The organism is Streptomyces sp. NPDC039424, from assembly GCF_055639495.1.
Genome location: NZ_JBVKAI010000006.1, coordinates 337476 through 441789 on the forward strand (window position 1 = coordinate 337476; position 104314 = coordinate 441789).

Genomic DNA, 104314 nt, shown 5'->3' on the forward strand with positions numbered 1-104314 from the left:
CACCGTCAACCTCACCGGTCTGAACACGACGTCGGTGGTGGAGAACGGCCGGGTCCGCGCGGTCGTCCAGCGCGTCCCGTACAACAACGGCGCCGCGGTCACCGGCCCGGAGACGATCTCCGACACCACCCTGACGGTCGGCAACAACGCCACCTCGCTGTCCCTCCCCTGGTCCAACGCCAAGGACGGGTACACGGTCACCCTGCTGCCGCCGTCCAACACCACCGTCTCCACGGTCGCCGTGAGTGAGAACAGCGGCCAGTGCCTGGACGACACCGGCCTCAGCACCGCCGACGGCACCCAGTACCAGCAGTACTACTGCGAGGGCGGCTACCAGCAGATGCTCGACCTCAAGCCGGTCTCCGGCCGGACCAACACCTACACCGTCGTCAACCAGCTCAGCGGCAAGTGCCTGGACGTCTCCGGTGCCTCCACGGCCGACGGCGCCGCCGTCGACCAGTACACCTGCAACGGCCAGACCAACCAGATGTTCACACTCAACCCCGTCACCGTACTCGGCAACAGCCACGACTACCAGCTCGTCGCCGTCCACAGCGGCAAGTGCGTCGACGTCTCCGACGTCTCCACCCAGCCCCGGGCCCTGATCCACCAGTGGGCCTGCGACCCCGCCGGCGCCCTGGGAACCAAGAAGAACCAGATCTGGCGGCTCCAGGGCAGAAGCTGAGCCCGTCGCCGACGCCTCTTCGTGGGCCGGCGACCGGGACGTCGGCCCATGGCGCACACCCAGCTCGCACACATGGCGTCCATGGCGAACGGAGAGAAGGTCTACTCATGTCTGGCGCCTTGGATACCCGTGCGGACACGGTTCGCGTGCTGATAGTCGACGACGAGCCCGAGCTCACCGAGCTGCTGTCCGCGGCCGTGACCGAGGCCGGGTGGCGGCCCTTCCCGGCGGAGGACGGACGCAGCGCGCTGCGCATCGCTCGTGACTGCGTCCCGCATGTGGTCGTCCTCGACGGGATGCCGCCCGATGTGGACGGGGTGCAGGTACTGCGCAGGCTGAGGAGTGAGAACACGAGACTGCCCGTGCTGATGCTGACCGCCCGTGACGCGCTGGAGCACCGGATCGACGGGCTGTCGGCGGGCGCGGACGACTACGTGACCAAGCCGTTCTCGCTGGAGGAGGTGATGTTGCGGCTGCGCGGCCTGCTGCGCCGTGCCGACCCGGCCGAGACGTCCGACCGCGGACCCGTACGGGTGCTGGGTGACCTCGTACTGGCCGAGCGGACCCGCGAGGTCCGGCGTGACGGGACGCCGATCGCGCTGACCGCCAAGGAGTTCGACCTCCTGATGTTCCTCATGAGCCATCCGCACCAGGTACTCAGCAAGGCGCAGATCCTCGAACACGTCTGGAACGCCTCGTTCGACGGCGAGGGAAATCTGGTCGAGGTCTACATCTACGGCCTGCGCGCGAAGATCGACAAAGGGCGTGCGCCGATGATCCGCACCGTCCGCGGCGTGGGATACGCGATCAGAGCCGCGGACGAATGGACATGACGGGTCAGCCGCGCGGCGCGGCCCGGTCCGGCTCCGGCCTGGGCCGGCGCTCGCTACGGGTCCGCCTGGTGCTCTTCGTCTCCGTGACCATGGTCGTCGTGTGCGCGGCCATGGCGCTCACCACGGTCTTCGTCCAGCGCGTCTATCTGCTCGGGGATCTGGACCAGCGTGTCACCGACGCCGCCGAGCGAAGCCAGGGCGGGCTGCAACGCCGAACGGGCGGCGCGACCGACCTGGGCTTCCTGAACGAGCGCGGTCAGCCGACCGGCACTCTGGCGGCTCGTTTCGCCGACGGCGAGGTCATCGCCGCGGAGGTGGTGACCGAGGACGGCCACCAGCAGGGCCTCACCTGAGTGCGGACCAGAAAGCCCTGGGCACCGCCCTGTTGAAGGCCGCGCTGAGCGCCGACGGCCTGGAGACCACCGAGAAGATCCGCCGGATCAACCAGGCGGCCGGCGAGGCGATCGACAACACCACGTCCTTCAACGAGGACGCCTACTACTGGACCCTGATGGGCACCCCGTCGGCGACCGAGCCCTGGGGCTTCCAGTTCGACGGCCACCACCTGGTGATCAACTACTTCGTCCTGGGCGACCAGGTCGTCATGAGCCCCTGCTTCTGGGGCTCCGAGCCGACCTCGATGGAGATCGACGGCGAGACCGTGACCGTCTGCCACGAGGAGGTCGTCGCCGGCCTCGCCTTCATCAACTCCCTCACCGAGGCGCAGCAGAAGGTCGCCATCGAGTCCTCGGCCAAGTCGAACGAGTCCATGAAGGCGGGCGCGTTCTCCGACAACACGGTCCAGGCGTACACCGGCATCCGCGGCAACGCCTTGACTGCCGTCCAGAAGGCCAAGCTCCTCGGCATCGTGGAGGCTTTCGTCGGCCGCGCGAAGGCCGATGTGGCGAAGGTGAAGCTGGCCGAGGTCCGCAAGCACCTCAAGGACACGTACGTCACCTGGGCCGGCGGAACCGGCGACGACGACGCCTTCTACGTCCGCGTCCACAGCCCGGTCGTGTGGATCGAGGTCGACTGCCAGGCGCCGGGACCGCTCGCCGGCGCGTACGGCGCCAAGCAGGGCAGCGGCGCCACGCAGAAACACGTCCACTCCATCATCCGCACCCCCAACGGCAACGACTACGGAAAGGAGCTCCTCAGGCAGCACTACCTGACGTCACCCCACCACCGGTGACACGGACGAAGTGACCACCGAGCCGGTTCTCCCGTCATCCCGGCTCGGTTTCCCGTCACCGTGAGGGGCGCACCTGCCGGGTGCGTCCCTCACTCGTCGGTCGTTCGGCGGGCACGTCCAGGCTCGCAGGCGCGCCTGCCTGGTGGGGGGTCGCTCCGGCCGCCATGAGGAGAGCGACGGTTTCCGGATGGGGGCCCTCGTGCGCCCAGTCCAGCGGGGAGCGGCCCGTGCCGTGATCTTCACGGAGGTTCGGATCGGCGCCGTGCGCCAGCAGTGCGCGCACGGTCTCGGTGTGCCCCCAGCACGCGGCAGCGCACAGCGGTGTGCCCTCCGAGCCGAGTCCGCCGCTCTCCGCGTCGGGAGGGGCCCCGGCGGCCAGGAGCAGGCGGGCGATCTCCGCTTCTCCGTTCACGGACGCCACGTACAAAGGCGTGGCGCCCTCGCTGTCCGCTCGCTCCGCGTCGGCTCCGGCCCGCAGAAGCGCCTGCACGCGGGCGGCGTCACCCAGCAGAATCGCTCCGAAGACACCCCGGGAGAGCTTTTTGCGTCGCCGCTGGTTCATGGGGCTCTACCTCCTGGAAGCGGCGTCGGGCATCAGATCCGACATCACGGAAGGCGGTAGTGACGGATTGGCGGCCGCTGCTTCCACCACCTGCCAGTCGGTGTCGTCGAGCAGTTCCACGATGACCGGCGCCGGGAGTCCGGGATGGCCGGCGGCCATGGGCCTCGCTCGTCCGTCCGCCAAGCAGGCGAGCAGCGCCGGGGGTGTCGCGTTGCGGTGCCGGGCGATCTCGCGGAAGGCTTTACGCACCGGTGGTTCGTGTCGGGCCAGGTCCTCCAGCAGTGCCGCGGTCGCGTCCGGGTTGGCCGCCACCTTGGCGAGGACCTGGACCGCGTGCCGTTCGACCATGGCGCGCAACTGCGCGTCGGACAGACCCGGGTGCGCGGCGACGGACTTGACCACTTTCGCGTCGGCGTCGGCGGCCAGCGCGTCGCGTATCCCGGCCGGCAGATCGCGACGCTGGGCCAGGAGCATCCGCACGGCCGGGTTCGGTGACTGGGCCAGCTCCTCGACCTCGGCGGGAGAGGCGGCGGCGATCCGCGGCAGCAGGGTGGCGCCGATCCTGGTGGTCCCGGCCAGGTGGGTGAGCACGTCGAGCGGCACGCGCGGGTTGTGGGCGAGGCCGCGCCGTACGTCGGGGTCACGGTCGTCGGCCAGGAGGCGGATCAGGGCGTCGTCGATCGCGGGATTCCCGGCGAGGTCGGCTCGGACACCGGGAACGGGATCTTCAGCGAGCCGTCCGTACACCTCGGGGGGCAGATCCGGGCGGGCGGCGAGTGCCCAGCGCAGATGCATCGAGGGATGGCCGGCGTAGGCGACGACCGCCTCGGTGGGTGTGGCCGGGTTGCGGAGCGCCGCCAGTCGCGTGTCGTGCAGGGTGGACTCGTGGGAGCCGTCGCAGGAGGCGCCCGGCAGCAGATCGCAGTCGAGCCGCGGGCACTGCCGCTCGTGCACGAACGGCGTCTCTTCACGGTCGCAGACCAGGCACCGCCGCGCGGGAGGCAGCCCCTGGCCGGTGATCAGCGCGGCCAGTACGGCTGGTGGTGTCGCCTCGTTGACCGCCACCGCTCGGCGGACCTCGGCATGCGGGTGCCTCGCCAGCTTGGCGGCCACGTCCGGCCCGGTCCACAACGCGAGTTCCGCGACGACCCGGATGTCCGCGTCCGCGGCGAGCGTTTCCACCACATCGGCCGGGAGACCGGAACAGCCGGCCAGCTTCTCCCGGCGCTCGGGGACCGGATCCGCCGCGAAGTGGCGCGCCAGTTCCGGGCTTCCGGCACCGGCGTCGAGCAGGGCGAGGGCGGCATCCGGCCGTGCCACGGGATCGATGTCGTCGGCGGTCAGCCGGCCCTCCCACGCCAGCGACACCGCGCTCTCCTCGACGCGCGAGGAGAGCGCGACCGCCTGCGCGTGTGTGAGGTCCGCACGACGAGCGAGGTCCTCGGCGAGGTCGGCGTCCGCGATCGCGATCAGCCGGTCGACCAGTTCGGAGGGGAGGGCCGCATTCGCGGCGAGGCCGCACAGGACATGGTTCACAGGCGCCATCGTGCCTGGGCCTTGGGGGGAACTGCGCGTGGATTTTCGGCGTCGGTTCCGTCCCCGTGGTCGAGCTCAGCCCGACGACATCTCCCGGCAGTCCGACGACATCTCCCGGCTGCGACCGCCCCGATCGGCGTCCGGGTCACCGCGCCCCCTGAGAGTCGCCCTCCCCCGGGCCCGGCGGGGCCAGGACCGCGGCGGCCAGGTGGTCGCGGAACCAACGGTGCCCCGGGTCGGCCGAGTTGCGGGGGTGCCAGGCCATCCCCAGGTCCAGGGGTACCAGGTCGAGGGGGATCGGGAAGGTGCGCAGTCCCAGTGCGGAGGTGGCGTCGGGGAGCCAGTCGGCCAGGGTGAGGGCGACGAGGTCGGTGTCCCGGGCGAGCATCATCGCGCTCGTATGGCTGGGGACGACGACCGCGATCCGGCGCCGCAGCCCGAGTTCCGCGAGCGCGCTGTCGATGGGCCCGAGGCGTTTGCCGAGCCGGGAGATGCCGATGTGGTCGGCCGCGGCGAATCGGCGGGCGTCGATCCGTCCGTCGAAGAGGGGATGACCGCTGCGGGCGACGCCGACCAGCGTCATGCGGGTGAGCCGTCGGGTTCGGATCTCCGGGTCCAGGTGTCCGAGGACGCCCAGTTCGACGTCCACCCAGCCCTGCCGCAGCGCGGGGCCGCCCTCTACCGCCTCCGGCAGGAAGACCACGTCCACGTGCGGTGCCTCCGTGTGGATCCGGTCGGTCAGGGTCCCGGCCAGCCCCGCCAGGAGCAGGTCGGTCGCCTGCACGGTGAAGGTGCGCTGGAGATGCACGGCGTCGAAACCGGCTCCGGGCCGCAGGACGTTGTCGCAGCCGCGCAGCAACGCGCTGACCTCGTCGCGGAGTTCCAGGGCTCGCGGGGTCGGGACCATCCCCTGGCCCGCGCGGACCAGCAGCGGGTCACCCACGGCACGGCGCAGCCGGGCCAGGGTGCGGCTGACCGCGGCGGGCGACGTGCCGAGTCGCTCCGCGGCGCGGGTGACGCTGTTCTCCTGGAGCAGGGCGTCCAGGACGCGCAGCAGATTGAGATCCATGACACTCCTGAGCTGCGTTTTTACGCCTGAGTCAATGATTGGATGCCGATCTTTGCATTGTCGCGGAACTCGCTGGTGCCGAGAGTGGAGGGGTCCGCAGGACGCGTGACATTCCCCTCCCTCGTTCAAGGAGACCCCTGTGCATCAGTCCCCCCGCGCCGGTCGAGAAGGCGATGTTCTGGCCGTGGTCAGCCAGAGCGGGCCGACGGTCTCGTTCTTCGACGCCGCCTGCGACCGGCACACCGGTACGGTGGAGATCCTCGCCGAGCCGCACGAGTTGTGCTTCGACCCGACGCAGCGACTGCTGTGGTGCACGACGACGTATCACTCGGGCTACTACCACGCGAACAGCGGGCGCCGCACCGAGCTGACCGTCATCGACCCCGACACCCGCCGTATCGTCGAGGTCGTCGACCTCGCCCCGGAACACGGGCCGCACGGGCTGGCGCTGGACACGGCACGTCGTCGCCTGTACGTCAGCGTGGAGAGCTCGGCGGACCGGCCCGGCGGTGTCGTGGTGGTCGACACGGAGACCCGTCGGCCGCTGGGCAGGATCGACACGGACGCGCCGGGCCCGCACTGGTTCGCCATCGATCCGGCGGGCAGGAGGGGTTACGCCACCAACAAGGAGGCGCCGTTCGTGTCGGTCGTCGACCTCGAACGGGGCACCCTGACCGCGAAGATCGAGGTGCCGGGCAGCGAGGGCCTCGCCGTGTCCGCCGACGGCACGCACGTCTACGTCGCCTCGCCCTACGGTGGTTCCTTCTTCAACGTCGCCGAGGAGCGGCCGGCCACCGGAATCCGGGTCATCGACGCCGGGACGGCGTCCGTCGTCGACACCCTGCCCACGGACGACCTCGTCCTGCCGGTGCACCTGACGTCGACGGGAAAGCTGCTCGCGGGCCAGACGCGCGTGGAGCCCGACCCGGTGTCCCGGCTCGGACGCAACGCGCCGGGCCGCCTCACGGTGTTCTCCACCGACACCGGCAAGCAGCTCGGCGAGCTGGAGGTGGGGCTCTTCCCGCTGACCATCACCTCGTCCCCCGACGGCCGGATCGCCTACGTGGCCTGCGCCGTCTCGTCCACCGTCCACATCGTCGACCTGGAGACGCTGCGGGGCCTGGCCCGGCTGGACATCCCCAAACTCGGCGAGCCCGGCGCCCACGGCATGGCCTACATTCCACGCCCGTCCTGAGCGGTCCACGACGCGGACGGGGCGACGACGTCATCATCACCGGCATCCCGGGTAGTCCCTGCGCTATGCGTCCGGCTGCTGCGACTTCTCCGTTACGGCACACCCTGGTACGGCGGACGGGAGGTACCGGTGGGTGAGGCTCTGGCCCTGGCCTCCGCGCTCTGCTTCGGCGTGACGCACTTCGCGGGCGGGCTCGTCTCCCGCAGAGCCGACGGCATCGCCGTGGCCTTGCACGCGCAGCTCGGCGGCACGGTGATCGCGCTGACCCTGGCCTGCTGGTCGTCCTCCGGCGCGGGCACGGTGGCCGACTGGGTCTGGGGGGTGCTCTCGGGCGTCGGCACCGGGGTGGGGGTCGCCTTCCTGTACCGGGCGATGTCACAGGGCCAGATGAGTGTCGTCGTCCCCGTGAGCGACGTGGGCGCCGTCGCCCTTCCCGTCCTGGTGGGTGTGGCCTTCCTGGGCGAGCGCCCGGCCGTCTTCGTCTGGGTCGGCATAGCCGCCGCCGTACCGGCCCTGTGGCTGGTGTCGCAGGCCTCCGGTGCGGGGACGGGGCCGCGGTACGGCGCGCCGGTGACCGCGGGAGTGCCCGTGGCGTTGATCGCGAGTGCCGGTTTCGGTGTTCAGTTCCTGGCGATGGCCCAGGTCGGGAGGGACGGCGGTCTGTGGCCGGTGGTCGTCAGCCGGGTCGCCTCCGTGCTGGTGATCGCCGTGGTGCTCGCCCTGTACCGCGGCCGCGCGGCGATGCCGTACCGGCTGTCGGCGGCGGCGGCCGGGGCCGGCGCGGTCGGGACGGTCGCCATAGGGCTGTACCTGGCCGCCACCCGTCAGCAGTTGATGGCCGTGGCCACCGTGCTGTCGGCTCTCTACCCGGCCGTCCCGGTCCTGCTGGCGCTGGTCTTCCTCCACGAGCGGCTCAGCAGGCGGCAGGCGGTCGGGCTGGTGTGCGCGGTCGCCGCCATGGCGCTCATCGCCCTGCGCTGAGCATTGCGGCGACGGCCCGCTGGATTCCGCGTCGAGCAGATCCGGGGGCAGACCGGACCAGACAGGTCCAGATGCGTGGGATTGGACCTTAACGATCGTCCGCCCGGGCTTCTAGCTTCGGCATGTGACGAGGACGGGCAACTCCCCATCACAGGCTGCGGTCAGCGGTCCCTACGGCCATCTGATCGAATTCAGCGACGAGACCGCACACACGGCACAGGTCTCCCGAGTACAGGAGCGGCACATGACCACACCCACCATGACGGTGGCCATCCTCGGACCGGGCGGCGTCGGCGGCCTGATCGGCGCGCTGCTCGCCCGCGACGGACACCGCGTCATCTGCCTCGCGGGCGAGGAGACCACCGGTGTGCTGCGCCGCGAGGGTCTGCGCGTACAGAGCGTCCAGCACGGTGAGTTCACCGCCCGGGTCGAGGCCGACACCGAGCTGCGCGAGCCGGTCGACGTCGCCTTCGTGACCGTCAAGCAGACCGTCCTGTCCACCGCCCTCGACCGGATTCCGCCGGAGGCTCTCGGGGACGGGATCGTGGTTCCGCTGCTCAACGGGCTCGACCACCTCGCGGTGCTTCGCCGACGGTATCCGGCCGGTCAGGTCGTGGCCGGAACCATCAAGGTGGAGGCCACCCGCACCGCGCCCGGACGGATCGCGCACACCAGCCCCTTCGCCGCCGTGGAACTCGCCGCCCCGCTCGACGACCTCGCATCCCGGCTCCGGCACGCCGGACTCGACGTGGCCCTGCGCTCCGACGAGACCGCGATGCTCTGGGACAAGCTTTCCTTCCTCGCTCCTTTCGCTCTGCTCACCACTCGTTACCAGACCGCAGTCGGCACCGTCCGCGACGAGCGGCGGCCCGAACTCATCGCCGTACTCGACGAGATCACCGCCGTCGCCCGTGCCGCGGGGGCGCCGGTGACCGCCGAGGCCGTCCTGTCCTTCTTCGACCGCGCCCCGGAGACGATGAAGTCATCGATGCAGCGTGACGCGGAGGCGGGCCACCCGATCGAGCTCGATGCCATCGGCGGCGCGGTCCTTAGGGCCGCGGACGCGTACGGGATCGAGACTCCGGCCACCGCGCGCCTGATCGCGGACCTGGCTCCCGCGGCGCAGCAGTAGTCGGCGGAGACCGGACGCGGGCGGCGCCGACGACGAGGCGGGCACGACGGAGGCTTTGCATGATCATGCGAGATTATGCATACTCTTCCTATGTCTAAGGTCCTCACCTCCCTCCCCGCCGGCGAGCGCGTCGGCATCGCCTTCTCGGGCGGCCTCGACACCTCCGTCGCGGTCGCGTGGATGCGCGACAAGGGCGCCGTCCCGTGCACCTACACCGCCGACATCGGCCAGTACGACGAGCCCGACATCGCCTCGGTGCCCGGCCGTGCGAAGACCTACGGCGCCGAGATCGCGCGGCTGGTCGACTGCCGCGCGGCGCTGGTCGAGGAGGGCCTGGCGGCGCTCACCTGCGGGGCGTTCCACATCCGCTCGGGCGGGCGCGTCTACTTCAACACCACGCCGCTCGGCCGCGCCGTCACGGGCACCCTCCTGGTCAGGGCGATGCTCGAGGACGACGTACAGATCTGGGGCGACGGCTCGACCTTCAAGGGCAACGACATCGAGCGGTTCTACCGGTACGGCCTGCTCGCCAACCCGCACCTGCGGATCTACAAGCCCTGGCTGGACGCGGACTTCGTGACCGAGCTCGGCGGCCGCAAGGAGATGTCGGAGTGGCTGCTCGCCCACGACCTCCCCTACCGCGACAGCACGGAGAAGGCGTACTCCACCGACGCCAACATCTGGGGCGCCACGCACGAGGCCAAGACCCTGGAGCACCTGGACACCGGCGTGGAGACCGTGGAGCCGATCATGGGCGTGCGGTTCTGGGACCCCGAGGTCGCGATCACCGCCGAGGACGTGACGGTCGGCTTCGACCAGGGCCGCCCCGTGACGATCAACGGCAAGGAGTTCGCCTCCCCCGTCGATCTGGTGATCGAGGCCAACGCCATCGGCGGCCGCCACGGCATGGGCATGTCGGACCAGATCGAGAACCGGATCATCGAGGCCAAGAGCCGCGGCATCTACGAGGCGCCCGGCATGGCCCTGCTGCACGCGGCGTACGAGCGCCTCGTCAACGCGATCCACAACGAGGACACCCTCGCCCAGTACCACAACGAGGGACGGCGCCTGGGCCGGCTGATGTACGAGGGCCGCTGGCTGGACCCGCAGGCGCTGATGATCCGGGAGTCGCTGCAGCGCTGGGTCGGCTCGGCCGTCACCGGAGAGGTCACCCTGCGGCTGCGGCGCGGTGAGGACTACTCGATCCTCGACACCACGGGCCCGGCGTTCAGCTACCACCCGGACAAGCTGTCGATGGAGCGCACCGAGGACTCCGCGTTCGGCCCGGTGGACCGGATCGGCCAGCTCACCATGCGCAACCTCGACATCGCCGACTCGCGCGCCAAGCTGGAGCAGTACGCCGGGCTCGGCCTGATCGGCACCGTGAATCCCGCAATCGGTGCCGCCCAGGCCGCCGCGACCGGGCTGATCGGCGCCATGCCCGAGGGCGGCGCCGAGGCCATCGCCTCACGCGGCGAGGTCTCCGGTGACGACGAGCTGCTGGACCGGGCCGCGATGGAGTTCGGCACGGACTGACCGGCCCCGTCGGCATCACGGTGGGGGCCGGCTCGGCGCCAGGGCGTCGGGGCGGCCCCGCCGCCGAGGTCAGCCGAGCCCGAGCGCGCTCAGGGTCTGCTCGGCCATGCGTGACTCGCCGAGGGCATTGGGGTGGACGGGGATGACGTTGCTGCCGAAGAGGAGGGGCTCGATCCACCGGGTCCCGGCGGCCTTGCAGGCGTCGTGACCCTCGGACGCCTGGGAGAAGTCCACGAAGGCGGCACCGGTCTCCGCGGCGGCGCGTTCGACGACCGCGTTGAGGTGTGCCTGGATGCCGCGCAGGTAGGGCACGTCCCCCGAGGCGATCGGCATCTTGGCGTAGCAGGACGCGTCGGCGGTGGCGGGCACGATCCACGGGTAGCCCAGCACTGCCACGCGGGCGGCGGGCGCCTTGGCCCGGACACCGCGCAGGGCGGTCTTCAGCGCGGGGTAGGTGTTCGCGTCGATCTGGTCGTCGAAGGAGCTGCCGTACTGGTCCTTGCAGGGGCTGCCCCGCCCCCCGCTGAGGACCCCCGCCGAGCCGCAGGCCAGCAGGGCGTTGATGAAGGTGCCGTTGTCGTTGCCGCCGATCGTCAGCGTCACCAGGCCGGTGTCCGGCTCGACGGCGTCCGCCTGTGGCGGCACTCCCGGGTACTGGGCCTCGGTGAAGTCCTTGGTCTGCGCGGCGCCGCAGGTGACGTCCGTCAGGCGGGCGCCGGTCCGGGACGCGATGACGTGGGGGTAGTTCACCGTGGAGCGCAGGCACAGCAGGTTGGAGATGTCCACGGGCAGGACTCCGGAACCGGCGCTGTAGCTGTCGCCGAGGGCGGCGTATTTCAGGGGTGCGGTGGCGTGTGCGGTGGGGCCCGTGAGGCTGAGGGCCACGGCACTCACCGCCATTGTTGTCGCGGTCATGACACGTCGAAGCGCGAACATCGGCATATGCTCTCTTCTCGGAAGCGAAAGCGGACGCGGCGTGAACGGGCACGGCGGTGCCCGGAGGCGTGCTTGTTGCGAGAGTTCAGCGGCTCGAGCAGGGAGGTGCCGGCGGGCGCGCGCACCGAGCGGTCCTACTGGTAGGTAATGTGCGGCTGCTCGGACACCCCGTCAACATGGTTGACCGCACTTCTTGAATCCCTCACGAAACCGGGTCGAGACAGCTCCAACGGTGTGCCGCTCGACGAGGCTGCAGGGGGGTCGGGTCCCTGCGCACGGGGGCGAGCAGTCACAATGGCTGTATGAGTAACTCCCGCGTTTTCTTCGACATCGACATCGACGGCCAGGACGCCGGTCGTATCGTCTTCGAGCTCTTCGAGGACGTCACCCCCAAGACCGCCAGGAACTTCCTGGAGCTCGCGACCGGTGAGCACGGCTACGGTTACAAGGGCTCCCCGTTCCACCGCGTGATCCCGCAGTTCATGCTCCAGGGCGGTGACTTCACCCGGGGCGACGGCACCGGCGGCAAGAGCATCTACGGCGAGAAGTTCGAGGACGAGAACTTCCAGCTGAAGCACACGGGTCCCTACCTGCTCTCCATGGCGAACGCAGGACGGAACACCAACGGTTCGCAGTTCTTCGTCACCACCATCCCGACCCCCTGGCTGGACGGCAAGCACGTCGTCTTCGGCAAGGTCGTCGAGGGCACCGAGATCGTGGACAAGATCGAGGGCTACGGCTCCCAGTCGGGCCGCACGTCCGCGAAGATCACGGTCCGGGACTCCGGCAAGCTCTAAGCGCCCGTCCGCCTGCCGGGCAGGCTGAGGGACACCGGAGCGTCCACGCGTCAGTGGACGACGAGCGATCCGCCGCGTGGCGCCCGCGGGGCTGGAGGAAGTCCAGCTTCGCGGGTGGCCGCGGCCGGGGCGGTGCTGGGCCGGCCGCGCTCGACGGGCGGGGAACCGCCCCTGACCGTGATCCCGGGGCGAAGAGCCGCACCTCGCCCCGCGCTCTGTCGCTGTGGGCGGGCCCCCTAAGGTGCGGGCATGACCTCGCAGACCTATCTTTCTGAACTGTTCTCGCTGGACGGCCGGGTCGCCGTGGTGACGGGCGGCAGTTCCGGCATCGGCCGCGCCATCGCCGGGGCCCTCGCGCGAGCAGGGGCGAGCGTGGTGATCGTGGCGCGCCGGGAGTCGGAACTGGCCGCCGCGGTGGACGAGTTGACGGCGGACGGCTGCCGTGCGGCCTGGGTGAGCGCCGATCTGAGCACCCGCGCCGGGGTCCGCGCGGCGGCGGAGCGGGCAGCCGAGGTGTTCGGCGAGCCGGACATTCTCGTCAACAGCGCCGGGATCAATCTGCGGCCGCCGATGGGCGAGCTGGATGACGACGTATGGGACGCCACGATGGCGGTGAACCTGGAGGCGCCCCATCTGCTGGGCCGGCGGTTCGGGCCCGGCATGGCCGCACGGGGCTTCGGACGGATCATCCACATCACGTCCCAGCAGGCACACCGGGCGTTCGTCCAGAGCGGTGCCTACGGGGTCTCCAAGGGGGCTCTGGAGTCGCTGGCCCGCTCACAGGCCGAAGCGTGGTCGCCGCATGGTGTCACCTGCAACACGCTGGTGCCGGGCTTCGTGCTGACCCCGCTCAACACGCGGCTGTCGTCCGACCCGGAGAAGGTGGCGGCGCTGGCCGCACGCACGATGGTCGGGCGCAACGGTCTGGCCGAGGACTTCGCGGGTGCCGTCGTGTTCCTGGCCAGCAAGGCCTCCGCGTACGTCACCGGTCAGGCGATCTTCGTGGACGGCGGGTTCTCCGTGCACTGAGCCCAACGCCGCACGGGGCGGCCTGGTCGGGCGCCGCGTTTCGGGCGCCCGACCAGGCTCTCCCCGGGTTACAGGTAGGGGCGGGTGATCAGCTCAATGGCGTGACCTGCGGGGTCCTTGAAGTACACCCCTCGGCCTCCGTGCTCGTTGTTGATCTCGCCGGGGCGTCGCATCTGCGGATCGGCCCAGTGCTCGACGCCGCGATCGCACAGCCGCTGATACGCCCGATCGAAGAGCTCGTCGTCGATCAGGAACGCGTAGTGCTGCATCTGGATCTCCACCGGCGGCTCGGCGAACTGGAGCAGCACGCCGTCGTCGAGCTGGATGTTGGTGAACACGCCCCAGGACGGTGCTTCCGCAAGTTCCAACAACTCGCGGAAGAACCGGGCCGATTCGGCGCGGTCCTTGGCGGCGATGATGGTGTGGTTGAACGTGACTGACATTCGGCTGACCTCGTTGTTGTTCGACACGAAGAACGGACTCACGGTGCGCGAGCGCGCGGCGGTCCACGTGCCGAACCAAGGGGGTGCCTGCTGCGCACCCGTCGTGCGATCAGCCCTCCACCGGGTGGCCAATCCGTGTGTGGCGTAGCGCCGGTCCGGTGTTCACATCGGTGACCCTACTTGATCGGGTGTACCTCGACAACGGGATTTACGTCCGCGGTGGCATGCGGCCCGGACGGCCTTCCTTACTCCACTTCGGCGTCGCTGATCGTGATCTGCGGTGTGGTTGCCGGGAAGTGCGGGGACATGCCACGTACTCTGTGTGAACGGCACGGCCGAGCACTGCTGACTCAGTATCACTGCGAACCAGCCCAAGCCAATCGAATCCACCCAAGCCGAGCGTCGGCTCTCCAGGGACCGAAGTCACGTTGGAGGCTGTTCGAAAGGGGATCAGATGGAGTGGTGGCATGCGGCTCTATGGGGGGCGCTCGGTGCCGGACTGACAGAGCTTGCCGACCTTCTTCGAGTTCTCGAGGACAAAAGGCAGCTGCCGTGGAAAGTCCAGCACGGGCCTGATCGGAGAATGTACCTTCTGATGGCGCTTGCCCGGATCACGCTCGGCCTGGGTGTCGCCGGAGCACTCGGCGCATGGGGTCAGGTGTCAGGTGGCTTCGGCGCGTTCGTCGCGGGCATCGCGGCACCGAAGACCATCGACGGCCTTCGCAGGCAGGCTGTCGCGTCTCCCCTGGAAGCGCGGGCAGGAAGAACGGGAGCGTGATGCGAGCTGGCCCCGCCATCACCGAGTTCTGGTCGCTTCTCACCCGGACCCACCCCGTCTTCTCGGACAGCCCTGCCCCGAAGGCGGCCGCAGGGTGCGCGCGTTTCTGGCAGCTCATGACGCGGACGGATCCTGTGTTCCTGTCGTCCCGGAAAGGCGGAGGGGTCACCAACGGCCCCGGCTGGAATGCGGTTCGGGCATGAGCTGCCTGGTGACGGTCAGTTGGGGTTGCCGGCGTGCGTCAGGGTCGTCCAGGCGTTGAAGTAGTTGTCCGTGCCGGACGGCCGGTGTGCCTCGGTGTACTTCTGGGTGTTGGACATGCTGATGCCGAGGCGGTTGTGGAGGGCGTTGAAGCCGACCTCCGTGACCCGGCCGAGGCCCGTGCTGACCGAGCCGCCGCACAGCCAGGAGGGTGCGGCGGTGCCGTTCTCGTAGGAGGTGTGGAAGCCGAGGGCGTGGCGCAGCCGGTCCTGGATCTTGGGATAGAGGTCCTGGCCCTGGATGCGGCTGGTCTCCGCGATGTCCGCGATGGAGGCGATGCCCCAGCCGGTGTGCCCGAAGTCGCGGCAGGTCTCCTGGGCGAGACCGTCGGCGAAGGTGCTCTGGCCCTGCCAGTACTTGATGATCTCGGCGCTGGTGTCGATGCTGCTGTTCGCGGGCGGCTCGGGCAGGTCGCCGTCGCTGGTCAGGTAGACGTACGCGGGGACGCGGGCGAGGTAGGTGCCGACCGCCTTGTCGTAGCCGGCGCGGTCCTCGATGAAGACGGAGATGCCGATCGCCGCCTCGGTCATGACCAGTTCCCAGTTGCCGTTCTTGGTCGCCGCGCCGTTGATCACCTCGGGGAGGTACACGGTGCGCAGCATGGTCGCGAAGCGGCCGGCGCCGGGCCAGCCGCCGTCGTAGGTGTACTTGATGATCTCGGCTGCGCGCGGCCAGGTGGACCCTGCCCAGCCGGTCTGCAGGGGGGCGTTGCTGTTGGTGTGATCGGTGATGGTCGCGGACCAGGCGTCCATGATCTCGATCGACTTCTCGGCGTATCTGCTGTCCCGGGTGAAGTACCAGGCGAGCGCGTCGGTGTAGGCCGCGATGGCGTCCTGGCGCTCGTCGGTGCAGCCGTGGTTGGGGTTGGACGACGAGCCGCACTCAACGACGGCCCGTGGCTTGGCGGTACGCGACAGCGAGGCGTAGGAGCTGGCCATCATGGCGTCGTACGCGGCCTTCCACGGTTGCTGACCGGTCTGCACCTTCGATCGGGTGTAGTCGAGTTGGGCCCGGCTCACCAGCACGCCGGGGTGGGTGAAGGCGGCCGGCGCCGCTGTCGCCCGCGGGGCGGGGCCGGTGAACTGAAGGCTCAGCAGGCCGGCCAGCAGCGCGAGGACACTGAGCAGCGCGGTTCTGGTTCGTGCCATCCGACGACCCCTCCCATTCACAAATGAGAACACGGTTCCGAATACGGCAGATTGGTCCGGACCATAGAAGCGCTTTGTGAACATGTCAATACGGCTTTCACCGGCGGGCGCCGATCACCACTCGGTCTCAAGAGCCTCCGTCAACCGGGAGACCGCGGCCAGGTCCGGCAGGCGCCGCAGCGAAGCGACGACCTGGCCGCTCGCGAACTCGCGCTGCTCGGCGGTCACCGTCGGATCGATCGCGCACTCGGCCTGTACGTGGACGAAGTTCAAGGCCGTCGCGAAAAGCATCGAGAACGAGCCCAGGTCCTTGACGGCCGCGCGGCCTCCGGCATCCGCATACGCCCGCACCAGGCGCCGGGCGGAATCGGCATGGAAGTGGTTCCCGCCCGCCCACACGTACACGGCACGGGCGAGCTCGCGTTCCGCCGATACGGATCCGGCGTTGTCCCAGTCGAGGAGAACCGGGCCGAGCGGACCGACCAGAACGTTCTGGGGCTGCATGTCGAGATGGGACGTCACGAGGTCTCCGGGGCCGGACGGGGTGACATGGTCCGCCAGCTCCGCCGCCGACGTCTCGATGAAGCGGCCCAGCGCGTCCGCCCACGGCATGCCCGCTCGGCGGACCTCGTGGTGCAGCCGCGCCCAGTCGGCGTCCTGGGGACACCGTTCGTACCAGGAATCCGGTGTCTCGGTTGTGCCCTCCCCCGCCCTGTGGAGGAGGGCCAGGGTCCGGCCGCACCAGCTCAGGATCTCCGGATCGGAAGGGTCGGCCTGACTTCCCTCGACCCAGTCGTACAGCTTCACATAGGACCCGCCCATCGAGGGGCTGAGCTGTGAGACGTGCTTGTCGCCGCCATTGGGGATGAGCCGTGGCGAGGAGATCCCCAGCTTCTCCGTGGCGTTCCGCAGCGCGGCTTCCCGGTGGACCTGATGCTCGTCGCAGCCGAAGAGCAGCTCCTTCACCGCCCAGGACGAGCCGTTCCCGGACAGCTTCCAGATCTGCCCCAGAGCGCCGCGGGTGACGGGTGTCATCCTCCACGGTCCCGCGCCCAGCCCGTAGGTGTCCGCGATGAAGTCGGCCGCGTTCTGCATACGGGGAGCCTCTCTGGCTGCGGGACCGGTGCCACGGAGCCAGGCGAAGATCCTCTTCCCAGGGAGTCCTGTACGTCAACCGCTGTGGCCGGGGACCGTTAAAGATGACGCATACAACCGTTTGGCGGACTTCGTGGTCTGGTATGCGGAATCAGAAATTCAGCGCCAGTTCCTGGCCGGCACAACCACCATCCGGAGCACTCCTTGAGCCTCGCCGAGCGACACATCACCTCCCTCATGCGCCAGATCGCGACGAAGGACGTCGTCGAGCTCGTCCACCCCTTCGCCGAGTGGCCGACGTTCGGCGCGCTGGCCTACGTCGCCGAGTGCTACGGATTCCGTTACTCGGACGTACGACTGGTCGGCAAGCACAAGACCCTGTTCGTGTATCTGACCCGCGACACCAGCCCGTGGGCGCAGCAGCGCGCGGCTGCCAACGCGGCGGCCTTCCCCGACCCCGGCCCGGGACGCCCGGTGCCGGGCATGTACCTCGGCTCGCTCACGCCGGTGCCCGAGGCGCAGCAGGACGTCGACCTGATCACCACCCTCATCCGGTACGACGCCCTCGGCGCGGCGGCCAACCGCAAGCAGTTGCTGGCCATGGCCTGGGGCTCGGGAGTGCTGTTCCTGCTGATGGCCCTGCTCACCGGCGTGTACGCCGTCCTGCTCCCGCTCGCCTTCCTGCTCCCGGCGTTCCTGGTGGGCTCTTTGCGGATCAACGCCTCCCGGCGCGCGAAGCTGGCGGAGCGGCTCACGGCGGCGGGTTGCACACCGGCGCGGGACGAGACGGGGCGGGAGCGGTTCGTGCGGCCGGTGCCGTACGGAGTGTGACGCGTCGGCACGAAGCCGAGACCGGGCCGCGGGCCCGACGGTTCGGACGGCCGCGGGTGGCGGTCCGGCGTCAGTGACCCGCGACCGGGCCGCCCCGCGTCGTCGCGGAGACAGGGCGTGCGCGCATCCAGCCGAGCAGCACCATCGAACAGATCGCCGCGAGCGCGCACCAGGTCGAGACGAACTCCCGCCGCCACAGCGCACAGCAGGCCGTCGCGCCCACGGCGACCAGGATCCCCAGCACCAGCAGGCGCCGGTCGCCGGACAGCAGAAGGGAGCCGACGGTGGCCAGGAGGTAGCCCGCCATGAGCACCGGGGCCGCGGACAGGCCGATGGCGTAGCCGACCGTGTGACCGCGGATCTCGGCCGACACCGGACCGGTGGCAAGGGCGTACGCGAGGACCGCGGCGGTCACGGTTCCGGCGGCCAGCGGGACGATCAGCCGGCGCCGGGCGTGCCGTGGGGCGGCACACAGCACGCCCACCGGCACCCATATCGCCAGCAGCGGCAGTGCGATGACGGCCCAGACGACGGTGGCGGGTCCGCCGCCCCCTCCCCTGTCCCAGACCACCGACTCGACGAGTTGGTGGGCTCCGAGCAGCAACGGCAGTGCGGCGAGCGGGAGATCCCGGCCGCTGCGCAGCCGCGCCACACAGGCCACCCCGATGGCCGCGACACCGGCGCCCGCCACGAGATCGGCCGTCGCACTCCAACACATCACGCCACCATGGGATCCGCCATCGTGTGCCTCCGTCTTCGCCGCCGACCAGGCTACGTCCCTCTCCCGCGACGGCCCGGCCGACACTACAACGGCACACGGTGCCCCGTGGCACCGGGCATGATTGGCTGGCCGCACCACCCACAACCCGGCCCGGCCGGCTCGCAGGAGGGCTCCGCACACCATGAGCAACGCCTACACGTACGAGTACAAGGTCGTCACCTTCCGGGAGTCGCTGATCGGTGACGCGCTGGACAGCGACAAGCTGGAGAAGGTCCTGAACAAGCACGCCGAGGACGGCTGGGGCCTCAAGGCCATCACCTCCGCCGACGTCAAGGGCCGCGTAGGCCCCGGAGCCGTCGAGGGACTGCTGCTGACCTTCGAGCGTCCGCGCCGGTAAGAGCCTCAGTCCGTGCCACGCAGCGCGCTCCAGGTCTCCTGGCCGACGACTCCGTCGGCGCTCAGCCCCTGGTCGCTCTGGAAGCTCCGCACCGCGGACTCCGTTCCGGGGCCGAAGTCGCCGTCCACGCCGCCGTCCCCCAGGCCGTACCCGCGTTTCGTCAGCATGCACTGCACCTGCAGCACGCGTTTGCCGCTGTTCCCCTGGCGCGTACGCCCGTTGCCGGAGTAGTACGTGCAGTCGGAGATCCAGGGCGGGGACGCGGGTTCGGAGGTTCGGCTGCTCGGGGACGGGGTGGCGTCGGCGGGGGCGCTGGGCTCCGCGGCGGAGGCGGAGGGAACGGCTTTCCGGCCGCCGGTGGAACCGGGGGCCGCGGGAGTCGAGGCATCGGCGGCGGTGCCGACCCTCTTGCCGGACACGCCCTCGGCGTAGGCCCCGTCCGAGTCCTCGGGCGCCGGTGTGGGCGAGGCATCGCCCGGCACGGCGGTGGCGGGGGCCGTAACACCGGCACGCGGAGAGTGTGCGGTGGCGGGGGCTTCCTGACGGACGAACAGGAAGATTCCGGCGGCCACCGCGCACAGGACGACACCTGTGGCGACCGCCGGCGCCCGCCTGCTCCGGGGGTTCGTCCGCTCGGGCGGCTCCGACGGCAGCGCCGCCGGCCGACCGCCCGGGGGCCGTAAGCGTGCCCTCCGTTCGGCGGGGAGGCGGTCCAGCACCTCGTACGCCCGCTGCCGGGCGAGGATGTTGCCGCCCAGCGGCTCGGGCCAGCCGGACGTCCCGGCGCGTGGCCCGGCCGCGTCCATCAGGTCCTGCGGGGTGGGGCGCCGCTCGGGCTCCTTGGCCAGGCAGGCCGACAGCAGGGCGCCGAGTGCCGCGTCCGCCGACGAGATCGCGCCGATCAGCTCCGGATCCGGCTCCTCGAACGCGACCCGGTGCATCACGTCGACACCGGTGCCGTCGCCGAACGGAGCCCGTCCGGCCGCCGCGTAGACCAGCGTCCCGGCCAGCGAGAACACATCCGACGCCGTGTCGGATCGGCCCGTCCTCAGGTGTTCCGGCGACATGTAGGCCGGAGTGCCCACCCGGTTGCCCGTGCCGGTGATCGCGCTCGCGTCCACGGCCTTCGAGATGCCGAAGTCGATCACATGCGCGCCCCGGACGGACAACAGCACGTTGGACGGATTCAGGTCCCGGTGCACGATCCCCGCCGCGGCCAGCTCGGCGAGCGCCCGCCCCAGTTCGGCCGTCAGCCGCCAGACCGTGGCCGCCTCCAAGGCGCCGCCGTCGCGCACGGCCTCCGCGAGATCCAGCCCCGGAAGGTACTCGGTGGCCATCCACAGCAGTTCGTCCCGGAAACCCGTGCCGCACAGTCTCGGTGTGCGCGGCGTACGGAGCCGGGCGTGCACCGACGCCTCGCGCTCGAACCGGCGCCGGAACCTGGCGTCCTCCGCGTACTCCGGCCTGATCACCTTCACCGCGACCAGGCCGGGGCTGCCGTCCACGGGACGCCCCAGATAGACACGTCCCATACCGCCGCTTCCGAGCAGCCCCAGCGGCACATAGGGGCCGACCTGGTCAGGATCACCGGGGCGCAGAGGTGAGGCACCGGTCCGCCGCAGCGCGGCTGCCTCGACCGTCGCCGAGTCCGGTGGCACCGGCCGCTGTTCTGACACGGTACCCCCGAAGTGATTTTCGACGTACGTCAGTTCGCCTCCAAGAGGACGAGGCTAACCCAGCCCTGGCGTACGTTCAGGGTTTCCCTCACTTCCGGGCCAGAACGACGCATCCACGGCCTTCGGCCCGACGAAGCTGCGGCGTCGGCGTGACGGCGGGCCAGGCACGTGGGGGCCCGCCGCAGGGCGGGAACCGCTGGACCTGCCCGACGCTCGCCCCGGCCTGTCGGTCGCGGGTGCTCGCGTCGTGCCGGCCGCCGTGCCCTGGGGTGTGCGGGCCGGCACCGTAGCTCCCCGGTCTGCTTGCGAACGCGTGGATCCGGTCAGGCCGGTAGCCTGCTCGTGAGGGCAGCCATGGCCGATGAGGTGCGCATCCGGCTCCTCGGCGGGTTCGCCGTGGCGGTGGAGGACCGCCCGGTCGCCGCCGGGGCCTGGCGGCTGCGCAAGGCCCGGAGCCTGCTGAAACTGCTGTGCCTGTCACCGGGCCACCGGATGCACCGGGAGCGGCTCTACGACCTGCTGTGGCCGGACCTGGACCAGGCGGCCGCGTCGAACAACCTGCACCAGGTGCTGCACGCCGTGCGGCGTGCGCTGGCCTCCACGGGGGCGCCGGGCGACATCGTGGTGCTCCGTGACGACATGGTGCTGCTCGGTCCCGACGGCGGCGTGCGGATCGACCTCGACGAACTCGACGAGGCGGCACGGAGGGCCTCGGACAGCGGCGGGGCGGCGGACTACCGTGCCGCGCTCAGCCTGGCCGATCCCGGGCTGCTGCCCGAGGACCGTTACGAGCCGTGGGCGGGCGAGGCGGCGGCGGAGCTGGAGACGCGGCGCACGGCGCTCAGGCTGGGGCTGGCCGAGGCGCTGGGGCGCGATCACCGCACGACCGAGGCCATTGACGTACTGCGGTCCCTGGTCGCCCAGGACCCCTTGGACGAGCCCGGCCACCGGGCACTGATGCGGGCGCTGGCCGACGCGGGGCGGCGCCGGGAAGCGCTCGGCGTGTACGAGCGTCTGCGGGACGCGCTGCGCCGTGACACCGGCGCCGATCCCGACCCGCAGACGCGTCGCCTCTTCCGTCTCCTGCTGGCCGACTCGGTCGACGCCGCGGAGCAGCGGCCGGACGCGCCGCGGCACAATCTGCCGACTCCGGTGACCGCCCTCGTCGGCAGGGAGCGCGAGATGGCCGAGGTGGAGAGGCTGCTCGGGCGGAGCAGGCTGCTGACCCTCACCGGGGCCGGAGGCTGTGGCAAGACCCGGCTCGCGCTCGCCGTGGCGGCCCGTCGCGGCGACCGCTTCCGGGACGGGGCGTGGTTCGTGGACCTCGCCGCGCTGACGGAGCCGCACCTCGTCCCCGAGGCGGTCGCCGCGGCCCTCGGGCTGCAACTCCCGCCGTCCGGCGGGACCCGGCAAGCGCTGCTGGCACAGCTCGCCGGCCGGGACATGCTGCTGGTGCTGGACAACTGCGAGCACCTGGTCGACGCGTGCGCCACCCTGGCCTCGGAGGTCATCACCCGCTGCCCGGACGTCGCCGTGCTCGCGACCAGCCGGGAGCCGTTGCGCAGTTACGGGGAACGCACCTTCAGGGTGCCGTCCCTGGGTCTGCCGGATCCGCGCCGGCTTCCGTCCGTGGCGGAACTGGGCCGTTTCGCCTCCGTGCGACTGTTCGTGGAACGGGCCGCCGACGCGGCCCCCGGATTCCGGCTGACCTCGGAGAACGCGGCGGCTGTGGCCCAGATCTGCTTCCGGCTCGACGGAATGCCCCTGGCCCTGGAGCTGGCGGCGGCCCGGGTGCCGGTGCTGGCCCCGCGCCAGATCGCCGAACGGCTCGACGACGCCCTGGTCCTGCTCGGCCGGGGCAGCCGGCGCGGCGTGACCCGCCAGGAGACACTCCTGGCCACCCTGGAGTGGAGCCACCGGCTGCTCGACGAGGAGGAACGGCGCCTGTTCCGCCGGCTCGCGGTCTTCGCGGGCGGGTTCTCGCTGGCCGCCGCCGAGGAGGTGTGCGCCGACGGCCCCCACCGCACCCCCGTACTGGACCTTCTCGGCCGGCTCGCCGACAAATCCCTGGTGTGGGTGGAGCCCCGGCAGGACGAGGCCCGCTACCGGCTGCCGGAGACGATCCGCCAGTACGCCGCGGAGCGCCTGCGGGCCACCGGGGAACTGGCGGCGACCGAGGCCAGGCACCGGCGCTACTACCTGGAACTCGCCGAGGCGCGGGACCGCGAGCCGCCCACCGGAGTCTGCGGGGCGACCTCGCTGGAGCTGGAGGCCGACTACGACAACCTCCGTGCCGCGCTGCGCTCGTTCCTGCGCCACGAACCGGACAGGGCGCTGCGGCTGGCGGTCGCGCTGCGCTCGTTCTGGCCCGAACGCGGGCGCCTGGCCGAGGGCCGGCGCTGGCTCGACGACACCCTGGCCGCCGCGCCGGAGCCCACACCGCAGCGTGCGAGGGCGCTGATGGGGCGGGCCGTGCTGGCGATCCGCCTGGGGGACGGATCCCCGCTGGAGGACATCGCCGCGCAGATCGTGGGGATCCATCAGCGACGGCCGGACCCGGCGGCGCTGGCGTACGCCTGCTACCAGCAGGCGGTTCTGCTCTGGATGCGCGGCACATGGGACCGCGCCCGTACCGCTCTGGCCCAGGCCCGCGATCTGGCCCGTGACACGGGCGAACCCTCGGTCCTCGCCGCCGCCGCGCACCTCGACGGCGTCTGGGCCGTCTGCCGGGGCGAGGGCACGGTGGCCCGCGAGGCCTGTGCGGAGAGTCTGCGCCTGCTGGAGGAGGTCGCGGCGGACAGCCGCCCGTTCTTCCCGGTCATGACACCGGGATACACGGTCGAGGAGGACGAGGCCGGGCAGGTTTCGCTGTTCTTCGAGGAGACGGTGCTCGCCGGACGCACGGTCGGCCCGTCCCGGGCACGCGGCTACCTCCTGACGAATCTCGCGTGGGCGACCCGTCTGGAGGGCGACATCGCCGCCGCCACGACAGCGGCCGAGCGCGGCGCCGACTGCTTCCGCACACTCGCCGACCCGCACGGGGAGTCCCTGGCCCTCAACACGCTCGGCAACATCCACCGCGGCCGGGGCGACCACGACGCGGCACGGGAGTACCTCGACGCGGCACTGGCGATCAGGCGCCGACTCGGCGACCGCCGGGCGGAGGGCATCACCCTCGGTTGCCTCGGCCTGCTCCACCTGGCCACCGGGGACACCGAGAACGCGCGGGCCACCATCGCCCGTGCCCTCGCGGGCTTCGAGGAGACCGACGACATCCCAGGCATCACCAACAGCCTGCTCCACCTCGGGCTCGTGGCCCGGTCCGCGGGTGCCCCCGCGCGAGCCCGCACGCTGCTGACCCGCGCCCAGCGTCTGGAGCACGTCGCCGGGTCGCCCTCCGCCGCCGGATGGGTCGCCCTCATGCTGGCGCGGCTGCTGCGGCAGACGGGCGAGCGCGACGCCGCCGAGGCGTCCGCCGCCCGGGCCGGTGACCTCTTCGCCCAGCTCGGCGACGTACGCGGCCAGGCCGCTCTGCGGCGCACGGTGTCTCCGGCGCCCACCGGCCGAAGCGGCTGCTGAGTGAGTGCTAAGAGGCACTGCCTACGGTCCTTGAACATAAGCGCAAGCACTCACACCGAGGAGCCGACCATGTCGATCGACGCGGCAACGGGCGTCCTGGGGGACGCCACCATCACCGAACTGGAGGCAGGCCTGCGCGGCACCGTCGTGCGCCCTGACGACGCCGCCTACGACCAGGCCCGGGCGGTCTGGAACGCGGCCCACGACAAGCACCCGGCCCTGATCGTGCGCTGCGCCGGGACCGCGGACGTGATCCGCGCCGTCGAGTTCGCACGCAGCCAGGGTCTGCTCGTCGCCGTGCGCGGCGGCGCGCACAGTATCGCGGGGTTCTCGACCTGCGAGGGCGGCATCGTCATCGACCTGTCACCGATGAAGGGCGCCTTCGTGGATCCCGTGAAGCGCCGGGTGGTCGCCCAGGCCGGCCTGACCTGGGGCGACCTCGACCACGAGACCCAGGCCTTCGGTCTCGCCGTGCCCGGCGGCCTGGTCTCCACGACCGGCATCTCCGGTTTCACTCTCGGCGGCGGCGTGGGCTGGCTCCTGCGGCGCCACGGACTGACCTCCGACAACCTGACGGCGGCCGAGGTAGTCACCGCCGACGGCCGCGTCGTACACGCGGACCCGCGAGAGCACGCCGAGCTGTTCTGGGCCCTGCGCGGTGGCGGCGGCAACTTCGGTGTCGTGACCTCGCTCGAGTACCAGCTGCATCTGGTCGGGCCGCAGGTGCTGGCAGGCCTGATCTTCTACCCCCTCGACGAGGCCCGGCAGGTGGTCATGGGCTGGCGCGAGCTGACCGGACGCATGCCCGACGAACTGACCACCATGGTCGTCCTGACGACCGCGCCCCCGCTGCCGTTCCTGCCCCCGGAAGTCCACGGCACCCGTGTGGTGGTCCTGGCCGGCATGTACGCGGGAGACCCCGCGGCCGGCGAAGCGGCCGTCGGCCCGCTGCGCACGCTGGGCACTCCCATCGCCGACCTGATGGGCCCGATGCCGTACACGGCCATGCAGTCACTGCTCGACCCGATGTGGACGGCCGGCGCCCACAACTACTTCACGTCGGCGTTCATCGAGCCGTCCGACGCCGCGATCGACACCGTGCTGCGGCGCCACAAGACGACACCCACGCCCTTCAGCGAGCTGCATCTGCACCAACTGGGCGGTGCCCACGCCCGCGTGCCCGCCGAGGCCACGGCCTTCAGCCAGCGGGAGCCGGGCGTCCTGTGCAACGTGATCGCGCGTTCCCCCGACGCGTCGGGCTTCGACTTGCATGTCACCTGGGCCCGTGACACCCGCAAGGAGATCGCGCGTCACGGCCACGGGGGCATGTACGTCAACTTCACCGGTGACGCCGCCGAGGACAAGGTGCGCGCCTCGTACCCGGACGCGGTCCACGAGCGGCTCGTGAGGGTCAAGGACACCTACGATCCCACGAACCTGTTCCGCCTCAACCAGAACATCCGGCCCTCGGCGGCCTGACCCGCTGATCCACACCAGCAGCGGAGTGTGGTTTCCGGATGCAGTCGACTGGGCGGATTGTCCGAAAAAGTCTGTCGGCGGTCTCGGCCTGGCCGGCGGAGGCGTCGCCAGCGCCAACGGCGACCACGACCACAAGGACCCGAACCCGTTCGGCATCACCATCGGCAACTTCCAGTCCGTGAAGTGCGACCAGTCGTTCCACGGCGGCGCCCTCTACGCTCCCGCCGTCGGCGCGGTCGGCGGCGACTACGAGTCGAACGCCGGCAACTTCTGCACGGTGATCGGGTCCATCGGCGACTGACGCCATCCCGATGTACACCGCCCGTACGAGGCCGAGGGCCTGGTTCGTCCGAGTGACGTTGGCTCATCCCCCGTGCCGACGTCTGGTCGGGTGGGCACACTCCTGTCGCCCGGCCAGTCGGTTCGGTGCGCTCCGCAGAGAGGTGTCAACGTGAATCGCTTGGCGATGGCGGCGGTTTCGGTTGCGGCGACCGCCCTATTCGGACCGCTCACTCCGGTACAGGCCGTTGCGGCCCCCGCCCCGGTGCAGCCGGCCGGACGAGAAGAGGCTGTGTCGCAGCGCGAGTACTACCCGAACGTCGACTGGATCGTGTGCGAGATCAACAAGGAACGGGCCGATGAACGCCTGCCCTTGCTGCTCGTCTCCGACGTCGCGTCAGATGTGGCCAAGAGCCACGCACGGGACATGGCCAAGACGGGCGAGCTCACCTCGACCGGCAGCGACGGCAAGAGCCAGCGGACGCGGCTCAGCGACGCCCACATCTTCTCCTCCTACATCATGGAGTACATGTTCCACGGCTACGACCACGACGGATTCTTCGCGGACATGGCCACCGACCCGGACCCGCACAACGGTTTCCACAAGGCCCTGATGAACCGGGACGTCGTGGCGCTCGGTATCGGCTACGACGACAAGTACTGGGACGTGAACCTCCTCGGTCAGCACCGCCGTCTGGTGACGAGAGTCCCTTCCTGCACGAAAGCAGCCCGCAACAGTGGCTGGATGAGCCGCGACGAGGTCTCCACCGGATCCCTGCTGGGGGACTGAGAGGCTTGTCGTCCCACCCGCCCGCCCCGGCAGACTCTTCCCGCCCGGGCGGGCGGGTGGCGTAAGGGGGATGCGGGGGTTGCGCGCCAACCGCCCTGGAAACACCGTGAGTTGAGGCTTAGATCCCCAACCTATTCACAGCCGCACATCAAGGCTTTCCTCAGATTCGCCCCTAACTTTCATGCCCATGACGGGAAACTCTGAGCACCACCAGCAGCACGAGGCGGGGAACCAGCCCGCCAAGCACCGCCGGGACAAGGGCGTCCAGCGGCGTCGCGTCCTCATCGGTGGCGGCACCATCGCCGTCGCCGGCGGCCTCGCGGCGGCCGGGCTCGCCTCTGCCGACACGGTTGCCGACACGCAGCCGCAGACCAAGGCCTCGGCCTCCGCCCCGGCGACCGCCACCACCACCGTGTGCACCCTGAACGCCGAGGTCACCGAGGGTCCCTACTCCCTCGACGGCGCCCTCGTCCGCGAGGACATCAGGGAGGACAAGGAGGGCGTCGAGGTCCAGTACACCTTCACGGTCGTCGACACCGCGAACGACTGCGCGCCGCTGGCCGACGCGCTCGTCGAGATCTGGCACTGCGACTCGCTCGGCGAGTACTCCGGATTCGTCGGCGGCAACGGTCACGACGAGGAGGACAACGGTACGTTCCTGCGCGGCGGGCAGACGACCGACGAGAACGGCCAGTGCTCGATCACCTCGATCTGGCCCGGCCACTACGTGTCCCGTGCGGTCCACGTCCATATGCGAGTGCACACGGACGTCACGCTCACCGACGACTCGTACACCGGCGGCGAGATCATCCACACCGGCCAGCTGTTCTTCGACCCGGACATCAACGCGGAGATCCAGGCCATCTCGCCGTACTCGGACAACACCACGAAGGAGACCCTGCTCGAGGACGACAGCATCTACGACGACGGTGGTGCCTCGTCCGGTCTGCTGGCCCTGACGGCGCTGGGCTCCAGCGTGTCGGACGGATACAAGGCGACCCTCACGGTCGGCGTCGACAGCTCCAAGTAGTCCACCACCGGTCGCCGTCCGTCGGGGCGGCGACCGGTTCGGCCGAAACCGGCCGGTGCCGGCCTGTCACATGTCGCCGATCCGTTCCGTCAGGGAGGTGTAAGCACACACAGCGCCACAGAGGAGTCCACCATGAACGCTCGCTTGAACCTCTTCGGCAGCCAGGTCGCCGCCAAGTTCCTGAGGTACATCAACTCGGCAGGCAAGGCGGTCTCGGACTCGACCCTGCCGGCCGCGACGCAGGAACTGGTGAAGCTCCGCGCCAGCCAGATCAACGGCTGCGGCTTCTGCACCGACATGCACACCAAAGACGCCGCGCACGCCGGGGAGACCTCGACGCGCCTCAACCTGGTCGCGGCCTGGCGGGAGGCCAAGGTGTTCACCGACGCCGAGCGCGCCGCCCTGGAGCTGACGGAGCAGGGCACCCGCATCGCCGACGCGGCCGGCGGTGTCACGGACGAGGCCTGGGCGAACGCCGCCAAGCACTACGACGAGGAGCAGCTCGCCGCCCTGGTGGCCCTCATCTCCCTCATCAACGCCTACAACCGCATGAACGTCATCGTCCAGCAGCCCGCGGGCGACTACCAGCCCGGCCAGTTCGGATGACGAGCAACACCTGACCGGCACCGCGCGTGCCGTCCGCGTCGCCGAACTGCCCGGCCGTCCGGGCAGTTCGGCGCATGCTCCGCCGCCCGTCAGCTGCCGAGTTTGTCGACGGCCTGGTAGTAGGTCCAGGCGAGTGCGTTGCACGAGGTCAGCTTGACGCCGCTGTAGGCCGCGCAGACTCTCTTCAGGTCGGCGTAGAGGGCGCTGTCCAGGCGTGCCTTGTTGGCGGCGAAGGTGCCTGCTTCCTTGTAGTTGCGGTAGCCGAAGTCGTGCCGGGCACAGGACATCTGGAAGGGGAAGCCGAAGGGGTTGTCGGGGGACGTGGAGCAGTAGTCGGTGCTCCAGTTGAAGGCGTAGGCGCTCCAGGAGCCCTGGTTGGCGCGGGCGGCGGCCCAGGTGTTGTAGCTGCTCGCGCTGGTCTGGGTCCAACTGGCCAGTACCTGGCTCTTGTCGGCGGGTACCGCCGTGGCCGGTGAGGCGGCCACGGTGCACAGAGTGAGAGCGGCGGACGTCACGGCCGCGGCGACGAGTGGACGACGCATGTAATGCCTCCTGCCGGTTGGTTCTGTGGTCGTCCACAGACTCGCCGGGGGCGAGGACCTGGCAGGGGCGTTCGGCGGCGGTCCGGGGGCCGGTGACCGCCGTGCAGGGGGTTGCTGGGGGAGCGGTAGGGGGTGTCGCGTCAAAACGCCTTGGCCGACTGGGGAGTTGGAGCCTATGATCGCGAGCAGGGCGGGGTCGTAGCACAGAGGTAGTGCGCCGCGACAGCATCTCGGAGGACGCCGGTTCGAATCCGGCCGCCCCGCCCCCTCAGGACGATGCCCGGCCGACCCCGAATCCGGCGGCGCCTCGCCCGGTCACGACGCGTTCCGCACCTCGGACGGCCCCGGTGCCGCCACGCTCTCCCGGTCATGGTGAATCGGCGAGTCGGAGCCGGTCAGCGGAACCCCCGTGCCTCCTCGCCGGGCCGCGATGACCTCCGCCACGATCGACAGGGCGGTCTCCTCCGGTGTGCGGGCGCCGAGGTCGAGCCCGATCGGGGACCTCAGCCGGGCCAACTGCCGTTCGCTCACCCCGGCTTCGCGCAGCCGCCGGTTGCGTTCCTCGTGGGTGCGGCGTGAACCCATCGCGCCGATGAACGCGGCCGGCATCCCCAGAGCCGCCTGGAGAAGGGGTATGTCGAACTTCGCGTCGTGGGTGAGCACGCAGAGCACCGTACGGCCGTCGGTGCCGGTGCGCCGCAGATAGCGGTGCGGCCAGTCGACGACGATGTCGTCGGCTTCGGGGAAGCGGGCCCGCGTGGCGAAGACGGGCCGGGCGTCGCAGACGGTCACGTGGTAACCGAGGAACTTGCCCGCACGCACCAGCGCGGCGGCGAAATCGATCGCCCCGAAGACGATCATTCGGGGCGGCGGCACGTTCGATTCGACCAGCAGCGTGAGCCCGCCGGGGCAGTACGAGCCGTCCCCCGAGAGCTCGACCGTGCCGGTGCGCCCGGTCTCCAGCATCGCCCGGGCACTGGCCCGTGCCGAGCGGTCCAGGTCCTCGTGGCCGCCGAGACCGCCCTCGTACGTGCCGTCGGGGCGCACCAGCACGGCCCTGCCCAGGAGTTCGGCCGGGCCTCGGGCGACCTGGGCGAGGGCGGTGGGCTCGCCCCGGACGGCGGCCGACAGCGCCGAGCGGAGCACCGCCCCGGCGGGTGCTCCGGCGCCGACCGGCGTGATCAGGACGTCGATGGTGCCGCCGCAGGTCAGCCCTACGGCGAAGGCGTCCTCGTCGCTGTAGCCGAACCGTTCGGTGACGCTCTCACCGGCGTGGAGTGCCTGGAGGCACAGGTCGTACACCGCGCCTTCCACACAGCCCCCGGAGACGGAGCCGACGACGGTGCCGGAGCTGTCGACGGCGAGCGCGGCGCCGGGGCCGCGCGGTGCGCTGCCGGTGACGGACACCACCGTGGCGACGGCGAAGCCGCGGCCCTCCTCCATCCAGCCGTGCAACTCCCCGGCGATGTCAAGCATCCGGTGCTCCTCCACCGGGATCGGCGGGCAGGACGCGACTCGGACGGATGGGCAGGCTCCGGTGCCGTACGCCGGTCGCGTGCCAGACCGCGTTGGCGATGGCCGCCGCGGCGCCCACGATGCCGATCTCCCCGATGCCCTTGATGCCGACCGGGTCGTCGGGGTCCGGGTCGTCCACCCAGTCCGCCTCGACGAGCGGCACGTCGGCATGCGTGGCCACGTGATAGCCCGCGAGGTCGGCACCGACCTGGCCGCCGAAGGCCGGGTCCCGGACCGCCTCCTCGTGCAGGGCCATGGAGATGCCCCAGATCATGCCGCCCACGAACTGGCCGCGCGCGGTGAGCGGGTTGATGATCCGGCCCGCCGCGAAGATGCCGAGCATGCGCCGCACGCGCACCTCACCGGTGGTGACGTCCACGGCCACCTCGGCGAACTGCGCCCCGAAGGAGTGGCGTTCCTTCTGCGTGAGGGCCCCGATGGCGGCGGTGGTGTCCGACCGCACCGTGATGCCCTCCGGGGGAATGCCGGTGTCCAGGGCGAGCCGCTCGCGCAGTTCGCCGGCCGCCGCCGTGACGGCCCAGGCCCAGGAGCGGGTGCCCATGGAGCCGCCGGCGATCATCGCGGGTCCGAAGTCGCTGTCCCCGATGCGTACCCGGACCCGGTCCGGCGTCACGTCCAGCGCGTCCGCCGCGACCAGAGTGAGGGCGGTCCGGGCGCCGGTGCCGATGTCCGCCGCGGCGATCCGCACGGTGAAGGTGCCGTCCGCCTGGGCGGTCACCGCCGCCGTGGAGGGCGCGGCACCGGCCGGGAAGGATGCCGCCGCCGTGCCGGTGCCGAGAAGCCAGCGTCCGTCGCGGCGCCGGCCGGGGCGTGGGTCCCGGTCCGCCCAGCCGAACCTGCGGGCGCCCTCCTGGAAGCAGGCGCGCAGATTGCGGCCGGCGAACGGAAGGCCGGAGACCGGCCCCTGCTCGGGTTCGTTGCGCAGGCGCAGTTCGATGGGGTCGACGCCGCATTGCTCGGCGAGTTCGTCGAGCGCGGCCTCCAGGGCGAACGACCCCGGCGCCTCGCCCGGCGCGCGCATCCAGGTCGGGCTCGGTACGTCGAGCCGTACGATGCGGTTGGCCGTGTGATGGGCATCGGCGTCGTACATGGTCCGTGGCACCCCGGCGGCGGGCTCGACGAACTCGTACACGGTGGAGGTCAGGCTCAGGGAGCGGTGTTCCAGTGCACGCAGCCGCCCGTCGGCGTCGGCACCGAGCCTGATCCGCTGGGAGGTGGGGCTGCGGTAGCCCGCCAGCGAGAACATCTGGCGGCGGGTCAGGACGACGCGGACCGGGCGTCGCAGGGCCGTCGCGGCCATCACGGCGGCCACCTGGTGGGCGCGGACGCCCTTGCTGCCGAAGCCGCCGCCGACGTGTTCGGAGCGTACGCGGACCGCGGCGGGATCGAGCGAGAAGAGGTGGGCGAGTTCGCCCACGACCCAGGTGGCGCCCTGGTTGGAGTCGACGACTTCGAGTCGGCCGTCGTCCCAGCGGGCCGTCGCCGCATGCGGTTCCATCGGGTTGTGGTGCTCTTCGGGGGTGGTGTACTCGGCGTCCAGGACGACGGCGGACGCGGCGAGTTCGGACTCGAGGTCTCCCTTGCCCGTCACCGCCGGCATATGGCCGTCCAGGGGGTAGGCGTCGGGGTGTTCACCGATGAACTCGACGTCGTGCGGCTGCTGTTCGTAGTGCACCACGAGCGCCTCGGCCGCCTCCCTGGCCTGCTCGGGTGTCTCGGCGACGACGAGCGCCACCGGCCAGCCCAGGTGCGGTACCCGGTCGTGCTGGAAGACGGCGCAGGTCGGGTCCGGCCGCGTGCCGAGCAGGGTGGTGTAGTCGGTGTCGACCCGCGGGGCGTTGCGGTGGTCGAGGACGGTGAGGACGCCCGGCATGGCGAGGACGGGAGCGGTGTCGATCGCGCGGATGCGCCCGCGGGCGATCGTGGACAACACCAGCCAGCCGTGTGCGAGTTCGGCGAAGGGTATGTCCGCCGCGTAGCGGGCCGTTCCGGTGACCTTGTCCCGGCCCTCCACGCGGGTGTGCGGGGTGCCGGTGGCGGGCCTCGACGTCCTGGTGCCGGTGGTCCCGGTGGTGAGGGTGGTCATCGGGTGGCCTCCTCGGCGAGTTCGGCAAGCACGGCCACGGCGAGGTTGCGCATCAGGGCCACCTTGTATCCGTTGTGCGGCAGGGGCCGTGCGGCCGCCAGCTCGGCGGCTGCCGCGGCGGCGAAGGTCTCGGCGTCGGCCGGCGCGCCGGTCAGTACCGCTTCGGCCGCGGTGGCGCGCCAGGGACGGGAGGCGACCGCCCCGAAGGCCAGGCGCACGTCCTGGACGACTCCGTCACGGACGTCGATCGCGGCGGCGACCGCGCCGATGGCGAACGCGTACGAGGCGCGTTCCCGTACCTTGCGGTAGCGCGAGCGGGCGGCGACCGGGGCGGGCGGCAGTGTGACGCCGGTGATCAGGGCGCCCGGCGGCAGGGCGGTTTCGCGGTGCGGGGTGTCGCCGACGGGCAGGTAGAACGCGCCGATCGGCAACTCGCCGGGGCCGTCGGCGGTTTCGTAGTGGACCACGGCGTCGAAGGCGGTCAGCGCGACGGCCATGTCCGAGGGATGTACGGCCACGCAGTGGTCGGTCGCGCCCAGGATCGCGTGGTTGTGGTGCTCGCCTGTTGTGGCGGGGCAACCGCTGCCGGGGACACGCTTGTTGCACGGCTTGGTCACGTCGGTGAAGTAGCCGCAGCGGGTGCGCTGCAGCAGGTTCCCGCCGACCGTGGCCATGTTGCGCAGCTGCCCCGACGCACCGGCCAGCACCGCCTGCGCCAACGCCGGGTAGCGGCGCCGGACTTCGGGGTGGGTGGCCAGGTCGCTGTTGGTGACGGTCGCACCGATGCGCAGTCCGCCTGCGTCGGTCGGTTCGATGCGGGCCAGTGGAAGGTCTCGTACGTCGATGAGCCGGTCGGGACGTTCGACGCCGGCCTTCATCAGATCGACGAGGTTGGTGCCCCCGCCGAGGAAGCGCGCGTCGGGATCGGCGCCGAGCAGGGCGACCGCGCCGGCGACGTCGGACGCCCTCGCATAGTCGAACTCCTTCATGCCGCGCTCTCCCCCTTCTCCGCGTCGGCACCGGCCCGCGCCGCGGCAGACCGGTCCGCCCCGGTCGCGGCCGCCCGGGCGACCGCCTCGACGATCGACACATATGCTCCGCAGCGGCACAGGTTGCCGCTCATCCGTTCCCGGATCTCGTCGGCGGACAGCGGTGGCGGACCTGCTTCGGGCCTGAGGTCGTCGGTGACGGCGCTCGGCCAGCCGGCCGCGTGCTCCTCGATCACGCCGATCGCCGAACAGATCTGTCCCGGTGTGCAGTAGCCGCACTGGAAGCCGTCCAGATCGAGGAAGGCCTGCTGTACCGGATGCAGTCGCTCGCCCTCGGCCACGCCTTCGATGGTGGTGATCTCACGCCCCTCGGCCGCCACCGCCAGCTGCAGGCAGGCCACGGCCCGGCGTCCGTCCACCAGGACGGTGCAGGCGCCGCACTGCCCCTGGTCGCAGCCCTTCTTGGTGCCGGTCAGGTCGAGCCGCTCGCGCAGAGCGTCGAGCAGGGTGGTGCGGTGGTCGACGGACAGCGGGTACTTCTCGCCGTTGACGTTCAGGATGATGTCGCTGGACGCCGATAACGCCATGAGCAGCTTCTTTCGCTTTCCGGAACAGACAGGACGGTCCGATGGCCGGACGGATCAGGTGTCGGAGGATGGGCGGCCGCACTGCGGCCCGGCCGCGTCCACGGCTATGGTGAACTCAACCGGACAGCTGTCCGCTACCAGCCCAACGTAACGGACAGCTGTCCGCTTAGCAAGGACGGGGTTCGGCCACGAGCCCTCGAGGAGGACGAGTGCAGCAGAAGAAGGACGCACCCCTGCGCTCGGATGCGCAACGCAACCGTGAGCGCATCCTGGAGGTCGCCCTGACCGAGCTGACACGGAACGCCGACGCCCCCCTCAACATGATCGCCAAGAAGGCGGGCGTCGGACAGGGCACCTTCTACCGCAACTTCCCCAACCGCGAGGCGCTCGTCCTCGAGATCTACCGCCATGAGATGCGGCAGGTCGCCGACAGCGCGGCCCAGTTGCTCGCGGACCGGGCACCCGATCAGGCCCTGCGCGCGTGGATGGACCGGCTCGCCGAGTTCGCCCTGACCAAGGTCGGCCTGGCCGACGCGATACGCCAGGCGACGAGCACGCCCGGGGGGCCCGCCAAGCCGCCCCACACCCCGGTGACCGCCGCGGCCGAACTCCTGCTGCGCGCCGGCCAAGAATCCGGCACCATCCGCCCCGGAGTGACCGCGGACGACTTCCTCCTGGCCATCGCCGGGCTCTGGCAGATCGATCCCCGCGACGACTGGCAGGAACGCGCCACCCGCCTCCTGGACCTCGTCATGGACGGCCTGCGCGCGGGGGCGCCGGGACGGTGACCGTGGGACAGTCCCTGTGCCCCCGCGTCCTCGGGGCCACAGGGACTGCTTCACCGGCTTCAGCGGCCGAGCAGCCGCTTCACCTTCCTGCCCTTCGCGGACTCGCCCATCGTGTCCCACAGCTTGGCCGAACCGGTGTACGTGTACACGCCGGGAGCGCCCTGCTCGGCGCAGCCGTCGCCGTAGGACACGACGCCCACCTGGTACACCCCGCGGCGGCCCTGCAGCTTGCGGAACATCGGTCCGCCGCTGTCACCCTGGCAGGAGTCCTTGCCCTCGACGCCCGCGCAGACGTTGACCTTCTTGTCGTAGCTCTCGTACGACGCCTTGCACTCGATGTGCGACACGATCGGGACATCCACCGTGCGCAGCCGGTCCGGGTAGTTCGTCACCTCGGTGTCGGTGTTGCCCCAGCCGATGACCGTGGCCTTCGCACCCGGGCGGATCAGCGCGTCCGTGCCCACGGTCGGCAGGTGGACCGGGGCGATGCCGGTGACGGGCTTGTCCAGCATCAGGAACGCGACGTCGTACGCCTCCTGCCCCCTGGTGTAACGGGGGTGGACGACTATTTCGGTGACGTTGCGCAGGTGGCCCTGGTTCTTCTTCGACAGCACGGTCCGGCCGACGACCGTCTCCAGCTGCCGGGGCTCCTCACCGACGACGCAGTGCGCGGCCGTCATGACGATCTGCGCGTCGAGCAGGCTGCCGCCGCAGAACTGCCGGTCCTGCGGCTTGCCCTGACCCTTCGACAGCAGGGCCGCCATGAACGGGTACGCGCCGACGGGTGCCTGGCTGCCGCCGATGATGGGGCTGGCCGGGCGGCCGGGGTGCGCCGACGGGGCCGCGTCGGCCGTCCCGGTCGACACGGCGGTGAGCCCGAGTGCGGCGCCGGCCGCGACGACGGCGGCGGCCGTGCGGCGCACCGCGGATCTGTGGGGGGTGAACAGGCGCATGGGGCTGTCTCCGATCTCCTGAGAGTCTGGTAGGTCGCCCTGGTAGAGGGGATCTTGGACCTGGTGGTTCACCCGAATCCGCGCGCCGCCTGTGCGTCACCTGTGCGCCCGGTGGAGTCCCGGCCGGTCATGACCCCTGATGCGCCCGTGTGATGGCCAGGGCTGCCGCCATGATGGTCAGTTGCGGGTTCACCTCGGGGCAGCCGGGGAGTACGGACGAGTCCGCGACCAGCACGCCGTGCACGCCGCGGAGCCGTCCGGCCGCGTCTGCCGGGAAGCGCTGCGGGTCCGCACCGGCGGCGACGGTGCCGGTGGGGTGGTAGGCCGACAGGTGGAGCTGCCGCGCGGCGGTGCCGGCCAGGACGGCGTCCAGTTGTGCCAGGCTGCGCACCCGGGGCGTGGCGGTGATGCCGGTGAGCACTTCCTCGGCGCCCACGGCGAAGAGCAGCTCGCCCATGGCCCGCACCGCCAGCATCAGACGGCCGGCGTCGCGGCGGTCGAGGTCGTAGCGCGGGAGGGTACGGTCACGGCCCAGCACGCGGCCGGAGGGCCGGTCGGCGATCATCGCGCCCAGGGTGGCGAGCCGCCCGGCGCCCTCCAGTTCGCCTCGCAGCTCGGCGCCGAGTCCCGGCAGCACGAAGGAGCCCATGCCGGGCGGCGTCGCAGTGGCCTCGATGAGCACGCCCGCAGGGTGGTGCTCCTCCACGCCGACGCTCTGCAGCACGCCCTCCCAGGCCGTGACCGGCTCGGCGAAGCGCCCGGCGACACTCGTGGCCGGGTGGACGCTGAGGTTGCGGCCGAGGCGGGGGTGCCGCCCGAGGCCGGAACGGCGCAGCAGCGGCGGCGACTCCAGAGCGCCCGCCGCGACGACGACCAGGGGCGCGAGGATCTCGATCCCGCCGCCTTCCCGGCGTACGCGCACCCCTGCCGCACGCGGCCCTCCGGGGCGGTCCGCGTCGACGAGGACGCGCTCCACCCGCGCTCCGGTGACGATGCGGGCGCCCGCGGCGCAGGCGTCGGGCAGCACGGAGAGCTGGACGCTCTGTTTGGCACCGGTCGGGCACCCCACGACGCACTGGCAGGAGCCCTCGCAGCCGGGCGCGTTGCGGCGCAGCGGCGCGGCCTGCCAGCCCAGTGTGCGCGCCCCGGCCAGGGCGATCCGGCCGTTGGCGCCGAGGACGTCCAGCGGCTGGGTGGCCACCTGGAGCGTGCGTTCGACCTCGTCCAGAAGGGGGCCGAAGCCGTCGGCGGGCGCGAACCCGAAGTCCGTGCTCCAGCGGGCGAGGACGTGGTCCGGAGTGCGGTAGCAGGTACCGGAGTTGACGACCGTGGTACCGCCTACGGCCCGGCCCACCGGCAGCAGCAGCGGCGGGCTGCCGAGGGCGAGGGTCGCTCCCCCGTTGCGGTAGAGCTCCGTGAACCGGTCGAGCGGGGCGCGCCGGCCGAACGACTCGGTGGAGTGGTGCCGTCCCTCTTCCAGGACGACGACGTCGAGCCCGGCCCGAGCGAGGGTGCGCGCGGCGATGGCGCCACCCGCGCCCGAGCCGATGACGACGGCGTCGGCCGTGGCACGCGCGGGCCACGCGTGGGCGGGCGTGCAGTCGAGCGGTGGGTCCTTCCGCGCGGGCCGGTGCGCCGCCAGGCCGTGGTCGAGCATCCGCTCGGTCCCGGCCGCGAGGAGGACGGGCACCTTGACCACGTCCAGCAGCGCCAGGAGCGCGGGTCGCGCGCCGAGTCCGTCGAGTACGGACTCGCGCTCGTCAGGGGTGAGCGCGGCCAGCCCGCGCCCGGTCCGTGCCCTGGCGTAGGCGTCCAGGCCGCGTGCCGCCGCCCGAACGCCGGTCCGGGCGGCGAGGGGCATCGAGGCGAGGACCGTCTCCAGTCTCGCGGGGACGCGTGCGGGCCAGTCGGCGGTGCCGTCGTCGGCGATGAGGGCGGCCACCAGGCCGGGCAGGCTCATCGCGTACCCACCTCCGCGTGGGCCGTGCCGCTCAGCGTCCACTCGGCCTCGGTGCGCCAGCCGCCGAACCACCAACGCTCCAGCAGGACGTGGGCGTCGGCGCGTTCGCTGTTGCGGCAGACGGCGTGGGTGCCGTCGGGATCGGTGTAGTCCAGGGCGAGGGTGCGGTCGGCGGGCTGGGTGACCTCCACGCGGATCCGGCGCAGACCAGCGCGGCCGGAGACCTGCCAGGTGGGCAGGTCGATGGCGGCGCGGAAGCGTCCCGGGCCGGCCCAGCCGACCGCCGGGCGCTCGGGGCGGCGCGGCCAGGTGCGGCCGTCGCGCAGCAGCCGCAGGAAGACCAGCGGGGGAAGCCTGCGCAGGCCCGGCCGTGTGGAGACGGCGGCGACGATCTCCAGGACGTCCCCACCGCCGAGGTCGGCGTGCAGCCAGGCCCAGCGGCGGGCGTTGCCGTGGCCGTAGATCCGGGCGGAGGCGCCCGGGGCCGCGGTGAGCGTCAGCGTCGTGCCGTCGTGCGTGAAGGTTCCGTCGTAGCGGGCCCGCGCGGCGGGGAGCATCTGGGCGGCGGGCAGCAGGGGCCGGCGCCAGGACCATCGGGGGAAGGTGAACAGCGGCTCGGCCAGGGGGCGTTCGGTGAGTTTCCAGCGCAGGGCGCCGCCCTCGGCCGCGCCGGTGAGGCTTCCGGGCCCGACCGTGACCCCGTCGGCGCTGAAGCCTGCCGCTTCGGGGGCCCACTCGGCGGGACCGAAGCGGGCGTGCCGTACGGGTCCGTCCTTGGGGAACACCGCGGCCCAGCCGTGGGCGTACGGCGCGGAGCCGTCGGCGGGTGCGGTGAGTTCGTGGTGGAGCCACAGCCCGCTGCCGGTCGCCGGGTCGGTGAGGGTGGTGTACCAGACCTCCGTACGGCCCGGCTCGCCGCTCCACCGGGGGGCCAGGAGCGCGTCCGGGTTCTCCCGGCGCGGGAAGCGGAAGCTCGCCAGGAACGGAACGAGCTGTGTGGCCAGGGGAAAGCGGAGGGTTCCGGTGCCGATCCGTGCGCCGTTCTCGTACAGGGTGTACGGCAGTACGGTCATCGAGGCCACGGGTCTGAGCGGGGACACGGACTTCCAGCCGTCGAGGGTCAGACGGCGGCCGTGGGCGGTGAACGCGATGCGGTAGCGGACACGGCGCCGCGCGAGCGGTGAGATCTCCAACTCGCCCTCGGTGCCCGCGTCGTCGGCCCATCCGGCGATCCGGGTCCGCCCGGTGGCGCGGGCCCGGGTCGTGCCGGTCAACCGCAGGACGCGGTCGGTGAAGACCCTGAGGTCCAGGCGTACCCGGCGGGTGTGATCCTCGTCGTCGAGGCGCAGCGTACCGAGCATCGTCTCGCTGAAGACGGTCGCGCGAGCGGAGGTCATGCGAGGCCCTCCAGCATGATGCGCTCGGTCGCCGTCAGGTACTCCTCAGCCGCCCGCCGGGCGGCGGCCTCGTCGCCGGCCGTGACGGCGTCGACCACCGGCTCCAGGCGCGCCCGGGCCGTCGCGGCGTCGGTGAACGGGCCGCTGAGCGCGGCGCGCACCGGCAGGTAGGCGTTGAAGAGGGTGTTGGTCAGCAGGACGTACACCCGGTTTCCGGTGGCGCGGGCCAGGGCCCGGTGGACCTCGATGTCCGCGAGCTGCACGGCGTCACCGTCCTCCGCCTCCCCCACCGCCTCCAGCAGGAGGCGCAGCTCGGCGTGTTGCCGGTTCGTCGCCCGGGCCGCGGCGCGCTCGGCGATCAACGCTCCGATGGCGCGCCGCACTTCGAAGACCTCACCGATCCAGTCGGGGCTGTGCCGTACGAGCATGGGCAGCAGGTCGGCTCCGCCCAGGCGCAGGTAGTCGCGCACACGGGTGCCGACACCGTGCCGGGTCTCCAGCAGTCCCGCCTGCACCAGGCGGCCGAACGCGTGCTTGAGGGTGGTGCGGGTGACGCCGTAGCCGTCGGCCAGCCGCCGCTCCGGTGGCAGGTAACTCCCGGCCGGGTGCCGCCCGGTGAGGATGTCCTCGCGCAGACGGCCTTCCAGGACATCGACGATGGTGTCGCGGGGCAGTGCCTCCACGCTGTCCTCCCAGTGGCTCAGTGGATGAGCCACTCAACCAATAGGTGCCGGGATAGTCAACGGGTAGGGGTGGGGCGGGTGTTTCGGCACGGACGTCCCGTGGCATGACCCGATGAGCAATCGACAAGGGGGAGTTGACATGTCTGAGATCTCAAGACGTTCACTGCTGGGATATTCGGGGACCGCGGCCGCGGGAGCGGTCTTCGCCTCGTCGGCCACCGCTCAGGCGGCCGAGGGCTCGGAGTCGGCGGACGTGAAGTTCCCGATGGACACCGAGTTCCAGGGTGCCTCATGGCCGGAGGGCAACGGGGTCGAGACCTATGTGGGGATCCGCTTCCACCTGGAGGTCGTCGGGGCGAACGAGAAGTATCCCGAGCTGACGCCCGAGGACATTGCCAACGCGCTCTCCGACTACGTGCGGTCGCGCGGCTGGGCCCCGATGACCTTCTACGGACGTCCGGCTCCGGTGGCGGTCAACTGAGGCGGGAGGCGGGGCCGACGACGTGACGGACCGCCAGTTCGTACTCGCCGGTACCCTTCCGTGGATCGGGGGGAGCCGCTGGGGTAGGGTCTCCCCCCGGCCCTCGACCACTCACCGGTGACGGGCCGTCGCGGGGAGTGTCGGAGGGCTTCAGCACGATGGAATCGCACCTGGTCGACGGTGGATCGGCGGACGTCGGCGACGCGCGGCTGGAGGACCTGGCCCCGCAGCCGCTGCTGACCCGGGACTACGAGACGCGCCCCGCGCTCGTCTACGAGCGGCTGCGCGAGCGGCACGGGCCGGTCGCGCCCGTCGATCTGCTGGGCGTGCCTGCGTGGCTGGTGCTCGGCTACCGCGAGGCGCTCCAGGTGCTGCAGGACGACCAGGGCTGGCCGAAGGGGCTGGAGAACTGGCGGGCCCGCACGGAGGGCCGCGTGCCCGCCGACTGGCCGCTGGCCCCTTCCCTGGAGGTCAATCACGTCCTGATCCAGGGCGGTTCGGGCTACCGCACCCTGCGCACGGCGTGGGACGCGGCGCTCCGCCCGTTCCAGGACCCGCGCCAGCCGCAGGCCAAGAGGCTGCGCGCGGCCGTCACCTCCTACGCCGACGAGCTCATCACCCTGCTGGCACAGGGCGGCGGCACCGGCATGGCCGACCTGTCGGCGCAGTTCTCGCGACCGCTGCCGCTGATGGCCGCGAGCCATCTCCTCGGCTTTCCCGGCTCGCAGGGTGACGACGCGCTGATGGACATGTGGCGGGTCCTGGACGCCGGTCCCGACGCGGAACCCGCTCTGGAGCGGCTGCTGCAGACGCTGGCCGAACTCGCCGCGGCCAAGCTCCGGGAGCCGGGCGACGACTTCCCCTCGCTCCTGCTGGCCGCCCACCCCGACCTCTCGGTCGACGAGCTGGCCCGCGAACTGTTCATGCTGCTCGGCATGACCTCCGACCACGTCGGCATCCTCATCTCCAACACCGTCGTCGAGGTGATCTCCGGCGAGGGCGAGGGCGGCGTGCGGACCGTGCTGTCCGCCGGGATGGTGCGGGAGACGATGAACCGGGTGGTCATGCGCAAGCCGCCGCTGGTCAACTTCGTGCCGCGGTTCGCGGCCGAGGACACCCGGCTCGGCGCCTACACCATCCGCGCCGGCGACCCGGTGTGGGTCTCCTCCGCCGCCGCCCACGCCGACCCGGTCTTCGCCGGTCAGATGGCCCCGGGCTCCACCATCAGCAGCCGGGCGCACCTGTCCTGGGGCGCGGGCCCCCGCCAGTGCCCGGCCCGCGAGCTGGCCTCCGCGATCGCCGCGGTGGGTGTGAGCCGCCTGTGCGAGCGCTTCGCCCACCTGGAACTCGCCCTCCCGGCCGACCAACTCCCCTGGCGTTCCTCCCCGTTCATGCGCGGCCTGCGTTCCCTGCCCGTACGGTACGAACTCGCCTCGCCCACAGTGCCCGCGGCCCCGCGGACACCGGATCCGCAGGAGGCCGAGGCGGCCGAACCGGTCGAGACGCCCGTCCCGGACCAGGCCGCCAAGCGACGGTCCTCGCTGTGGCGGTACCTGACGGGGCTGATCGGCGTGGGCGGCTGATTCCGGGTCAGCGATCGGTCGGCATGGGCGCCCCGTCGGCTGGGGCCTCGTCCTCGGGGTGGCCGCGGGCCCGGGCCCTCTCACGTGACGAGCGCCGCGCCCGTCCGACATGCCGCGCCGCGTCGCGCCGGCCGCGCGGGCGGACGGCGTCGCTTCCTGACACCGTGGGTCAACGGTCCCGTCTGCGGTCCCGGCCGAAGGCGCGGCGTCGTGGCACGGGCTTGGCCCGCCGGGGTGGGGCAGGCTCCTCCACGGAGTCGAGGATGTCCTCACCGTAGAGGTCCTGCAGCCAGTTGGTCTGGTAGATGGTGTCGAGGTAGCGCTCGCCGAGGTCGGGGGCGATGGCCACCGCGGTGATGCTCCGTGTGCCGTGCCGGGCCAGCCAGTCCGTCGCGCCGCTGACCACGGTCCCGGTGGAGCCGCCGAACAGGAACCCGCGGCGGGCCAGGCGGTGGCAGGTGCGGATGGTGTCCGCTTCCTCGACCCGGATGACCTCGTCCACATAGGACTCGTCCAGTAGCGGCGGGCGCATGCTCATGCCCAGGCCGGGGATCATCCGGCGGCCCGGCTCGCCACCGAAGGCCACCGAGCCCACGCTGTCCACGGCGACGATCCGCACCGGCCGGTGCCACTGCCGGAAGTACCGGGCGCAGCCCATCAGCGTCCCAGCCGTGCCCGTGCCGACGAACAGCACGTCGAGCCGCGGGAAGTAACTGGCGATCTCCGGTGCCGTGGTGCGGTAGTGCGCCCGCCAGTTGCCCGCGTTGGTGTACTGACTGAGCCACACATAACGGTCGTCGGACTCGCACAGCGCGCGGACGTAGTCGATCCGTTTGCCCAGGAAGCCGCCGTTGGAGTCCAGGTCGGCCACGATGTGCACCTCGCTGCCCAGCGCCTCCATCAGGAGCCTGGTCGACAGGTTGCAACGGGAGTCCGTCACACACAGGAACCGGTAACCCTTGCTCGCGGCGATCATGCTGAGCGCCACGCCCAGGTTCCCGGACGAGGACTCCACCAGGATCGAGTCGGCCGTCAGGATTCCGTCCCGCTCGGCCGCCTCCACCATCTCGTTCGCGGCCTTCAACTTGACGGAGCCGGCGAAGTTGAAGCCCTCGCACTTGAGGTGGAGACGGCACCCGAGGATCGGCTGGAGGTCGACGTAGAGGTGTCCTTCGTTGAAGGCGTAGGGAGCGGTGATGACGGGCACTGTGGGCCTCCGGGTGCCAGGGCCGAGCGGTTGGCCTCAGCCGTAGCGGCGCAGGTCGTGGAAGAAGTCGTCGATGAGGTGGAGGTGGCCCTCCCGGGCTACTTCGTCGTAGACGTACTTGCCGACGGCGAGATCGAGGACACCGAGTCCGAAGGGTGAGAAGACCACCGTCCGGTCGGGCGGCGGGGTGAGCCGTCCGGTCATGACGTCGTCGAGGGTGCCGTCCAGGAAGTCACGGTTGCCCGTGAGCTGTTCGGCCAGATGGGGAGAGGTGTCGGCCTTCAGGCAGTGCTCGACGTCGTCGACGATGTTGGCCGAGGAGAGCAGGATCTGTGGGGCCAGATCGCGCAGGGACACGTGCAGGACGACGGGGTGGTGGGTGAACCAGTCCGGGTCGGTGACATGGGGTTCGCCCGCGATGGTGGCGAAGACCACCAGGTCGCTGGAGCGGATCAGTTCCTCGGCGCTGTCGTGGACGGTGATCTGTCCGGGGTCTCCGGTCCGCTCCAGGTAGCCGCGGAAACCGGCCGCGCTGTCGGCGGACAGGTCGTAGACGCCGATCGTGTCGAACGTCCAGGCCGTGCCGGTCAGGAATGTGTGGATGTAGCGGGCGATCAGGCCCGTGCCGAAGAAGCCGATGCGCGCGGGACGGGCCCGGGTACGGCTGAGCCAGTCGGCCGCCAGCGCGGCGGAGGCCGCTGTCCTGGTCGCGCTGATGATGGAGCTCTCCAGGCAGGCGAAGGGGTAGCCCGTGTCGTGGTCGTTGAGGATGAGGACCGCGGAGGCGCGGGGCCGACCGGCACCGACGTTGGCCGGGAAACTGGAGATCCATTTCAGGCCGTCGACGTGGACCGGCCCGCCGATCGACGCCGGCAGCGCGATGATCCGGTCCGCGGGGCGGTCCGGGAAACGCAGGAAGTACGACGGGGGGTTGACCGAGTCGCCGGCGCCGTGCAGCCGGTAGGTGGCCTCGACGAGCTCCACGATCTGTCTCTCGCGCCCGCTGAGGGCCCGCTGGACCTGGGCGCCGGGGATCACCGCGAAGGTCGGCGTGGGGTCCGGGCGGGGCCCTGTCTGCTCGGTGGTGGTGGACAACAGGTCGGTCATCGTCGGCTTGCCTCCGGGGTCGGGCAGCGGTCGGGCAGGCGCCGGGGCTCGGCCATGGCCACCAGTACCTGGCGCTCTCCGCTGAAGGCTTCTCTGCTGTGGGCGGTACGGATGTTGTCGACGAGCATGAGATCGCCGGCCTGCCAGGGCTCCCGGCGGGTGTGCTCCTCGTAGGTGGCGTTGATCTGCTGGACGACGTCCTCCCCGATCGGGGTGCCGTCTCCGAAGAGGGTGTTGAACGGCAGTGCGTCCTGGCCGTATTCGTCCACCAGGTACTCGCGCACCTCCGGGGCGAGCGTCCACTCGTTGAGGAAGGCGATCTGGTTGAACCAGCAGCGCCGGCCGGTGAGCGGGTGCCGTACCACGGCGCTGCGCAGCTGGCGGGTGCGCAGGGATCCGTCGGGCTGCCAGGTGAAGTCGATGGCTTGGGCACGGCAGTAGTCCTCGATCGCCGCGCGGTCGTCGGTGCCGAAGGACTCCGCCAGGGAGGCCCCGATCTCGTCGTTGTAGGCGCGGGTCAGCAGCCACCCCTCGCGCTCGAACCGTTCGCTCAGTTCGGTCGGCAGCGCCTGGAGCACCTGTTCCGCGTCGGCCACCGCCGTGGCGCCGCCCTGGCCGGGTGGGGTCAGGCAGGCGAACAGCATCAGGCCGGGCACCTCCAGCGTGTAGCTCAGTTCGTGGTGCATGCACATCGGCTGGTTCGCCGGCCAGGTCGCGGAGGAGTACACCCCCGGGCCGTACGTCCGGCGCGGGGCGAAGGCCTCCCGCTCCGCCATCAGGCCCCCGGCCAGCCCCGCGAACACGGCACCGGCCTCAGTGGCGTCCCGCAGCCCCAGGCCCCGGACGATCAGCGCGCCGTGCTCGGTGACCTGGGCGCGCAGCGCTTCACTGTGCTCGGCCGCCCAGGACGGCGCGTCGCCGGGGGACCCGATGTGCAGGATCGGCGGTCGGTCCGGCTGGAGCCGCACGTCGGGCAGCGTTGCCAGGGGTGGTGAGGACGACATCTCCGTCTCCTTTCGGTTGCCTCGCTGGAGGCGACGGGAAGCTCAGGGGGAGGCCAGTGGTTCGACGACGCCCAGGACGGCCCGTGCCGCCTCGGCCGGACGGGTACGCGGGAAGTAGTGGCCGCCGTCGGCGAGTTCGTGCAGCTCCACTCGCTCGGCCAGCAGCCGCCAGTCGCGCCAGCGGTCGGCGTACCCGGCGGTGTGCGGGTCATCGGCGGCGACGACCACGGTGACCGGCGCGGACAGCTTCACCGCCGGTGGGGCTTCCAGGGCGGCGGCGAAGTAGCGGTGGGCGGACGCGCAGTCGTGCCGGTAGGCGGCACCGACGTGCTGGGCGTGCCGCGCGTTGAGTTCCCGGAGTTCGGTGTAGCCGCTGTCCGCGGTCAGCCGCGCGGCGATCCGGGCGTCGCTCCGGCCCGTCAGCTCGGCGAGGGCGGCGCGCCGCTCGGCGGCGGTGCCGAGCAGTTGCGCGCCGAGGAACACCCGGGAGACGTCCACACCGCGCTCCTGCAGCTTTCTCGCCGTCATCAGCGCCGGCGCGGCGCCCGACGAATGGCCCCAGAGCATGACCCTGCTCGCACCGCGTCCGGTGATCTCGGCGACGACCCGCTCCGCCACCTCCTCGACCGGCGCGAACGGCTCGGTGCGGGCGGCCAGGTCGTGGCCGGGCAGCTCGACGGCGTGCAGCGCCACCCCGCCGGCCGCCAGGGCACTGGCCATCGGCTGGTAGTTGACCGCGTTGCCGCCCGCGTAGGGGAAGCACACCAGTACGCGGTCCGGTGCGCCGCCCGCTTCCGACAACGGTTGCAGCAACTCCGGGCGCTGCCGGGCGGTGCCGTCGAGGAGGGCGGCGAGGTCGGCCAGTACGGGGTGCCGGGTGATGTCTTTGAGGGACACGGCGCGGTCCAGGGCGATGGTGAGTTTCACCGCCGTCAGTGAGGTGCCGCCGGAGTCGAAGAAGTGGTCCGTGCGGCCGATCCGATGCTCGGGGACGCCCAGCAGTTCCGCCCAGGTGGCCGCCAGCTTGCGCTCGGTCGGGGTGAGCGGGGCGCGGTCGTGCTCCCCGGTGACATCGCTCGGTGCGGGCGGTGCGGTCTGTTCGGCCAGGGCGGTCAGGGCCTTGCGGTCGGTCTTCCCGTTGGCGGTCAGCGGCAGGGTGGCCTGCCAGTGGAAGGCCGAGGGGATCATGTAGGCGGGCAGTTCGGCGCCCAGCGCCTCACGCAGCTCGTCCGCCCGCAGGCGCCGGCCGGTGTAGAAGGCGTTCAGGTGCTTGCCGTGGCCGGCCCGTTCGGCGACGACCACCGCGCCGTCGCGCACCCCGGGCACCCGCAGCAGGGTGTTCTCGATGTCACCGATCTCGATACGGAAGCCGCGGATCTTGACCTGGTTGTCCCGGCGGCCGAGGAACTCCAGCTTGCCGCCCGGGTGCCAGCGCCCCCAGTCGCCCCCGAGGTACAGCCGCTCCCCCGGCCGGTACGGGTCCTCCCGGTAGGCCTCCCGGGTCCGCTCGGGATCATTGACGTAGCCGCGCCCCACGCAGACGCCGGAGAACGCGATCAGTCCCGGGGCGCCCAGGGGCACCAGGGACAGGTGCTCGTCGACGACGTAGACACGTACGTTGTTGACCGCGCGCCCGAGCAGCACGCGCTCGGGGACGCCGTCCATGACCTCGTGGTTGGTGTCGTCCGAAGTCTCGGTGAGGCCATAGGCGTTGACCAGCTTGATGCCCGGCTGGACGGCGAACCAGCGCTGGACCAGTTCCCGTTTCAGCGCCTCGCCGGTCACGGACACGCACCGCAGGTCCGGCAGCGCGCGGGGATGCCGCTCCAGGTACGAGACGACCGCTTCCAGATAGGAGGGCACGACCTGCGCCACACCGGCCCGGCCCTCGACGAGGGTGTCGAGGAAGCGTTCCACGTCCAGGACCGCCTCCTGCCCGACCAGCAGTGTCCGTCCGCCCACGAGCAGCGCGGACACCAGCTGCCACAGCGAGATGTCGAAGCACTGCGGGGCGGTCTGCGCCACCACGGACCCTTCGGCGATCCCCAAGTCGTCGATCTTGGCGAGGAGATGGTTGAGCATGCCGGTGTGCTCGCACATCGCGCCCTTGGGCTCGCCGGTGGAGCCGGAGGTGAAGTAGATGTAGGCCAGCTGGTCGGCGGCGACCCGCACTCCGACGTCCCCGTCGGCCTGCTGCTCGTACGCCGTCTTGATCAGCAGCTTCTCGACGCCCGGCAGGGTGGCCAGGGCCTCGTCGAGGGTATGGGTGCTGCCGGCTTCGGTCAGCACCAGTCGGCACCCGGCTCGCGACAACGTTGCCCCGATGCGTCCGGCCGGGAAGTGCGGTTCGATCGGCAGGTAGACGCCGCCCGCCTTGAACACCGCCAAGGTCGCGGCCAGCCAGTCCAGATGACGTTCGGTGACCACCGCGACCACGTCTTCCCGGCCCAGCCCCCGCTCCAGCAGCGCCCGCGCCAGCCGGTTCGCGCGTGCGTCGAGCTCGCCGTACGTCCACTGCCGCTCGCCGTGCACGGCCGCCACCCGCTCCGGATGCGCGCGCACCCGCTGTTCGAACAGTTCGTGCGCCCGCGCCTGCGGCAGTGTGCGGCGAGGGCCGGCCAGTCCTTCGAGCTGCTCATGCACCTCGTCGGCGGACAGCAGACTCCGCCGTGTGTGATCGGCGTCCACGTCCGACGTGACCGACCGCAGGGCGGCCAGGTGGTAGCTCCCGATCCGGGCCGCGCAGTCGGTGTCCAGCACCTGGGTGCGATACCGCAACCGCACCACCAGCCGCCCGTCCCGGTCGCACCAGCCGACGACCAGCGCGGCGTCGTCGGCGAGCCCGGTCTCCTCCCCCGTCGGGTCGAACACGACCTCGTACAGCGGCCCCGACACCCCCAGCTCCTGCCGGAGTTCCTCCACCGGGAACCGCCGGTGCGCCAGCAGTTCCGCCTCGGCGCGGTGCGCCTCGGAAACGAGCGTGCGCCAAGGCCCGGGGGGAACGGTCAGCCGACAGGGCAGCGGTACGCCCCGCACCCCGGCGACGTACCCCGTCACGACCTCCTGCTCACCGGACAACGCGGCCAGCACCTTGGCGTGCGCGGCGAGCAGCACCGCGCTCACCGGGACCTCCGACCGCCGCGCCAGCCCACGCACCGCCGTCACCACGGCGTCCGGCACGGCCGTCTCGTATTCGGCCACTCCCGGGACCGGCTCCCGAACCCAGCGTTGCACCGCGGTGAAACCGCCGGTGGTCAGCACACGGCTCCAGAACTCCCGGTCCGCCTCCACGCGCGCTCCCATCGAATGGCCTTCCCTCAACTCAGCTTCGCCGCGGCGCCGCCCGCGGGAGCCGTAGCCGTTGTCGTCGCCGAGCCGATGCCGCGGAACTGGTCGGGGGCATCGGGCATGTCCGCGGCGGGGTTGCCACCCCACCGTGCGTTCGGGGGGACTTCCTCGCCTTTCATGAGGAAGGAGTCGGGTGCCAGCACCGCGCCCTCACCCATGGTCACGCCGTAGTGCACATGGGCGGCCACGCCGAGCGTGCAGCCGGCGCCGATGGTGGTGGCATCGGACTTGAAGGTGCCGTCCTCCTGCGAGTGGCACTGGATCTTGCTCCCGGCGTTGAGGGTGCACTCGTCCCCGATGGCGGCGAGTGTCCGCTCGGTCATGTAGCAGCCGTCGTCGAAGACCCTCCTGCCCATGCGCACCCCGAGCAGCCGCCAGACCAGGGGCTTGAAGGGGGTCCCGTTGAAGATGTTCAGGTACTCCACCGGAAGCTTCCACAGGCGCTCGTGCCTCCAGAACCGCGGGTCGTAGATGGAGCACAACTGAGGGCGCAGCGCACGGAACGACCCGGTGCAGCGCTCCACGAGGACGTAGTAGACGGTGGTGAAGCCGAGCGCGAGGGCCAGATAGCCGGCGATCACCACATGTCCGAGCACGCCGTACAGGTCGATGGAGGCGAGGGCGAACACCGTGAGTGCGAAGGTGTGCAGCCACCGCGCGAACAGCATCAGGGCCATCGAGCGAAGGTTGTAGCGGTTCTTCGCGGCGAGGTGGGTGCGCAGCGCGTCCCCGGTCCTGAGGTCGTCGAACCGTGCGTCGCGCTCCACCGAGCGCGGTATCTCGAAACAGGGCGAGCCGAGGAGTCCCACCCCCTCGCGGACCTCACCGTCGAGGGGAATCATCACCTTCGTCGCGAGCAGGCAGTTGTCGCCCGTCCTGCCCCCCGCGGGGTAGGCGATGTTGTTGCCGAGGAAATTGCGCGGCCCGATCGACGCCCGGGACACCCGGAACGACGTACTGGAGTAGTCCGCGTTGAGGACCGAGAGCCCGTCGGCCACCATCGTGCCGCTGCCGACGGTGACCAGGAAGGGATTCTCGTGCTGCACCTCGGTGCCGAAGTTCGACCCGGTCTGCTCGACCCGGGACAGGTCGTATCCGAGGCCGCGGAGGTAGTACACGATGTAGGAGCTGTCGCCGAAGAGCCAGGCGAAGAACTTCACGTTCGTCATGCGAGCCGTCGCCCGGTGCAGCGCGTAGTGGAAGCCGTAGAGCGGATAGACCCGGTCGGGTCTGACGGCCAGGGCCAGCAGCCGCGGCACGGTGTACAGGGCGACGAGGCCCAGGACGAGGAAACCTAGGAACAGTACGAGGGACAGGACCAGCGCGTCGCTGACCAGGACCGAGAACGCCAGCCCGGTCACGTCCGGGCCCAGTCGCTCACCGATCGCCGGCACCTCGGTGAACAGCATGTACACCCCGCCGAAGGCCAGCGGCAGGTACAGGAGGAACAACTGGAGCAGGGTGAGGAGCCCGAACCAGGCCCGGCGCGGGGTGCCGCACCTCGCCGGAGCGACCCGCACGTGCTCGGTCGCCGTGGGTTCGGCCGGGGATCCGTGCCGGTGCTCGCCGTCCGGTACCGTCTGGCCGCGGTACAGGGCGGACGAGTGGCCGAGCTGCGCTCCGTCGCCCATCGAGGCGTCGATGTCGATGACGGTCTTCTCGCCGACGAACACATCGCGACCGAGCGTGACCCGCCCGGTCTGGATGCGCCCCGCGTGCGCCCGGTAGCAGAGGAAGAACGACTCCTTGCGGATCACCGTCCCCGCCCCGATCGTGAGCAGGTCGGTACAGACCGGTACGGAGCGGGAGAGGATCGTGACTCCCTTGCCGATGCGCGCGCCGAGCGCCCGGAGATACAGCACGTACAGCGGATTGCCGACGAAGAAGATCATCGGATTGCCGTGGAGCAGCACCTTGACGAGCCAGAAGCGCAGATAGGCGAGACTCCACAAGGGGAACTCGCCGGGTTTCCAGCGGCCGACGAGTATCCATTTGGCTATGACCGGGAACAGGCACATGGCCGCGAAAGCGGCTCCGCCGAAGACGAGCGATCGCAGATAGATGTCGACCAGACCCGATCCGGCGGCGATCCACTCGTATCCTCGGGCCGCGACGAGCCCCGCGACAAAGGAGTAACTCAGGAAGAACAACAATTGGAAGGTTCCGCACACGACATGGTTCCGCCGGTTCGCCGGCATGACCGGCGCCGGCGCGGCCGTCTGCGTTTCAGGGGGAGCCGCCACCGCGAGAGCCGCAGCCAGGCTTCGTATCGTGGGGTGCCGGTACACGTCCTTCATCGACGCGGACGGCAGGTCCGGCCGTTTCCTGATCCGTGCACAGAACTGCGCCATGACCAGGGAGTTCGCGCCGAGGTCATCGAAGAAGTGACCGTCTAGCGGTATGCGTTCGACGGATGCGACATCGGCCAGTACGTCGGCGAGTCTCCTCTCCGTTTCGGTCACCGTGGGGCCGGCGTGCGGCCCGGATATATGGACCTCGGAGGACTGCTCCACTATTCGACCTCCTGGCCGTTTCCTGAAACGAACCGTGGACCTCAGTTTCGGTCGGCGATCGTCAGGCTGCCACTCCGGATCGACCACCGGAGACGGAAACAAGCACTCGATGAGCCTGTGTGCTGTGGTTTCCCGCACCATCGGTGCCGAGCCGGACATCACCCGTTCGGCTGCGGGTGAACATGCCGCCCGGTGGAGCAATCGCCGGAGTGCCGCGCCCCGGCACAGCAGGCTTGGATTTCTTGTCGAGATCGTGAGGGCACAGGAGCGACGGGTGAGGCACGGACGTACCGGTCAGGCGGCCACCCGCCGGGAGCCGGGGGCGAGCACCGCCGTGCGGACGCGGCTGCCCGCGCCTCCGGCGTGGTTGCGCTGGCTTCCGGTCTCGTACGTCGCCGCCGTGCTGCTGCTCGAACCGGTCACGCCCGTGGAGTGGCCGGTGAGCTTCGTGCTGATCGCCCTGCCTCTGGTGACCGCCTTCGCCCACGGGCCCGTCGTCGTGGGCGGCACCACGGTGCTCGCCGTCCTCTTCGAAGGGGTGCTGGCCGGTACCCCGTGCTGTGCGGGCCGGTCCGTCGGCTACCTGTGGGACCGCCACTACGTGGCCACCTATGTGTGCACCGCTCTGGTGGGTGCCCTGGGCACGATCCTGGCCGCTCATCGCACCCGCCGTGAGCGCACGCTCGCCGATGTGCGCTTCGTCGCCGAGATCGCGCAGCGCGTCCTGCTCAGACCGGTTCCGCACCGGATCGGCAGGCTGCTGCTGGAGAGCTTCTACCTCTCCGCCGCCGCGGAAGCGCGCATCGGCGGCGACCTCTATGAGGCCGTACCCACCGCACACGGGGTCCGGCTGCTCATCGGCGACGTCCGCGGCAAGGGTCTGCTCGCGGTGGAGACGGCCGCCACCCTGCTCGGCGCGTTCCGCGAGGCGGCGCACGACGAAGCCGGCCTTCCCGCTCTGGCGAACCGGGTGGAGACGAGCATGACCCGCAGGGCGGCGCAGCTCCCCGGAAGCGAGCTGGGCGAACGGTTCGTCACCGCGGTCTTCGCCGAGATCCCCGCCGACGGCCGTCTCGTCCGCGTCGTCAACTGCGGCCACCCGCCCCCGCTCCTCATCCGCGACGACGAGGTCCGGGAACTGGACAGGGGGCGGTCGGCTCCGCCGTTGAACCTCGGCATGCTCGTCGGGGACCCGTACCACGTCGACGTCTACCCCCTGCGGCCCGGCGACCAGCTCCTGCTGTACACGGACGGCATCACCGAGACCCGCGACCCGGCCGGCTCCTTCTACCCCCTTCTCCAGCGACTCCGTTCCTGGGGTCCCCTCCCGCCCCGGGAACTGCTGCAACAGCTCCACCGCGACCTGCTGGCCTTCAGCCACGACCGCCTGCAGGACGACACCGCGGCGCTCACCGCCCGCCTGCTCGCCGACGAGCCGTCCGCACCACCCGCGTCGCCGGCCGGAGCGGGCGGATAGCGTGCTGCCATGCGCGTCGACTACTCACCGGAATCCATTGATCCGGGTTCGTTCTACCGCCTGCTCACGGCCGTGATCGTGCCCCGGCCGATCGCCTGGGTCTCGACCCTCACCGCGGACGGCCGGACGGCCAACCTGGCACCGCACTCGTTCTTCACCGTCGCCTGCACCGATCCGCCCATCGTCCAGTTCACCTCCGTGGGGCGGAAGGACTCGCTGCGCAACGTGGAGGAGACGGGTGAGTTCGTCGTCAACTTCACTCCCGAGCCGCTCTTCGAGCAGATCAACGCGACCGCGACCGACTTCCCCGGCGACCAGGGCGAGTTCGAGGCGGTGGGTGTCGAACCGGAGCCCTCGCTGCGGGTGAAGCCGCCGCGCGTCGCCGCGTCTCCGGTCGCGCTCGAATGCACGCTCCACGCGACGCTGGGGCTGGGCAACTCGACGGTGGTGTTCGGCCGGGTCGTGCACGCCGTCGTGAGTGACGAGGTCCTGGTGGACGGCCGACCGGACATCGGGCTGCTGCGCCCCCTGGCGCGACTGGGCGGCAACGAATGGGGCACGGTCGGAGAGGTCCACGATCTGGCACGCATCCCCTACCGGGAGTGGTCCCCCGGGCGAACCCGCCGGCAACCGGACGAGCACCGGAGCTGATCACGCATCCGCTCCGCCCGGCGCGGCCTGGGCCTCCTGTTCACCGTCGCCGTCCACGGCCGCCGTCTCGGGCTCCGCTCCCCCGCTCGACGCGGGACGCCGCACCACCAGAGCGCTCACCTCGTACGACATCGCCGTCAATGTACGAGGAGGGGGTGGGTGGTAACGGCCCGCGCACACGGAGAGGTTGACGATGAGGTGTGCGTGCCAGTCGGCCCCCACTCCCCGCCCGTCCGCGAAGGCCCGGGTGCCGTTCACCCACCAGACGACCGAGCGGGAGCCGAACTCGACGCGCAGGTCCACCCAGGCGCCCGGGCGGACACGGGGGTCACGGAAGTAGAAGTAGCCGCCGTGTACGTGGTTGGTGAACTCCAGCAGATCCGGGTTGTCCGGGTGGTACTCGAAGACGTCGATCTCCTGGTCGCCGTCCCGCCAGGTCCAGATGGCAGGCCACGACCCGATCTCACGGGACAGCCGCACCCTGGCCTCGAGCACGTCTCCCGAACGGACGACGAACGCCTCCGCGCTGCCCTCCGTCGTCAACAGCCCGGTGCTCCATCTGCCGTCGGGCCGGCGAGTGGCCCGGAACACTCCCGTACGGCAGTAGGCGGCGTACGGCACCAAGTAGTCCAGCTTGTCGTCCCCCGGGTTCACGGGCCCGCCACCGGGATACGCCCACGAACGGCCCGCCACCCACTGCCGGGTGGAGGTGAAGTCCGCCGTGAACACCACATCGGACGCAGAGGGAGCACCCGGATCCGGGAGGGAGCCGCTCGATGTCGGTTTCTGCATGCCCGATGTCTCTCCGGCCCCGCCGCCGCCATGCGCGCATGCGGGGACATGGCCGCTGAAACAACCCGCCCGAGTGAGTCACGGTCCGGCACCGACCGGTGGCCGTCACCGGAGCCGCGGGCGTTGTCAGTGGTGGCGTGCAGTATGGCTGGCATGACAACACCCGCAGCAGTGATCGTGGATGCCGCCGCCTACGCGCAGGCGGTCGAGGACGCCGTGCAGGCGTCGGCCGCCTACTACACGGGCGGCACATCGGTGCTGGACGACGACACCTATGACCGCCTGGTGCGCCGGATAGCGGCGTGGGAGGCCGATCACCCCGGCCAGGTGCTGCCCGACTCCCCGACCGGGAAGGTCGCCGGCGGCGCCGTGGAGGGGGACGTCCCGCACACGGTGGCGATGCTGAGCCTGGACAACGTGTTCTCGGCCGAGGAGTTCACCGCGTGGACCGCCTCGCTGGCCCGGCGCATCGGCCACGACGTCACCCGGTTCAGTGTGGAGCCGAAGCTCGACGGACTCGCGATCGCCGCTCGTTACACCCACGGCCGTCTTACGAGGCTGGTCACCCGCGGCGACGGGACGGCCGGGGAGGACGTCTCGCACGCGATCGGCACCATCGAAGGCCTGCCGGACGAGCTGGTCGAACCGGTCACGGTGGAGGTGCGCGGCGAAGTCCTGATGACCACCGCCCAGTTCGAGCACGCCAACGAGGTGCGCACCCTGCACGGCGGGCAGCCGTTCGCCAACCCGCGCAATGCCGCGGCGGGCACCCTGCGCGCCAAGGACCGTGCCTACACGGTGCCGATGACGTTCTTCGGCTACGGCCTGCTGCCCCTGCCCGACACCGAGCCGGTCCTCGCCGCGCGGCTGCGCGAACTGCCGCACAGCGACCTGATGGGGCGGGCCGGCGCGCTCGGGGTGAACACCACCGCCACGACCGCCGTGCCCGGCGTCACCGCCGACACGGCCGAGCAGGTCCTGACCCGGGTGCGGGAGATCGCCGCACTGCGGGCGACGCTGCCGTTCGGGATCGACGGGATCGTCATCAAGGCCGACCTGGCCGCCGACCAGGAGGCCGCCGGATCGGGGTCGCGGGCCCCGCGCTGGGCGATCGCCTACAAGCTGCCCGCCGTGGAGAAGATGACCCGCCTGCTGGAGGTGGAGTGGAACGTCGGCCGCACCGGCATCATCGCCCCGCGTGCCGTCCTGGAGCCGGTCGAGATCGACGGCTCCACCATCACCTACGCCACCCTCCACAACCCGGCCGACATCACCCGCCGCGACCTGCGCCTGGGCGACCACGTGATGGTCCACCGGGCCGGCGACGTCATCCCCCGTGTCGAAGCCCCCGTCGCCCACCTGCGCACCGGCGACGAACAGCCCATCGCCTTCCCCGAGGTGTGCCCGCGGTGCGGCTCGGCCATCGACACCGGCGAGCAGCGCTGGCGCTGCGAGAACGGCCGCAACTGCCACCTCGTCGCCTCTCTCTCCTACGCCGCCGGCCGCGACCAGCTGGACATCGAAGGCCTCGGCCACACGCGTATCGTCCAGTTGGTCGAGGCCGGTCTCGTCGCCGACCTCGCCGATCTGTTCACCCTCACCGACGAGCAGCTCCTCGGCCTGGAGCGGATGGGGCGGACCAGTACCGACAACCTCCTCGCCGCACTCGCCACGGCCAGGAGACAGCCGCTGTCACGGGTGTTGTGCGCGCTCGGCGTCCGCGGCACCGGCCGCTCCATGTCCCGCCGCATCGCCCGGTACTTCGCCACGATGGACCACGTCCGCGACGCCGACGCCGAGACGATGCAGCAGGTCGAGGGCATCGGCACCGAGAAGGCCCCGTCCATCGTGGCCGAACTCGCCGAACTGGCCCCGCTCATCGACAAACTCGCCGCCGCCGGGGTGAACATGACCGAACCCGGCGCGACCCCGCCCGCCCCCGCGACCGACGGCGCCGACAGCCCTCAGCTCCCCGAACCGGCGGGCGGGCCGCTGGCCGGGATGACGGTGGTGGTCACCGGCGCGATGAGCGGAGTGCTGGACAAGCTCAGCCGCAACGAGATGAACGAGCTCATCGAGCGCGCCGGAGGACGCTCCTCATCCAGCGTCTCCAAGAAGACCTCCCTGGTCGTCGCCGGAGAAGGCGCCGGATCCAAGCGTGCCAAGGCCGAAACGCTCGGCGTCCGCCTGGCCACTCCCGACGAATTCGCCGCCCTCGTCGCCGATCACCTCAACTGACCCCCTCACCAAGGGCGTTCCGGACCGCGCGAGATTACGCCATCAGAGTGAACGTCGATCGTGTGCCCTTGTCACGCGAATGGCGCTATGGATCACTGGATGTGATGAACCGGTAGGCCGCCCATCCGTGCCGGACAAGCGTGGAGGGCGGAGCCCTGCCGGTTTGCGCGCATTCCGAACGGCAGGTGTGACCCCCGTCGGGATGCCCTCCTCGTCTGTCGGCAGACGGCACCCGTGCTGGTTCACGAAATTCCTCTGTCCCGGCGCACAGTGAGGAATGTCCCCGATGCCCATCTCTTCGATCCAAGGCACGGCGGCACCGAGGCGGGACGTCATGAGCGGCGTCTTCCCCGACCAGGGGCCGTCCAACGGGGGCACACAGGTGACCATCGTCGGCCGCCGCCTCAGCGGTGCGACGGCCGTGCACTTCGGCGCCCGTCCGGCCCGTGCGTTCACCGTCGTCGACGACCGGACCATCGTCGCGATCACCCCGCCGGGCACAGGCGCGGTGCGGGTGACCGTCACCACCCCGGGCGGGACCGCGCCGGTCGGCTCGTTCTTCTACGTGCCCGCGCCCCGCCTCACCGGCATCAGCCCCGGCACCGGTCCCCTGGCCGGCGGCAATGCGGTGTTCCTGTCCGGCAGCGGCCTGTTCACCGCCCGCACCGTGCGCTTCGGTGACGCGCCGCCCTTCCCCCAGGTGGTCACCGACCAGCGTCTGGTCGTCATCGCCCCACCCGACGCCGTGCCGGGCACGGTCCCGGTGTACGGCACCGCCGTCGGCGGGATCAGCAACTCGCTGCCCTACACCTACGCCGCGGCGCCGTCCCTCTCCGGCGTCAGCCCGGCGAGCGGGCCGCTCGCCGGGGGGGACCACGGTCGTCATCCGCGGCACCGGACTGGCGCGCGCCACCGGCGTGACGATCGGGGGCTTCGCCGCGACATCGTTCCGCGCCTACTCCGACACCCTGATCGTCGCCGTGACACCCCCGGGCGTGACCGGCCCCGCGGACGTCACCGTGACCACGACGGGCGGCACCGCCTCCCTGGCACAGGCGTTCACGTACATGGCGGCATCGGTCACCGCGGTGACCTCCGACCCGGATCCGTCCGTGGTCGGCCAGACGGTGACGTTCACCGCGACCGTGACCGGCGTCCCGGCCGGTGCCGGCCCCCCGGACGGCGTGGTCACCTTCGGCTTCGGTGACGGCACGCCGACGGTGACGGCGCCGCTCGTCGACGGCACGGCCGCCGTCACGCACACCTACACCAAGACGACGGGCAGCCCCTTCACCGTCACCGCTTCCTACAACGGCGACAGCGGCTACGCCGCCTCCACCGGTACCGACACGCAGAGCCTCAACAAGGCCGCCACCACCACGACGGTCGTCTCCTCACCCAACCCCTCGGTGCCGGGCGGCAAGGTCACGGTCACCGCGACGGTCACCGCCACCGCGCCCGCGACGGGAACGCCGACCGGCACGGTCACCCTCGTCCTCGGCGACCGCACCCCGCAGGTCGTCCCCCTCGTCAACGGAGTGGCCAGCGCGGCGTTCAACCCCATCACCCGTGGCGCACACACCTTGACCGCCTCCTACAGCGGCGACAGCAACCACGCGCCCTCGACGGGCACCGGAACCCACACGGTGGCCTGACGCCGGCCGTTGCCGGAACCCAGGACAACCCCCGATACCGTCCGCAACAATGGGGACGCACACAGCAGTGGGACGACGGGGGCGCGCCATGCAAGGCCTGCTGGAGTTCGGGACCGGTGCCGGCCGGGAGTACACCGCTTCGCCATGAAGAGTGCCGAGTGGCATGCCCGGATCGAGTGCCGGGGCCAGGTGGTCGGAGCAGGCTTTCTGGTGGCCCCGGACAAGGTGCTGACCTGCGCCCATGTGGTACGCGGCGGCGTCGGGACGGTGGTCGCCGTGTCGTTCCCGCAGCGGCCCACGGCCCTTCCCGTCGCGGCGCGCGTCGTCGTGCACGGCGGCTGGACCGGCGGCGTCACCGACCCCGGGGACCTGGCCGTCCTGGAACTGGACAGCCCGGTGCCACTCGTCCCGGCCGCCTTCGCGCCACCCGACGCCGAGCACGGCGCTCCGTCCCCCGAACTGGTCGCGTACGGCTTCCCGCAGGGGAGCGACGAGGGGATGATCGCCTCCTACCGTGCCCTTCCGGGTCTGATCTCCGGCGAGTGGGTCCAGTTGGAGGCCCTCACGGCGCACGGGCAGCCACTGGAGGCCGGTTTCAGCGGTGCGGCGGTGACGCTCGCCGACGGCACGGTGGTCGGCATGGTCTCAGCCGTCGCGCGTGCCCAGGGCGTCCTGGTCGGCCGGATGCTGCCCACCCGGGTCATGGGGCGCTACTGGCCCGAACTCCAGGGCCTGGTCCTGGCGTCGCGCAGGTCCGCCGCCGAACGGGCCCGGCTGAGTGAACTGGTCGAGAGGGCGGTCCGCGCGGGCCTGGAGTGCGATCCGGTGCGGCTCTACAACGCCGCGGCAGGCGATTACGATCCACCCGCGCCTCAGAACGGATTCGACTCGCTCCGGTCGGCGGAGCGGTTCGTCCTGGATGAACTCGACGGCCGGAGCGCCGCGGACACGGTGACCCGGTTCGCCGACCGGCTGGAGACCCTGCTGCACGGCGGAGCGCGGAAGTCCGGGCCCGACTGGTCGCCCATACTCGTCGAGTTCAGGCACAGCGGCGCGGGCGACGGCTGGGTGCGCGTCGAGGTGTCGGCGTTCAGCGACGGGCGCCGCCACCCGGTCGTATCGGACACGGTGCCGCATGCCCTGCTGCCCGCGTTCGTCCAGGACGGCATCGAGGCCGCCATCCTCCATCTGACGCCCGGAGCCAACCACTTGATCGCGTTCTCACTGCCCCGCGACTGGCTCGACTGGCCCGTCGACTCCTGGGAGAGCTGCCCCGACGACGACACCCCGCTCGGCTGCGTCCATCCGCTCGTCGTGACCGACCACGCGCGGCGCAGACCAACGGCCCGGCAGGTCCTGACCCAGGCGTGGAACCGGCTCGACTCCGCCACCGGCTCACGGATGGAGCGCGTCGAGTGCGGCAGCCCCCTCGGGCCCAAACAGCTCCGGCTCAGGCTGTGGCAGCCGGACGCGTGTCTCGCGGGCTTCGCCACGACCCCGCAGACGGCCCGCACCCGCCGCCACTTCGAGCAATCGGTCGTCACGGCCCCGGTCGTCGCATGGTCGCGCAACGGCTGCGGCGCCGGAGAGAGCGGCGAGGAGGACGAATGCGCGGGCTCGGAGGAGTGTGTCGGCACGACGTTCCTGGACCGGCTCGGCGAACTCGTCGCACGCGTACCACCCGCCGAACTCCCGCACCACATCCGCGAACTGCGCCGTGCCGCCTACGCGACGGACGACCCGGCCGGACACTGGGCCCGGGACATCCAGCTGTTGTGGGACGACCCGCGCTGCTTCACCGACCCGCACACCCCCACCCACGCCAGCTTCCCCGTGGCCTGACCCCACCCCCGGAGATCCGGAACCGGAGACCGCCCCATGCCGCACTGGTCCGTCTACACCGGCAACAGCGAGCCGCACGACGGCATCGAGCAGCTGCCCGACCCGCCGCCCTGGCGGGCGTTCGACGGCGGCCCCCCGCTACCCCCGCCCCGCGACTCGGACGACGAGACAGCCGTCTCGCCGGACCGCGTGCACCGCGCCCGGACGTATGTCGCCACCCCGGAGAGCGTCCAGCTCGTCAATGCCGCGCTCTGCCTGCGCCGCCCGCTGCTGGTCACCGGCCCACCCGGCACCGGCAAGTCCTCGCTGGCCTACGCGGTGGCACGTGAACTGCGCCTGGGCCCGGTCCTGCGCTGGAACATCACCAGCCGCAGCACCCTCGCCGACGGCCTCTACCAGTACGATCCGCTGTCCCGGCTGTACGCGGCCCGGCCCGGCGCGGACGGCGACGACCGGCCCTGCGGCGACCGGAGTCCCACGGGCGGTGTCGAGGACCACCTGCGTCTGGGCCCCCTCGGCACCGCGCTGCTCCCCCACCACCGCCCTCGCGCCGTGCTCGTCGACGAGATCGACAAGAGCGACCTCGATCTGCCCAACGACCTGCTGAACGTCCTGGAGGAGGGCCAGTACGAGATCCCGGAACTGGTCCGCGCGGCCCGCTACGCCGACGGCGGCGGCACGGTCGAGGTGCTGGCGGACGGCACGGACACCCCGGTCACGGTCACCCGTGGCCGAGTCCGCTGCCGCGCCTTTCCTTTCGTCGTGCTGACGAGCAACGGTGAGCGCGAGTTCCCGCCCGCCTTCCTGCGCCGCTGCGTCCGGCTGAAGCTGCGCCGCCCGGACCGGGCGCAGCTCACCGAGATCGTCCGCGCCCACCTCGGCGATCCGGACGACCGGGCGGCGTCCCTCATCCAGGGGTTCCTGGCCCGCGCCGGCAGCGGCGAACTCGCCACGGACCAGCTCCTGAACGCCATCTACCTCACCGGCGTCGCCGGACTGGACGCCGAATCCCGCGACCGACTGGCCGAGCAGCTGATGCCGTACCTCAGTGCGGCGGCGGACGGCGATGGCTTCTGATCCCGGGGGCGGCGGGGTGGCGGGCGACGGATCGGCCGTCGCCCGGCTCGCCGCCGCCCTGGCCGCCGCGGCGGAGGCCGACGTATCGGCGCCCGGTGGCGGGCCGACGCCTCGGGAGCTGGCGGAAGTGCTGTGGCTGGCAGGCCTGTTGGGGCCGGTGCGGGGCGAGGCAGGCGCGGCGGGCGAGGCGTCCGGGCCGGATGCGGAACCCGCCGACCGTCCGCGCGACGGCGACACCGGAACCCCGCCCGGCCAGGGCGCACCCGTCGCCGTACCCCCGCGGCCCGAAGCACCACGGCAGAATCCGCCACCCGCCACACCCCACGACGGCCGGGTCCCCCTGCACGTGCCCGCATCCCCGTCGGCGGAGTCCGGCGGCGGCCCGTCGCTGCTCGCCCCCGCGCCACCGATGCTGCACCGGCCGCTCGCGCTCCAGCGTGCCCTGCGGCCCCTGAAGCGGCAGGTGCCGTCGCCGCGCGCCCGGATTCTGGACGAGCGGGCGACGGCCGACCGGATCGCCCGGCTGGGGGCGCATCCCGAGGTGTGGCTTCCCGTCCTGCGTGCGGCCCCCGAGCGCTGGCTCCGGCTGAACCTCGTACACGACACGGGCCCTACGATGCCCGTCTGGCGCCCTCTGGTGCGCGAACTGCACACCGTCCTGGCGCAGTCGGGCCTCTTCCGCACGGTCACGCTGCACCCGGCCACCCCCGACGGCCGCGCTCGCCAGGTCCCCGCGCTCGCCGACTCCCGCACCGTCACTCTCGTCGTCAGCGACTGCATGGGTCCGCAGTGGCGGCCGGGCCCGGCGGGCATCCGCTGGTACGGCACCCTGCGCCGCTGGGCGGGCCGCATGCCCCTGGCCGTCGTACAGCCGCTGCCCGAACACCTGTGGCACACCACGGCGCTGCCCGCCGAGCCCGGCCTGCTCATGGCCCCGGCCGCGACGGCCGTGACAGCCAGGCTCGCCTTCACACCGTACGACGTGGACGCCCCGGCCCCACCCCCTCGCGCCGTCCCCCTCCCCGTCCTGGAACCGGGCCCGGCCTGGCTCGCCAACTGGGCCGGTCTGATCGCCGACCCGGGCGGCGGCCGGAGGCCGGGAGCGGTGGCCTGGCTGCCGCCCGCCCCCGTTCCGCCCACCGAACCCGCCCCGGACATCACCTCGTTGCCCCCGGAGGACCTGGTCCTCCGCTTCCGCGCCACCGCTTCCCCGGAAGCCTTCCGGCTCGCGGGCCATCTGGCGCTGGCCGTCCCCTCGGTGCCGGTGATGCGCCTCGTCCAGCACACCCTGCTCCGCGACCCGCGCCCCCAGCACCTGGCCGAGGTCATCCTCAGCGGCATGCTCACGGCCGTCCCCGAGCCACCGGACACCTACGACTTCCGTCCCGGGGTGCGGGAGCTGCTGTCGCGCACGCTGCCGCGTTCGGCTCGGGGGTGGACGCGTGAGTTCCTGGCGCGGGTCGGCGGGCTGATCGACGAGCGGGCGGGGCTCGCGGCCGGGGAGTTCCGGGCGGAGGCGGGCAGCCGTGTACCGGCGGGCGCGGCGTTCGCGACGGTGAGCGAGGAGACGGTGCAGCGGCTCGGCGGGGGTGCACAGGAGGCGCGGGGGCTGGTCGCCGGGCGGTACCGGCTGGTGGGGACCCGGGGGCCGGGCGGGCGGATGTGGGAGGCCGTCGACACGGAGACGGACCGGCCCGTCGTCGTACATCTGTACAGGGAACAGACTGCGCCCCACGAGCGGTTCCTGAGGGAGGCGCGGGCGCTTGCCGAGATCGACCATCCGCATGTGGTGCGGGTGCTGGACTACGGGGTGGAGGGCCAAGCGCCCTACCTGGTCGCGGAGTTCGTGGACGGGGTGACGCTGGCGGAGCTGCTGCGGGGCAGCGGACCGGAGGTGCCCTTCGGGCTGTTCGCCCGTCTCGCCTCCCAGGCGGTGACGGGGCTGCACGCCCTGCACGACGGTCTGGTACGCGGCCAGCTAAGTGAGGACGGCCTGCTGCTGCGACCCGACGGCACCGTGGTAATCATCCATTTCGCTCTGGGCGAGGAGTCCCAGGGCAGGGACGATTCGTCGGACTTTCGTCAACTCGACCGCTTCCTAAGACAGTTGGTCCGGGATGTGACGGCACCTCCGGAGTACGGAGAGCTACTCGCCCAGATGGGCAACGGTCAACTGTCGGCCGAGGCCGCGGCCCCGCGGCTCGCCACGGCTCAGGACCCCGATTCCTGGAGCTTCCGGCTGCTCGGCCCGCTGCGGATCGGCCTCCCCGACGAGACGGTGACGGTGCCGGTCTCCGAGGCCCAGGCACTGCTGTGCATGCTGCTGCTCAGCCATGGGAGGCGTGTGACCTACCCGGAGCTGGCCCAGGGCATGTGGGAGGAACCGCCCACGGGCCCGGAAGCGGTGCGCCGCATCGACCTGCTGGCCGGCGAGGTACTGCGGCGCCTGGGCCCGTGCACCCTCGCCGTCCTCTCGGACGGCTACGCCCTGCACGTGCCGAACGCCGACATCGACGTACTGCGCTGCGAGGGACTGCTCGGCGCCGAGCCCGCGGAAGAGGACGCCCGCACCCGCCGCGCCCGGATCCGGACGGCACTGGATCTCTGGTACGGCGACCCCCTCGACGGTGTCCCCGGCCCCGCCGCCGAGGCCAACCGCGCCCGGCTGCGCGCCCGGCGCCTGTCGCTGTGCGCCACCGCTGCCGAACTGGATCTGGCACTGGGCGACTTCGACCGCGCCGCGACCGATCTGGAGGCTCTCCTCCGAGAGCACCCGGACCGGCAGGACTTCCGCCGCCTGCACATGCTGGCGCTCAAGGGCCTGGGCCGCGTCGCCGAGGCCCTCGCGTCGTACGAGGCCCACGCGCGACAGCGGGAGCCCGACGGCTCGGCCGACCCCGCCCTCGACGAGCTCTACCGGGAACTGCGCGCCGCACCGGACAGCACCCGCCCCACGATCGTCTTCGAGGCCGACGGCCTGAGCGAGCGCCCTCAGGCCCGCGACGCCCTCGGCCGTGCCGTGACCCGGATCCTCTCCCTCGGTGACCTCACCGCCGACCGGTACGAGGTCCTGGCCCGCGACAACGGCTACGTCGTCCTCCCCGAGCCCGATGCCTCCGTGCCGCCGGTGCTGGACGCGGTCCTGCGCGACGGTCCGGAACTGCTGGCGGGCCTGGCGAACCGGCTGCGGGTGGCGTTCTGGCACGCCCCGTCGTTCGCCGCCGCCGACCAGCCGGTCATGCCGCCCGACGTGCAGGCCGTCCTGGAGGATTCCGACGCGGACGTCCTGGTCGTCGTCTCCCCCACGCTGCACGCACAGTACGCGGACAGCTCCACCTCCCCCGGAACGCCCCGTTTCGAGCCCCTGCGCGGGGGAGCGCCGGGCACCCTGCCCCTCGCCTGGTGCTGCCGGCTGGAGCAGGCGGTGCGAGAGCCCGAAACCGGGAGCGGCGAACTGGTGCGCGGCCCCCTCACGACGTTCGACCCGGTCCCGGAGCCCGGCCGCAAGGCGATCGTGCTCGCCCCGGCCGAGGGTGTGCTGACCCTCCTCGACCGGGCCGCCCCTCTCGCCGAAGAACCACCGCCCCGGTACACGGGGTACTACGAGGTCGACCTCGCCGTCCACAGGGCCGGCACCTCGCTGTTCCTGCCCAGCTCCGGCGATGGCCACTTCATCGCCGAGGCGGAGCTGACCTGGAACGTCGTCGATCCGGTCGCCCTCGTCCGCAGCGGCATCACCGACGTCACCGACGTCCTCTTCGAACACCTCGCCGAGGAGGCGGCCCGCATCACCCGCCGCCAGCAACTCCACGACGCGCTCGCGGCCCAGCACGCCGTGCACGCGGGACTGCGCACGTGGCCGGTGCCGGGACTGCTGGTGACCTGCTCGATGAGCCTGACGTCGGCGGCCGGACCGCCGACGGAGCGAGGCGCTCCGGGCGGCTCTCACGGGCTAGTCAACACCCGGCCCGCACTGCGTCAACTCGTGATCGCGTCGACCGTGCGTATTCATCACCCGGCTGCCGGGGCTGCGCCGGACGATCCCGCCACGTTCCTGGGAAGCGGCTTCTTCGTCGCGCCGAACTGGGTGCTGACCTGCGCCCACGTGGCAGACGGCGGGCGAGGGGACGAGGTGGCGGTGGTCTACGAGGCCGCACCGGGCCGCGGTACGTCCACCGTCCCCGGCCGGGTGGTGGCCACCCTCCCGGACCACCACGGGGTGCCGGTGCCGGGTAACTGGCCCGCCCCGGACCTGGCACTCGTGCGGCTGAGCGAGCCCGCCGACCACGAGTGCGTGTACGTCTCGGAACGCCTGGCGTCGTACCCCGGCGAGGGCCAGGTCCTCTACGCCGGCTGGACGGTGGTGAACGGCCGCTTCGAGCTCCTGGACGGCACACTCAGCGTGCTGGGCACCATCGGCGGCTGGTCCACCCCGGGCATGCAGCTGCGCCTCGGCGACAACGAAGTTCCTCCCGGCGTCACCGGCGGGCCTGTGATCGATCCCGAGCGCGGCGAGGTCATCGGCGTGCTGAAGGCGCACGCGACCCATGGTCCCGGTGGCATCTCCACGGGTATCGAACAGCTGCGGAGCCTGCCCGCGCCGCAGGGCCCGGTGAACAGCGAGTACGACGACCTCTACCAGGCCGTGTTCCACGCCCACGACCGCTACCACCGCGACCGCCAGCGCCGCACCGACACCCGCCCCAACTGGGCCGACGTGCAGGGCCGACTCGGCGCGGGGCCCGGCCGGACGCTCACCCCGCACGAGCGGGCGGAACTGCTCGGCCGGCTCGCCGACCTGCCGCCGCCGGTCAGCACCCGCGACCTGCTCGACCTCCTGGACTCCCTGCCCGACTTCCGGGCTTCCGCCCCGCTGCCCGCGCCGCGCGGCTGGCGGGACGGCCTCGGGGTCGTGTACGAGCACGCGCGGGACGACGGCGCCCGCGAGCTCGTGGTCGAGTACGCGATGCGGGCCGTGTCGGCCGAACGGCCCTTCGTCACGTCCGGCACCGCCGACGCCGAGGCAGCCCTGTGGAGGTGGGTGCGTGAGGCCTCGGAACCCCTCAACAGCCGCTACCGCGAAGACCTCTTCCGACGGTGGATGGAGCTCCGGATGCGCCGACAGCCTTCAGCGGCGCAGTTCACGCCGTGGCAAGACGCGGCCTCCGGATCGCAAACCCAGCCTCGCCCGCCTGCCGAGCCCGGACAAACCATCCTCTTGGAGATCACGCAGCGGGGCTGGGAGCCCGACCGCTGCGACTGGCGGGTGGGGATACACCGGACACCCGACGAGGTGGTGCCGCTGCACGAGGGCGAGCGCAGCCTGTTGCGGGAGCTGCCCGCCCACGTCGCAGCCCCGCTCGCCGAAGCGTTCCGCCACTGCGACGAGCCCGGTCGCCCCGCGACGCTGGAGGTCGCCGTCCCCCCGCGACTGTTGTCTCTGGATGTCGACATCTGGCGCCTGGGGGCCGCCGACGGCCGGACATTGGGTGCCACCCGCCCGGTCGTCACCCGCTGCGCAGACCCGGACCTCCTCGACGACCCCGACCCCGCGGTCGAGGAGGAACGTCTCGCACGCTGGCGCATCCTGCACAGCCACCCGCCCGTACCCGAGGTGCTGGACTGCGACGACTCCCTCGCCGTTCCCGTGCCCGAGGTGACAGCGCTGCGCGCCCTGACCATGAATGCCGTGCCGGTACTGTGCGGCAGCGGCGCGGGCGACGCCGAGGCTCTGGCCCGCCACCTCGCTCTCGCGGGCCACTCCATCGCGCTCTGGCGCCGGAAGCCGGCTCCCCGGGACGCGCCCTGCGGGGAATTCCACCGGAGCGTCCACCTCGCGGTGACGTCCACTCCCACGGCCGCCGAGCTACCCCGAACGGTGTTCGGGCTGCGCGTCGGCCTGGCGGAAGGCAGAGTGGAAACCTACTGGTCCGACGGGCTGATGTTGTTGTACGACGACCCCACCCGGCCCCTGCCCGGGGCGGGCGACCTTCTGGAACCACCCTGAGATGCCGAGAGCGTCTGCGATCCTGGCACGCATGCCGCCCGACCCCGTGCCCGTCACTCCAGACGCCCCTGTTTCCATACACCCCCCTCTTCTCACCCAGCAGTGGCTCGACCTCACCTTCATCCACTGGGCCGTCGAACCGGACGCCGTGGCGGGGCTGTTGCCGGCCGGGACCATTCCCGACACGCTCCACGGGATGACGTACGTCGGGCTCGTCGCCTTCCGGATGCACCGGGTCGGCTGGTTCCGGCTGCCGGGGGTGCCGTACCTGGGGAGTTTCCCGGAGACCAACGTGCGGCTCTACTCGGTGGACGGGCAGGGGCGGCGCGGTGTCGTCTTCCGCTCCATGGACGCCTCCCGGATGATTCCGGTGCTGATGGGGCGCGTCGCCTTCCGGCTGCCGTACCTGTGGTCCCGCATGGCGGTTCGGACCGAGGGGCGCACCGTCACCTATACGAGCTCCCGCCGCTGGCCCGGCCCGCGCGGCGCGCACAGTCGCCTCACCGTACGCGTCGGTGAACCCATCGAGGAACCCACCGAGTTGGAGCACTTCCTCACCGCCCGCTGGGGAATGCACAACGCCTTCTTCGCCCGCGGGGCCGACTCCCTCGCATACCTGCCCAACGATCACCCGCGCTGGCCGCTGCACCGCGCCGAGCTGCTCACCTGTGAGGAGAACCTCGTCGCGGCCGCCGCTCTCCCCGCGCCGGGCGACGCGCCGGTGAGCGTCCTGTACTCCCCCGGCGTCCCGGTCCGCCTCGGCCGCCCGGCCCGCCCGGCGGGCATTCCCACGCCCTGAGCTGAGCACCGGGTCAGGCGGAAGGGGTCCCGGTGGCCGCCGGCAGTGCCAGCTCCGCCCAGATCACCTTGCCCTGGGGTGTGTACCGGGTGCCCCAGCGCTCGGTCAGCTGCGAGACCAGGAACAGGCCCCGGCCGCCCTCGTCGGTCGTCGCGGCATACCGCAGATGCGGCGACGTGCTGCTCCCGTCGCTGACCTCGCAGATCAGCGTGCGGTCACGGATCAGCCGCACGTGAATCGGCTCGCCACCGTAACGGATGGCGTTGGTGACGAGCTCGCTCAGCACGAGTTCCATGCTGAAGTCGAGTTCGGCCAGCCCCCACTCGTCGAGCTGCTCGGAGGCCGCGAGGCGCACCCGGGCGACGGCCGCCGGGTCGGGCGGTACGTCCCATCCGGCGATCCGGTCGGGCGGCAGCGCGCGGGTGCGGGCGATGAGCAGGGCGACGTCGTCCTGGGGCCGCCCGGGCAGCAGCTCCTCCAGCACGGCCTGGCAGCTCTTGTCCGGCGGCCGGTCGGGGTGGTCTGCCAGGGCCTGGCGCAGTAGCTCCATTCCGACGTCCAGGTCGCGCCTGCGGTCCTCGACGAGGCCGTCGGTGTAGAGAACGAGCTGGGTGCCCTCGGCGAGGTCCAGTTCCGCCGTCTGGAACGGCATGCCCCCCAGGCCGAGCGGCGGGCCGTCCGGCAGGTCCGGGAACACGGCACTGCCGTCCGGGAGGACCAGCGCGGGTGCCAGGTGCCCCGCGCGTGCCATGGCGCAGCGGCGGGTCACGGGATCGTAGATCGCGTACAGGCAGGTGGCTCCCACGACGCCCACGGCGGTGCCGGAGCCCCCCTCGTCCTGGTCGATACGGCCGACCAGGTCGTCCAGATGGCTCAGCAGTTCGTCGGGCGGCAGGTCCAGCGTGGAGAAGTTGTGCACCGCGGTCCGCAGTCGTCCCATGGTGGCGGCGGCGTGCAGGCCATGACCGACCACGTCGCCGACGACCAGGGCCACCCGGCTGCCCGGCAGGGGTATCACGTCGAACCAGTCGCCGCTCACCCCCGACTGCGCGGGAAGGTAGCGGTATCCGACCTCGAGGGCGCTCTGCTCGGGCAGGGCCCGGGGCAGCAGGCTGCGCTGGAGGGTGACCGCCAGGGCGTGCTCGCGGGTGTACCGGCGGGCGTTGTCGATGCTGACGGCGGCCCGGGCGACCAGCTCCTCCGCCAGCGACAGCTCCTCCTCGTCGAAGGGGTCGTGCTCCTTGGACCGCCAGAAGTTGGCCAGACCGAGCACCACGCCGCGGGCGTGGATGGGGGCCGTGATGAGGGAGTGGATGCCGTAGGCGACGATCTCGTCGGTGCGGTCCGGGTCCTGCGCGTGCCAGCCGGTGGCGGTGGACAGGTCGGTGACCAGCTCGGAGTGGCCGGTGCCGTAGCCGCGCGCCTGGGGTGTGGAGGGCAGGAAGTCGATCAGCCGGTCCTTCTCGTACAGCGGGTGGTCGTCGCGGATGCCGCTCACGGCGATGCGCCGCATGCCGGTCGCCGTGGTGGCGGGCTCCTCGCCGTGCAGCACGGCGTCGGCCAGGTCCACGGTGACGAAGTCGGCGAAGCGTGGGACGGCGACCCGTGCGAGTTCGTCGGCGGTGCGGATCACGTCCAGGGTGGTGCCGACGCCGAGTCCGGCGTCGTACAGCAGCTTGAGCCGGTCTCGTGCGACCTGGGCCCGGCCGGACACGGCCTGCAGCTCGGTGGAGTCGCGCAGTGTGACCACGGTTCCCTTGGGGCCTCCGCCACGATCGGTGGGCCGCTGGTTGACCGCCAGCAGTCGGGACCCGGCGAAGTGCACCTCGTCGGTGGCCTCGCGACCGGAGGTGAGGAGCGCGACCGTCTCGGGTTCCAGGGTCGTCAGGCTGGTCACGGGCTTTCCCTCGGCGTCCGGGGGCAGGTCCAGCAGCCGTCTGCCCTCGTCGTTCGCCAGAAGGAGCACGCCGTCCTCGCTGATGATGAGCACCCCTTCCCGTACGGAGTGCAGCACCGCGTCGTGGTGGTCGTACATGCGGGTCATCTCGTCGGGGGCCAGGCTGTGGGTCTGCCGCCGCAGCCGTCGGCCCACCAGCGCCGTCACGCCGGTGGCCGCCACGAGCGCGCCCGCTCCGGCGGTCACGATGATGCGTATCTGCCGGTCCACCTGGTTGGTCACGTTCTTGACCTTCAGCCCGGCGGAGACGAGCGCCACGACCTTGCCGTCGGCGTTCTTGATGGGAACGGTGGCCTGCACCTCCGGACCGAGCGGGCCGTGGACGCTTTCGGTGTAGACCTTCCCGGCCAGCGACGGCCCGATGGTGCCCACGAACCGCTTTCCGATCCGGTCCGGCATGGGATGGGTGTAGCGGATGCCGCGGGTGTCCATGACCACGACGAAGTCGACACCCGCGGACTTGCGTCCCGACTCGGTCAGGGGCTGGAGCACTTTCGACGGGGCGGGGGCTTGCAGCGCGGCGAGGATGCCCGGGGAGTGCGCGAAGGTCTGCGCGACGGCCACCGAGCGGCGCCTGGCTTCGGTGTTGGTGTCCCTCCGCGACTGCAGGACCAGCGAGAAGACAGCGAAGAGCACAAGCAGCACCACCAGCGCCGCTTGCAGGATGAACACCTGTCCGGCGACGCTTCGCGGGCTCTTTCCCACCAGCGGCCACAGCGATATGCGTTTAAGCCGGGCAAATCGGTCTCGCATCCGGCCTTTCTAGCATTGCCGGTACCGAATCGTCACCACCCTGCACGACAAGCGCCGCTCGCCACCGCACCTCCTGCCCCATGGATCACATCAGCCACCAGGGCATTCCTGTACGGAGCGTCCCGTCGCAGCCGGGCTCATATTCATCACTGTGAACCTGAATCATGTACGCGTCTATTGACGCGTACATTGCACAAGCCTACGGTCCCGGGTAAGCGCTTTCTGTGTCCATGAACCGGGAGACGAACGATGCACCTGAGACCAGTCATCGCGTCCGTCGGCCTGCTGGCCGGCACACTCGTCGCGCTGTCCGGCACCACCGCACAGGCCGCGTCGGCCCGTTACGAGGCCGAGAGCTCCCCGGCGGTCTGCACCGGCACCATCGACTCCGACTGGGCCGGCTACTCCGGCAGCGGTTTCTGCAACGGCACCAACGCGATCGGCGCCTACGCGCAGTTCACCGTGAACGCGACCACCGCCGGCACGGCCACGTTGAACGTCCGCTTCGCCAACGGGACCACCACCGCGCGCACGGCCGGCCTCGTCGTCAACGGGGCCACGGTGCAGACGCCGTCCTTCGAGACCACGGGCGCCTGGTCGACCTGGGCCACCAAGACCCTGACCGTGTCGCTGAACGCGGGCAGCAACACCATCCGCCTGAACCCGACGAGCTCGGGCGGCCTGCCCAACATCGACTACCTCGACGTGCAGACGAGCGACAGCACACCACCGCCGTCGAGCGGCGCGCTGTACGTCGCGCCGAACGGCACCGACGGCGCGGCCGGGACACAGTCCGCGCCGACCACGCTCACCTCCGCGATCAGCCGGGTCACGCCCGGCGGAACGATCTACCTGCGCGGCGGGACGTACGACTACGCGCAGACGATCACCATCCCGCAGGGCAACAACGGCACGTCGACCACCCGCACCACCCTGTCCGCCTACCCGGGCGAGACCCCGGTCCTCGACTTCTCGGCCATGACGGAGAATCCGGCGAACCGCGGGCTCGCCGTGAACGGGTCGTACTGGCACGTCTACGGCATCGTCGTCGAACGCGCCGGTGACAACGGGATCTTCGTCGGCGGCAGCGACAACGTCATCGAGCGCACGGTGACCCGCTTCAACCGCGACTCGGGGCTGCAGCTCTCGCGGATCTCCTCCAGCACCCCGAAGGACCAGTGGCCCTCCGACAACCTGATCCTGAGCGCCGAGTCGCACGACAACGCCGACTCCGACGGCGAGGACGCCGACGGTTTCGCCGCGAAGCTCACCATCGGCACCGGGAACGTCTTCCGCTACGCCGTGTCCCACAACAACATCGACGACGGCTGGGACCTCTACACCAAGACCGACACGGGAGCCATCGGCCCGGTCACCATCGAGGACTCGCTCTCCTACAGCAACGGCACGCTCTCCGACGGCACCGTGAACGCCAACGGCGACCGCAACGGCTACAAGCTCGGCGGCGACGACATCGCGGTCAACCACGTCGTCCGGCGCAGCATCGCCTACCACAACGGAAAGCACGGGTTCACCTACAACAGCAACCCGGGTTCGATGACGGTGTCGGACAACGTCAGCGTCGACAACGCCCAGCGCAACTTCTCGTGGGACGCCGGGACTTCGGTCTTCCGGAACAACACCTCGTGCCGCTTCGGTGTCAGCGGCTCGAACGACAAGACCATCGGTGACGCCGACGGCTCGAACCAGTTCTGGACCGGCTCGAACGGCTCCCGCTGCTCCTCGTACGCCGGCGCCCTGGGCTGGTCCTTCGCCACGGACGGCCGTCTCGTCGTGACCTTCGGCGGGAACCAGGTGACGCCGTAACCAGCCCCTTGCCGCATCCGGCGGCGGGGCGCCGGCCCCGCCGCCTGAACGATTCCGCGCCGAGCGGCGTCACAGTGGCAACCGCATCGAGAGGGTGAGCCACCATGACCGCCGTACGTTCCCGTCCCCGTTTCGTCTTCGCCGGCGCGCTGATCGGGGCCGTGCTGTGCGCGACCGCCGCCTGCGGCTCCGAGGACTCGGCGTCCCCGGAGTCCGCCGAGGCCGCCGCGCCGAAGACCACCTGGAAGGAACCCGTCTCGTACGACTACACGCTGACCTCGACCAGCCAGGTCCTGGCGGGGACCTTCCGCGTGAAGGTCAGGAACGGCGCGGTGGTCGAGGCGGTGGGGGTGGACGAGGACAGCCGGCAGCAGTCGCCGAAGGAGGTGCCGACGATCGGTGAGCTGCTGAAGAGGCTGGATCAGGCGCGGGGTGACAAGGCGGAGACGGCGGAGGCCGAATACACCGCCGACGGGCGCCCCGTATGGATCGAGCTGGACTGGGACAAGAACGCGATAGACGACGAAGCCCGGTACGTCATCAGTTCCTACGAACCGGCTGCCGGGTAACGGCCTGAGCTAGCGACGGCGCCATGGCAGCACCGCCGGGTCGGTCTCGGTGGCCTCGACCCGGTGCAGGGCCTCGCTGATCGTCTCGCCTATCTCGGCCAGTTGTCGTACCTGTTCCGGGCCGAGGGCGTCGAAGACGGCGCGGCGTACGGCTGCCACATGGCCGGGGGCGGCCTCTCGCAGCAGGGCGTATCCCTCGTCGGTGAGGACGGCGAGCTGGCCGCGTCCGTCGGCGGGGTCCTCGCGGCGGTCCACCAGGCCCGCGCCGCGCAGCCGGTTCACCGCGTGGGTGAGCCGGCTGCGGGTGATCTTCAGGCGCTGGGCCAGCTCGGACATGCCCAGGGCGCGGCCGGGCGCCGTGGAGAGGTGGGCCAGCAGGGTGTAGTCGGCGTGCGTCATGCCGGAGTCGCGCCGCAGCTGCCGGCTCAGGTAGTCGGCGAGCAGGGTGGAGAAGTCGACGTAGGCCAGCCAGGCCCGTTCTTCCTCGGCATCGAGCCAGCGGGGCGTCGTAGGCATGGTCACACCGTACCCGGGTCGCGTTTGAAGCCTCAATCACCAGCCTGGGTCAGCGGCATCACCCGGCGGAACATCGCCACCGCGACCAGGCCGACGGCGACATGCATCAGGAGCAGCGCCACCACGCCGGTCACTCCGCCGGCGCCGAGAAGGAAGAAGTCGGGGACGAAGGAGGCCGCGACCACGGCGGGGGCGAGCCGGCCGAGCAGCCTGCGGGGATCGCGGGAGGCCTTGCGGACGACGGCCCAGCCGACGGCGCCCGCCACCACCCCGAGGGTGGTCAGGAAGACGTATGACGGCGGTTCGAGCGGCTGGAAGTCCCCTGGCGCGCCCGCCGCGTGCGCCAGGACGGCGACCACCGCGTTCACCAGGGAGGACAGAACGATCGCGGCGAGCACGCCTCCTGCCACGACGAGCGGACCGCGCCGGACCGGGACCGCTTCGGGGATGACGGACATGGCAACTCCAGGGGGAAGGGCGCCGCGGACACAGGCCAGCGGCGACGCTTGAAGGATCAAACACATCGTGGGGCAATGCGTTTGAAAGTTCAAGCGGTCTCGCTGTCGAGAGTCGGCGAGGTCGGCGTGCCCTCTTCGGCCCCGGTCGCCCGGCGCCGCGCGAGCAGCAGTCCCCCCGCCACCAGAGCGGAGGCCAGGCCCAGTAGGCCGACAGCGCCGGCGAGGCTGCCGACCGCCGACTCGACGGCGATCAGCGCGAGCGGGCACACGAACTCGCCCGCGAAGAACGCCGCCGTCCACAGTCCGGTGCCACGGCCGCGGTCGGCGTAGTCCAGCCGGGACATCGCCACGGTGAGCAGGGAGGGCAGCAGGATGCCGGTGCCGAGGCAGTTGAGCACCGCACCGGCGATCAGGAGGACGGGACCGCCGGACAGGCCCATCACCGCGAATCCCGTCGCGCACAGCGCGAAGACGGCGGGCAGCCTGCCCCCGGCCTCGCCGGGCAGCCTCGTGAAGACGATCGAGCCGGCCACGGTGGCGGCACTGGCGAGGGCGGTGGCCAGGCCGATGACGCCGGTGGCGGTCACGCCCAGGTCGTCCAGCAGGTACGACATCTCCACGGGAACGGTGTAGAAGACCATGGCGCCGAACGCGGTCAGGACGCAGATCCCCGCCAGTCGCCGTACGGGGAACGGCCGCGGCTCGTGGGAGGGTCCGCCCGCTTCGGTGCCGCCCGGGCGGGGCCTGGGCAGCGCGGCGGCCATGGCCGGAGCGAGGAGGAGGCCGATCGCGTAGATCCAGAAGGGCGCGCGCCAGCCGGCCGAACCGAGGGCGCCGCCGATGACGAAGAAGGCGGTGGCGGAGGCAGAGGCGCACATCGTCTGCAGGGCGAGGTAGCGCTGCCGGGTGCGGCCGCTGTAGTAGTCGCCGATCAGTGTGGTGCAGCAGGTCATGATCGCGGCCTCGGCGACGCCCACCAGGACCCGGCTGGCGACGATCGCGCCGAGGGAGTCCAGCCAGAGCGGGGCGGTACCGAGCAGGGCGTACAGCACGGTCGCGAGGACCAGCAGGCGCTTGCGCCCGAGGCGGTCGACGACGACACCCGCGAACGGGGCCAGCAGGGCGAGGGCGAGCGCCGGGACGGTCAGGACGACGGGGACGAGGGTCTTGGCGCCGGGCACCGTGTCGAAGTGGTCCTGCATCTTCGGCAGGACCGGGGCTATGAGGACGGCGCCGAGGACGGGCAGACAGCTCCCGGCCATGAGGAGCGTGGCGCGCAGGGGGCCCGCGTCCACGTCCGGGGAGGTGTGGGCGGCGGGCGCGGGCAGGGGGACGGATCCGGGCATGCGGGAACTCCACGTGCGGTGGCTGGGGGCGCGAAGCGGTGCCGTCGCCGTGGTCGTGCCACGTCACGGGCCCCGGTTCGCCCGAGGGAATGCGCCGGGGACGACGGGCGGCGGGTTCTGCCCCGACTATGGGGCAGGCCGCCACAAGCGCCTAGCCCTCACGCGATCGGTCTCCCGGATCACCTTCATCCGCCCTGTGGATGGCCTGCGCGGTCACGGGAGCGGCGTCGCGGATGCGGCGTCCACGGATGCCGCGGTCACGGTCGCGGCGACCCGCGCCGCCGTCTCGCGCAGCCAGATGTGCGCGGCGTCGTGCGTGTGGACCGGGTGCCACCACAGGGCCTCCTGGAGCGGCACGGTCTCGTACGGCGCCTTCATGATCCGTACGGGAGCGATGCCGTGCAGACGGCGCGCCAGGAGCTCCTGGACCAGGGCGATACGACGGGTCCCGGCGACCAGGAACGGGAGCACCTGGAAGCTCTCCACAGAGACCTCGACGCGGGGTTCGATGCCGAGCATGCCGAGCTGGCGGACCGCCGGTGTGTCGTAGCTGCGCTGGTACGTCACCCACGGCAGCCGCGCCAGATCCTCCCGGCTGAGGTGGTCGCCTACCTCGGGGTTGTCCTCGGCGACGAGGAAGACCCACCGGTCCTGGTAGAGCTCGGTGGCGGGGAAGTCGCTGATGACGCCGTGCGGCATGAACAGTCCGTCGGTGGTGCTCAGCAGGGTGCCGGTCCGCTCGACGATGCCGGGCGGGGTCTGGGTGAAGCGCAGGCGGATACCCGGCGCCTCCTGGTGGACGGTGCGGGCGAGTTCGGCCCCGAAGACGGCCACCGCGTAGTCGGAGGACACAAGGGTGAACTCGCGGGACTCGACCGCCGGATCGAAGTCGGCCTGACTGCTGAAGAGGCGTTCCAGCAGGTCGCAGGCGGTCGAGGTGCGGTCGAGGAGGATCTGGCCGAGAGCGGTCAGTTCGTAGTGGCCGCCGACGCGCGAGAGCAGGTCGTCGTCGAAGTGGCGGCGCAGGCGGGCCAGGGCGGCGCTCATCGCGGGCTGGCTCAGGCCGATCCGCCGGCCGGCGCGGGTGACGTTGCGCTCCTCCAGGAGGGCGCGCAGGGCGACGACGAGGTTGAGGTCGAGGCTGGCCAGGTTCACGGTGTGCTCCCCGCTCGCGAGAGGCGGCATAAACGCGCTGGATGATCTGCATCCACGGAATCGATTTCCCAGATTACGAGATGCGGGGCCAGATTAGTGCCATCGCCATCAGGAGGACACGTTCGTGAAACCCGCAGCCACGTCCGCCCCCTTCGCCGGACCCTTCGCCCTCGCCACGCTCTCCGCCCCGGGAGGCACCCCCTTTCCCGCCCTGGTCACGCCGGACCGCCGCGCGCTCGACCTGCGCACGGCCCTCGACGTCCCGGCCCTGACGATCCGTAGCCTTCTGGAGCGCTGGGCCGAGCGGCTGCCCGGGCTGCACGCCCTCGCTGCCGACCGGGACGCCGACCGGCAGCCGCTGGACGGTCTGCGGGTGCACGCCCCCGTCGAGCCCCGGCAGATCTTCCAGTCCGGCGCCAACTACCGGCAGCACGTGATCGACCTGGAGGTGGCCCACCGCTCCCCCGACGACCCGCGCACGGTCGAGGAGGCACGCGCGGAGATCGCCGCGATCATGGACCGGCGGGCGGCCGACGACCTGCCGTACGTCTTCGTCGGTCTGCCGAGCGCGGTCACCGGCCCGTACGACGACGTCGTACTCCCCTCCTGGGCCGAACAGCCCGACTGGGAACTGGAGTTGGCGGCCGTGATCGCCAAGCCCGCCTACCGGGTCCCGGTCGATCAGGCACTGGAGCACATCGCCGGATACACGATCGCCAACGACCTCACCGACCGCGCCACCGTCTTCCGCCGTGACATGCCCGCCATCGGCACCGACTGGCTGCGCAGCAAGAACGCGCCCGGCTTCACCCCGCTCGGCCCGTGGCTCGTTCCGGCTCAGTCCGTCGCGGACCCGGGTGACCTGCGGGTCACACTGAAGCTGAACGGCGAGACCATGCAGGACGAGTCCACCAAGGACATGATCTTCGGTGTCGCACGGATCGTGTCGTACGTGTCGCAGACCGCCCAGCTCCTGCCCGGGGACCTGGTTCTCACGGGCAGCCCGGCCGGCAACGGCATGCACTGGGGGCGGCTGCTGCGCGACGGCGACGTGATGGACGGGTCGATCACCGGCCTGGGCGCCCAGCGCACGCGATGCGTCGGGGAGAGGTCATGAACCGTGACGACCCCGAGAGCGCGATCGCCGAGGCCGCCAAAGCCTGCTCCAACTGGGGGCGTTGGGGTGACGACGACGTGCTGGGCACGCTGAACTTCCTCGACGCGGCCAAGCGCCGCGAGGGCGCGGCCCTCGTCCGGCGCGGTGTGAGCTTCTCCCTCTCCCAGCGCTTCGACATGAACGGCCCGCAGAAGGGCTGGCGCCGGCGCACCAACCCGGTGCACACCATGCTCGACACCGGCACCGACGCGGCCCTCGGCAACCAGGGCTTCCCGCACGGCATCGGCGGCGCCGACGACGTGATCGCGATGCCGCTGCAGTGCTCCACCCAGTGGGACGGCCTCGGGCACATCTTCGACCACGGCCACGCCTGGAACGGGCGGCGCGCCGAGCGGGTCGTCACCTCCGACGGTGACCTCGTCACCGGCATCGAGCACATGGCGCCGTACGTCGCCGGGCGCGGCGTCCTGCTCGACGTGGGCCAAGTGGTCGGCACGGACGGTGAGTTGCCCGACGGCTTCGCCGTCACCGAGAAGCACCTGACCGCCACCGCCGACGCCCACGGGGTGAGCGTCGGCCGCGGCGACATCGTCGTCGTACGCACCGGACGGCTGGCCCGCGCCCGCCGCGAAGGCTGGGGCGACTACGCCGGCGGGGACTCCCCCGGGCTGTCGTTCACCACGGCGAACTGGCTGCACCGCACCGAGATCGCCGCGATCGCGACCGACACCTGGGGCTTCGAAGTGCGGCCCAACGAGTTCGAGGACGCCTTCCAGCCCCTGCACCAGGTCGCCATCCCCCACATCGGCCTGCTCATCGGTGAGATGTGGGACCCCGACGCACTCGCCGCCGACTGTGCGGCGGACGGGGTGTACGAGTTCTGGCTCACCGCCGCACCCCTTCCCATCACCGGAGCCGTCGGCTCCCCCGTCAACCCGATCGCCGTCAAGTAGCGCGAGGAACCAGGGAGTTCCCATGACCGACACCCCTACCGTCCTCGTCGTCGGCGGCGGCGCCTCCGGCAGCGCGGCGACGATCCTGCTGCGGCGCGCCGGGATCGCCGTGGACCTGATCGAGGCGAAGCCCGACTGGAACGCCACGACCGGCTCCGGCATCACCCTCCAGGGCAACGCCCTGCGGGTCCTGCGCGAACTCGGCGTGTGGAAGCGGGTGGAAGCATCCGGATACGCCTTCGGCTCGCTGGGCGTGACCGCTCCGGACGGCACCCTGCTGTTCGCCGCCGAGGACATCCGGACCGGCGGGGAGGACCTGCCCGCCACGCTGGGCATGCGGCGGCCCCGGCTGCAGCAGATCCTCATCGACGCGGTCCGCGCGTCCGGCGCCACCGTACGCCTGGGCACCACCGCCGAGCTGCTGGAGCAGGACGGCGAGGGCGTCTCGGTCCGGTTCGGCGACGGCACCGAAGGCCGCTACGACCTCGTGATCGCCGCCGACGGCCTCAACTCCGCCACCCGGGCGGCGATCGGCGTCACGGAGAGACCCGAGCCGACCGGCATGGCCATCTGGCGCGCCCCCGCCCCGCGTCCCGAGGGCATCACGCGCACGGACCTGGCGTACGGCGGCCCGGCGTACATCGCGGGCTACTGCCCCACCTCCGAGAGCACGATCTACGCCTACGTGGTCGAGGCGTGCCGCGACCGGGCCTCGATCCCTCCGGAGGCGTACGCGGACGAGATGCGTCTGCTCGCGGAGGGCTACGGCGGCTTCTGGCCGGAGATCGTCAAACACCTCACGGACCCGGCGAAGGTCAACTACACCTGGTTCGACCGCCTGTTGGTGGAGGGCTCCTGGCACCGCGGCCGGATCGTCCTCGTCGGTGACGCCGCCCACTGCTGCCCGCCCACCCTCGCCCAGGGCGCGGCCCTGTCCCTGGAGGACGCCCTGGTACTGGCCGAGCTGCTCACCAGCGGCCGGGCCTGGGACGACGAACTGTTGCGGACGTACTACGAGCGGCGCGTCCCGCGCGTGCGGGCCGTCGTCGATGCGTCCGTGCAGCTCGGGCAGTGGCAGCTGGACGGTGTACGGGACGCCGACGTGCCCGGTCTCATCGGCCGCACCATGACGATGCTCAAGGAGCGGCCGTGACGACACCCACCGTCGACGTCCACGCCCATGTCCTGCTGCCCGAGGTCGACGCCCTGGTCGCCGGGCTCCCCGGCCTCGCCGAGGCCAGGGCGCTCGACGCCCGCCGGGGCGGCCCGGCGGCCCTGGCCGTCAGCGGCCCCATGGTGCGCGAGCGGATTCCGAAACTGACCGAGGTCGCCGTACGGCTGGCCGCGATGGACGCGCAGGGCGTGGACGTGCAACTGGTCAGCCCGTCCCCCTCGCACTACCACTCCTGGGCGGACGAGGACACCGCCGAGAAGGTCTGCCGACTCGCCAACGAGGCGACGGCCGCGCACTGCGCGCAGGCCCCGGGGCGGCTGCACGGTCTCGGCCTGGTGCCCCTGCAGCATCCGGACCTGGCGGTGACGGCCCTCGAACACGCCCTGGAACAAGGCCTGTTGGGTGCGGAGATCTCCTCGCACGCGCCCGGCCGGGAACTGTCGGACCCCGCCTACGAACCCCTCTGGACCCGGGCCGAGGAGACGGGCGCGATCCTCTTCCTGCACCCGTTCGGCTGCACCCTCGACGAGCGCCTGGACCAGTGGTACCTGTCCAACATCGTCGGCCAGCCGACGGAGAACGCCGTCGCCCTCTCCCATCTCGTCTTCTCCGGGGTACTGGACCGCCACCCCGGGCTCAAGCTGATCGCGGCGCACGGCGGCGGCTACCTCCCCACCCACATCGGCCGCTCCGACCACGCCTGGTCGGCCCGCGCGGACGCCGGCGCGGGCTGCGCCCACCCGCCGAGCAGCTACCTCAAGCGCCTCTACTTCGACTCCCTGGTCCACGACCCCCACGTCCTGCGGGAGTTGATCCGCGCGGCCGGCGCCGACCGCGTCCTGCTCGGCTCCGACTTCCCCTTCGACATGGGCACCGAGGACCCCGTGGCGGCCCTGCGCGCCGCCCGCCTGTCCGATGCCGACTTCCACGCCGTCCGAGGCGGCAACGCCGCCGCCCTCCTCCCCAAGGACTGATCGCATGCGCCTGCTCACCCACCTCAGGCACGTCGACCTCGCCGTACCCGACTACGACAAGCAGCTCGACTTCTACGCCGGTGTCTGGGGCCTGACCAAGGTCGCCGAGGACTCCGGGATCTCCTTCCTGGCCGCGGAGGGCTCGCCCGAGCAGTACGTCGTACGGCTGCGCAAGGCCGAGGAGAAGCGCCTGGACCTCGTCTCGTACGGGGCCGCGAGCGCGGCGGACGTCGACACACTCGCCGAACGACTCCTCGCCGGTGGCGTCCGGTTGATCTCCCGGCCGGGCAAGGTCGACACTCCCGGCGGCGGCTACGGCTTCCGCTTCTTCGACGTCGACGGCCGCACCATCGAGGTCTCCGCCGACGTCGAAGTACGGCAGCACCGCAGGATCGAGGAGAAGGAGTCGATCCCGGTCAAGCTGTCGCACGTCGTCCTCAACTCCCCCGATCTGAACCGCACCCGGGAGTGGTACGAGCGACACCTCGGCTTCCGCCTCTCCGACACACTGACACACCCCCGGATGGGCGAGGCCATGCACTTCATGCGGATCAGCAGCCAGCACCACTCCATGGCCATCGCCCGGGGCCCACACACCGCCCTGCACCACGTCTCCTTCGAGATGCGCGGCATCGACGAGTACCTGCGCGGCTCCGGCCGGGTGATGCGGGCCGGCTTCAAGAAGGTCTGGGGCCCGGGACGGCACACGGCCGGCGACAACACGTTCACCTACTTCCTCGACCCGCACGGCAACACGGTCGAGTACACGACGGAGTTGGAGGTCCTCGACGAGGACACCTGGCACCCGCACGTCTACGACTTCTCCCAGCCGGAGGTCGCGGACCAGTGGGGCACGGCGAACCCGATGAACGAGCTGGTGGCCAAGGAGTCGTTCAACGACGTCGACCGCGGCGTGTTCGTCGCCCCGCCGGTGTGAGGGCAGGCCCGACATGCGTATCGCCACCTATCTGCACGAGGGGCGCCGCCGGTGTGGCGTCGTGGAGGACACCGTCGTCCGTGCGTGGCCGGAGGGCACGTCACCCCTCGACGCCACCGGATCCGTCCCGCTGGGGCCGGCGGTCCCGCTCGCGGACGTACGCCTGCTGCCCCCGCTGGAGCCGCCCACCGTCCGGGACTTCGTCACCTTCGAGGAACACGTGGAGGGCGTACGACGGTCGGTGGACGGGGTCGGTGGAGTCGCCGAAGCCTGGTACGACGCTCCGACCTTCTACTTCACCAACCCGTACGCGGTCATCGGCCCGTACGACGAGGTCCCCGTGCCCCCGGGCTCGCAGGTCCTCGACTTCGAACTCGAAGTCGCCGCCGTCATCGGCCGCGAGGGCCGCGATCTCACCCCCGAGCAGGCCCGCGACCACATCATCGGCTACACCGTCCTCAACGACTGGTCCGCACGCGACCTCCAGTCCCGCGAGATGCGGGTCAACCTCGGCCCCTGCAAGGGCAAGGACACCGCCACCACCCTCGGCCCGTACCTCGTCACCGCCGACGAACTGGAGCCGTACCGGGACGCGGACGGCTTCCTGCGGCTGGCCCTGACCGCCGAGGTGAACGGCGAGGTCGTCGGCAGGGATCTGCTGTCCAACATGAGCTGGACCTTCGAGGAGATGGCCGCCTACGCCTCGCGCGGCACCGTCGTCCGCCCCGGTGACGTGCTCGGCTCGGGCACCTGCGGCAACGGAGGCTGCCTGGCGGAACTGTGGGGCGTACGGGGGCGGCGGGATCCGCCGCCCCTGCGGCCCGGCGACACGGTCACCCTCACCGTCGAGGGCATCGGCGCCGTCTCCAACACCGTGGTCGCGGGCACCGATCCGGTGCCGCTGCCGACCGGCCGCCGCCGCGGCCGGGAGCGGCCGTGACAGGGGCTCCACAGCGCACTGGCCCCTGAGCACGGTGCGGCCCGGCGGATCAGTCGAGGAGCAAGGGGTTGGGCAGAGCGGCCGAGGGATGCATGCGCAGGAGGGTGTGCAGGACTCCTGCGAGGCCGGACATCAGGCTTGGGGAGAACGCCTCACGGGCCAGGCCGCCGACCGGGCCGCGTTGTTCGAGGCCGGTGAGGATCTCGCCGTCGAGGCCCGCGGGGTCGCCGAAGCCCAGGGACGTCAGGAACTCCCAGAGGCCGAGGTCGCCGTGGCACAGGGTGTGGCTCCAGCCGAAGCCCTCGGCGGCGCAGGCGCGTGCGGCGCGGTGGGCCATGTCGAGGTGGGCGGGATCGCCCGTGCGGCGGTGGAGGTCGAGCATGCCGATGCCGATCCCCGCGCTGCCGTGGCACCAGCTGGTGAAGAAGTCCTCCTCGGCGCCGACCCGGACGTCGAGCCAGTTGCCGTGCTCGGGCTGGTAGAGGGACTCCTGGTAGGCGAAGGCCCGCTCGGCGAGGTGCGCCCAGTCGCGGCGTTCGGCCGGGGAACCCGCGTCGCCGAGGGCGAGCCGGGTCAGCGCCCAGCCGATACCGGTGGCGCCGTGGGCGAACCCGCCGATGCCCTCGGGGTTGAGCCGGGTCGTCCAGCGGGCGCCGCTCGCGTCGACGGCGGCCAGTCCGGCCAGTCGGCGGCCGATGTGCGCGGCGGCACCGAGCCAGCGGTCCTGCCCGGTCACCGCGGCCAGGTTCAGCAGGGGCACGACCCCGCCTGCCGCCCCGTTGAGGAGGTCCACCTCGATGTCGTCCTCGATCAGCCGGCCGCCCTCCGCGAGCAGCTGGGCCCGGTCCGCGGCCCGCTCCAGCAGCCAGTCCTCGCCGAGCACCCGGTGCAACGCCAGCCAGGTCCACACCTGCGACGCGGCACCGCTGAACGCCCCCGGTGACGGCGTCGGCGTCCGGTCCTCGGTGGCGACCAGCACCCGCAGCGCACCCTCGAACGTCTCGGCGACGCCGGGCACCTCGTCCGCCCGGCCGGCCCGCACCTCGGTCACGTACTCCGCGAGCGTCAGCGCCACCCCGCCCTGCCCGGTGTAGAGGTCGGCGGGCAGGACCCGGATGGACCACCCCGCGGGGGTGAAGACCGGGCTGATCCAGGTGACCGTACCGTCCTCGCCGCGCACCGCCCCGTCGCACAGCCGCCGTACCATCTGCGCGGCCAGGTCGCGGCGGCGCCGCTCCCGGTCACGGGCGTGCGGGTCGCGGGCGGCGGCCTGCACCCGCGCGGGCAGTGACCGCTCATTGAGGTAGGCGCCCACCAGCGCGTCCTGGATCACCGACTCCTCCAGCGCCAGGTCGGCGCTGCGCCAGTCCTCGACGGTGGCCCGCACGACGGCCGCGTCCACGGTGAAGCCGCACATCGGGACGTCGCCGACCAGCAGGTCCGCGATCTCACCGTCGATGGCCGCGCGGTCGGTCGGCGCGCCGGGCAGCACCTCGGCGTTGCGCCGCAGGATGTCCCGGGCCCGCTCGACGGCCGCCGCCTCGTCGTGCAGCGACGCCGGGTGCCACAGCATCCGGCCGATGTCCACGTACGCCTGCGTCGGCCTGAGGATCCGCCGCGCCCGGGCGCCTTCGAAGCGGCGCAGCAGCCGGTACGGGTCCGTCCCGGGCCGGCGCAGGTGCGCGGTCATCTCGCGGAAGCCGGCCAGGATCCGGTCCCAGTACGCGCTGAGTACCGGGGTGGGGCTGGGGTGGTTGCCCGTGACGGGCATCGCCACCAGGTCCACCTGGAAGCGGGCCGCCGCGGTGCCGCCGTCCGCGATCACCGGGTTGGGGATCAGCGGCTGCTGGCCGGGCAGCGCCCCGACCCCGGAGATGTCCACCCCGCCGAGCGCGAAGCCGGTGCCGCGTACGGGCAGCAGTCCGGTACGCAGCACCGTACGGCGGATGGCCGCCGCCGCCACGTCCACCGCGTCGCCCCGGCCGCTGGGCGGAAAGGGCGCGGGGGCGTCGAAGAGCGTCTCGGCGTCCACGATCACCGGCACCGGGCCCGCGGCGATCATGTTCTCGGCGTGCATGTCGGTGCCGCCGGTGAAGCGGAGGACGGCCAGCCAGTGTCCGACGCCCCGGTAGAACGCGGCGAGTTCGGCGTCGTCCGCGCAGTAGCGGTGGTGGACGAACTCGGCCCAGCCGTAGCCCTCGCGCGCCAGCGTCCGCGGCACCCGGATACGTTCCTGGGGCGCCGGGGCACCGGGGAAGTCCGTGTACAGCTCGTCCAGCAGCGCGCCCAGGGCCACGTCGGCCTCGGACGGCCGCGGCTTGTACATGACGCTTCCGCCGGTGAAGTCTGCCCGGCTGACCGTCAGGCCGCCCCGGTGGGTGTCACCGGCCCCGAACGCGACGGTGCGCAGCTCCCCCGCGGGTCCGCCCAGGAGGACGCGCAGCAGGTCGCGGTCCGCGGCGAGCCGCTGCGCGAAACCGGCCGTCGCCGCCACCGACAGCCGCGCCACCGAAGCGACCCTGGTGCCGACGCTCGGGTACCGGCCGGCCAGCCGGTCGAGATAGCCCTCAGCCCCGGCCTGCTCGATGAACGCGGCCCACGTCTCGGTGTCGGATCCGGCCCCCGGGTTCTCGGCGGCCGGCCCGGCGCCCGCTGTCATGCGCAGTGCGTGCAGTTCGATCAGGAACAAGCGGGACAGCTTCGCGTGCAGGGACCTCAGCAAGGCGGTGTGGCCGGCTTCCAGCACCGCGTCCCGCTCCGCGCGGCTCAGCGCGTCCACGGCGGCCAGTCGCCGGGCCAGCTCTTCGCGCCAGGGGCGGGCGATGCTCCGTACGGGCCCGGCGAACCATTCCGCCTCGTCCCCTCTTTCCGGCGCCGATCCGCTCACCGTCCACCCTCCCCATTCCGCCGGATGCGACGCGCCCTCCAAGGGCGCCCCCGCGGGGCGCCCTTGGAGAAACGCACTCTTGAACGTGGATCAGTGCTCAGCAACACCAGCTGCCGTGCGACCCGCTCGGGCTGGAACAGAAGCCGTAGAGGGAGTCGCTCGGGTCGGTGAGCGCGGCCTCGGCGGCGCTACCGCCGACGTACAGGGGCCCGGCCGGGTTGCTCTGGCCATATGCGCTCTCGGCACCCGACAGCCAGGCCTCGAGCACGGCGGTGGTGGACAGATGGGTCTGGGGCATCAGCGGCCTCCGGACGTGAGAATTGGGACGGATTGCCCAGCCCTGAGTATCGCCGGATGCGAACACCCGTCAGACGAGTAATCCAGCCACAGTCGATTGGTGCCCGTGCGGCGCGGGACCACCCCGGGGGCAGGTGGGATCGCGGCGGGGGTTGTCGCGAGCGCACAACGACGGCGTCGAACGTGCGCGGCTGCTGACTACCTGTCATGTCAGGTGGCTTCTAGCGTCGAACGCCCCAAGACACCGCCCTCCGTGAAAGGGACGTGCCTCAGCGATGAAGAGATCCGCCCTGCTCACCGCCCTGACGACCGCAGCCGTGCTCGGCGGCACCCTCGTCTCCCAGGCCTCCGCCGCCACCGAGCCGCCGGCCGCGGTGAACGCCTGCGCCGCCTCCGACGCGGACATCTACTCCCCGCCCGGCACCGCGCCGTCCACACCGGGAACGGTCCTGGCCTGCCGGCCGGTCACCCTCACCCAGGTGCCGGGCGGCATCGCCATGTCCGCCTGGAAGGTGCGCTACAGCTCCGCCGACAACCAGGGCCGGCCCACCGTCGTCTCGGGCACCGTCGCCGTCCCGTCGGCCGCCTGGACCGGGCCCGGCACGCGCCCCGTGGTCGCCTTCAACCCCGGCACGCTCGGTCTGGGCCCCCAGTGCGCGTTCTCCAAACAGCTCGCCGGGGCCTACCAGGACGAGTACGAGGGCGACAACATCGCGGCCCTGCTCAAGGCCGGCTACGCCGTCGCCGCCACCGACGGGACCGGCTACCTCGACGGACAGACACACCGGTACATGGCCGGAATCGACGCCGGCCACGCCCTGCTCGACATCGCCCGCGCAGCGACCGCGGTGCCGGGCGGCGGCCTGTCCCCGCAGACCCGGATCGGCCTGTGGGGTTACTCCGAGGGCGGCGCGGCAAGCCTGTGGGCAGCGCAGCTGGCCTCCACTTACGCGCCCGAGCTCCGCGTCGTCGGTGACGCCTCCGGCGGGGTCCCCGGAGACCTGAGGACCGTGGCGGCCTCGTTGGACGGCAGCGCCTTCGCCGGTTTCCTCGCCGACGCGTCCGTCGGCATCCACACCGCCTACCCGGCGCTGCCCTTCGACTCCCTCCTCGACGACCAGGGCCGGGACGCCATCAGGACCGCGACCTCGGTGTGCCTGGTCGGAACCACCGTCGCCCTCGCGGGCAAGCGCATCAGCGACTACACCACCGGCAAGCTCACCCTCGACCAGCTCTACCAGCAGCGCGGCACCGACGGCCGCACCTGGGGCCAGGTCCTCGACGCACAGCGGCTCGGCACGGACATGGGCCCCGCCTCCTCGCAGGCCCGCTACCGCGTCTCCTTCCCCGTGCTCCAGTACCGCGGCCTGCTGGACGAGGTCATCCCCACCGCCACCGAGGACGCCACCCGCACCGCCTACTGCGACGCGGGTATCACCACCACCTGGCGGACCTACCCCGGCGACCACCTCCTCACCGACAACCAGGCCATCGGCGACGTCGTCTCCTGGCTCGGCGACCGCTTCACCGACCGCCCGGCTCAGAACGACTGCTGACCCGGGCGGCGGGGCTGAGCGCCCTCGGACGGGGTAGCCGGGATCCACGGAAGGGCAAACGCCCGCGTTCGTGAGAGGAAGAGCCATGCCAGGCCTGATGGGTCGTATCAAGGAGTTCGCCAAGAGCCCGCAGGGGCGTCGTACGGCCGAGCAGGTACGCCGCGCCGCGGCCGATCCCCGGCGGCGGGCCCAGGCGCAGCGGCTGCTGGGCAAACTGCGCGGCCGCCCCTGAGCCCGCACATCGGCGCCGGGCGCGGTGGCCCGCCGGGCACGTTCCCGCCCGGCGGGCCACCCGGCCGCTGACGTGTCGCCCGCTCCGTGAAGTCAGTCGCACCGGCCCGTCGGCCGGGCGCCCCTCACCACGCCGGTCGTGCCGGCCGCCGCGCTCAGCCACACCACCTGGCCGCCCGCTGCCGTTGACGGCCGTCGGGCCCAGAGCGGTGGTGTCCGCGGCTCGCTGGATCTCCGTGTTCTCCTCGGTGGTGACATCGATGACCCGGGTGGTCCACTTCCGGCCGGGATGCACATGGTTGCACTGGTTAGCAGTGACATCCGTCACTCCGCCCTCCCTCACCAACGCGGTCCGGTAGTACATGACGGCTGGGCGATATAGGGAGACTTGCCGCCCGGAAACGGACATAGGGCGCGCATGATCCGGTAAAACGCGCTCCAGCCGGTGCCGCCCCGCTGCTTCCCGCCGTACGAAGTCTTCTGACAGGGCGTCGGATATCGCCGCGCCTTGGAGATGCGGTCCAGCACACCCGTGCGCCCGATTCAAGGGTGGGCGATAGCTACGAGGGCGGGTAGTAGCGGCGGTCGTTGCCGCTCGCTCCCCCGGGTCCTAACAATGACGGCCCCACAAGGCGTCACCGCAGCTCAGGCCCAGCGTCCGCGCAGAGCCGACCCCGCCGGAGGCGCACCCGCGACGACCGAGCGAGAGCCGCATGAGCAAGCACCGCAGGAAGACACGCCACCGGCAGATAGCCGTCGCCGCCGTCGCGCTGAGCGCGCTGGCCGTACCGTCCGCCGCCATGGCCTGTCTGAACGACCAGGACCCCACGACCACCGAGGCCTACGGTCAGTGGCAGAACTGGAGGAACATCTCCTTGCAGGGGCAGGGGCAGTGGCAGAACGGGGTATGGATCCCCCAGGCCCCGGCAGCACCGGCAGCCCCCGCACCCGCCTCGACGGCAGCCCCCGCACCCAAGGCACCCGCCACCGCCTCCGCCACCACCCCCAGCGCGGCACCCTCCGCGTCCAGCGCCGTGACCCGTGTCGTGGCCCTGGTCAACAGCGAGCGCAGCAAGGCCGGTTGCGCGCCGGTGACGCTGAACGCCAAGCTCTCGAAGGCCGCCCAGGATCACAGCGCGGACATGGCGAGCCACCAGAACATGTCCCACACCGGCTCCGATGGTTCGGATCCGGGCCAGCGGATCACGCGCGCCGGATACACCTGGAGTTCCTACGGCGAGAACGTCGCGTACGGATACTCCACCCCCGAGCAGGTCATGGCCGGCTGGATGTCCAGCCCCGGCCACAAGCACAACATCCTGACCTGCGGCTTCAAGGAGATCGGCGTCGGCTACGCACAGCCCGGGAACTACTGGACCCAGGACTTCGCCACGGCCCGCTGACCCCCGCGTCCGCGGTCAGGCACTCCGGTCAGAGAGTCTCCACGTAGGCATCGATGATCCTCGCCGCGTCCCCGTACTCCACGAGGAAGAACTCGCGGTCCTTGCGGACCCGGAACTCCGCCAGCCTGGAGTGCAGTTCGGCTTCCACATGCCGGGCATGCGGGACCATCCACGCGCCGCGCGCGCCGTAGGGCACGACCACACCCGTGGAACTGTTGATCTCCTTGGCGCGCGTGGCGATGTCCCGGTCGGTGTAACCGATCTTGAGCAGAGTGGGCGCTTCACGGGTCGAGAGGACGTAGATGAACCCGTGACCCGCGGGGCGGCTCGGTGTTCCGGCGACGTAACGTTCGAGCGTCGCCGGCAGGTCGCACGCCTTCAGCGCGTCGGACGCCCGCGCGATGCCGGCCGTGTCGCAGTCCCGTATGCACCGGTAGAGGTGCAGCAGGGTGCCGGACACCTGGCGGGCAACCGCGTACCGGGGAAAGCCCAGTTGCGCCCAGACGGTGAACCAGTCCCACTGGTTCTTCTCGTACGTGCGTGTGAAGAGGCCCTTCACCACCGACAGGTCGTCCAGCCTGCCCAGGGCCGCGTGACGCCCCTCCGAGAGGGTGGAGAGCACGGTACGAGCGGCCTCGGTCCGCTGTTTCTGGACGGCAGGCTTGACCGGAGCCATGCCGAAGCCCCACTTCTGCTCGATCCTTCGAGGTTTCTGCATCTCGCTCCGCACCGCACGTCCGTTGAACGTCGCACAATCTACACGCGATCTACATGTACGGGAACGGACCAGGGTCCCTCGTGAGGCGTCGTCGACCATCGCTGCGGCCCGCCATCCCGCCTGGTCAGGGTCGCCCGGTGGTGCGACGCTGGGTGGAGAGGTGTCCGAGGAGGGGAGCCGGGAGGGCCGATGGGACGGGACGTCCCGGCGGTGGTCTTCACCCGCGAGGACCGCCGCCGGTACCGGATCAAGATGCAGGAGTGCCTCGACGCGTTCGCGCAGATGCTGCGCGAGTCGCGGTTCGAGTCCCCGGAGCGGCCCCAGGTGGGGCTGGAGATCGAGCTGAACCTGGTCGACGACCGGGGAGAGCCGGCTATGCGCAACAGCGATGTGCTCGAAGCGATCGCGGATCCCGCCTGGTCCACCGAGCTGGGCCGGTTCAACATCGAGATCAACGTGCCGCCCCGCCGTCTGACGGCGGGCGGCCCCGACTCCTGGGAGTCGGAGATCCGCGCCGCGCTGAACCACGCCGAGCAGCGCGCCAGGTCGGTCGGCGCGCATCTGATCATGATCGGCACCCTGCCCACCCTGCGGCAGCAGGACGTCGGCGAGGCGGCGCTGTCGGAGAACCCGCGCTACCGGCTGCTCAACGACCAGGTCTTCGCGGCTCGGGGCGAGGACCTGCGCATCGAGGTGGACGGCGTCGACCGGCTGCGGACGTACGCGGACACGATCACCCCCGAGGCCGCGTGCACCAGCACCCAGTTCCATCTGCAGGTGTCCCCTGAGGAGTTCGCCGACTACTGGAACGCGGCGCAGGCGATCGCCGGGGTCCAGGTCGCGCTGGCGGCCAATGCCCCGTTCCTGTTCGGCAAGGAGCTGTGGCACGAAACCCGTATCCCGCTGTTCGAGCAGGCCACCGACACCCGCCCGGAGGAGATCAAGGTGCAGGGGGTGCGGCCCCGGGTGTGGTTCGGGGAGCGGTGGATCAACAGCGTCTTCGACCTCTTCGAGGAGAACCTCCGCTACTTCCCGGCGCTGCTGCCCCTGTGCGACGAGCAGGACCCCGCGCAGACGCTGGACGGCGGCGACATCCCCGAACTGGCCGAGCTCACCCTGCACAACGGCACCATCTACCGCTGGAACCGCCCGGTCTACGCCATCGCCCACGACAAGCCGCACGTGAGGGTGGAGAACCGTGTGCTGCCCGCCGGCCCGACCGTCGCCGACACCCTGGCCAACGGCGCCTTCTACTACGGGCTCACCCGCGCGCTGGCCGAGGAGGAGCGGCCGGTGTGGTCACGGATGTCCTTCTCGGCCGCCGAGGACAACCTGCACACGGCGGCGCGGCAGGGCATCGACGCATCGCTCTACTGGCCCGGGATGGGTGAGGTGCCGGTGCCCGAACTGGTCCTGCGGCGCCTGCTGCCGATGGCGCACCACGGCCTGCAACGCTCCGGCATGGACGCGGCCTGGCGGGAGCCGCTGCTCGGCATCATCGAGCAGCGGTGCGTCACCGGCCGCAACGGGGCGGTCTGGCAGAAGGAGATGTTCCACCGCATCGACGCCGCCACCCACTCCGGTCGCCACGAGGCCCTGCGGCGGACGACGCAGCTGTACATCGACTACATGCACCTCAACGCGCCGGTCCACACATGGCCGGTCGACTGAGAACGAATCATAAGAAATTATCCATAGTCGCCATCCAGGAGGCCCTCTCAGACGTATATCCAATGTGGGGGACGCATCCAGGAGGGAAACTCATGGCGATCTTCAGTCACCTCATCCCCGCGAAACATCACGACCACAAGCACGACCACAACAAGGACACGACCTCCAGGCACGACACCAGCGGCAAGCGCCGCCACCGTCGTCACAGCCGCGATGGCAGCAGGCATCATCACTGGTAACCGCACCCGGCTGAGCGGGCCGGGGCGCGCACGCTCCGGTCCGCCGAGCCCGTGACCTTCGAGGAACGCCTGCCATGGTGCGTGTCCCGCGGCATGTTCTGCGGCGTCTGCTGTCGGTGGGTGAGGATCCCGACGCCGTCGTCGCCGCCGCGCCACCGGTGCCGCTGCGCGGGGTCTTCCGGCGTTTTTGGCCCTATACGCGCGGTGGCCGGCGCTGGCTGGTCGTGATCCTCTGCTTCAGCCTGATCGGGCCCGTGCTGGACGGGGCCGAGATCTGGCTTTTCAAGATCGCGGTGGACGATGTGCTCGTCCCCCGCGATCTGAGCCCCTTTCTGTGGATCGCGCTCGCCTACCTGGGGCTCGTCTTCGCCTCCGGCCTGCTGGGCTTCGCCGACGACGTGACGTCCACCTGGGTCAGCGAGCGATTCCTGCTGGCCTTGCGGGCGGATGTGTTCCGGCATGTGCAGGGCCTCTCCCTCGGATTCTTCGAACGACGGCGGCTGGGCGACGTGCTGTCGCGGGTCACGGGCGATGTCGACGCGGTCGAGACGTTTCTGCTCTCGGGCGTGGCGAACGCCCTCTACTACGTGGTCGAGGTGGGCGTCTTCCTCGGTCTGCTGTTCTATCTGCGATGGGATCTGACCCTCCTCGCACTCGTCATCGTGCCGCTGTTCTGGGGCGCGGCCCGCCACTTCTCGCGGCTGATCAAGGAAGCCTCGAGGGAGCGCAGGCGCCGCAGCGGCTCGCTCAGCGCGATCGCCGAGGAGTCGCTGGGCAATGTCGCCCTGGTGCAGGCGTACAACCGGCAGGGCTGGGAGGAGCGCCGGTTCCAGCGCGAGAGCGCGGGCAAGTTCCGGGCGGCGATGACCTCGGCTCGGATCCGTGCCGTCTACGGGCCGATCGTCGAGGTCATCGAGGTGGGCGGCGCGCTGGCCGTGATGGCGCTGGGCACCTGGCAGCTGGCGCAGGGCCGGCTGACGCTCGGCGGGCTGCTGGTCTTCCTCGCGCTGATCGGCAAGCTCTACGGTCCGATCCGTGATCTGTCCCATCTCAGTACGACGTTCTACGCGGCGTCCGCCGCCGCCGAGCGGATCATCGAGTTGCTCGACCAGCGCCCCCAGGTCGTCGAGGCCCCCGGAGCCCGGCGGCTCGGTCGGGCCCGCGGCGACGTGGAGTTCGCGGGCGTCTCCTTCCGCTATCCGGGCACGACCCGGTGGGCGCTCGCGGGCGTGTCGTTCCGAGCGGCGCCCGGCGAGACAGTGGCCCTGGTCGGGGCGAGCGGCGCCGGCAAGTCCACCGTCGCGAAGCTGCAGCTGCGCTTCTACGACCCGGACCGGGGGGTCGTCCGGGTCGACGGAACCGACCTGAGGGACCTGCGGCTGTCCGAGGTGCGGGAGAGCGTCGCGGTGGTACTGCAGGAGACACTGGTCTTCCACGGCACCGTACGGGAGAACATCGCCTACGGCCGCCCGGAGGCGACGCAGGAGGACATCGTCGCCGCGGCCCGCGCCGCCGACGCCGACGCGTTCATCCGGCTGCTTCCGGAGGGCTACGACACCGTGGTGGGCCAGCGTGGCCGGACGCTGTCCGGTGGGCAGCGCCAGCGCCTCGCGATAGCCCGGGCGATGATCAGGGACGCCCCCGTGCTCCTGCTCGACGAACCGACCGCCGGGCTGGACGCCCAGTCGGGCCGGCGGATCATGGAACCGCTGCGCCGGCTGATGGCCGGGCGGACCACCATCGTCATCTCGCACAACCTGCTCACCGTGCGCGACGCCACCCGCATCGTGGTGCTCGACCAGGGCCGGGTCGTCGAGCAGGGCACCCACGACGACCTGCTGGCGCTCGGCGGGACCTACGCCCGGCTGCACCGCCTGAACGCGGTGGCGGACCACGGCGCTTTCACCGCCGCCCCGCCCCCGGGAAGGGTCCGGTCATGAGCCGCGCCACCGCACCGCCGCCACCCCTGGTGCCGGGGACGAAACCCGTGCCGGGCTACGAGGTCCTGGCCCACCTGGCCCGGACCGGCTGGCTGGACCTGTACGACGCCTGGAGCGAGGAGCGGGACTGCCGGTGCGTCCTGAAGGCCGTACGTCCCGACCGGCGCCACGAGCGACGACTGCGCGACCGGCTGCTGCGTGAAGGCCGCTGGCTTCGCGCCTTCACCCACCCGCACCTGGTCCGTGCGTACGAGACCTTCGCCTCCCCCGAGCCGCTCGTCGTGCTGGAAACCCTGACCGGCGAGACGCTGTCCCACCTCATCCACCGATTGAAGCGCCGGCCCGCCGCCGAGGACGTGGCCCTCCTCGGCGTGCACCTGTGTTCCGCGACGCACTACCTCCACGGTCAGGGCCTGCTGCACCTGGACCTCAAGCCGTCCAACGTCGTGGTCGACTGCGGGCACGCCAAGGTGCTCGACCTCAGCCTCGCCCGGCCGCCCGGCATCGCTCCCGCGGGCACCGGAACCTTCTGCTATCTCGCCCCCGAGCAGGCGTGCGGGGGGCCGCTGACGGCCGCTACCGACGTATGGGGCATCGGTGTCACGTTGTACGAGGTCGCCGTCGGCGGCCTGCCGTTCGACTGCGGTGAGACCGTGGACGAATCGGAGACGGAGGACGACACCGGTGACGACACCACCGGCCCGGACGACTGGTATCCGCAGCTGGAAGAACGTGCCCGGCCGATCGGGTCCCGGCGACGCCTGCCGCGGGGCCTCGCCACGGCCATCGACGGCTGCCTGCGGCCCGATCCGGCGGCCCGGCCCGGCGTCCGTGAACTCGCCGCCGCCCTCGACGCGGCTCTGCCGTGGCAACGGCGCCAGGTGCCCTCGGCATGACGGTCCCGCGCGGGGGCGCGCCGGGGCCGGACGGTCTAGGCCGCCGCCGCCGCGAAGTCCCCGGTGGCGAGGACGGTGCCGTCGGTGGAGGTCAGGCGAGCGCCGGCGAGCGTGGACGGCTCCACCGGGATCGGGATCTCCCAGGAGCCGTAGCCGTCGTGCAGTGCGAAGGTGCCCATGCGTACGGTCGTGCCGTCCGTGCGCTCCAGCAGGCAGGTGACCTTCCCGCTGTACGTGACCCCGGCGTCGTCGAGGTCGATGGACACGTACACCCAGCCCGGCGATCCGGGGTGGGCGAAGACCTTGCCGGCCGGCCTGCCCTGGGGGCCGACGGTCGTCAGATCGCCGTGCATCACTCCCGTGGCGGCCTCGGCGGACCGCGAGGGGGCGCTCGCGTTCTCGATGACCGTGCCCACGGCCCAGCCACCGAACCCGCAGGCGAGCGCGCAGACGGCGGCGGCGGAGGCGACCCGCAGCCGCACCCGCCGGCGCAGCCCCTTGCGCACGCGGTCCTGCCCGCGCACGGGCCGGCGGCCCTCGTGCGCCGCCGCGGCCTGGGCCAGCGACCGTGCCACCCGGGTCTCGAACCCGACCGGTGGCTCGCTGCCCGGCAACAGTCCGACCAGCCCGTCGCCGACGAGGGTCAGCTGCCCGACGTACTCCCGGCAGTCCGCGCACCGGTCCAGATGCGCGACAGCCTCGGCGCGTTCCCGGCCGGGGAGCACGCCCAGAGCCAGCTCGCCACCGATCTCCAGCAGCTTTTCGCAGGTCACGTCATTGGACATCGTCGCCTCGCTTCGGAGACGTGAGCGTGGAGCGCAGTTTCCCCATTCCCGCCCTGATCCGCGTCTTGGCCGTGCCCAGCGGGATGTGCTCCCAGTCCGCGATCTGCTGAGCCGTCATTCCGTAGATGCCCGCCATGACCAGGGCACGGCCCTGTTCGCGCGGCAGTCGTGCCACGGCGGCCCGCAGTCGGGACGACGCCTCGTCCGCGAGGGCGAACTGCTCGGGCGTCTCGGTCACGACACCGAGGAGCGCGTCGAGATCCTCGAGCGCCACGGGCTCCGTCCGCCGCGAGCGGACGGCGTCGATGGCGAGGTTGTGCGCGATGGTGGTCAGCCAGGTCATCACCGAACCGCGGCGGGAGTCGTAGATCTGCGCGTGCCGCCACGCGCGCTCGAACGTCTGCTGGGCGATGTCCTCGGCGAGCTGCGGATCGCCGAGGACAGCGACGGCGACACCGAAGACCGTGTGCTGGAACCGCCGTACGAAGGTGACCGCGAGTTCCGGGTCACCGGTGGCCAGCCCGGACAGCAGAGCCTCGTCCGGAAGACGACCTACGGGCAGCCCAAAACCCTGCATACCTGTATATACGGACCATTCCGGTCAGGGGATTGCCTGGCGACGACGGAAGGTCACCCCCATCCATTCTCCTCCGGCCGCCGGGGCCCGCACGGTGAAGCCGGGTGGCCGGATCACAGCGCATGACCGGGGGGCGCGGATGATCGCGCTTATGGCCGTTGTCGCTGGCAGGTACGGTTCGACCATGGTTTCCGCAACAGGCTCGGCCGAGGACAACGTCAGCTTCCCGGAGGTCATCAAGGCCACCGCACGTCAACTGCTGGTGAAGGTGGGCGCCGGGGGGCTGTCCCCGGACACCGTCGCCCGCGAGGGCGGCCTCGCCGTCGCCGACGTGGAAGCCGTCTTCCCGCAGCGGGACGAGCTGCTGACCGCGCTGGTCATCGACGCCTACAACGCCTCCGGCGCCGCGATGGAGCAGGCGGACCAGGCCGCCAGGGACACCGGGGCGTCCGCGGGCGCGCGGCTCCTCGCGGTGACGCGCGCGCTGCGGCGGTGGTCCTTCGACAACCCCGCGGAGTTCACCCTGATCTACGGCTCGCCCGTGCCCGGCTACCACGCCCCGCAGGACACGATCCCGCCCGCCTCGCGCACTCCCGCGGTGCTGGCCGGCATCGTGCGTTCGGCGCTCGAAGCCGGTGAACTCACCCCGCCCCGGCGGACGGTTCCCGGGCCGCCGCTGCTCCTGCCGGAGGCCGTGGCGCTCTTCGGCGGCACTCCCGAGGCTCCATTCTCGGACATCATCGAGCGCGGCATCGTGCTGTGGAGCAATCTGATCGGGCTCCTGGTGTTCCAGGTCTTCAGCCGCACGCACGACAGCGTGCGGGACGAGTCCGCGTTCTTCGACTTCGCCATCGCCGTGGCCGCCGAAAGCATCGGGCTCGTGGTCCCCGCGGGCGAGAACACCGACTGAACCGTCCGCCGCCGCGCGCGCCGCTCCCGCAGGAAATCGGGCCGTGAACACCACCAGAACCCTCTGCTTCGCCATCGCGGCGCTCTCGTCGTACGCCGCGCTCGCCTACCGGCTGTGCCAAGTTCGGCGCAGCTGGCGGGACAACGCCTACCGCGCACTGGTGATCACTCTGCTGCTCCAGTGCCTCACCTTCACGATGGGTGCCGTCGCCATGGGAGGCGGGAGCTTCCTGGGCGTCGGCAACCTCGCCATCCTGGTGATGCACGTGTCGGCGGTCACCTTCTGCGTCAGCGCGCAGATCATCCTGCTGCGCTGGGCGACCGCCGACGACGAGGCGGCACGCAAGAGCCGCTACTGGGTGATCACCGGAATCGTCCTCGACGCCCTGCTGATCGCCCTGTTCTTCATCGCCGACGGGCCCGGCCGGCCGGCGTCGGACTTCAACACCGGCAGCGGTCAGCCGCTGGTCCTCACCTACCTCCTGGCCTTCATCGTCTCCCAGGCGGTTCCGTGCGTCACCATCTTCCGCCAGTGCGGCCCCTACGCCCGGATGACCGACAAGGCCTCGCTGCGGCAGGCCCTGCGGCTGCTGTCCGTCGCCGCGGTGATCCTCTTCCTGTACTGCCTGGCCAGGACGGTCAACATCCTCACCGCCGCGGGCGGGATCGACATCGGCGTGTGGCAGGTCGCCGCCAATGTCTTCAGCGCGCTGGGCATCGTCACGCTCTCGCTCAGCCTGACCCTGCCCTCCTGGGGGGCGTCAGCCGCCAAACTGCTCGACTGGGCCCACAGTTACCGGTCGTACCGGGCCCTTTACCCGCTCTGGCGGGACCTGTACGAGGCCTCCCCGGACATCGTCCTGGAGCCGCCCGGGGCTTCGGTCTCCGATCTCGACTACCGTCTGCACCGGCGGGTCGTCGAGATACGGGACGGGTGGCGTGACCTGCGCCCCTACATCGACCGCACCGCGGGCGGCGTCGGCGGGCCGGGCCCGGGAGCGAGCGCGGAGTCCCGGCAGGCGTTCGCCGAAGCGGCGCGGATCAGGCAGGCGCTGCACGCCAAGCGCACCGGCACCGTCCCGGACGACAACAAGGACGCCGCCGACTTCGAAGACCGCGATACGGACAACTTCACGGCGGAGATCGCCTGGCTCACCAAAGTCGCGTCCGCCTACAGTAAACTCGGCGACGCGGGTTGAGAGCTCCCGCCCGGTCTGCATCCCCCGTCAGACCGGGCGGGTTTCCCCGTCCCCCGTTTTCCCCTCTCGGGCCGGCGTGTGTGCCCCGCCCGACCCGGCCCCGACCCATCCCCCGAGAGCCGGAACCGTCCGAGATCACCGGCGGCTGACTCGGCTACCCCCGTAGGCCAAGTTAGCTGCCAGCTATCGGCGAGCTCCAACGTTGGCGGAGGATCGGTCAATTGTCAACTGACCGCTAATCTGTGAAACTGCCGGATAGCCGAGGGCTATGCCGAGGAGGTGACGGGAGGTGGATTCGCGATGTCCGAGACCGACGACCGGCCGCTGCTGGCAGTGCGTCTGGACAACCTCTTCAAGACGGTTCGTCCCAAGGGCAGGCACTGGACCAACGCCGAGGTGGCGGAGGAGCTGAAGCGAGCCAGTCCCGAGCTCAAGGTCGGCGGGGTGTACCTGTCGCAGCTGCGGACGGGCAAGCGCTCCAACCCCTCCCCCGACCTGCTGGCCGCCCTGGCCCGCTTCTTCGGCGTGTCGGTCGCCTACTTCTTCGACGACAAGGTCGCCGAGTCGGTACTGAGCGAGGTCGCCGCCATAGAGGCGTTGCGGCAGTCGGGGGTCCGCGCCGTGGCGATGCGGGCGGCCGGGATGAAGAAGGAGAACCTCCAGGCCATCACGGCCATCATGGACCAGTACCGGCAGATGCAGGGTCTCCCGCCCGTCACCGACCCCTCGGACCAGGAGTGAGAGGCGCGAGGAAGGGGCGGTCCGCCGATCAGGACCGCCGCAGCCAGCTCAAGAGACTCCGGAAGGCCGGCGCGCGGCGGATCGCCGAGCTCGATCTGCCGAAGGTGGCCGACGTGGCCGAACTGTGCCGGTACCTCGGTGAGATCCGGGACCGGCCGATCACGTTGGTCCCGATGCAGATGCCGGCCTCGCATCCGTGCGGCATGTGGGTCGCCGCCCGAGACGAGGACCTCATCTTCTACGACGCCAACACCACCGGCGCGCATCAGGAGCACATCATCTTGCACGAGCTGGGCCACATCATCTGCTGCCATCGCGGGGCGGGTTGGCTGGACGAGGCGGCCGCACGCCTCCTCTTCCCCAACCTCGATCCCGACCTCGTGCGCGACATGCTCCTGCGCGCGACCTACGACGACGTTCAGGAGCAGGAGGCCGAGATCATCGCCTATCTGCTCTCCCAACGGGTGGGCAGCGCCGGGGAACGGCAGGGCGAGCCCGCGGCCGAGGAAGCCGGGGACTCCAGGGACTCCGGGAAGAGCGCCATGCTCAGCCGGATCGAACGCACCCTGATCTGACATGGCCCCTCAGTCCCCGGCGGATGCCACCTCCTCCGCCAGGACCGACACGGCCCGCCGGATGTCGTCCTCGCGGTGTTCGCTGGTGACGAAGAACCGCAGCCTCGCGAGCCCCTCCTCCACGGCGGGGTGGAAGATCGGATCGGCGATGACACCCCGGTCGAAGAGCCGGTCCGCGACGCGTAGGGTCCTCGCCGAGTCGCCGAGCAGACACGGCACGATCGGGGTGCCGGCACTGGAGCCCGTCGCCAGGCCCGCCGCGGTGGCCAGGCCGAGGAAGAGCTCCGCGTTCCGCCGCAGCCTGTGTACCCGGTGCGGCTGCGCGACGATCAGTTCGGTCGCGGCCAGCGCCGCCGCCGCGTTGGGCGGGGTCAGGCCGACGCTGTAGACGAAGCCGGGCAGGGTGTGGCGCAGCCACCGCACCATCCGGGCCGAGCCGCCGAGGTAGCCGCCGCAGCTGGCGAAGGCCTTGGAGAGGGTGCCCATCCACAGGTCCACGTCGGACCGGTCGACGCCGAAGAACTCGCCCACGCCCCGGCCGCGTTCGCCGACGGTGCCGATGCTGTGCGCCTCATCGACCATCAGCAGGGCGCCGTAACGCCTCTTCAGCTCGATCACGGCGGGCAGGTCGACGAGGTCGCCGTCCATGCTGTAGGCGCCCTCGACGGCGATCAGGATCCGTCTGAACCGGGACCGGTTGAGCCGCAGCAGGTGCTCCAGGCGGCCCATGTCGTTGTGGGCGAACGGGCGTCTCGCCGCTCCGGACAGCGCGCAGCCCTGAAGAATGCTGTCGTGGGCGAGCGCGTCGTGCAGGACTAGGTCCCCCTCGCCGACGAGGTGCCCGATCGCGGTGACATTGGTGGCGTGGCCGCTGACCAGCACCAGGCAGTCCTCGACTCCGAGGAAGTCGGCGAGCGCCCGCTCCAGCCGGACGGTCATGTCCCGTTCGCCGGACAGTACCCGGCTCGCGGAGACCGAGGTCCCGTACCGGCCCACCGCCTGGTGCACGGCCTCGTTGACCGCCGGGTGGCCGGAGAGCCCCAGGTAGTTGTAGCTGCCGAAGGACAGGAACTCCCGGCCGCCGATCACGGTCGTGTCGCGGATGTTGCCCTCGTGGACCCGGAAGTACGGGAAGTCCGCACCGCTGCCGGCGATCGAGCTCAGGCGCTCCTCGAACTGCCTCACCTCGGGGAAGAGGTCGACGCTCGCCGTCTCGGCCGCCCAGTCCGCCGCCCGCGTCTCCTGGGTCTCCTGGGTCTCCTGGGTCTCCCGCGGCAGGAGTTCACCGGGGTCCGGTGGCTCCGTGAGGTCCGGATCGACCAGTGCGATCAGCCGCTCGATGGTGAGGCCGGGCGAGAACATCTCCTCCGTACGGAAGTCCGGAATCCGCTTGGCGATGCCGACCTGCAGCTCCTGCAGCATCAGGGAGTCGAAGCCGAGATCGCTCACCAGCACCATGCGCTCGCTCAGGTCGGCGAGGGGGAAGACGCCGACCCGCGACACCTCTTCGAGCACGATGGATGTGCTCGACGCGGCGGGTGTGCTAAATGCCGTGGCTGGGGTTGTCGCGGTGGATGTGCCGGGTGCGGTGAACGCGTCGTCGGCCCGCACCGGCCGGCGAGCCGACTCGTCCACCACCCAGTGGCGGCGCGGGGCGAGCGGACTCGGTGGCAGAGTGCACGGGGGTATGCGTTCCGTCACCGGACGAAGCCCCGTGCCGGTGACCGCGCGCTGTGCGAGCCGGGCCAGAACGGCCGTGCGGGCCTCGGCGGACAGCGAGCCCGGCGCCGGGACGGGGGCCTCAGGCAGTTCACCCGGGGGCACCGTACCGGCCACCTGTCCCGGCCCGAGATCCCCGGTGCGGCCCGCCGCCACGGCCTCGGCCGCCGCTGTCAGCTGGGTGGCGGCGTCAGCGGCGTCCTGTGCCACCACGGCAAGGCGCTCCCCGAGGGGAGCCCGGCGGGCCAGGGTGTCCGCCACCCCGGCCAGCGACGGCCGGTCGTCGGCGAGGGTGTCGGCCAGTTCCCGGGCGTGGCGGGCCAGCCCGGTCCGGTCGCGGGCGTTGAGGACCAGGAGGTGCGGTCCCCCGTCCGGTGCGGGGCGGGCCGGTGCCGTGGTGCACTGCTCCACCACCACATGGACGCCGGTGCCGCCGAAGCCGAAGGCGCTCACCCCCGCCCGGCGTGGCCGGGCGGACTCCGGCCACGGGGTCGGCGTGGTCGGGACGGTCAGCCGTGCTGCGTCCAGCGCGGAGCGGTCGGACAGGTCGAAGTCCGGCTGCGGCGGTATCACTCCCCGGTGCACGGCCAGCACGGTCTTGATGAGTCCGGCCAGTCCCGCGGCGTTGAGGGAGTGCCCGACCACCGCCTTCACCGCGCCGAGGAACGCGGGCGCACCCCGCTCACCGCGCAGCTCACGCAGGACACCGACCTCGACGGGATCACCGACTGTGGTCCCGGTGCCGTGCGCCTCCAGATAGTCCACCGAGTCAGGGGGCAGGCCCGCATCGCGGTAGGCCCGGCGCAGCGCTCGCAGCTGACCGGCCGCCTGGGGATGCATTCCGCCCTGCACGGTCCCGTCATTGGCCGTTCCCACCCCCCGGATCACCGCGTAGACCCGGTCGCCGGCCGCCAGCGCGTCGGCCAGGGGCCGCAGAACCAGGATCCCGGCGCCCTCTCCCAGCACGAAGCCATCGGCCTCCGCGCCGAACGGCAGGCACCTGCCGCTGCGCGAGAGGGCACCGATCCGGCACAGGCCCACCAACAGGTCGGGGGTGAGCAGCAGTTGGGCTCCGCCCGCGAGTGCGATGCGGCATCGGCCCGCGCGCAGCGCGAACACGGCGTTGGCCACGGCCATCAGGCCACCGGAACACGCCGAGTCCAGCGCGTAGCTCTCGCCGTGCAGATCGAAGACCGAACTGATCGTGTTGGGGCCCATGTTGAGCAGGAGCCCGGCCACGGAGCTGCCGTGCAGCCCATCGACCGCGCGGACCGTCTCCGGCAACCGGGGATCGGTCGCGGGTGCCCCGAACTCGCCGCCGGCCAGCTGACGCATCCGGATCCGCAGGGTGCTGATCTCGCGGTAGCCGCTCTCGGTGAGCGACGTGATCACCGAGGTCTCCTCGCGGTCGAAGCCGTCGGTCTCCCATCCCGCGTCCTGGACAGCCTCACGGGCGAGGTCGATCAGCAGCCGGTGCTGGGGATCCATCGCCCTGGCCCGCCGTGGCGGGATGCCGTAGTGCACCGCGTCGAACCGGCCCACGTCCGGCAGCAGCGCCATGGTGTCCGTGTAGGCCGAGGAGGTGTCGCGGAAGTCGTCACCGAGGAAGGCGGCGGCGCGCCACCGGGAGTCGGGAACGGTGGAGAACTGTGCCCGCGGGTCCGTCAGGAGCCGCCAGTACCGGTTCACGTTCGGCGCCCCCGGGAACCGGCAGGCCATCCCGACGATGGCGATGTCGTCCCGCCGCGCTCCCGCTGAACCCACTGTGGAATCCATCCCTGTCACAGACGTCACCCGGTGGGGGCCAGTCGCACACGCCACCAGTCGGCGGTCGCCTTGATCTGCTCGTCGACAGGGGTGGCGCGCACCGCGAACGCGGTCTCGTAGGCGCTGGAGTCGACCAGGAACGGGTGGTCGAACTGATAGCGGATCTCCTTCAGTTCGCGGATCAGCGGGGAGAAGAGCGATGCGACGCCCAGCACGGCCGACGGCAGTCTGTGCACGGCGACCGGGCCGGTTCCCGACTGGGCGGCAAGGCGGCCGACCATCTCCCGGGTGGACAGCGCGGGCTCCGTCGGAATGTGCCAGGGCCGCCCCCAGGCCCGTTCCTCGTCCGCGACCTCCACCAGGGCCCTCGCCACATCGGGGAGATAGGTCCAGCTGTGCGGGGCGTCCGGGTCGCCGAGCGTGGCGACCGACCTGCCGCTGAGCAGTCGCGGCATCACCCGCGCGGCCAGGTGTCCGCCGTCGGTGACGCCCGGCCCGAAGAAGTCCGAGGCGCGCACCTCGACCGCCCTGATGCGGCCCTGCTCGTGCAGTTTCCGCGCCTGCTCCCAAGCGGCCGCGCGCACCCGCCCCTTGGGGCCGGTCGCCGCGAGCGGCAGTTCCTCGGTCATGGGACCGTCCACCGGGCCGTAGCCGTAGAGGTTGCCCAGCATGACCAGGACGGCCCCGGTGGCCTCGGCCGCCGCACAGGCCGACGCGGACAGCGGTGGCCATTCATTCGCCCAGCGATGGTAGGGCGGTGCGGCGCAGTGGTAGATCGCGGCCGCGCCCCGCGCGGTGTCGATCAGCCGTTCGCTGTCCGTCGCGTCCAGCGCGACGTGCTCGATGCCTGGTTCCGGGCTTCGGCCCGACTTGGTGACGACCCTTACCGAATGCCCCCGTTCGGCCAGCAGTCGAGCAGTGGCCGCACCTGCGGGCCCAAAACCTAAGACGACTTGAAGAGTCACGTGCGCACACTAGCGCGATTGCGCGCTGACTCCGCGTGCCACCGCCCGATTACGATGACCTGCGGCCGCATACGACTGGGGGCGGGGAACATGGGCGAGAGAACCGACGGTCCGACGGCTGGCGGGCGAAGCGCCGGGTCCTCACATCCCGCCCTGCGGCACCTTGGCGCCATGCATCTGAGCGGAGCCGTACTCCTGCTCACGTTCCTGGTGCCGCCGTTCTGGATGCTGGACGCCGGCTACGCGACAGCGCCGGGTGATCCCACCGCGGATGCTCCCTTCGTCCTCCTCTTCGCCGTGCCACTGGTCTGCGCGAGCTTCCATGTGATCGTGCAGATCCCGGCCGGTCTTCTGGGAGCCTGGCTGGGCAGAAGCCGCACCACGCCGGTCAAGTACGGGAGCGCGGTCGTCATGGCCGGCGCACTGAGCTTGCCCCTCCTGTGGAGTCTGGGGTGGAACACCTGGGGCAGTGTCGTCCCCGTGTGGACCGACGCCATGGTGCGTGGATCACTCGGTCTGGCCGGGTTCATGTGGGTGCTGCGGGCGCGGCCCAGGCGTCACAGCCCCAGAGAGATCGCGAGGCGGGTGAGCTCGGCGGTGGTGTTGATGTTGAGCTTGGCGCGGATGCGTCGGAGATAGGCGTCGACCGTGTGCTTGGACAGTCC

The 104314-nt window shown here is 71.5% G+C and carries 83 protein-coding genes, 1 tRNA gene and 3 pseudogenes (1 of these 87 running past the window's edge); 51 read left to right on the forward strand and 36 right to left on the reverse strand.

Features of this window, described 5'->3' with window-relative positions; all coding sequences use genetic code 11:
• The 4 genes from ACZ7L0_RS18540 to ACZ7L0_RS18555 all read left to right on the forward strand — a co-directional run.
• Positions 1-685: the 3' end of an RICIN domain-containing protein gene (locus tag ACZ7L0_RS18540; protein WP_471243516.1), read on the forward strand. The gene continues 1139 nt to the left of window position 1, outside the view; 685 of the gene's 1824 nt are visible here — the last part of the coding sequence; the start codon falls outside the window, past its left edge; it ends in the stop codon at positions 683-685.
• Positions 686-792: 107 nt separating this feature from the next.
• The gene (locus ACZ7L0_RS18545; protein ID WP_471243517.1) at positions 793-1518 is read left to right on the forward strand and encodes a response regulator transcription factor; all 726 of its coding nucleotides are present in this window, start codon (positions 793-795) and stop codon (positions 1516-1518) included.
• The gene (locus ACZ7L0_RS18550) at positions 1515-1871 is read left to right on the forward strand and encodes a hypothetical protein (RefSeq protein WP_471243518.1); all 357 of its coding nucleotides are present in this window, start codon (positions 1515-1517) and stop codon (positions 1869-1871) included. Before ACZ7L0_RS18545 ends, ACZ7L0_RS18550 begins: the two co-directional genes overlap by 4 nt.
• A 32-nt stretch (positions 1872-1903) precedes the next feature.
• Positions 1904-2710, forward strand: coding sequence for a DUF3500 domain-containing protein (locus ACZ7L0_RS18555; RefSeq protein ID WP_471243519.1), 807 nt, complete (start codon positions 1904-1906; stop codon positions 2708-2710).
• 145 nt (positions 2711-2855) lie between these two features.
• Here the strand turns inward: ACZ7L0_RS18555 and ACZ7L0_RS18560 are convergent.
• The 3 genes and pseudogenes from ACZ7L0_RS18560 to ACZ7L0_RS18570 form a co-directional block, all read right to left on the reverse strand.
• A pseudogene (locus ACZ7L0_RS18560) lies at positions 2856-3272 on the reverse strand (ankyrin repeat domain-containing protein); the annotation flags it as partial.
• A gap of 6 nt (positions 3273-3278) precedes the next feature.
• Positions 3279-4808 carry a hypothetical protein gene (locus tag ACZ7L0_RS18565; protein ID WP_471243520.1) on the reverse strand — a complete coding sequence of 510 codons (1530 nt, stop codon included), beginning with the start codon at positions 4806-4808 and terminating at the stop codon, positions 3279-3281.
• 145 nt (positions 4809-4953) lie between these two features.
• Positions 4954-5877: a LysR family transcriptional regulator gene (locus ACZ7L0_RS18570; protein WP_471243521.1), complete on the reverse strand. Its 924-nt coding sequence runs from the start codon at positions 5875-5877 to the stop codon at positions 4954-4956.
• A gap of 139 nt (positions 5878-6016) precedes the next feature.
• Here ACZ7L0_RS18570 and ACZ7L0_RS18575 point away from each other — a divergent pair, with 139 nt between their 5' ends.
• From ACZ7L0_RS18575 to argG, 4 genes are all read left to right on the forward strand, one after another.
• Positions 6017-7072 (forward strand): YncE family protein, encoded by a 1056-nt coding sequence (locus ACZ7L0_RS18575; protein WP_471243522.1) that lies wholly within the window; start codon positions 6017-6019, stop codon positions 7070-7072.
• Positions 7073-7201: 129 nt separating this feature from the next.
• The gene (locus ACZ7L0_RS18580) at positions 7202-8053 is read left to right on the forward strand and encodes an EamA family transporter (RefSeq protein WP_471243523.1); all 852 of its coding nucleotides are present in this window, start codon (positions 7202-7204) and stop codon (positions 8051-8053) included.
• Between the two features lie 244 nt (positions 8054-8297).
• On the forward strand, positions 8298-9185 hold the full coding sequence (locus tag ACZ7L0_RS18585) for a ketopantoate reductase family protein (protein ID WP_471243524.1): 888 nt from the start codon (positions 8298-8300) through the stop codon (positions 9183-9185).
• Positions 9186-9275: 90 nt separating this feature from the next.
• A complete protein-coding gene (argG, locus tag ACZ7L0_RS18590) occupies positions 9276-10721 on the forward strand; it encodes an argininosuccinate synthase (protein WP_471243525.1) in 1446 nt (481 codons plus the stop codon).
• Positions 10722-10790: 69 nt separating this feature from the next.
• Here the strand turns inward: argG and ACZ7L0_RS18595 are convergent, their stop codons facing one another.
• Entirely contained in the window at positions 10791-11663 is an 873-nt protein-coding gene (locus ACZ7L0_RS18595) for an SGNH/GDSL hydrolase family protein (protein ID WP_471243526.1), read from the reverse strand.
• Between the two features lie 296 nt (positions 11664-11959).
• On the opposite strand from ACZ7L0_RS18595, the gene ACZ7L0_RS18600 reads away from it, so the two are divergent.
• Positions 11960-12454, forward strand: coding sequence for a peptidylprolyl isomerase (locus ACZ7L0_RS18600; protein WP_471243527.1), 495 nt, complete (start codon positions 11960-11962; stop codon positions 12452-12454).
• Positions 12455-12703: 249 nt separating this feature from the next.
• A complete protein-coding gene (locus tag ACZ7L0_RS18605) occupies positions 12704-13483 on the forward strand; it encodes an SDR family NAD(P)-dependent oxidoreductase (protein WP_471243528.1) in 780 nt (259 codons plus the stop codon).
• 68 nt (positions 13484-13551) lie between these two features.
• Here ACZ7L0_RS18605 and ACZ7L0_RS18610 read toward each other — a convergent pair whose 3' ends face one another.
• A complete protein-coding gene (locus ACZ7L0_RS18610; protein WP_471243529.1) occupies positions 13552-13926 on the reverse strand; it encodes a VOC family protein in 375 nt (124 codons plus the stop codon).
• Positions 13927-14380: 454 nt separating this feature from the next.
• Here ACZ7L0_RS18610 and ACZ7L0_RS18615 point away from each other — a divergent pair, with 454 nt between their 5' ends.
• Entirely contained in the window at positions 14381-14704 is a 324-nt protein-coding gene (locus ACZ7L0_RS18615) for a hypothetical protein (RefSeq protein WP_471243530.1), read from the forward strand.
• 218 nt (positions 14705-14922) lie between these two features.
• On the opposite strand, the gene ACZ7L0_RS18620 is transcribed toward ACZ7L0_RS18615, so the two are convergent.
• Together ACZ7L0_RS18620 and ACZ7L0_RS18625 are read right to left on the reverse strand one after the other, a co-directional pair.
• Positions 14923-16113: an alginate lyase family protein gene (locus ACZ7L0_RS18620; protein ID WP_471243531.1), complete on the reverse strand. Its 1191-nt coding sequence runs from the start codon at positions 16111-16113 to the stop codon at positions 14923-14925.
• A 114-nt stretch (positions 16114-16227) separates the two neighbouring features.
• Complete coding sequence (locus ACZ7L0_RS18625; RefSeq protein WP_471243532.1) at positions 16228-17208, reverse strand: phosphotransferase; 981 nt, start codon at positions 17206-17208, stop codon at positions 16228-16230.
• Between the two features lie 204 nt (positions 17209-17412).
• On the opposite strand from ACZ7L0_RS18625, the gene ACZ7L0_RS18630 reads away from it, so the two are divergent.
• The gene (locus ACZ7L0_RS18630; protein WP_471243533.1) at positions 17413-18039 is read left to right on the forward strand and encodes a hypothetical protein; all 627 of its coding nucleotides are present in this window, start codon (positions 17413-17415) and stop codon (positions 18037-18039) included.
• A 70-nt stretch (positions 18040-18109) separates the two neighbouring features.
• Here the strand turns inward: ACZ7L0_RS18630 and ACZ7L0_RS18635 are convergent, their stop codons facing one another.
• Positions 18110-18757: a DUF6629 family protein gene (locus ACZ7L0_RS18635; RefSeq protein ID WP_471243615.1), complete on the reverse strand. Its 648-nt coding sequence runs from the start codon at positions 18755-18757 to the stop codon at positions 18110-18112.
• A gap of 184 nt (positions 18758-18941) precedes the next feature.
• Here ACZ7L0_RS18635 and ACZ7L0_RS18640 point away from each other — a divergent pair, with 184 nt between their 5' ends.
• Positions 18942-19157, forward strand: a complete 216-nt coding sequence (locus ACZ7L0_RS18640) for a DUF4177 domain-containing protein (RefSeq protein ID WP_471243534.1) — start codon at positions 18942-18944, stop codon at positions 19155-19157.
• Between the two features lie 5 nt (positions 19158-19162).
• On the opposite strand, the gene ACZ7L0_RS18645 is transcribed toward ACZ7L0_RS18640, so the two are convergent.
• Positions 19163-20833, reverse strand: a complete 1671-nt coding sequence (locus ACZ7L0_RS18645) for a protein kinase domain-containing protein (RefSeq protein WP_471243535.1) — start codon at positions 20831-20833, stop codon at positions 19163-19165.
• Between the two features lie 354 nt (positions 20834-21187).
• On the opposite strand from ACZ7L0_RS18645, the gene ACZ7L0_RS18650 reads away from it, so the two are divergent.
• The 6 genes from ACZ7L0_RS18650 (at position 21188) to ACZ7L0_RS18675 (ending at position 28596) form a co-directional block, all read left to right on the forward strand.
• Complete coding sequence (locus ACZ7L0_RS18650; RefSeq protein WP_471243536.1) at positions 21188-24412, forward strand: BTAD domain-containing putative transcriptional regulator; 3225 nt, start codon at positions 21188-21190, stop codon at positions 24410-24412.
• 69 nt (positions 24413-24481) lie between these two features.
• Positions 24482-25891: an FAD-binding oxidoreductase gene (locus ACZ7L0_RS18655; RefSeq protein ID WP_471243537.1), complete on the forward strand. Its 1410-nt coding sequence runs from the start codon at positions 24482-24484 to the stop codon at positions 25889-25891.
• 25 nt (positions 25892-25916) lie between these two features.
• The gene (locus ACZ7L0_RS18660) at positions 25917-26192 is read left to right on the forward strand and encodes a hypothetical protein (RefSeq protein ID WP_471243538.1); all 276 of its coding nucleotides are present in this window, start codon (positions 25917-25919) and stop codon (positions 26190-26192) included.
• A gap of 270 nt (positions 26193-26462) precedes the next feature.
• The gene (locus tag ACZ7L0_RS18665; RefSeq protein ID WP_471243539.1) at positions 26463-26960 is read left to right on the forward strand and encodes a CAP domain-containing protein; all 498 of its coding nucleotides are present in this window, start codon (positions 26463-26465) and stop codon (positions 26958-26960) included.
• Positions 26961-27147: 187 nt separating this feature from the next.
• Positions 27148-27990, forward strand: a complete 843-nt coding sequence (locus ACZ7L0_RS18670; protein WP_471243540.1) for an intradiol ring-cleavage dioxygenase — start codon at positions 27148-27150, stop codon at positions 27988-27990.
• Positions 27991-28122: 132 nt separating this feature from the next.
• A complete protein-coding gene (locus ACZ7L0_RS18675; RefSeq protein WP_471243541.1) occupies positions 28123-28596 on the forward strand; it encodes a carboxymuconolactone decarboxylase family protein in 474 nt (157 codons plus the stop codon).
• An 89-nt stretch (positions 28597-28685) separates the two neighbouring features.
• Here ACZ7L0_RS18675 and ACZ7L0_RS18680 read toward each other — a convergent pair whose 3' ends face one another.
• Positions 28686-29138 (reverse strand): phospholipase, encoded by a 453-nt coding sequence (locus ACZ7L0_RS18680; protein WP_471243542.1) that lies wholly within the window; start codon positions 29136-29138, stop codon positions 28686-28688.
• 190 nt (positions 29139-29328) lie between these two features.
• Here ACZ7L0_RS18680 and ACZ7L0_RS18685 point away from each other — a divergent pair.
• A tRNA-Leu gene (locus ACZ7L0_RS18685) sits at positions 29329-29403 on the forward strand.
• Between the two features lie 50 nt (positions 29404-29453).
• Here the strand turns inward: ACZ7L0_RS18685 and ACZ7L0_RS18690 are convergent.
• The 4 genes from ACZ7L0_RS18690 to ACZ7L0_RS18705 are packed head-to-tail and all read right to left on the reverse strand — an operon-like array spanning position 29454 to position 34336.
• Positions 29454-30614 (reverse strand): XdhC family protein, encoded by a 1161-nt coding sequence (locus ACZ7L0_RS18690; RefSeq protein ID WP_471243543.1) that lies wholly within the window; start codon positions 30612-30614, stop codon positions 29454-29456.
• Positions 30607-32760, reverse strand: a complete 2154-nt coding sequence (locus ACZ7L0_RS18695; RefSeq protein ID WP_471243544.1) for a xanthine dehydrogenase family protein molybdopterin-binding subunit — start codon at positions 32758-32760, stop codon at positions 30607-30609. The genes ACZ7L0_RS18690 and ACZ7L0_RS18695 overlap by 8 nt, the downstream gene beginning before the upstream one ends.
• On the reverse strand, positions 32757-33749 hold the full coding sequence (locus ACZ7L0_RS18700; protein WP_471243545.1) for an FAD binding domain-containing protein: 993 nt from the start codon (positions 33747-33749) through the stop codon (positions 32757-32759). Before ACZ7L0_RS18700 ends, ACZ7L0_RS18695 begins: the two co-directional genes overlap by 4 nt.
• Positions 33746-34336: a 2Fe-2S iron-sulfur cluster-binding protein gene (locus tag ACZ7L0_RS18705; protein WP_471243546.1), complete on the reverse strand. Its 591-nt coding sequence runs from the start codon at positions 34334-34336 to the stop codon at positions 33746-33748. Before ACZ7L0_RS18705 ends, ACZ7L0_RS18700 begins: the two co-directional genes overlap by 4 nt.
• A 209-nt stretch (positions 34337-34545) precedes the next feature.
• On the opposite strand from ACZ7L0_RS18705, the gene ACZ7L0_RS18710 reads away from it, so the two are divergent.
• Positions 34546-35124, forward strand: a complete 579-nt coding sequence (locus ACZ7L0_RS18710) for a TetR/AcrR family transcriptional regulator (protein ID WP_471243547.1) — start codon at positions 34546-34548, stop codon at positions 35122-35124.
• A 59-nt stretch (positions 35125-35183) separates the two neighbouring features.
• On the opposite strand, the gene ACZ7L0_RS18715 is transcribed toward ACZ7L0_RS18710, so the two are convergent.
• From ACZ7L0_RS18715 to ACZ7L0_RS18730, 4 genes are all read right to left on the reverse strand, one after another.
• The gene (locus ACZ7L0_RS18715; RefSeq protein ID WP_471243548.1) at positions 35184-36077 is read right to left on the reverse strand and encodes a S1 family peptidase; all 894 of its coding nucleotides are present in this window, start codon (positions 36075-36077) and stop codon (positions 35184-35186) included.
• Between the two features lie 127 nt (positions 36078-36204).
• Positions 36205-38037, reverse strand: a complete 1833-nt coding sequence (locus tag ACZ7L0_RS18720) for a GMC family oxidoreductase N-terminal domain-containing protein (RefSeq protein ID WP_471243549.1) — start codon at positions 38035-38037, stop codon at positions 36205-36207.
• On the reverse strand, positions 38034-39434 hold the full coding sequence (locus ACZ7L0_RS18725; RefSeq protein ID WP_471243550.1) for a hypothetical protein: 1401 nt from the start codon (positions 39432-39434) through the stop codon (positions 38034-38036). Before ACZ7L0_RS18725 ends, ACZ7L0_RS18720 begins: the two co-directional genes overlap by 4 nt.
• Positions 39431-40117, reverse strand: a complete 687-nt coding sequence (locus tag ACZ7L0_RS18730) for a FadR/GntR family transcriptional regulator (RefSeq protein ID WP_471243551.1) — start codon at positions 40115-40117, stop codon at positions 39431-39433. The genes ACZ7L0_RS18725 and ACZ7L0_RS18730 overlap by 4 nt, the downstream gene beginning before the upstream one ends.
• Before the next feature lie 139 nt (positions 40118-40256).
• Between ACZ7L0_RS18730 and ACZ7L0_RS18735 the strand changes: the two genes are divergently transcribed.
• Both ACZ7L0_RS18735 and ACZ7L0_RS18740 read left to right on the forward strand, forming a co-directional pair.
• Positions 40257-40598, forward strand: a complete 342-nt coding sequence (locus tag ACZ7L0_RS18735; protein ID WP_471243552.1) for a twin-arginine translocation signal domain-containing protein — start codon at positions 40257-40259, stop codon at positions 40596-40598.
• Positions 40599-40756: 158 nt separating this feature from the next.
• Positions 40757-42181, forward strand: a complete 1425-nt coding sequence (locus ACZ7L0_RS18740) for a cytochrome P450 family protein (protein ID WP_471243553.1) — start codon at positions 40757-40759, stop codon at positions 42179-42181.
• A gap of 169 nt (positions 42182-42350) precedes the next feature.
• On the opposite strand, the gene sbnA is transcribed toward ACZ7L0_RS18740, so the two are convergent.
• The 5 genes from sbnA to ACZ7L0_RS18765 are packed head-to-tail and all read right to left on the reverse strand — an operon-like array spanning position 42351 to position 51363.
• On the reverse strand, positions 42351-43388 hold the full coding sequence (sbnA, locus tag ACZ7L0_RS18745; protein ID WP_471243554.1) for a 2,3-diaminopropionate biosynthesis protein SbnA: 1038 nt from the start codon (positions 43386-43388) through the stop codon (positions 42351-42353).
• Between the two features lie 36 nt (positions 43389-43424).
• Positions 43425-44495, reverse strand: a complete 1071-nt coding sequence (gene sbnB, locus ACZ7L0_RS18750; protein ID WP_471243555.1) for a 2,3-diaminopropionate biosynthesis protein SbnB — start codon at positions 44493-44495, stop codon at positions 43425-43427.
• Positions 44492-45499: a TauD/TfdA family dioxygenase gene (locus ACZ7L0_RS18755; protein ID WP_471243556.1), complete on the reverse strand. Its 1008-nt coding sequence runs from the start codon at positions 45497-45499 to the stop codon at positions 44492-44494. The genes sbnB and ACZ7L0_RS18755 overlap by 4 nt, the downstream gene beginning before the upstream one ends.
• Before the next feature lie 42 nt (positions 45500-45541).
• Positions 45542-48802 (reverse strand): non-ribosomal peptide synthetase, encoded by a 3261-nt coding sequence (locus ACZ7L0_RS18760; protein ID WP_471243557.1) that lies wholly within the window; start codon positions 48800-48802, stop codon positions 45542-45544.
• Positions 48803-48816: 14 nt separating this feature from the next.
• Entirely contained in the window at positions 48817-51363 is a 2547-nt protein-coding gene (locus ACZ7L0_RS18765; protein WP_471243616.1) for a Pls/PosA family non-ribosomal peptide synthetase, read from the reverse strand.
• Between the two features lie 271 nt (positions 51364-51634).
• On the opposite strand from ACZ7L0_RS18765, the gene ACZ7L0_RS18770 reads away from it, so the two are divergent.
• Complete coding sequence (locus tag ACZ7L0_RS18770) at positions 51635-52837, forward strand: PP2C family protein-serine/threonine phosphatase (protein WP_471243558.1); 1203 nt, start codon at positions 51635-51637, stop codon at positions 52835-52837.
• 9 nt (positions 52838-52846) lie between these two features.
• A complete protein-coding gene (locus ACZ7L0_RS18775) occupies positions 52847-53488 on the forward strand; it encodes a flavin reductase family protein (RefSeq protein WP_471243559.1) in 642 nt (213 codons plus the stop codon).
• Here the strand turns inward: ACZ7L0_RS18775 and ACZ7L0_RS18780 are convergent, their stop codons facing one another.
• Positions 53489-54280 (reverse strand): beta-glucanase, encoded by a 792-nt coding sequence (locus ACZ7L0_RS18780; protein WP_471243560.1) that lies wholly within the window; start codon positions 54278-54280, stop codon positions 53489-53491. It abuts the gene before it with no gap.
• Positions 54281-54433: 153 nt separating this feature from the next.
• Here ACZ7L0_RS18780 and ligA point away from each other — a divergent pair, with 153 nt between their 5' ends.
• The 7 genes and pseudogenes from ligA to ACZ7L0_RS18815 all read left to right on the forward strand — a co-directional run bounded on the left by ligA (position 54434) and on the right by ACZ7L0_RS18815 (position 67898).
• Positions 54434-56518, forward strand: coding sequence for an NAD-dependent DNA ligase LigA (gene ligA / locus ACZ7L0_RS18785; RefSeq protein ID WP_471243561.1), 2085 nt, complete (start codon positions 54434-54436; stop codon positions 56516-56518).
• 334 nt (positions 56519-56852) lie between these two features.
• A pseudogene (locus tag ACZ7L0_RS18790) lies at positions 56853-57320 on the forward strand (IPT/TIG domain-containing protein); the annotation flags it as partial.
• A gap of 67 nt (positions 57321-57387) precedes the next feature.
• A pseudogene (locus ACZ7L0_RS18795) lies at positions 57388-58173 on the forward strand (Ig-like domain-containing protein); the annotation flags it as partial.
• A 144-nt stretch (positions 58174-58317) separates the two neighbouring features.
• On the forward strand, positions 58318-60015 hold the full coding sequence (locus ACZ7L0_RS18800) for a VMAP-C domain-containing protein (RefSeq protein WP_471243562.1): 1698 nt from the start codon (positions 58318-58320) through the stop codon (positions 60013-60015).
• A 36-nt stretch (positions 60016-60051) separates the two neighbouring features.
• Complete coding sequence (locus tag ACZ7L0_RS18805; protein ID WP_471243563.1) at positions 60052-61092, forward strand: AAA family ATPase; 1041 nt, start codon at positions 60052-60054, stop codon at positions 61090-61092.
• Positions 61082-67099 carry an SAV_2336 N-terminal domain-related protein gene (locus ACZ7L0_RS18810; RefSeq protein WP_471243564.1) on the forward strand — a complete coding sequence of 2006 codons (6018 nt, stop codon included), beginning with the start codon at positions 61082-61084 and terminating at the stop codon, positions 67097-67099. The genes ACZ7L0_RS18805 and ACZ7L0_RS18810 overlap by 11 nt, the downstream gene beginning before the upstream one ends.
• A 31-nt stretch (positions 67100-67130) precedes the next feature.
• Complete coding sequence (locus tag ACZ7L0_RS18815; protein WP_471243565.1) at positions 67131-67898, forward strand: YqjF family protein; 768 nt, start codon at positions 67131-67133, stop codon at positions 67896-67898.
• A gap of 13 nt (positions 67899-67911) precedes the next feature.
• Here the strand turns inward: ACZ7L0_RS18815 and ACZ7L0_RS18820 are convergent, their stop codons facing one another.
• A complete protein-coding gene (locus ACZ7L0_RS18820; RefSeq protein WP_471243566.1) occupies positions 67912-70608 on the reverse strand; it encodes a SpoIIE family protein phosphatase in 2697 nt (898 codons plus the stop codon).
• Between the two features lie 249 nt (positions 70609-70857).
• Here ACZ7L0_RS18820 and ACZ7L0_RS18825 point away from each other — a divergent pair, with 249 nt between their 5' ends.
• Positions 70858-72435 (forward strand): CBM35 domain-containing protein, encoded by a 1578-nt coding sequence (locus ACZ7L0_RS18825; RefSeq protein WP_471243567.1) that lies wholly within the window; start codon positions 70858-70860, stop codon positions 72433-72435.
• A 104-nt stretch (positions 72436-72539) separates the two neighbouring features.
• Positions 72540-73004 (forward strand): DUF6174 domain-containing protein, encoded by a 465-nt coding sequence (locus ACZ7L0_RS18830; RefSeq protein ID WP_471243568.1) that lies wholly within the window; start codon positions 72540-72542, stop codon positions 73002-73004.
• Positions 73005-73013: 9 nt separating this feature from the next.
• Here ACZ7L0_RS18830 and ACZ7L0_RS18835 read toward each other — a convergent pair whose 3' ends face one another.
• The 4 genes from ACZ7L0_RS18835 to ACZ7L0_RS18850 form a co-directional block, all read right to left on the reverse strand.
• The gene (locus ACZ7L0_RS18835; protein ID WP_471243569.1) at positions 73014-73520 is read right to left on the reverse strand and encodes a MarR family winged helix-turn-helix transcriptional regulator; all 507 of its coding nucleotides are present in this window, start codon (positions 73518-73520) and stop codon (positions 73014-73016) included.
• A gap of 32 nt (positions 73521-73552) precedes the next feature.
• The gene (locus tag ACZ7L0_RS18840) at positions 73553-73978 is read right to left on the reverse strand and encodes a DUF6069 family protein (protein WP_471243570.1); all 426 of its coding nucleotides are present in this window, start codon (positions 73976-73978) and stop codon (positions 73553-73555) included.
• Between the two features lie 89 nt (positions 73979-74067).
• Entirely contained in the window at positions 74068-75324 is a 1257-nt protein-coding gene (locus tag ACZ7L0_RS18845; protein WP_471243571.1) for an MFS transporter, read from the reverse strand.
• Between the two features lie 213 nt (positions 75325-75537).
• Positions 75538-76479 (reverse strand): LysR family transcriptional regulator, encoded by a 942-nt coding sequence (locus tag ACZ7L0_RS18850; protein WP_471243572.1) that lies wholly within the window; start codon positions 76477-76479, stop codon positions 75538-75540.
• Positions 76480-76603: 124 nt separating this feature from the next.
• On the opposite strand from ACZ7L0_RS18850, the gene ACZ7L0_RS18855 reads away from it, so the two are divergent.
• From ACZ7L0_RS18855 to ACZ7L0_RS18880, 6 genes are read left to right on the forward strand one after another with little or no spacing between them, the layout of a single operon-like run.
• A complete protein-coding gene (locus ACZ7L0_RS18855; RefSeq protein ID WP_471243573.1) occupies positions 76604-77596 on the forward strand; it encodes a fumarylacetoacetate hydrolase family protein in 993 nt (330 codons plus the stop codon).
• The gene (locus ACZ7L0_RS18860; RefSeq protein WP_471243574.1) at positions 77593-78549 is read left to right on the forward strand and encodes a cyclase family protein; all 957 of its coding nucleotides are present in this window, start codon (positions 77593-77595) and stop codon (positions 78547-78549) included. The genes ACZ7L0_RS18855 and ACZ7L0_RS18860 overlap by 4 nt, the downstream gene beginning before the upstream one ends.
• A 22-nt stretch (positions 78550-78571) precedes the next feature.
• Positions 78572-79702 carry an FAD-dependent oxidoreductase gene (locus ACZ7L0_RS18865; protein WP_471243575.1) on the forward strand — a complete coding sequence of 377 codons (1131 nt, stop codon included), beginning with the start codon at positions 78572-78574 and terminating at the stop codon, positions 79700-79702.
• Entirely contained in the window at positions 79699-80697 is a 999-nt protein-coding gene (locus ACZ7L0_RS18870) for an amidohydrolase family protein (protein ID WP_471243576.1), read from the forward strand. Before ACZ7L0_RS18865 ends, ACZ7L0_RS18870 begins: the two co-directional genes overlap by 4 nt.
• 4 nt (positions 80698-80701) lie before the next feature.
• Complete coding sequence (locus ACZ7L0_RS18875; RefSeq protein WP_471243577.1) at positions 80702-81634, forward strand: VOC family protein; 933 nt, start codon at positions 80702-80704, stop codon at positions 81632-81634.
• Positions 81635-81647: 13 nt separating this feature from the next.
• Positions 81648-82574 carry a fumarylacetoacetate hydrolase family protein gene (locus ACZ7L0_RS18880; RefSeq protein ID WP_471243578.1) on the forward strand — a complete coding sequence of 309 codons (927 nt, stop codon included), beginning with the start codon at positions 81648-81650 and terminating at the stop codon, positions 82572-82574.
• 49 nt (positions 82575-82623) lie between these two features.
• Here ACZ7L0_RS18880 and ACZ7L0_RS18885 read toward each other — a convergent pair whose 3' ends face one another.
• Together ACZ7L0_RS18885 and ACZ7L0_RS18890 are read right to left on the reverse strand one after the other, a co-directional pair.
• Positions 82624-85461 (reverse strand): type 2 lanthipeptide synthetase LanM family protein, encoded by a 2838-nt coding sequence (locus tag ACZ7L0_RS18885; protein WP_471243579.1) that lies wholly within the window; start codon positions 85459-85461, stop codon positions 82624-82626.
• 97 nt (positions 85462-85558) lie between these two features.
• Positions 85559-85759 (reverse strand): DUF6229 family protein, encoded by a 201-nt coding sequence (locus tag ACZ7L0_RS18890; protein WP_471243580.1) that lies wholly within the window; start codon positions 85757-85759, stop codon positions 85559-85561.
• 274 nt (positions 85760-86033) lie between these two features.
• Here ACZ7L0_RS18890 and ACZ7L0_RS18895 point away from each other — a divergent pair, with 274 nt between their 5' ends.
• From ACZ7L0_RS18895 to ACZ7L0_RS18905, 3 genes are all read left to right on the forward strand, one after another.
• Entirely contained in the window at positions 86034-87314 is a 1281-nt protein-coding gene (locus ACZ7L0_RS18895) for a lipase family protein (RefSeq protein WP_471243581.1), read from the forward strand.
• Between the two features lie 85 nt (positions 87315-87399).
• A complete protein-coding gene (locus tag ACZ7L0_RS18900) occupies positions 87400-87546 on the forward strand; it encodes a hypothetical protein (protein ID WP_471243582.1) in 147 nt (48 codons plus the stop codon).
• Between the two features lie 712 nt (positions 87547-88258).
• Positions 88259-88948 carry a CAP domain-containing protein gene (locus ACZ7L0_RS18905; RefSeq protein WP_471243583.1) on the forward strand — a complete coding sequence of 230 codons (690 nt, stop codon included), beginning with the start codon at positions 88259-88261 and terminating at the stop codon, positions 88946-88948.
• Positions 88949-88976: 28 nt separating this feature from the next.
• Here the strand turns inward: ACZ7L0_RS18905 and ACZ7L0_RS18910 are convergent, their stop codons facing one another.
• The gene (locus ACZ7L0_RS18910; RefSeq protein WP_471243584.1) at positions 88977-89666 is read right to left on the reverse strand and encodes a GIY-YIG nuclease family protein; all 690 of its coding nucleotides are present in this window, start codon (positions 89664-89666) and stop codon (positions 88977-88979) included.
• Positions 89667-89855: 189 nt separating this feature from the next.
• On the opposite strand from ACZ7L0_RS18910, the gene ACZ7L0_RS18915 reads away from it, so the two are divergent.
• The 4 genes from ACZ7L0_RS18915 (at position 89856) to ACZ7L0_RS18930 (ending at position 94412) form a co-directional block, all read left to right on the forward strand.
• Positions 89856-91337: a glutamate-cysteine ligase family protein gene (locus ACZ7L0_RS18915; protein ID WP_471243585.1), complete on the forward strand. Its 1482-nt coding sequence runs from the start codon at positions 89856-89858 to the stop codon at positions 91335-91337.
• A 92-nt stretch (positions 91338-91429) separates the two neighbouring features.
• Positions 91430-91576, forward strand: a complete 147-nt coding sequence (locus tag ACZ7L0_RS18920; protein ID WP_471243586.1) for a hypothetical protein — start codon at positions 91430-91432, stop codon at positions 91574-91576.
• A 74-nt stretch (positions 91577-91650) separates the two neighbouring features.
• Positions 91651-93516: an ABC transporter ATP-binding protein gene (locus tag ACZ7L0_RS18925; protein WP_471243587.1), complete on the forward strand. Its 1866-nt coding sequence runs from the start codon at positions 91651-91653 to the stop codon at positions 93514-93516.
• On the forward strand, positions 93513-94412 hold the full coding sequence (locus ACZ7L0_RS18930; protein ID WP_471243588.1) for a serine/threonine-protein kinase: 900 nt from the start codon (positions 93513-93515) through the stop codon (positions 94410-94412). The genes ACZ7L0_RS18925 and ACZ7L0_RS18930 overlap by 4 nt, the downstream gene beginning before the upstream one ends.
• 35 nt (positions 94413-94447) lie before the next feature.
• On the opposite strand, the gene ACZ7L0_RS18935 is transcribed toward ACZ7L0_RS18930, so the two are convergent.
• Both ACZ7L0_RS18935 and ACZ7L0_RS18940 read right to left on the reverse strand, forming a co-directional pair.
• Positions 94448-95197 carry a hypothetical protein gene (locus ACZ7L0_RS18935; RefSeq protein WP_471243589.1) on the reverse strand — a complete coding sequence of 250 codons (750 nt, stop codon included), beginning with the start codon at positions 95195-95197 and terminating at the stop codon, positions 94448-94450.
• Positions 95187-95774, reverse strand: coding sequence for an RNA polymerase sigma factor (locus ACZ7L0_RS18940; protein ID WP_471243590.1), 588 nt, complete (start codon positions 95772-95774; stop codon positions 95187-95189). The genes ACZ7L0_RS18935 and ACZ7L0_RS18940 overlap by 11 nt, the downstream gene beginning before the upstream one ends.
• A 184-nt stretch (positions 95775-95958) precedes the next feature.
• On the opposite strand from ACZ7L0_RS18940, the gene ACZ7L0_RS18945 reads away from it, so the two are divergent.
• The 4 genes from ACZ7L0_RS18945 (at position 95959) to ACZ7L0_RS18960 (ending at position 99198) form a co-directional block, all read left to right on the forward strand.
• Positions 95959-96684, forward strand: coding sequence for a TetR-like C-terminal domain-containing protein (locus ACZ7L0_RS18945; RefSeq protein WP_471243591.1), 726 nt, complete (start codon positions 95959-95961; stop codon positions 96682-96684).
• A gap of 43 nt (positions 96685-96727) precedes the next feature.
• Positions 96728-97882 carry an MAB_1171c family putative transporter gene (locus tag ACZ7L0_RS18950; RefSeq protein WP_471243592.1) on the forward strand — a complete coding sequence of 385 codons (1155 nt, stop codon included), beginning with the start codon at positions 96728-96730 and terminating at the stop codon, positions 97880-97882.
• Between the two features lie 300 nt (positions 97883-98182).
• Complete coding sequence (locus tag ACZ7L0_RS18955) at positions 98183-98623, forward strand: helix-turn-helix domain-containing protein (protein WP_471243593.1); 441 nt, start codon at positions 98183-98185, stop codon at positions 98621-98623.
• Entirely contained in the window at positions 98620-99198 is a 579-nt protein-coding gene (locus tag ACZ7L0_RS18960; RefSeq protein WP_471243594.1) for a toxin, read from the forward strand. The genes ACZ7L0_RS18955 and ACZ7L0_RS18960 overlap by 4 nt, the downstream gene beginning before the upstream one ends.
• A 9-nt stretch (positions 99199-99207) precedes the next feature.
• Here the strand turns inward: ACZ7L0_RS18960 and ACZ7L0_RS18965 are convergent, their stop codons facing one another.
• Both ACZ7L0_RS18965 and ACZ7L0_RS18970 read right to left on the reverse strand, forming a co-directional pair.
• Positions 99208-102693, reverse strand: coding sequence for an aminotransferase class I/II-fold pyridoxal phosphate-dependent enzyme (locus tag ACZ7L0_RS18965; RefSeq protein ID WP_471243595.1), 3486 nt, complete (start codon positions 102691-102693; stop codon positions 99208-99210).
• A gap of 14 nt (positions 102694-102707) precedes the next feature.
• Positions 102708-103649 carry an NAD-dependent epimerase/dehydratase family protein gene (locus tag ACZ7L0_RS18970; protein WP_471243596.1) on the reverse strand — a complete coding sequence of 314 codons (942 nt, stop codon included), beginning with the start codon at positions 103647-103649 and terminating at the stop codon, positions 102708-102710.
• Positions 103650-104314 lie beyond the last annotated feature (665 nt).

Excerpts from the sequence above, each read along its gene's own strand:
- ACZ7L0_RS18545 (WP_471243517.1), top strand. The coding sequence starts at position 793 with ATGTCTGGCGCCTTGGATACCCGTGCGGACACGGTTCGCGTGCTGATA.
- ACZ7L0_RS18550 (WP_471243518.1), top strand. The coding sequence starts at position 1,515 with ATGACGGGTCAGCCGCGCGGCGCGGCCCGGTCCGGCTCCGGCCTGGGC.
- ACZ7L0_RS18570 (WP_471243521.1), bottom strand. The coding sequence starts at position 5,877 with ATGGATCTCAATCTGCTGCGCGTCCTGGACGCCCTGCTCCAGGAGAAC.
- ACZ7L0_RS18585 (WP_471243524.1), top strand. The coding sequence starts at position 8,298 with ATGACCACACCCACCATGACGGTGGCCATCCTCGGACCGGGCGGCGTC.
- argG (WP_471243525.1), top strand. The coding sequence starts at position 9,276 with ATGTCTAAGGTCCTCACCTCCCTCCCCGCCGGCGAGCGCGTCGGCATC.
- ACZ7L0_RS18595 (WP_471243526.1), bottom strand. The coding sequence starts at position 11,663 with ATGCCGATGTTCGCGCTTCGACGTGTCATGACCGCGACAACAATGGCG.
- ACZ7L0_RS18600 (WP_471243527.1), top strand. The coding sequence starts at position 11,960 with ATGAGTAACTCCCGCGTTTTCTTCGACATCGACATCGACGGCCAGGAC.
- ACZ7L0_RS18605 (WP_471243528.1), top strand. The coding sequence starts at position 12,704 with ATGACCTCGCAGACCTATCTTTCTGAACTGTTCTCGCTGGACGGCCGG.
- ACZ7L0_RS18610 (WP_471243529.1), bottom strand. The coding sequence starts at position 13,926 with ATGTCAGTCACGTTCAACCACACCATCATCGCCGCCAAGGACCGCGCC.
- ACZ7L0_RS18615 (WP_471243530.1), top strand. The coding sequence starts at position 14,381 with ATGGAGTGGTGGCATGCGGCTCTATGGGGGGCGCTCGGTGCCGGACTG.
- ACZ7L0_RS18620 (WP_471243531.1), bottom strand. The coding sequence starts at position 16,113 with ATGGCACGAACCAGAACCGCGCTGCTCAGTGTCCTCGCGCTGCTGGCC.
- ACZ7L0_RS18625 (WP_471243532.1), bottom strand. The coding sequence starts at position 17,208 with ATGCAGAACGCGGCCGACTTCATCGCGGACACCTACGGGCTGGGCGCG.
- ACZ7L0_RS18635 (WP_471243615.1), bottom strand. The coding sequence starts at position 18,757 with ATGTGTTGGAGTGCGACGGCCGATCTCGTGGCGGGCGCCGGTGTCGCG.
- ACZ7L0_RS18640 (WP_471243534.1), top strand. The coding sequence starts at position 18,942 with ATGAGCAACGCCTACACGTACGAGTACAAGGTCGTCACCTTCCGGGAG.
- ACZ7L0_RS18650 (WP_471243536.1), top strand. The coding sequence starts at position 21,188 with ATGGCCGATGAGGTGCGCATCCGGCTCCTCGGCGGGTTCGCCGTGGCG.
- ACZ7L0_RS18655 (WP_471243537.1), top strand. The coding sequence starts at position 24,482 with ATGTCGATCGACGCGGCAACGGGCGTCCTGGGGGACGCCACCATCACC.
- ACZ7L0_RS18670 (WP_471243540.1), top strand. The coding sequence starts at position 27,148 with ATGACGGGAAACTCTGAGCACCACCAGCAGCACGAGGCGGGGAACCAG.
- ACZ7L0_RS18675 (WP_471243541.1), top strand. The coding sequence starts at position 28,123 with ATGAACGCTCGCTTGAACCTCTTCGGCAGCCAGGTCGCCGCCAAGTTC.
- ACZ7L0_RS18680 (WP_471243542.1), bottom strand. The coding sequence starts at position 29,138 with ATGCGTCGTCCACTCGTCGCCGCGGCCGTGACGTCCGCCGCTCTCACT.
- ACZ7L0_RS18690 (WP_471243543.1), bottom strand. The coding sequence starts at position 30,614 with ATGCTTGACATCGCCGGGGAGTTGCACGGCTGGATGGAGGAGGGCCGC.
- ACZ7L0_RS18695 (WP_471243544.1), bottom strand. The coding sequence starts at position 32,760 with ATGACCACCCTCACCACCGGGACCACCGGCACCAGGACGTCGAGGCCC.
- ACZ7L0_RS18700 (WP_471243545.1), bottom strand. The coding sequence starts at position 33,749 with ATGAAGGAGTTCGACTATGCGAGGGCGTCCGACGTCGCCGGCGCGGTC.
- ACZ7L0_RS18705 (WP_471243546.1), bottom strand. The coding sequence starts at position 34,336 with ATGGCGTTATCGGCGTCCAGCGACATCATCCTGAACGTCAACGGCGAG.
- ACZ7L0_RS18715 (WP_471243548.1), bottom strand. The coding sequence starts at position 36,077 with ATGCGCCTGTTCACCCCCCACAGATCCGCGGTGCGCCGCACGGCCGCC.
- ACZ7L0_RS18720 (WP_471243549.1), bottom strand. The coding sequence starts at position 38,037 with ATGAGCCTGCCCGGCCTGGTGGCCGCCCTCATCGCCGACGACGGCACC.
- ACZ7L0_RS18725 (WP_471243550.1), bottom strand. The coding sequence starts at position 39,434 with ATGACCTCCGCTCGCGCGACCGTCTTCAGCGAGACGATGCTCGGTACG.
- ACZ7L0_RS18735 (WP_471243552.1), top strand. The coding sequence starts at position 40,257 with ATGTCTGAGATCTCAAGACGTTCACTGCTGGGATATTCGGGGACCGCG.
- ACZ7L0_RS18740 (WP_471243553.1), top strand. The coding sequence starts at position 40,757 with ATGGAATCGCACCTGGTCGACGGTGGATCGGCGGACGTCGGCGACGCG.
- sbnB (WP_471243555.1), bottom strand. The coding sequence starts at position 44,495 with ATGACCGACCTGTTGTCCACCACCACCGAGCAGACAGGGCCCCGCCCG.
- ACZ7L0_RS18755 (WP_471243556.1), bottom strand. The coding sequence starts at position 45,499 with ATGTCGTCCTCACCACCCCTGGCAACGCTGCCCGACGTGCGGCTCCAG.
- ACZ7L0_RS18760 (WP_471243557.1), bottom strand. The coding sequence starts at position 48,802 with ATGGGAGCGCGCGTGGAGGCGGACCGGGAGTTCTGGAGCCGTGTGCTG.
- ACZ7L0_RS18775 (WP_471243559.1), top strand. The coding sequence starts at position 52,847 with ATGCGCGTCGACTACTCACCGGAATCCATTGATCCGGGTTCGTTCTAC.
- ACZ7L0_RS18780 (WP_471243560.1), bottom strand. The coding sequence starts at position 54,280 with ATGCAGAAACCGACATCGAGCGGCTCCCTCCCGGATCCGGGTGCTCCC.
- ligA (WP_471243561.1), top strand. The coding sequence starts at position 54,434 with ATGACAACACCCGCAGCAGTGATCGTGGATGCCGCCGCCTACGCGCAG.
- ACZ7L0_RS18800 (WP_471243562.1), top strand. The coding sequence starts at position 58,318 with ATGAAGAGTGCCGAGTGGCATGCCCGGATCGAGTGCCGGGGCCAGGTG.
- ACZ7L0_RS18805 (WP_471243563.1), top strand. The coding sequence starts at position 60,052 with ATGCCGCACTGGTCCGTCTACACCGGCAACAGCGAGCCGCACGACGGC.
- ACZ7L0_RS18810 (WP_471243564.1), top strand. The coding sequence starts at position 61,082 with ATGGCTTCTGATCCCGGGGGCGGCGGGGTGGCGGGCGACGGATCGGCC.
- ACZ7L0_RS18815 (WP_471243565.1), top strand. The coding sequence starts at position 67,131 with ATGCCGCCCGACCCCGTGCCCGTCACTCCAGACGCCCCTGTTTCCATA.
- ACZ7L0_RS18820 (WP_471243566.1), bottom strand. The coding sequence starts at position 70,608 with ATGCGAGACCGATTTGCCCGGCTTAAACGCATATCGCTGTGGCCGCTG.
- ACZ7L0_RS18825 (WP_471243567.1), top strand. The coding sequence starts at position 70,858 with ATGCACCTGAGACCAGTCATCGCGTCCGTCGGCCTGCTGGCCGGCACA.
- ACZ7L0_RS18830 (WP_471243568.1), top strand. The coding sequence starts at position 72,540 with ATGACCGCCGTACGTTCCCGTCCCCGTTTCGTCTTCGCCGGCGCGCTG.
- ACZ7L0_RS18835 (WP_471243569.1), bottom strand. The coding sequence starts at position 73,520 with ATGCCTACGACGCCCCGCTGGCTCGATGCCGAGGAAGAACGGGCCTGG.
- ACZ7L0_RS18840 (WP_471243570.1), bottom strand. The coding sequence starts at position 73,978 with ATGTCCGTCATCCCCGAAGCGGTCCCGGTCCGGCGCGGTCCGCTCGTC.
- ACZ7L0_RS18845 (WP_471243571.1), bottom strand. The coding sequence starts at position 75,324 with ATGCCCGGATCCGTCCCCCTGCCCGCGCCCGCCGCCCACACCTCCCCG.
- ACZ7L0_RS18860 (WP_471243574.1), top strand. The coding sequence starts at position 77,593 with ATGAACCGTGACGACCCCGAGAGCGCGATCGCCGAGGCCGCCAAAGCC.
- ACZ7L0_RS18865 (WP_471243575.1), top strand. The coding sequence starts at position 78,572 with ATGACCGACACCCCTACCGTCCTCGTCGTCGGCGGCGGCGCCTCCGGC.
- ACZ7L0_RS18875 (WP_471243577.1), top strand. The coding sequence starts at position 80,702 with ATGCGCCTGCTCACCCACCTCAGGCACGTCGACCTCGCCGTACCCGAC.
- ACZ7L0_RS18880 (WP_471243578.1), top strand. The coding sequence starts at position 81,648 with ATGCGTATCGCCACCTATCTGCACGAGGGGCGCCGCCGGTGTGGCGTC.
- ACZ7L0_RS18890 (WP_471243580.1), bottom strand. The coding sequence starts at position 85,759 with ATGCCCCAGACCCATCTGTCCACCACCGCCGTGCTCGAGGCCTGGCTG.
- ACZ7L0_RS18895 (WP_471243581.1), top strand. The coding sequence starts at position 86,034 with ATGAAGAGATCCGCCCTGCTCACCGCCCTGACGACCGCAGCCGTGCTC.
- ACZ7L0_RS18900 (WP_471243582.1), top strand. The coding sequence starts at position 87,400 with ATGCCAGGCCTGATGGGTCGTATCAAGGAGTTCGCCAAGAGCCCGCAG.
- ACZ7L0_RS18905 (WP_471243583.1), top strand. The coding sequence starts at position 88,259 with ATGAGCAAGCACCGCAGGAAGACACGCCACCGGCAGATAGCCGTCGCC.
- ACZ7L0_RS18910 (WP_471243584.1), bottom strand. The coding sequence starts at position 89,666 with ATGCAGAAACCTCGAAGGATCGAGCAGAAGTGGGGCTTCGGCATGGCT.
- ACZ7L0_RS18915 (WP_471243585.1), top strand. The coding sequence starts at position 89,856 with ATGGGACGGGACGTCCCGGCGGTGGTCTTCACCCGCGAGGACCGCCGC.
- ACZ7L0_RS18920 (WP_471243586.1), top strand. The coding sequence starts at position 91,430 with ATGGCGATCTTCAGTCACCTCATCCCCGCGAAACATCACGACCACAAG.
- ACZ7L0_RS18925 (WP_471243587.1), top strand. The coding sequence starts at position 91,651 with ATGGTGCGTGTCCCGCGGCATGTTCTGCGGCGTCTGCTGTCGGTGGGT.
- ACZ7L0_RS18930 (WP_471243588.1), top strand. The coding sequence starts at position 93,513 with ATGAGCCGCGCCACCGCACCGCCGCCACCCCTGGTGCCGGGGACGAAA.
- ACZ7L0_RS18935 (WP_471243589.1), bottom strand. The coding sequence starts at position 95,197 with ATGTCCAATGACGTGACCTGCGAAAAGCTGCTGGAGATCGGTGGCGAG.
- ACZ7L0_RS18940 (WP_471243590.1), bottom strand. The coding sequence starts at position 95,774 with ATGCAGGGTTTTGGGCTGCCCGTAGGTCGTCTTCCGGACGAGGCTCTG.
- ACZ7L0_RS18945 (WP_471243591.1), top strand. The coding sequence starts at position 95,959 with ATGGTTTCCGCAACAGGCTCGGCCGAGGACAACGTCAGCTTCCCGGAG.
- ACZ7L0_RS18955 (WP_471243593.1), top strand. The coding sequence starts at position 98,183 with ATGTCCGAGACCGACGACCGGCCGCTGCTGGCAGTGCGTCTGGACAAC.
- ACZ7L0_RS18965 (WP_471243595.1), bottom strand. The coding sequence starts at position 102,693 with ATGGATTCCACAGTGGGTTCAGCGGGAGCGCGGCGGGACGACATCGCC.